The organism is Allocatelliglobosispora scoriae, assembly GCF_014204945.1.
Lineage (GTDB): Bacteria > Actinomycetota > Actinomycetes > Mycobacteriales > Micromonosporaceae > Allocatelliglobosispora > Allocatelliglobosispora scoriae.
Map to the genome: position 1 here is coordinate 1954221 of NZ_JACHMN010000003.1, position 114268 is coordinate 2068488.

Genomic DNA, 114268 nt, shown 5'->3' on the forward strand with positions numbered 1-114268 from the left:
CAGGTAGGCGCGTGCCTCGGCGAGCGAACCGATGGCGTAGCGCTGCGACATGGAGCTCATGCCCAGGCCCGCCACCTGCGGGAACACGAACCACATCCAGTGTCCGGTCTTGAAGCCCCGCCGCAGCTCCGCCAGCGCCCCGGCATAGGTGCCGAAGTCGTCCTGGGCGGCGACGAAGCGGCCGAGATCGTAAGCGTCCTCCATGCCGAACACTCTAGGAACCAGGTCCGACAACCGGTACGCCGGACGACGCCGTCTAGGATCGCGGGCATGGGAGCACTGAAGCACTGAAGCCTTGGCACCTGGTCATCGGCGGCGGTTTCTGCTGCGTGTTCGTGGTCACGATCATCGTCGCGGTGGTCCTGCTCGTGGTGCGGTCCGGCAGGAAGGGCTGAGCGGCCCTGGTGCCGGTGAGCCCGGGCCGGTGTCAGCGACCTCCTTGAATCGACCGTCTACATTTCGTCCTGTGTTCGCCTATGTGTATGTCGGAGCGCTCTTCCTCGGCATGATCCTCATGCTGTGGCTGGCCGCGACGAGCTTTCTGCCGTCCACGGGTCTGCGCCTGTTCTACGCGCTGCTCGGAGTGCTCTCCGGTGTCTACGGCGGCTATCTGGTGAAGACCGCCTTCATCGACGGCGGGCCGTTGCAGGTCGGGTTCCTCGTGCTGCCGTTCCTCCTGCCGTCCTATGCCGGATATGAGCTGTTCAAGGGCTACCGGGCCGCGAAATCCGAACAGCGCGGCTGACGCCTGGTCCGGGGTCGGGCTCGCAGCCCCGCGCAGCAGGCAGGGAGGGCCGCCAAGGCCCGACCGGTGCCCGCGGGAGCAACGGTCCGGACCGGCGGCGGCCCGGGAGATCCTGGTTTTGATCCGTTCCGTGGCGGTCAGGCGGGCAGCGCCAGTCGTTCGGACACCCAGGTGATCGCATTGTTGAGGGTGGCACCGTCCTCGCCGGGGTCGTCGTCGGCGTCGGCGAAGTAGTTGGCGCCGCTGTGCAGGCCGACCAGCGCGATCGAGCGGCGCAGCGGGATCGGGGGCTGTCCGGGAACGGCGGCCGACTGCAACGGACCGGCGACCGCGGGACTGACCGCGAAGACGGGGCCGCCTGAGTCGCCGCTGGCACCGGTGTTGGTGTCGTCGGTGGTGAAGGTGAAGACCTGCTCCCAGCCCTCGTGCGTCTGGTCGACGAACAGGGTTCCGGCCAGGCCGGTGACGGGCAGGACGCGGTGCTCGAAGCCGAACAGGTCGCCCTGGTGCTTGCCGTAGCCCATCTGGACGAGCTCGAACTCGGCGAAGTCGGCCATCTCCATGCCGTTGTAGGGGTGGCCGTTGGTGAGGACGGACCGGGCCTGCAGCTCGCTGGTCGGCCGGATGATCCAGCCCTCGGTCGCGTAGGCGGCCGACCGGAACGCGTGGCCGGGCCCGGCCGCGGCGACCAGGCCCTCGACGCGTCGGCGGAATGCCGGGTCGGTGACGCGTACGACGACCGCGTCGTAGCCGCCGTCGGCGACGTCGGCATGGGGCAGGAGGTGGACGGAGGCGATGGGCGAGTCGACCAGATTGGCGTTGACGTCGTAGAGGCGGGCCCGGACCCTGGCCCTGAAGTGGGCGACCGGGTCCGGTGCGTCTCCTGCGGCCATGGTCAGGTTGTGCTTGGCGGTGACGATGTCGACGCCGCTGGCGGTGACGCGGACCACGACGCCGCTCGCGGTGAAGTTGGCCGCCCGCCGACCGGCGGTCTGACCGAAGAACTCGACGGTGATGCCGCGCAGGAACGCGAACATCTGCTCGTTGGCGGCTCGCCACTCGGCGGCCGATGCGCGGACCGGCTGGGAAAGTCTCATGATCGCCCTCTCTGCTGGGTTGATGTCAGACAGAGCCGTCGGGCGGCCGGACTGATACGTCGGTGACCGGACAGGCGTCGCTCAGGGACCGGCGGCGGGTGCGAAGGCGTGGATCTCGTCGACCAGGTCGGCGGCGCCGGGGGAGCTCGCGAATCCGCCGCTGTGGAGCATCGCGGCGAAGCGGGACAGGCGCTTGCCTATCCAGGAGATCTGGCGTTCGGCCGGCAGGTCGAGGACCGGCCGGATCGCGGCGGCTGCGGCATCCAGGTCGCGGAGCTGGAGAAGGGCGGTGGCCTCGTAGAGGTGGGCGAGCGCCTCATCGTCGAGCGACCGCGCTTCCGGCGGCTCCATCTCCCAGATCGCGATGGCCGCTCGTGCCTCCCTGGCGGCGCGCTCGGCATCCGTGCCACCATCGAGCCAGATCAGGCTGCTGCCGCCGTAGTAGAGCTGCTTGGCCTGGCTGAACTCGAAAATCCCCGCCATGGAATCCGTCGTGGACAGGTGCTCACGCCCCTCCGCTGCCTGATCCAACGCACGGATGGTCGCCGTCGAGTCTGCGAAATGCGAGCGGCACTGCGCGTAGCCACAGAGCAGCCGCAGGGCGCCCGTCCCCGGGCCGTGGAACGCCGAGACGCTGAGAATGTGAGCCTCGGCCTGGGGATAGTCGCCCTGGAAGCGGGCGATGAGGCTCTGCGTGCCGCGCACCCACGCGCCCAGTTCGGCGTCACCGGCGCGTTCGCTGCAGGCCAGAGCGGCTCTCGCGTGTGTCATCGCGCTCTCGGCATCTCCGAGATCCAAGGCGGAGTAGGCGAGGATGCCTTGCAGCCGTCCAATGGTGAGATAGAGGTCGGCCAGTTCGTGGGGGCGGTACTGGTGCTGCTGAAGGCGTCGTAGCGCCTCACCGCGCAACTCGACCGCCGCCACCAGGATCGGCCCCGGCGGGCTGCCGAGATAGGCGACGGCTAGGCGGCGCACCTGCCGATCGAGATCACCGTTCTCGATCAGCTGCTCGGCGGCGCTGATCAGCCGAAGCGAATCACGGGTCGAGGCGGCGAGCAGCCTTCCGGTCCGTGCGGCCTCCTCGCGGCGGTCGGCGTCACCGCGCCATGTCCCGATCAAGGCCCCGTGTGCGTCCAGGGCGCGATCGGCAAGCTCTGCGAACTGTCGATCGGGGAACTTGTGTCCTTGCTCGACGCGGCCGATATAGCCGTGATGGAAGCGGATCCGTGAGGACAGCTCTCTGAGCGACCATCCATGTTGAACGCGCAGGGTGCGCAGCGAGGCACCGAACTCCAGAGGCTCCACGCTCTCAGACTCGGCGAACGCGCTCATGTTGTCTGCCTTCCCGCTGTCGCCCATCGTCCGCGTTCCACGGTAGACGACACCGGATCACCGCATCGAGGTCGTGATCCAGGTCAATATTTGCCGAGCCGATGTCGCAGATTCGATGCGATTTCCGTATCGGCGTCACAATGACCGATCGATCGTGAGGGAAGACATGGCAGACCTGAGCCGTTCGAGTACCGGGATCTCGTCCTTCGACCTCGCCGACCCTCCCGAGGATCCGCCGGCGGAGTGCACGGACCTGGTGATGTGGGCGACCGCGCGGGAGCTGCTCGCCGACCATGAACCGGTCGACGGTTCGTGCGAGGTCTGCGACACGAAAGACCTGCCGTGTGCGGGGCGCGGCCTCGCCATTCAGGGCCTTCAAACCGCGTGCGGTGTCGACGTGCCGACGGCGGACTTCTGGGTGCATCTGATGCGGGTCAGGGCGGAGAAGGGATCCCGATGAGCTAGCGGGCGCCGCATGCCGTGCGGGGCGGAGCCGTCGAGCTCCGCCCCGCCCGTGTCATCCTGGAGGTGGCGGCATCCGTCAGAAGCACAGGCGGCGTCCAGGTGGATCTCAGAGTTCGGCGTCATGCTGGCGTCGTTCAATAGTGCACCCGGAGACGGAAGGACCAGGTCATGGCCGCTGTCGACTACGACGCCCCCCGCACAGCCCCCACCGAGCCCGAGACCGAGAGCCTGGACCTGCTCCAGGAACGCCGGGAACGCAAGACCGACGATCTCGCCGACACCGACTTCGCCGACGACTACATACTGCCCGGCTTCGATGTCCTCGACGAGGAGCTGTCGACGACCGTCGTGCCCGTGCAGCCCGACGAGTTCCGCTGCGGCGGCTGCTTCCTCGTCCTGCACCGAGGGCTGCACGCGGGCGTACACCGGGGGCAGGACATCTGCCGCGACTGCGCCTGACGCGCGCGGGCGTCGGGACCTCCGACGCCCGCGTTCGTCCAGGGCGGATCCCGGTCCGACCTCGACCGCGCCCAGGTAGCGTGGGGGCATGTGGTGGGGCGTGGCGATCGAGGCGCCGGATCCGGGCGCGCTGGCTCGGTTCTACGCGGAGCTGCTCGGCTGGCCGGTCGTGCACGAGGAGCCGGGCACGGCCGTCGTCGGCGCGCCGCCGGCGGGATCCAGCTTCCTGGTGTTCCAGCTCGCCGAGGGCTACGAGCCGCCGGTGTGGCCGCCGGTCGACGGACGGCAGCGCCCCATGGCACACCTGGATTTCCAGGTCGCCGACCTCGACGGGTCAGCCGCGCGGGCGGTCGCGCTCGGCGCCCGCGAATCGGAGTTCCAGTCGCGGCCGCAGGTCCGGGTCATGCTCGACCCGGCCGGACACCCGTTCTGCCTGTGCCTCGACGACTAGCCTGCTTCAACTTCGGGGCCCGCCGGCCGAGATCATCCCGTGCGGGCCGCACCAGAACAGGCAACGATGCCAGCCTATGCCGTCGCCCGGTGAAGGCCGCGTGTATCGGCCGCTCGTACCCTGGTCCGCACCGCCCGCGCGGGTGCAATGCACGATCAAGAGCCGATGTGGGTACGCCCGGCGAGGAGCGCTGACATGCCGTGGATCGTGATCGTGGTGATCGGCACCGGAATCGTCACAGCACTGTGGACCCTGCGTCGGCGGGCCCTGCTCGTGACGGTCGACGGGCTGAGCATGGAACCGACACTGCTGCACGGTCAGCGGGTGCTCGTGTGGCGTACCCGGCGGAGGTTGGTGCGCGTGGGGCGGTTGGCCGTGCTGGCACCGCCGGAGAGTGCGGCGCGACGGCGGCCGCTGCTGGTGAAGCGGCTGGTGGCGCTGCCGGGCGAGCCGGTGCCCGACGAGTTCGCCGCAGCGCCCGGGCTGCTCGACGGGCGCGTGCCCGCCGACGGGCTCTTCGTCGTCGGGGACAACCGGGCCGGCAGTTCCGACTCCCGCGATCTGGGGCCGTTCCCGCTGGCCGGGCTGGTCGGGGTGGTGTGGTTCCGGGTGGGGGTCGATCCGGCGATCGCACCGGTGCAGCGGCGGGACGCGGACCGCCACGCCGGGTGAGGCGGCCGAGAGCTGACCGCCCCACCGTGACGGTCAGCTGTAGCGTCGTCCGCAGCCGCCCGCCCGCAGGATGTTCCCGTTGCGGCAGTCGTAGTAGAAGCACTTGCCGCCGGCCTCGCAGGACGTGCCGGTCCACTGGATGGTCCAGCCGTTGCAGTTCGGCCACGGGCACGCCGCGCTCGCCTTGGCCTTGGGCACGATGGCGCCGAGCATCCGCTCGCCCAGGTCTGTCACCAACTTGATCATAGAAGTCACCTCCCTCGATCGATCCTGGGCCGAGAGTATGAGCGCGGGGTCCAGCGCCGGTTCACTGTGCATTCACACGGCTACGCAGCTCGGTGGCGCTCGTCAGGAGGTCGGCCCAGGCGTCGCGGTGCGGATCGAAGTGCACCAGGATCCGGGTGATGCGGATCGACTCGTCGAGGTGCTGTCCGGCCCGGTCGTTGTCGCCCCTGGCGAGCAGGGCCTGGCCGAGCTGCAGGTGGCTGATCGTGAGGTTCTCCAGGTGGAACGGCTCGTCGGCGTTGCGGCGGGCGATGTGCTCGCGCAACGCCAACGCCTCCTCGTGCAGTGCCACCGCCTCGTCGGCCTGGCCCTCGGCGAGCCGCAGGTTGCCGACCCCGGTCAGCGAGGTGGCGAGGTCCGACTGCCAGGTGAGGTCCCCCGGGTCCAGCTCCACCGCGGCGCGGGACGCGGCGAGTGCTTGATCGAAGTAGGCCATGGCGTCCGCGTGCTCGCCGATGGCGAGGTTGATGCGGCCGAGCTCCGAGCAGATGGCGGCGATGCCGCTGCGGTGCATCGGACCGGCCGGATCCAGCCGCACGACGCGGTGCATGACCGCCAGGGCGTTGCCGTAGGCCTCCAGGCACCGCTCGATGCCGTCGAGCCGCATCGATCCCCGGTTGAAGTGGGCCTGACCCTGCTGGTAATAGGTCTGGGCGAGGTTGCTGAGCCCGCGGATGTCGTCGGGGCGGTCGTCGACGACGCGGCGGGTGTGTTCGAGCATGGCCGCCAGCTGGTCCTGCGCATCGTCCGGATTGCCCTGCTCCCGCAGCACCGTGGCGAGACGGTGCCGGATGGCGGCCAGCCGCTCGGCGAAGCCGTCGAAGTCGCCGAAGACCTGCCCTTCGCCGGTGAAATACTCCAGGCAGGCCTCCAGGAGCCGCTGCCGGGCCGCGAGCGGCAGCCGCTCCTCGACCGCGCGATCGACATCGGTGCCCATGCGCAGCACGAAGAAGAGCGCATCGAACAGCTCGGCCGGTGCGGCGGCGAGGTGGCGCAGGATCGCCACGACGGCGTCGCCCGGGTGCTCCGCGGAGTGCTCGGCGCCGACGACCCAATCGGCCGTGATCGCGACCGCCGCGACGAGTTCGGCGTCGGAGAGGTCGCCGGCCAGGTGCTCGGCGATCTCGGCCGCGGCGCGGACGCTGATCAGGTGGAACAGCAGCTCCGAGATCCGCAGCGAGTCCTCGGCGGGCAGCGACCTCAGGTGGCGTACGGCAGCGTGATGCAGGTCCATCGCGGTGTCGTCGTCCTGGCGGTAGCGTGCCGTCACCGCGGTCGCCATGAGCTCGTGGGCGAAGGTCCACGTGCCCTCGCCGCGGCGCAGTGTCAGCTGGGACCGGAACGCGCGGCGCAGCCGGGCCACGTCCAGGGCGGTCCACGACTGCCGGCCCAGCTCCGTCAGGATGCCGAGCAGGTCCTGCTCCCGCCAGCCCTGGCGGGCCAGCAGGACGGTCAGGGCGAACTCGGCCACCCGCTCGGCGCCGTGCACGGCCTCCAGGTGCTGGAGGAACGACGTGGCGATCTCGGCCGGGCCGGCCGGGAAGCCCGCGGCCATCCGGTTCAGCTGCTGCCGCACGGTCACCTGCGGATCGACACCCGCCATCGACTCGGCCAGGAACAGGTCCGCGCCCGCCAGGTTCATCAGCTCGGCGGCCATCTGGCACCAGAACGGATTGCCGTGCGAGGCGAGCCCGTCGCCGTCGGCGCTGTCCAGCAGGATCTGGAGCGTCTGCTCCTCGACGGTGCGGTGGTACCGGGCGCAGACACCTCTGATCAGGTCGGCGGCCGCCTGCCGGGTCAGCGGTTGCAGGACGTGGGTGGGGTTGCCCGTACGGGATTCGATGATCTCGACGGGAGTGCTCGGGCGGCCGAAGGCGAGCATCAACGTCCGCGGTCCCAGGCTCGACGGCAGCCAGGCGAGGTAGTCGCCGCGCGGGCCGCCCTCGAAGCCGTCCACGCCGTCGATCAGCAGCACCACCTGCTGCCGCGCCGACACCTCCTGCAGGAGGGAGCCGAACGCGGCGTCGAGCGCATCCGCGGTGACGAGCGCGTCGACGTCCACGCTGCGCCCGGCCACGGTGGCCAGCCGGCGGGTGAACCGGCGCACCATCGTGCTCACGCTGCTCGCGTCCGCGCCCATGCCGGACGAGTGCGCGAGGACCAGCCGGTCCGCGGTGTCCGGCAGGGTCGCCACCAGCTGCGCGAAGAGCGCGCTCTTGCCGGAACCGGGCGGTCCGGTGATCGCGATGGCGCCGTGCTGCCCGGTATCCGCGAGCTCATGGCAGCTGGCGAGCAGGCCTTCCCGCCCGACGAACCCCAGGCTCTGCTGCTCGACGAACGCGTCGAGATCGGCCGCACCCTCCTCGCCGTCCCCGGCGGCCGCCGCCAGGCCGGAGGTCTCGGCATCGATGTGCCGCCACAGCTGCTCGACGGCGTCCGCCGCGAAGCGGTCGAGGTCGTGCCGGGTGTAGGCGAACGTGCTGTCCGGCAGCGCGGCACGGAGATCTCGGCGCAGGCGGCCCGCCTCGCCACCCTCCTCATCGGAGGATCGCAGCAGGAAGACCACCGGGCGGCACCGCCCCCGCGCGGGGTCGAGCGCGGCGGTGATCTCCAGCTCGGTGACGCTCAGCGGCCGGTCCGGCAGCACCAGGCCGTGCTCGCGGGCGACATCCGCCACCAGCTCCCGCGGCGGCGTCCAGCCGTAGCGGTCGCCGATCAGGGCCAGGAAGAACGGCCGGCACCGCTCCACCTCTTCGAGGCAGACCGACAGCACCTGCGTCTGCCGCTCGGACTGCTCGGCCTCCTCGGAGGTCCAGATGCCCCACCGCAGATCGACGATCTCCAGGTGGTGTCGGCGGGCCCGGAGGCGCTCCTCGATCACCGGGAAGACGTGCTCGCGCAGCACGTCCCGCTCGCGGTGCATGTCCTGGAACGTCGAGGAGACGAACACGGAGATCGTCGGCCAGGCCATCAACTGCCTCCTTGGCGTACGGGCACGGTCGGAACGCTTCTCGCTGTGCTTCCTCGGGTCACTGTCGGACACCCGTCGTGGCGGTCCGCCCGACTGATCAATGACGACCACTGCCCGCGCGGCCGTTGAGGGCACCGATTCACCCTTTTGCATCGGCGATCGGCAGTCAAGTCCGAGGCCGTCGCCGGGCACGGGTGCGACCGCCCACCGGCGGCGTGGCAGGCTGTGGGGATGCGTGCACTGGTCCAGACCGTCAGCCATGCCTCGGTGACCGTCGACGACGAGGTCGTCGGCGAGATCAGCGACGGCCTGCTGGTCCTGCTCGGCGTGACCCACACCGACACACCGCAGGTCGCGCAGACGATGGCCCGCAAGGTCCACGAGCTGCGCATCCTCGACGAGGAGCGGTCCGCCGCCGACACCGGTGCGCCGCTGCTGGTGGTCAGCCAGTTCACCCTCTACGGCGACGCCCGCAAGGGCCGCCGGCCGACCTGGACGGCTGCGGCACCCGCCGAGGTGGCCGAGCCGCTCGTGACGGCGTTCGTGGCGGCCCTGCGGGAGCGCGGCGCCGTCGTCGAGACGGGCAGGTTCCGCACTCACATGATCGTGGAGAGCACGAACGTCGGCCCCCGCACCGTCCTCATCGACCTGTGAGGCTCAGAGTTCCCTGACGAAGACGACGGCGTCGATCCGGTCGATCGTGGCGGGGTCGAGGGCGGCGTAGGTGTAGTCGGCCGGTACGCGAGGCGTCAGCCGCCGGTCGAGGGCCGCGGTGAAGCGGGCGGGATCGATGACGGCGCGGTCGTGGGGGAGCGCCGACAGGACCCCTTCGAGGGTCTCCGGTCCGGGGGTGTCGGTGCCTCGGGTGCCGAAGGTGGTGGCGGCGAAGGCGTACCCGTCGCCGAGGCGAGCGCCCATGACGGCGCCCGCGCTCCACCACCGCAGCGGTTGCCCGCCGAAGTGCATCCCGCTCTGGTCGCGCTGCAGGTGGCTGTTGTGGGCGAAGGCGAGGGTGGGACCGCGATCGGCCTCGCGGCGGACGATGGCGTCGAGGTTGTCGGCCATCATCGCTTCGCGCAGGAACATGATCGCGTTGAGGCGGGTGGGCGAGGTGTCGGCGAGACCGGCGTGGTAGCGCAGCAGCCCGGCGGCGGTGCGGGCGTGCAGGTCGGCGCGCCACCGGTCGTCGGCGGAGGTCTCGGCCGCCAGCCGGGGCGCGTGCATGGTCAGCTGCGCGCGCAGGTCGTCGGCGACGAGGCGCAGCTCCCGGGCCTCGGGGGTGCGGCCGACGGACCGCGCGGGGTCCCGCAAGGCCTCCGGGTCGGTCCAGAGCTCGTCGGGGCCGAGCAGGTCGTCGAGGGCCTCGCGGCTCCAGGCCGGGTCGACGTGGGCGGCGAGGTGGTCGTGGAGTGCGGTCAGTGCGGCGCGCGGGCTAGCGGCTCCGGTCATCTCCAGCGGGCCGTCGAAGCCGTCACAGCGGAGCCGATCCTCCGGCGGGCGCTGCTCGTTGACGGCGCGCATCCACCGCAGCAGCTCGCGGTTGGCGGGTGAGGCCGCCAGGCCGTGGCTGAAGCCGCCGCTCATCGCCTCGTCGAGGGTCCCGGTGCCGCCGGCGACGAAGTCATCGGCGACCAGCGCGGCCAGGCAGTCGCTCTCCATGGTGATCGAGCGGTAGCCCTCGTGCTCGACGAGGTGGCGGAAGAGCTCGTTGCGCAGCTCGGGAAAGGCCTCGACGCCGTGGGTGGGCTCGCCGAGGCCGAGCAGGCGGGTGGCGGGGGACAGGAGCGCGGCCAGGGCGCCGCCGGTGAAGGGGCGGGCCGAGTTCTGGATCAGGTCTGTCATTCCGTCAACCCTATCGTTGAACTCCCGGTGTAAACTTCGGCGACGAATCAAGCTGTCGGTGAGGACAAACCTTCAACATGCGGCCCATCGATCTGGCGCGCGGGCACGGCCTGTCCACGCAGGCGGTGCGCAACTACGAGGAGGCGGGCATCCTGCCGCCGGCCGAGCGCTCGCCGCACGGCTACCGCGCCTACGGCCCGCGCCACGCGGCAGCGCTGCGGACGTTCCTGGCGCTGATCCCCGGGCACGGCCACGCCGCCGCGAGCGCGATCATGCGGTCGGTCAACGCCGGTGCGCTCGCGGTGGCGCTGCGGCTGATCGATGAGAGCCACGGGCAGCTCGCCGAGGACCGGCACACGCTGGACGAGGTGGAACGGGCGCTGCGCGACCTGGTGCCGCCGCGCGAGCCGGGGCCGGGTGCGACCTTCATCGGGCCGCTCGCCCGTCGGCTCGGCCTCCGACCGGCGACGCTGCGCACCTGGCAGCGGGCCGGGCTCGTCGTGCCCCGGCGCGATCCGCGCACCGGCTACCGCGTCTACACCGCCGCCGACGTGCGCGACGTGCTGCTCGCCCACCAGCTGCGCCGCGGCGGGCACGGGCTGGCGCAGATCGCCCGGGTGCTGGAGCGGGTGCGGGCCGCAGGCGGACCGGAACCCCTGGAGGCGACCCTGTCGGAGTGGCGGGAGCGGCTCACGGCGCGAGGCCGCGCACTGCTGGCGGGCGCGTCCGCACTCCACACCTATCTGGGTACGCCGTAAGACGCCACCCGATCTCTCTCCCTCTTCAACGTATACCGCACCGGGGGCCTTGCCGCAAGACCCCGGTCGTCCAGCAGAATCGTCTGCGTGAACCACCTGACGACCAGCGTTTTCGACCTTCCCGACCGCCTCTCCGCCAAGGCCGACCCGGCCCTGATCGCCGCCGACGAGCAGCACTTCGCCGCCATCGCGGAGAACCTCGCCCAGCTGACCGCGGAGCTGACCGACCGCCTCGCCGTCGAACGCAGGGCGCCGGGCGGCACCGGCCAGCAGGCACTCGACCGGGATCAGGAGATCCAGCGGTTGAGCGCCCGGCTGCGTACCCTCCGGCGGTTCGGGGTTGATCTGTGCCTGGGCCGGATGGTCGGCGCGGACGGCGCCGAGCCGGTCTATGTCGGACGGCTCGGACTCACCGACGACGCGGGACGGCGGCTGCTGCTCGACTGGCGCTCGCCCGCCGCCGAGCCGTTCTTCGGATCGACCCACGCCAACCCGATGGGTCTGGCGAGCCGCCGCCGATACCGCTGGACCCGCGGCCGGATCACCGACTACTGGGACGAGGTCTTCGCCGCGGACGGGTTCGAGGGGCACGCCGCCCTCGACGACCAGTCGGCCTTCATCGCCAGCCTGGGCGGCAACCGGTCGGCCCGGATGCGCGACGTGCTCGGCACCATCCAGGCCGACCAGGACGCGATCATCCGGGCCGGGTCCGGCGGCGCCCTCGTCGTCGACGGCGGCCCGGGGACGGGGAAGACGGTCGTCGCCCTGCACCGCACCGCCTACCTGCTCTACTCCGACCCGCGCTTCGCCCACCGCCGGGGCGGCGTGCTGTTCGTCGGTCCGCACCAGCCCTACCTGGCCTACGTCGCCGACGTGCTGCCGAGCCTCGGCGAGGAGGGCGTGCAGACCTGCACCGTGCGCGACCTCGTCGCCGAGGGAGCCGCGGCGGTGGTCGAGGCCGACCCGGAGGTGGCCCGGCTGAAGTCGTCGGCGCGGCTGGTGACGGCGGTGGAGGCTGCGGTCCGGTTCTACGAGGAGCCGCCCACCGAGCCGATGACGGTGACGATCGAGGGCGTCGACATCCGGCTCGGCGCCGACGACTGGGCCGAGGCGTTCGAGGCGGCGGAGGCCGGCATCCCGCACAACGAGGCACGCGACCTGATCTGGGAGGAGCTGCTCACGATCCTGCTGGACCGCTATGACGGCGACGACTCGCCCGCCCTGGTCCGCCGGGCGCTGCTGCGCAACCGGGCGCTGCTCACGGCCTTCAACGGCGCGTGGCCGCTGCTCGAAGCGGCCGACATCGTCGGTGACCTCTGGTCGGTCCCCGCCTATCTGCGCCGGTGCGCGCCCTGGCTGAGCGCCGACGAGCGCGGGCGGCTGCGGCGCACGGATGCCACGGCGTGGACCGTCTCCGACCTGCCGCTGCTCGACGCGGCCCGGCAGCGGCTGGGCGATCCGGAGGCGTCCGAGCGGCAGCGGCGGCAGCGGGCCGTCGTCGCCGCCGAGCGCGAGCAGATGAACAAGGTCGTCGACGACATGCTCGCGGCCGAGGACAGCCGGGAGCCGATGGTGAACCTCCGGCGCGACATCCAGGCCGCGATGGTCGACGAGAGCGTGCTGCCCGGCACCGACCCGGACCTGCTCGCCGGGCCGTTCGCGCACATCGTCGTCGACGAGGCCCAGGAGCTGACCGACGCGGAGTGGCAGATGCTGCTGTTGCGCTGCCCGTCGCGGAGCTTCACCATCGTCGGCGACCGTGCCCAGGCCAGGCACGGGTTCACCGAGTCCTGGCAGGAACGGCTGGAGCGGATCGGGCTCGACCGGATCAGTCTCGCCTCGCTGAGCGTCAACTACCGTACGCCGTCGGAGATCATGGCGGCGGCCGAGCCGGTCATCCGGGCCGTGCTCCCGGACGCCAACGTGCCGACCTCGATCCGCAGCAGCGGCGTACCCGTCGGGCACGGCGCCGTCTCGGAGCTCGGCTCCATTCTGGACGGCTGGCTCGCCGCGAACGCCGACGGGATCGCCTGCGTCATCGGCGATCCCGCGTTCCCGGCGACGCCGAGGGTCCGGTCGCTGACGCCGGAACTGTCGAAGGGACTCGAGTTCGACCTGGTCGTCCTCATCGACCCGGAGTCGTTCGGCGAGGGCGTCGAGGGCGCGGTGGACCGCTATGTCGCGATGACCCGGGCGACCCGGCAGCTCGTCATCCTTACCGGAAGGTAAGGCCGGCCTTCCCCGCCGGCCCGGAAACGTCACCTCGCGGCCATGGCCCCGGCCATCGACCAGGCACCATATTGGTCTCGGCGGCCGGTGTCCCGGCTCGATGACGGACGATGAGGGCGAGACGATGAGCGCGATGAGGAAGGTGCGGTTCCTGGCCGCCACGGCGGCGATCGGGCTGGTCCTGACGGGCTGTGCGCTGCGGTCCGGCGGCGGCGGGGCGGGGGATTCCACCCCGTCCGCCGCCCCCGGCGGCTCGGCGCCGGTCGCGGTGACCGAGTTGAAGATCAACAAATCCTACTGGTACGCCGGTTTCAAGGTCACCCTCGGCACGGCGCGGATCGTCGCGTCCTCCGTCAGCGGGAAGGAGGCGGTGACGATCGAGGGGGTGTTCCAGAACCTCAGCCCCGAGCACTCCCGGATGCCGACGACGACCGCCCTGCTCGTCGTGGGCGACCGCACCTACTCCGAAGTGGACCATCCGCTGTCGGAGCTGCCGGAGGTCCCGGCGCAGCGCAGCCAGCCCGGCAGCTACGCCTTCGAGGTCGACGAGCACTTCGTCCTCGCCGACGCGGTGCTCGTCGTCGGCAAGCCCTCCGACCGGCAGGCGACGATCCCCTTCACCGGCCCGGCCGGGCTCGTCGCGCTGGAGCCGAGGCCGGTGCCGGTCACCGGCAAGGTCCTGCGGGAGAAGACGGGCAGCGTCTTCATGACCGTCTCGGCGGTGGAGGTGCGCTCCGACGAACCGCTCCTGCACGGCGAGGCGCCGACCGGCCAGGAGTTCCTGCGGCTGGCCTTCTCCGCGACCAACAACACCGACGCCGGGTTCGCCTGGGTCTTCGACCGCGACCTGCACCTGATCCTGCCCGACGGCACCTCGATCGGCACCGCCGACAACTGCAGCCGGGCCCAGATCTATCCCGCACCGCACGCCACGGCCACCGGCGGGCTCGCCTGCTTCCTCGTACCCGCCCCGGCGAACGGCGTCTACCAGCTCACCTGGAACCTGTTCCAGAAGGGAGCGCTGCGCGTCCCGGTGGAGTGACGAAAGTAGAATGCCCCCGATGACGCTGGACGCCGGTGACGGAACGCAGGGGACCGGTGCTCCGGCGCCGGTCCTGCACCCCGGCGACCCCCGGCGGGTGGGCGGGGTGCGGCTGCTCGGGCGGCTCGGCGAGGGCGGCATGGGCGTCGTGTTCCTCGGCCGGGCGGAGAGCGGACGCCTGGTGGCCGTCAAGGTCATCCGGGCGGACTACGCGCGCGACAGCCGCTTCCGGGCCCGTTTCGCCGCCGAGGCCGCCGCCGCCCGGCGGGTCGCGCGCTTCTGCACGGCGCAGGTCCTCGACGCCGGGCAGGACGGCGACCTCGCCTACCTCGTCACCGAGTTCATCGAGGGTCCGACGCTCACCGCCGCACTGAGCCAGGACGGCCCGATGCGCGGCTCCACACTGGAGAGTCTCGCCATCGGCATCGCCGCCGCGCTCAACGGCATCCATGCTGCGGGCGTCGTCCACCGCGACCTCAAGCCGAGCAACGTCCTGCTGTCGCGGGTCGGCCCCAAGGTCATCGACTTCGGCATCGCCCGCGCGCTGGACGCGCTGGAGGGGCTCACCGAGTCCGGCGACATCGTCGGCACACCGGCGTACATGGCGCCCGAGCAGTTCCGCGGCACGGCCACGACCGCCACCGACATCTTCAGCTGGGGCGCGGTCATCACCTTCGCCGCGACCGGCCGCCCGCCGTTCCGGACCGGTACGCCCTACGAGCTGATGAACCGCGTCCTGTCCGAACCACCGGACCTCGGCGGCCTGGAGGGCCCGCTGCGCGGCCTCGTCGCCGGCGCCCTCGACAAGGACCCCGACCGGCGCCCGACCGCGCGAGCGCTGCTCCTCGCGCTGGTCGGCGACACCGCGGACCCGATCGACGCGACATCGCGGATCCTCTCGACACAGTGGACACCGCCACCCGTGGCCGCCACCCGGCTCGATGTCGCGCCGACGCGACTCGACGACGGCGCCGCGGCCGGACCGCTCCGCGGCCAGGGTCGGTCCGGAGCGCGCATGACACCAACTCTTCAAGAGTTGCGGCGGTCGTGGCAGCGGCGCCGCCCGGACGTGGCGGACCGGGCACCGGCGCGGCGATCGTGGCAGCGGGTCCTGGTGCCGGCGGTCGCGGTGGTGCTGGCCGTCGCGGCGGTGGTGCTCTGGGGATCGCTGCGCGACCGCACCGACGACCGGGGCACCCCCGGCGGCGACGCGTCGGCTTCCGCCTCGGCCGGACCGGGCGCTTCGGCACCGGGCGGCCCGTCGGCCTCCGGACCGGTCGGATCGGTGCCGCCGTCGACGGGATCGGGCACGGTCGGCGCCGCCGCGCCGATCGCGATCGGGGTACGCGTTCCGCAGCGGGGCGCCATCTCCCTCGGCGTCGGCGAGGTACGCCGCTACCGCCTGCACCTCGATGCCGAGCGCAAGGTCTACGTGACCGGCGATGTCTGCTCCGACCTCGTGCCGTGGCGGCTGTCCTACCCGGACGGCCGGCCGATCGGCTCCAACACCCTCGGCTGCCGCCAGTCCGGCCCCTACGCCCTGCCCGCCGGCGACTACGACCTGTTCGTCGGCGGCCCCGGCGTCGACGGCAAGTACGCCCTGACGATCGTGGACCGGTGAGCGGCATGGCAGCCTACCTGGAGATGTGGGGAACCACCGGCGCGTCGATGATCCCGCTCGACGGCGACCGGTTCACCCTCGGCAGCGCCGACTCCAACGACCTCGCCGTCCCCGCCGACCGCCGCCTGTCGCGGCTGCACGCGGTGCTGGAGCGCTACCCGGCCGGCTGGTGCGTCCGCGACCTGGGCTCCCGCAACGGGACCTTCGTCAACGGCCAGCGCATCTGGCGGGAGCACGTCCTCGCCGACGGTGACGAGATCCGCGCCGGACAGTCCCGGTTCGTGCTGCGGTCCGGCCGCGTGCCCGCCGGGCAGGTCACCGAGGCCGGTGCACCGGCGCCGGAGCTCACCGGCCGGGAACGCGACGTTCTCGTCCAGCTCTGCCGGCCGCTGCTGGCGGGCGCCATCTTCACCGAACCCGCGTCCAGCCGGGAGATCGCCGCCGCCCTCGTCGTCACCGAGGCGGCGGTCAAGCAGCACCTGCTGCGGCTCTACGAGAAGTTCGGGATCGGCGACGACGGCGAGAAGCGACGTGTCCGCCTCGCCAACGAGGCGATGGCCCGCAACGCCATCACCCGCGCCGACCTCGCCTAGTCGACGGGCCGGTCCCGGCCTAGGCGCCCTCGACGAGGCGGTTCTCCCAGGCCCAGGCGGCGATCTCCACCCGGTTGCGCAGCCCGAGCTTGGCCTGGATGCCCGCGACGTGGCTCTTGACCGTACTCAGGGAGATGAACAGCTCCGCACCGATCTCCTGGTTGGTGCGGCCCCTGGCGATGGCCCGGACGACCTCGAGCTCCCGGTTGGTCAGGGGCTGCACGAGCTTGCCGCTCGGCGGCGCGCCCGTCGCCGTCAGCAGCCGCAGCAACCGGGTGGTGACCGAGGGGGAGACCAGCGCGTCTCCGCTGTGCGCGGCGCGGACCGCCTCCACCAGCAGCGCCGGTCCGGCGTCCTTCAGGATGAAACCCACCGCGCCGCCGCGCAGCGCGCCGTAGACATACTCGTCCAGGTCGAACGTGGTGACGACGATGACCCGCAGCGGGGTGGGCACGCCCGGTCCGGCGAGCGCGCGGGTGACCTCGATGCCGTCCAGGCGCGGCATCCGGATGTCGACGAGGCAGACGTCCGGGCGCAGCCGCCGGGCCTCGGCGATCGCCTCGACACCGTCGGACGCCTCGGCGACCACGGTGATGTCGGGCTGGTCCTCCAGGATGAGCTTGAGCCCGCCGCGAACCATCGCCTGGTCGTCGGCGAGCAGCACTCGGATGGTCATCGCGGGCTCCGATCGGCGGCGGGCAGGGTGGCGACCACGGACCAGCCCGCGCCGGGCCGGGGGCCGACCGTCAGCGTGCCGCCGAGCGCCTGGACCCGTTCCCGCATCCCGGCGAGGCCGTATCCACTGCGGAGTGCGGGCCGGCCCCGGGTCGGCGGGGCGTCGTCGGAGACCTCGACGGTGAGCACGGCCGGATCCTGGTCGACCGCGACGGTCACCGAGCGGGCGCCGGGCGCGTGCTGGGAGATGTTGGTCAGGGCCTCCTGGACGATCCGGTAGACCGTGCTCGCCACCTCCGGCGGCCACCACCCGGTGTCGTCGGGCAGCCGCAGGCGGGCCGTCGGGCCGTGCTCGTTGAAGCGCTGGACCAGCGTGCTGAGCTGCTCGGCTCCGTGGGAGGGCTCGCGGGAGGCCGGTGCCGCGTCCTCGGAGTCGCGGAGCAGGCCGACGACCCGGCGCATCGCGGCGAGCGCGTCGGCACCGGCCTGCTCGATCCCGGCGAGGGGTTCGGCGAGCCGGCCCGGGTCCTTCCGGGCGAGCAGTCGGGCGGCCTGCGCCTGGAGCACGATGCCGGTGATGTGGTGGGCGACGACGTCGTGCAGCTCCCGGGCCAGCTCCAGGCGCTCGTCGCGGCGTATCTGCTCGGCGGTGCTCCGGCGGCGCCCGTCGAGCAGGCGCAGGGCCGCACCGCCCGCGCAGGCGGCGAGCCACGCCATCGCGTTCAGCACCGTGACGGTGCTGGGCGCGGGGGAGAACGGCTGGTCGGCGAGCCAGCAGCCGAGCACCACCGCGAACCCGCCGGCCGTGACTGCCGCCGCCGACCGCACCGGCAGCGTCCGGATCGCCGAGCCGACGAGCACCGCCAGGGCCAGGGCGGTGACCGGGCCGGGCTCCTGCGGGAACCCGGCCCGGGCGGAGACCGCGATGGCGACCGCGGCGACGGCGAGCCCGGTCACCGCCGTGGCGGCCCGGTGCCGCCGACGGCACAGCGCCAGCGCGGACACCACGGCGCCCGCGGCGCAGTCGAGCTGCCAGTAGCCGCCGCCCCAGGTCGCCCTGATCGCGCCCGCGGTGACGACGAGCCCGGCGACGAAAACCACGGCGAGCCCGACGTCGATCGCGAGCGCTGCCTGCCGATCCCGGATGTTCACAGCGTTCAGGCTACGAGTGCGGCGCGGTGGCGGCGGGCCCGGCGGCGTCGAGCGTCCGCAGCACCGCCCCGAGCGGCACGGCGCCGAGCCAGGCCGCGGTGCTGAGCGCGGCCATGGGCGAGAACCCGCCGGTGATCCAGCAGCCGACGACGACCGCGAGACCGCCCGCCGCGACGGACGCAGCCTGCGGCAGCGGCAGGCGCCGGACCGCCGCACCCACCAGGACCGCCAGCGCCAGGGCCGTGACCGGTCCCGGCTCCTGCGGCAGGTCGAAGAGTTCGGCGACGGTGATGCCCGCCACCGCGCCGAGGACGCCCGCCCACGCCGGCCACCACGGGTGGAACCCGCGAGCCAGGGCGAGCAGCGAGACGGCCAGCCCCAGGGCGAGGTCGAACACCCAGTACCCGCCGCCCCAGCTGTCACCCAGCCGGCATGCCGTGAACGCCAGTCCCGCGGCGCACACCACCGCCAGCGCCACGTTGAACACGTTTCCCACCAGCCGATCCGTATGTGTCATGCCGCCCAGGCTAGGAAAGGCGGCCGCGCGGCGTACCGGCCGAAAGTAGGGGTCGCCGACCGTGGCCGCCGTTCCTTGGACCGATGTCCACGGGCACGCCGCGTTCGCAGGATGTGGCCATGCCTCAGACAACGGACCATCCGGTGCTGCACGCCGAGGGTCTCACCAAGCGATACGGCCGCCGCGCCGCACTGACCGACTGCGATCTGCACATCCCGCAGGGCCGGGTGATCGGGCTCGTCGGCCCGAACGGCGCGGGCAAGTCGACCCTGCTCCAGCTCGCCACCGGGCTGATCGAGCCGACCTCGGGCACGCTGCGCGTACTCGGATCCAGCCCGGCGGCGAACGCGGCGCACCTGGCCAGAGTGGGTTTCGTCGCGCAGGACACCCCGGTCTACGCGTCGTTCTCGGTCGCCGACCACCTGCGGATGGGGGCCAGGCTCAACCCGTCCTGGGATCCGGCCCTGGCCCAGCGGCGCATCCGGCAGGTCGGGCTGGACCCCCGCCAGCAGGCCGGGCGGCTCTCCGGCGGTCAGCGCGCGCAGCTGGCGCTGACCATCGCCGCCGCCAAACGCCCCGAACTGCTGATCTTCGACGAGCCCGCGGCGGCCCTCGACCCGCTGGCCCGCGACGGCTTCCTGCAGAGCCTGCTGGAGTTCGTCACCGAGCTCGGCGCCAGCGCGCTGCTCTCCTCGCACCTGCTCGGCGACGTCGAACGGGTCTGCGACCACCTCATCGTGCTCGCCGACTCCCGCGTCGAGCTCGCGGGCGAGGTCAGCGAGCTGCTCGCCGCCCACCGCCGGGTGATCGCCCCGCGCGGCGACCTCGACCGGCGCCCGGCCGGCATCGACGTGATCGCGGTGGAGCACACCCACACCCAGAGCCGAGCGGTGGTACGCCTCGACCGCCCGCACCCGGACCTGCCCTGGACCGTCGAGCCGATCGGCCTCGAGGAGCTGGTCCTCGGCTACCTGACCCGCGCGGCAGCGGGGGAGGGGTCGCGATGATCTGGATCAGCTGGCGGCAGTTCCGCGCCCAGGCCCTCGTCGGGGTCATCGCCCTGGCCCTGCTCGCCGCCTACCTCGTCGCCACCGGCCTGGAGATCCGCGACTCCCACGACGCATACCTCGCCCGGTGCCACGGCAGCGGCGACTGCGCCGACGCGATGAGCCGGTTCCTCGACGACTACCGCACCAGGTTGCTGTTCCTCGCCGCCCTGCTCGCTCTCGTCCCGGCCCTGCTCGGCATGTTCTGGGGAGCGCCGCTCGTCGCGCGGGAGTTCGAGTCCGGCACCCACCGGCTGGTCTGGAACCAGAGCGTCACCCGCACCCGCTGGCTCGCCGTGAAGCTGCTGTTCGTCGGCCTCGCCGCGATGGCGGTGTCCGGCCTCGCCAGCGCCGCGCTGACCTGGGCGGCGAGCCCGTTCGACGAGGTGGCGGGCGATCGCTTCGGCACCGTCGTCTTCGGCGCCCGCAACATCACCCCCATCGCGTACGCCGCCGCGGCGCTCGCGCTCGGAGCCGTCGTCGGGCAGCTCGTCCGGCGTACCGTCGTGGCGATGGCGGTGACGATGCTCGCCTTCGTCATCCTCCAGTTCGCGGTGCCGAACCTGGTCCGCCCGCACCTGATGGCGCCCGGGCACACCGCGCTGCCGATGACCGCCGAGGCGTTCAACCAGGCGCAGGGCCTCGGCAGCCTGGGCAACGCGCCGGTCGTGAGAGGACTGTCCATTCCGGACTCCTGGATCACGGAGACGAGCGAGCTGCTCACGTCGGACGGCCGACCGCTCGACGCCGAGGTGTTCGACGACTGCCTGATGCGTGCGCCGAAGACCGGGGCGACCGGCCGGTACGGCGACACCGCACCCTGCCTCGCCGCCCACGACCTGCACGTCGACATCGCCTACCAGCCCAACGACCGCTACTGGGCCTTCCAGTGGATCGAGACGGCGATCTACGCCGGGTTGAGCGGGCTGCTCGCGGGATTCGCCCTCTGGCGTATCCGCCGCCAGGTGTCCTGACCTGGCGCGGCCCGGCCTTCTCGCAGGCGACCGCGGCCCGGGACCGCCTGGGGGCCGCGGTCGCGACGGTCGGGAGCGCGGCTAGTGCGCCTGGTCCGGGAGCCGGTCGGTGCCGGGCTCGGCGGCCTCGGACGTGGCGGCGAGCGATCCCAGCAGGGCCAGGGACCGAGCGCTCTCCGATCCCGCCTCGGCGTGGTAGACGACGAGGAGCTGGCCGCCCGAGTCGCCGATGGTCAGCTTCTCGCGGCGCAGCTCCAGCGGCCCGACCTGGGGGTGCCGCATCCGGACCGGTGCGCCGGCGAGGGCCTTGACGTCGTGGCGGGCCCACAGCTGCCGGAACGGCTCGCTCGCCAGCGACAGCTCGCCGACGAGCTTCGCGATCCGCGGGTCGTCGACACCGGCGCCGATCGAGGTGCGGAACGCGGCGACCATCCCGCCGACCGCCTGCTCCCAGTCGGGGTAGAGGTCCTGCTCGTCGGGGTCGAGGAACACCGACCGCAGGCGGTTGCGTCCCGGCCGGATGCCGGGGGAGAGCGCGGTCGCGAGGCGGTTCGCGGCGAGGACGTCGAACATCCGGCTCTCCACGAACGCCGGCAGGCCGAGCGCGTCGAGCAGCTGCCGGATGCCCGTCGGCACGACCTCGCGGCGGGGCCGTTTCGGCGGGGCCGGGCCGCCCGCGGAGAGGCTCATCAGGTAGTCCCGGGCGGTGGCGTCGAGCCCGAACACCCGGGCCAGGGCGTCGAGGACCTGCGGCGACGGGTTGCGGTCGCGGCCCTGCTCCAGACGCAGGTAGTAGTCGACGCTCACGCCCGCGAGCGTGGCGACCTCCTCGCGGCGCAGGCCCGGAGTCCGGCGTACGCCGGTGACGCGCAGCCCGGCGTCGGCGGGAGTCACGAGCCCGCGCCGCGCCCGCAGGTAGTCGCCCAGCACGTTCGACCCGGTCACCGCCTTATCCTAGGCAGGCGCAGGCCCCCGGATCATGGTCCTGCCACTCCCAGGATGTGCGGGGTCCTGCCTGCCGGGCACGGTCGGGGGCATCGTGGAACGTGCTCGGGGCACCTCGCCCGCGAGCAGGAAGGACACCATGTCATCCCAGGAGCTCCCCGGCGGCGTCTACCGTGTCGCCGACCTCGCCCTCACCCGGGTGGGCTACGGCGCCATGCAGCTCGCCGGGCCCGGGGTCTTCGGACCGCCGAAGGACCCCGACGCCGCGGCGGCCGTCCTGCGGGCGGTCGTGGAGCGCGGGATCCGGCACATCGACACCGCCGACTTCTACGGCCCGCGCGTGACGAACGAGCTCATCCGCGACACGCTCGCGCCCTACGCCGACGGGCTGCACATCGTCACCAAGGTGGGCGCCCGCCGCGACGAGACCGGCGCCTGGCTGCACTCGCGGGAGCCGGACGCCCTGCGCGCCCAGGTCCACGACAACCTGCGCAGCCTCGGCGTCGACACCCTCGACGTGGTCAACCTCCGCGTCGGCGGCGGCAGCGACGGCCACTCGGCGGTGCCGGGGTCGATCGCGCCGCAGTTCGAGGCCCTCGCCGAGCTGCGGCAGCAGGGGCTCATCCGGCACCTCGGGCTCAGCACCGTCGACGCCGACCAGCTCGCCGAGGCTCAGACGATCGCGCCGGTGGTCTGTGTGCAGAACTTCTACAACATCGCCCACCGGGAGGACGACGCGCTGGTGGACCTGACCGCCCGGCAGGGCATCGCCTACGTGCCCTACTTCCCGCTCGGCGGGTTCACGCCGCTGCAGTCCGGCGCCCTGCGCTCGGTCGCACTGCGCCTCGACGCGACCCCGATGGCGGTGGCCCTCGCCTGGCTGCTGCGGCGCTCGCCCAACATCCTGCTGATCCCCGGCACGTCCTCCGTGGACCACCTGGAGCAGAACATCGCCGGTGCCGGGCTCGACCTCCCGGCCGACGCGGCGGCGGAACTCGACGCCATCGGCGGCTGACACGCCGACGCGGCGGGCTCAGCCGCCCTCGCCGATGCGCCACCAGTCCCGCAGCTCGGTCGTCTCCTCGGACCAGAACTCCAGCAGGTCGCCCGGTGCGAGCCCGAGAGCGCGTTCGATCTCGCCCGGGGTGAGGCTGCGCAGCGAGTCCGAGAGCGACCGGGTCAGGTCGAGCCAGTAGCCGCGCAGCGTGGACTCGCTCACGTAGAGCTGCTGGGCGATCCGGGCGTAGCTCAGGCCGCGGGCCCGGCCGTGCAGGATCTGGCGCTGCCGCTCGCTGAGCAGGGTGATGCAGTCGCGCCGGACCAGCACCTCGAGGATCCCCACGACCGATTGCGGCACCGCCGTGCCCCCGGCGGCGACCTCGAGGAAGATCTGCTCGGCCCGGCTCGACGGCAGCGCCTTGGAGACGATGCCGCTGGCACCCGCCGCGATGCAGGCCGCCAGGACGAAGCGGCGCTCCTCCTGGGTGTAGACGCAGACCCGGTAGCCGCAGCCGGTCAGCGCGCGGATCGCGGCGATGCCCTGGCGTACGTCGGGCTGCAGTTCGAGGTTGGCCAGGTGCAGGTCGAGCAGGACGACGTCGACCACGGGACGTCGGCTGACGAGCTCCTCCACCGTCGCGACCGCGGCGACGACCTCGAGGCCCGGCATGAGCAGGCCGATCGACTCGCGGATCAGCGAGGCGTCGTCGACGACCGCCACCGTGGCGGTCACGGCGCGTCCAGGTAGGCGCTCCGGGTCCGGCGACCGGCCCCCGATCCGGGTTCCGACCGGATCGTCACCGTCGTCCCCTCACCCACGGCGGACTCGATCTCGATGTCGAGCCCGCTCATCCGCAGCTCGCCGATGACGACCTCGCGCAGCCCGACCCCGGCGGTCATCGTCGCCGGGTCGAACCCGACCCCGTCGTCGCGCACGGTGAGGGTCCAGCCGTCGCCACCGTCGAGGTGCACGACGACCCCGCTCGCCCGGGCGTGCACGCGTACGTTGAGCAGCAGGCTCTCCAGCGCGCGTTCGAGAGCCTCGGCCTGCTCGGCGGGGATGCTCAGGCCGGTGCCGAGGTCGAGCAGCGCGTCGATGTTCAGGTCGGCGAACCGGTCGCACACGCGCTGGATCATCACGGCGAGCTCCGCCGGCGGCTCGGCGCCGGTCGCTCCACCCACGAGCGTCCCGTCCCCGGCCAGGGTCCGTCCGCGCAGATAGGAGCGCATCCGCTGCAGCTCCACCTCGGCCTGGCCGATGAGCCGGGACCGGGAGACCTCGGTCCCGGGCTCGGTGAGCAGGCGCATGACGGCGACGCCGTTGTGCATCATCACCTGGGCGCGCCGCTCCTCCTCCCGCCGGGCCAGCTCCGCGACGCGGGCCCGCGAGATGTCGGCGTCGTGCGCGATGCGGCGGGTGTAGCCGAAGAACATGCGCCCGACCAGCGCGTAGACGATGTAGGTCATGATGTTGCCGACGGCGGTCGAGGTCATGTTCTCGCCGACCTCGCCGTGGATGTAGACGAGGTAGCCGGCGATGATGCCGAGCAGGCCGCCCGCCCACAGGGTGAGGCTGCGGATGCCGCTCGCGGTGATGATGATCGACAGGGCATAGCCCGGCTGGTACGCCATCCAGGTGCCGAACCGTTCCCCCGACGCGAGGACCAGGGGGCCCAGGGCCAGCAGTGCGGAGGCGAGGGCGAAGTCCGCCGCTGCCGCGACCGCGCCGAGCGGGCGGCGGCGTACCAGCGTCGTGATGCTCACCGCGGTGGCCGCGGCTGCCGCGGCGAGCCAGCTCGCGAGGTAGGCGCCCGGACGCGGTGACGTCGCGACCCCGGCGGTGACGGCGGGGACCATCTGCGCGATCGTGCCCAGGCGGACCCCGGCGGTGAAGTAGGAGAACGCCCGCTCGACACCGGCCCTGGTCGTCGGCAGATCCGCGACACGCCACAGCCCGTTCCGACCGCTCATGGTCCTCCTCGGGTGGCCGACGGCGAAGTCCGCGGATTCGTTGGGTCACAGCGGATCAGCGACACGCAACGATGAAGGTACTTCAGCGGGGTCGGCGTAGATAGGGCGTTTCGTCAACGGATCCAAGGAGGACAAGTGCCTGAATCGATCGATGGCGGTACGCGGATGGTGCCCCGCCGCGTCATCCTCAGGGGCACCGGTGCGCTGGTGCCGGCGGTGATCCTGGCGTCGGCGACCGGTGGTGCGGCCGCCGCCGCGAGCCCATCGGCAGCGGACCGGACCAGCGGCGACCGGACCGTCCGAGGAGCGTTCTCCGCGGGCGGCTACGGGTGGCCGGCAGCCGAGCCCCGCGCCCGGGCGGCCGCCGGGGTGACGTTCACGCTCACGGCGGGCGGCCTGCCGCTGGCCGATCGCCGGGTGCGGTTCTCGCTCAGCGAGTTCCACGCGGCCGGTCGCAGCCTGTGGTTCGAGGCGGCGCCGGGACCGAAGCCGGCCCGCCGGCTCGGATACCTGGACCTCGACACCGATGCGTCGGGCACCGTGCTGCTGGACCGGTGGCTGCGTCTCGGCGCCGTGCCGACCGCCGCGATCGGGGCGCATCCGCTGCTGCGGGCACAGCTGGTGGGCTCGGAGACGCTGCTCGCCTCCGCCCGCCTGTCAGTCCTCTGATTCCGATCTTCCTCGCAGCGGTGATCCCGTCGACGGTGTCGCCGCGCCCCCTTCAAGGAGCATGAGTTGACGAGAACCGTCGCCGGAGCCGAGCAGTGGGCCCGCCAGAACGTCACGACCGCCGGTGGTGGCGGCTTCTACAACGGCTACAACTGGAGCGGAATGTGCCAGGCCCTGATGTTCCGGGCCTGCGGTCTGAGCGATTCGGCGGACACCGCCTATCAGGCCTACCGAGCGTCCGGTGCCCGCAACACCGACTACTCCGCCGCGCCGCGCGGTGCCTTCCACTGGTGGGCCGACCACGGCGATCCCGACCCCGGCCACGTCGCCCTCGACCTCGACGGCGGCGGCACCCGCTGCCTGATGGCGTCGTCGCAGCTCTCGGGCGGGCAGGACTTCGCCCCCGGCGGATACTGCATCGGCACCCAGGCCGTGCCGACCTACAACTCGCTGTCCGGACTGATCTATCTGGGCTGGACCCTGGACAACGTCGGCTCCCGGATGTCCGATGTGGGCACTCCCGGTCCGGGCAACAACCCGGGCCCGGCGCCCTACGCCCTCACCGTCGCCGATCAGAAGGTGCTGCAGACGCTGGCCCAGCGCGGCGGCTACACCGGCCCGGTCGACGGTGCGATGGGCGTCAACAGCTGGAAGGGCGTGCAGACCGCGGTCAAGGGCTACGGCTACACCGGTCCGATCGACGGGGTGCCCGGGACCAACACCTACCGGGCGATCCAGTCGCTGGCGCAGGACGGCGGCTACACCGGGCCCGTCGACGGCGTCCTCGGCCCGAACACCATCCGCGGCGTGTCCGCCTGGCTCGTCTCGCACCCGCCGTCCACGCCGCCCGGCCCGGGACCGGCACCGAACCCGCCCGCGGGCAGCGCGATCTACGGGCTCGACGTCGGCACCAGCCAGGCGAACCTCGACTTCCTCGCCGCGCGCAGCGCCGGGTACCGGTTCTGCGTCGTCAAGTCCGGCGGCTCCAACGACGGCACCCACCAGCCCTACACCTCGCCGTACTACGTCCGGCAGGTCGACGCGGCCCGTGCCGCCGGGCTCCTCGTCGGCCACTACTGGATGAGCGGATGGGGCACCGCCGCCGGTGACGCCGCCTACTACCTGGCGCACCTGCACGACTACCGGGCCGGTGATCCGCTGATGATCGATGTCGAGGGGATCGACGGCAGTCCGGTCTGGACCGACGCCCAGACGGCGGCGTTCATCACCGCGGTCAAGTCCGCGCTGGGCGCGACGCCGTTCCTCTACACCTACTCCTCGCTGCTCCGGTCGAAGACCTGGACGCAGACCCAGGCGACCGGTGCGAAGCTCTGGATCGCCCACTACGACGTGGCGCCGGGCAGCCCCGAGATCGGCACCGCCTATCCGACCTGGGCGATCCACCAGTTCAGCAGCTCCGGATCGATCCGGGGCGTCACGGTCGACGTGAACTACGCCAAGCCTGACGCCTTCGGATCCGCGACGCTCCCGCCGCCCGGGCCGAACCCGGTCCCCGATCCGGTGCCGGACATCCCGCTCGCCGACGGCGTCACCGTGCAGCGCGTGGCACAGCTCGGCGGCTATGTCGGCCCGATCGACGGTGTCCTCGGCGTCAACAGCTGGAAGGGCGTGCAGACCCTGCTCAAGCAGCTCGGCCTCTACACCGGGGTGATCGACGGGATCCCCGGTGCCAATACCTACAGAGGACTCCAGCAGCTCGCGCAGCGCGGCGGCTACACCGGGCCGATCGACGGCGTACCCGGCCCGAACACCTATGCCGGACTGCGCGGCTACCTCGCGCAGACCGGCGGGGCCGTCACCATCTCGACGGCGGACGCCAAGACCCTGCAGCAGCTCGGCCAGCGCGGCGGCTACACCGGCCCGGTCGACGGTGTCCTCGGCGTCAACAGCTGGCGGGGCGTGCAGACCGTCCTGTCGCAGGGCTACTACACCGGCCCCCTCGACGGGGTGCCCGGTCCGAACACCTACACCGGGCTGCAGCGCCTCGCGGCCGACTACGGCTACACCGGGCCGATCGACGGCTCCCCCGGCCCGAACACCTTCGCCGGGATCCGGAGCTACCTGAGCGTGACGTCCGGCGGCCCCGGTCCGATCTCGACGGCGGACGGCACGGTGCTGCAGAAGATCGGCAAGGCCGGGGGATACACCGGCCCGATCGACGGTGTGATGGGTGTCAACAGCTGGAAGGGCGTCCAGACCGTGGTCCGCGGCTACGGGTACGCCGGTCCGCTCGACGGCGCGCCGGGCGCCAACACCTATCGGGCGCTGCAGACGCTGGCGACCGCCGGGGGATACACCGGCCCGATCGACGGTGTGATGGGTGTCAACAGCTGGAAGGGCGTCCAGACCGTGCTGCGCCGCTTCGGCTACACCGGTCCGATCGACGGCGTCCCGGGCACGGCCACCTACGCCGCGATGCAGCGGATGGCGAAGCTCGGCGGCTACACCGGACCGGCCGACGGGGTCCTCGGGTCCTTCAGCTGGCGCGGCCTGCAGGCCTGCTTCCGGGGCTGGGACTACGCCGGCCTGATCGACGGGGTGCCGGGGGCGGGCACCTACACGGCGGTGCAGCGGCTCGCCCAGACCAGCGGCTACACCGGGCCGATCGACGGCGTACCCGGCCCGAACACCTACCGCGCGCTGGCCAATCTGGTCGCGTGACCTCTTTCGACATCTCACCCTGGGAGGAACGTTGACGATGCAAGACGAAGCGCGCCCGTGCTGCGGCGACGCTCAGGACGACGGCCACGGCACCACCGCGATCAGCCGTCGCGCGCTGCTGTGGCAGGGTGCGGCGGTCGGCGGCGGGCTCGTGGCGGGCGGGCTCGTGCTGCCCGGCCTCGCCTACGCCGCCCCGGCGATCTACAACCCGTTCAGCGCCTACCCCATCACCGGCACGTGGCAGGACCACCTCAACGCCGGCTCGCTGGGCGGCATCGACTTCGGCATGGGCGTCGGCACGTCCCTGCCGGCCTGCGGTGCCGGCACCATCCAGAACATCCCCTACAACGGCACCGGCGGCCACACCGTCACGATCTACCATGCCGACGGGTACCGCAGCCAGTACATGCACCTGTCGCAGTTCCTGCTCGCCAACGGTACGAGCGTCGCCGCGGGCTCTGTCGTCGGGCGGTCCGGCGGTGCCCGCGGTGCGGACGGCTCGGGCAGCTCCACCGGCCCGCACCTGCACTGGCACATGATCAACCCGAGCGGCGTGCGGATCAACCCGCTCACCTACGTGTCGGGCCCCGGCGTACCTCCGCCCGGCCCCGGTACGTCGTCGCAGGGCGTGATCCTGCAGGAGATCGGCCAGGCGGGCGGCTACACGGGTCCGGTGGACGGCGTGCCCGGCACGTATACGTGGCTCGGCGTCCAGCAGGTGGTCCGGGGCTACGGGTACACCGGCCCGATCGACGGCGTACCCGGCGGCAACACCTACGCCGCGATGCAGCGGCTGGCGCAGAAGGGCGGCTACGCGGGCCCGGTCGACGGGGCGCTGGGCGTCAACTCCTGGAAAGGGCTGCAGACGGTGCTGCGCGGGTTCGGCTACGGCGGCCCGATCGACGGCGTACCCGGCCCGAACACCTACGCGGCGCTGCAGCGGCTCGCCAAGCTCGGCGGGTACACCGGCCCGATCGACGGCGCGCTGGGCGTCAACTCGTGGAAGGGCGTGCAGAAGGTGCTCGCGGGCTTCGGCTACGGCGGCCCGATCGACGGGGCGCCCGGCGTGAACACCTACGCGGCGCTGCAGCGGATGGCCCAGCTCGGTGGGTACACCGGCCCGGTGGACGGGATCCCCGGCCCCAACACCTGGGCGGCGCTCGGCCGGCTCATCTAGCCGACGCATCCGGAGCCGGGACGCGCTCAGGGCTGCTGGTCGATCGGGAAGATGATCGGACTCAGCAGGTAGAGCCGGCGTCCCGGCTCCGGTGCGTTGTCCATATGGGGCAGGAGCATCGCGCGGAGCTGCTCGGCCATCGCCGTGATCTCCGCCGCGCTCAGCCACAGCGGGATCTGCACGTAACCGACCATGTCCGCGGTGGGGTCGGCGTCCGGCCGGTCGAGGTAGGCGCTGAAGTCGGCGAGCAGGGCGCCCATGGCGGCGGCGAAGCCGTCGCGGTGGTCGTCGATCGTCATCGCCGCGGCCTCCTGCGGGCTGATGCGCGTGCGCGCCCGGTCGAGCCGGTAGGTCCGCTCCACCGCCCCGTGCACCCGCTGCTCCCCGACGACCTCCAGCAGCCCGGCGGTGGCGAGTATCCCGACCTGGCGATACAGGGTGGTCTTGGGCACGTCGGGGAGGTGCTCCCCGAGCTCGGCGGTGGTGAGGCTGCGTCCGCCGGCGAAGGCGTGCACGATGCGGATCCGCACCGGGTGCAGGAGGAGGTCGACCATGTCCACCCGGCTACTCTCCCATATCTGGTACCATTCCCAAATATGGAAACGCTAACCTCACCCCTCGCCGTACCCCGCGACGGCCGCCCGGCGGTCGTCTTCCTGCCCGGCGCCGGCACGATCGGCCGCGACTACTGGAATGTGCACCGCCGGGCCGCCGAGCTGACCACCAGCGTGATCTACGACCGGGCCGGGACGGGCGACGGCGCCGCCGCAGACCTGCCGCGCACCCTGACCGAGGCGACCGACGAGCTGCGGTCGCTGCTCCACGCCACCGTCGAGGGCCCCTACGTGCTGGTCGGGCACTCGCTCGGCGGTCTCTACGCGCGCTTCTACGCGACCCGGTTCCCCGGCGAGGTGGCGGCTCTGCTGCTGCTCGATCCGGCTCACGAGGACTACAACGCGGCGATGCCCGCACCGCTGCGCGAGATCTGGGAGGGCTTCGACGCGGGCGAGGTCGCGGCGTCCTTCGACGAGCTGCCCGCCGAGGTGCTGCAGTTCTACCGGAGCCTGTTCGCGCAGGAGCTGGCGAGCTGGCCCGCCGAGGTCCGCGAGCCGCTCATCGACTACCACGCCAGCCCGCGCGGGCTCCGGATCGGCCTCCAGGAGGCGAGCAACCTCGACCGGATCTACGCCGAGATGCGCGCCGCCGGTCCGCTGCCCGACGTCCCGCTGCTGATCCTCTCCTCGGCCGAGGTCGACCCCTTCAAGACCGCCGTCTCCGCGGGCATCCCCGCATCGCTGCTCCAGGGGGAGATCGACGCCAAGCTCCGGCTCTACACCGACTTCGCGGCGTCGGTGCCGAGGGGCGAGGTCCGCCCGGTCGCGGCCGGCCACGTCACGATCCACCTGCGGGGCGAGGAGGCTGTCGCACAGGCCGTCGCCGACCTCGTCACCGGCCGCCGCGCCGGTGGGATGGGGGAGGAGGGCACCCCGCCTGCCCCGGTGCGGTGAAGCTGCTTCCCGTGGTCCGCTGAACGGGAACGGTAGTCTCCGGCGGGATGCCGGATCATTCGCGATGCCGCGTCCCGTGACGAAGGAGAAGCGTGGTGACTGACCGGCAGCAGGCGGCCGATCCGGGCGACCCGGCGGGTGGGCCGCAGCCGGCTCATCGTCCGGGCGCACGCGATGTGGTGAGGCTCGGTGTGGTGGTGGCCGCGCTGGGTGTCGTCTTCGGCGACATCGGCACCAGCCCGATCTACACGATGCAGACCGTGTTCAGCCCGGCGGATCCGCACCCCGTGCCGGTCAGCACCGACAACGTCTTCGGGGTCGTGTCACTGATCTTCTGGTCCGTCATGATCATCGTGACGCTCACCTACGTGCTGCTGGCGATGCGCGCCGACAACGACGGCGAGGGCGGCATCATGGCGCTGATCACGCTGCTGCGGCGGCAGGGCGCTCCCGGCGGCAGGCGGGCGACGGCGTTCCTGGCGGCGCTGGGCATCTTCGGCGCCGCCCTCTTCTTCGGCGACAGCATGATCACCCCGGCGATCTCGGTCCTGTCCGCCGTGGAGGGTCTCAAGGTCGTCAACCCCTCCCTCGAGCGGTTGATCATCCCGATCACCGCCGTCATCATCGTCGTGCTGTTCATGGTGCAGCGCCGGGGCACGGCCGCGGTCGGCCGGGTGTTCGGGCCCATCATGATCGCCTGGTTCCTGGTGATCGCCGCCTGCGGCATCGGCGGGATCGCGCACCACCCCGACATCCTCCGGGCACTGTCACCGCTCTACGGGCTGAAGTTCCTCGCCGGCCACTTCCACATCGCGTTCTTCTCGCTCGCCGCGATCGTGCTGGCGGTGACCGGTGCCGAGGCGCTCTACGCCGACATGGGGCACTTCGGCCGCCGCGCCATCACCCGGGGCTGGCTGCTGCTCGTCCTGCCCGCGTGCGTGCTCAGCTACCTGGGGCAGGGTGCGCTGATCCTGAAGGACCCGGCCAACATCAGCGCTCCGTTCTTCCTCCTCGTCCCCGGGTGGGCCCGGCTGCCGCTGGTCCTGCTCGCCACCGCCGCGACGGTCATCGCCGCCCAGGCAGTGATCACGGGTGCCTACTCGGTCGCGTCGCAGGCAGCCCAGCTGGGCTACCTGCCCCGGCTGCGGATCGCGCACACCTCCGAGTCCAGCAAGGGCCAGATCTACGTGCCGTGGATCAACTGGGTGCTCCTCTTCTCCGTGCTCACGCTGGTCTTCGCGTTCCGCACCTCGGCGGCGCTGGCCTTCGCGTTCGGCATGGCCGTCACCGGCACCATCACCATCACCACGCTGCTGTTCCTCTACGTCGCCCGCGCCACGTGGAAAACTCCACTATGGATCCTCGTCACCGGCGGCGCCGTGCTGATGACCGTGGACCTGCTCTTCGTCGCCGCCAACCTCACCAAGCTCGCCCACGGCGCATGGCTGCCGCTGCTGATCGGCCTCACCGCGTTCACCGTCATGACCACCTGGCAGCGCGGCCGGGAGATCGTCACCGCCGAGCGCGAACGCCGCGAGGGATCGCTGACCGAGTTCGTCGACCGGCTGCGCAACGGCAAGGCGCTCCTGCGCCGGGTGCCCGGCACGGCGGTCTTCCTCAACCGCGGCAAGCAGACCGCACCCCTGGCCCTGCGGGCCAACGTCGACCACAACCACGTCCGCCACCAGCACATCGTCATCGTGTCGATCGAGACCCAGCCGGTGCCCCGGGTCCCGGCGGGCGAGCGGCTCACCGTCGACCACCTCGGCAACCCCGCCGACGGCATCATCCACGTCACCGCCCGCTACGGCTACATGGAGACGCCGGACATCCCGGCCGCGCTGCGTACGCTGGACCTGACCCAGACCGAGGGCGAGCTGGAGCTGCACGACGCCTCCTACTTCCTGTCGAAGATCGAGCTGCGGGCCGGCGACGAGCCCACGATGGCGGCCTGGCGCAAGCGGCTGTTCATCGCCACCTCCCACATCACCGCGGACGCCGCCGAGCACTTCTCGCTGCCCCGCGACCGCACCGTCATCACGGGCTCCCACATCGAGGTCTGAGCGGCGGGGTGAGGGCGCCCACCCCGCCGTCAAGATCGCGTCAAGAAACCGCCGACCTGCGTATCCAAAGCGTCAGGAACCCGTTTGCGGCGATGAAATGCGAGTTCACTCCTACTCGCGGCCGGTGAATCCACCGGATCGCGGGATGCCGAGGCATCGCATACATCGTCGACAAACGAAGGAGGCGCACGGTGGCCGACATGGCTTTCGTGTTGCTCACGGTGGGGCTGTTCGCAGTGCTCGCCCTCGTCGTCCGGGGAGCTGAGCGGCTGTGAGCACCAACCTGATCGGCTTGATCATCGCCAGCGGCCTGGCGCTCCTCATGGTCGCCGCCCTGCTGTTCCCGGAAAAGTTCTGAGGCCGAGCAGATGACCACGACATCCGCCGGAGTGATCTTCATCCTCTCGCTGCTCGCCGCCCTGGCGGTCGCGTACCGCTACCTCGGCGACCACATGTACGGGGTGGTCTCGGCCACCCGCCACAGCCGGGCCGAGCGCGGCATCTACCGGGCGGTCGGCGTCGACGCGGACGCCGAGCAGTCCTGGGGGGTCTACGCGCGCAGCGTGCTCGCCTTCTCGGTGATCTCGCTGCTCTTCCTCTACGGCTTCCTGCGCCTGCAGGACCACCTCCTCGCCTCGCTCGGCCCGGCCCTCTCGGCCGGGATCGACGACCGGGTCTTCCCGCACCTGGGCTGGAACACGGCGGTCAGCTTCGTGACGAACACCAACTGGCAGGCCTATTCGGGTGAGTCGACGATGACGCACGTCGTGCAGATGGCCGGTCTCGCGGTGCAGAACTTCGTCTCCGCCGCCGTCGGCATCGCGGTCGCGATCGCGCTGGTCCGCGGCTTCGCCCGGCACCGCTCGGGCACCCTGGGCAACTTCTGGGTGGACCTGACCCGCATCACCTGCCGCATCCTGCTGCCCCTGTCGATCGTCGCGGCGGTCGCGCTGCTCATCGGCGGCGTGGTGCAGAACCTGACCGACGGCTCGCTGGTCACCACCCTCACCGGCGGCAGCCAGCACCTCACCGGCGGCCCGGTCGCCAGCCAGGAGGCGATCAAGGAGCTCGGCACCAACGGCGGCGGCTTCTACAACACCAACTCGGCGCACCCCTTCGAGAACCCGACGGGCTGGACCAACTGGCTGGAGATCTTCCTGCTGCTGCTGATCCCGTTCAGCCTGCCCCGGGTCTTCGGCCGGATGGTCGGCGACAACCGCCAGGGCTACGCGATCGTCGCGGTGATGGGCATCCTCGCCATCGCGAGCATCGCCCTGACCAACGCGTTCGAGCTCTCCGCCGGCGGCACGGTGCCGCAGGCGGTCGGCGCCGCGCTGGAGGGCAAGGAGGTCCGGTTCGGCGTCGCCGACTCGTCCACCTTCGCCGCGGCCACGACACTGACCTCGACCGGTGCGGTCAACTCGTTCCACGACTCGTTCACCCCGCTCGGCGGGATGATGCCGATCGTCAACATGATGCTCGGCGAGGTCGCTCCGGGCGGCACGGGCTCCGGCCTCTACGGCATGCTCGTCATCGCGGTGATCACGGTCTTCGTGGCCGGGCTCATGGTCGGGCGCACCCCCGAATACCTGGGCAAGAAGATCGGCGCCCGGGAGATGAAGTTCGCGTCGCTCTACTTCCTGGTGACCCCGGCGCTCGTACTCGTCGGAACAGCCGCGGCGCTCGCGACCGGCAACAGTTCGACGGCCCTGAACGTCGGCCCGCACGGGTTCGCCGAGGTGCTCTACGCCTTCACGTCGGCGGCGAACAACAACGGGTCGGCCTTCGCCGGCATCACCGTCAACACCCCGTGGTGGGACACCGCGCTGGGGCTGGCGATGCTGCTGGGCCGCTTCCTGCCGATCATTCTCGTGCTCGGCCTCGCCGGATCCCTCGCCGCGCAGCAGCCCACCCCGGCCTCGGCGGGCACGCTGCCCACCCACAAGCCCCTGTTCATCGGGATGGTGGTCGGCGTCGTGGTCGTCCTCGTCGCGCTGACCTTCCTCCCCGCGCTCGCGCTCGGCCCGCTGGCCGAGGGCCTGTGACTGCGAAAGAGACGATGACCATGAGTGTCACGACTGTGACCACCCCCGAAAGGTCCGGACCGCGTGTGGTCGGTGGCGGCCTGCTCGACCCCCGGCAACTGCTGCGGTCGCTGCCCGACGCGGCCCGCAAGCTCGACCCGCGCACCCTGTGGCGCAACCCGGTGATGCTGATCGTCGAGGTCGGCGCCGTCTACACCACCGTGCTCGCCGTTGCCCACCCCTCCCTGTTCGCCTGGTCGATCACGATCTGGCTGTGGCTGACCGTCGTCTTCGCCAACCTCGCCGAAGCGGTGGCGGAGGGCCGGGGCAAGGCGCAGGCGGCGACACTGCGCCAGGCGAAGAAGGACACGATCGCCCGACGGCTCACCGGCTGGCGTGAGGGCGCGACGGCGTACCGGGAAGCGGCGGTGGCGGCGTCGGCGCTCGCGCAGGGCGACATCGTCGTCGTCGAGGCGGGCGAGATCATCCCCGGCGACGGTGACGTGGTCGAGGGCATCGCCAGCGTCGACGAGTCCGCGATCACCGGCGAGTCCGCACCCGTGATCCGGGAGTCCGGCGGTGACCGCAGCGCCGTCACCGGCGGCACGAAGGTCCTCTCCGACCGGATCGTCGTCAGGATCACCCAGAAGCCGGGGGAGAGCTTCATCGACCGGATGATCGCGCTCGTCGAGGGCGCCGACCGGCAGAAGACCCCCAACGAGATCGCGCTCAACATCCTGCTCGCCAGCCTGACGATCGTGTTCCTGCTGGCGGTGGTCACGCTGCAGCCGATGGCGGTCTTCGCCAAGGGCTGGCAGGGCGCGGCCCCCGACACCGCCGCGCTCGACGGCACCGGTGTCAGCGGCATCGTGCTCGCGTCGCTGCTGGTCTGCCTCATCCCGACCACGATCGGCGCCCTGCTCTCGGCGATCGGCATCGCCGGGATGGACCGCCTGGTGCAGCGCAACGTGCTCGCGATGAGCGGCCGGGCGGTGGAGGCTGCGGGCGATGTCAACACGCTGCTGCTCGACAAGACCGGCACGATCACCCTCGGCAACCGCCAGGCCGCCGAGTTCCTGCCGGTCGACGGCGTCGAACCGCTCACCCTCGCCGACGCGGCGCAGCTCTCCAGCCTCGCCGACGAGACACCGGAGGGCCGGTCGATCGTCGTGCTGGCGAAGGAGGCGCACGGCCTGCGGGCCCGCGCGGACGGCGCGATGGCCGACGCCGCCTTCGTGCCGTTCACGGCGCAGACCCGGATGTCGGGGGTCGACATCGACGGCCGGCGGATCCGCAAGGGCGCCGCGGCCGCGGTCATGAAGTGGGTCCGCGACAACGGCGGCCACCCCACAGACGACGTCGGCCCGGCCGTCGACGCGATCAGCTCCGCCGGCGGTACGCCGCTGGTGGTGGCCGAGAAGCTCGGCGACGCACCGGCCCGGGCGCTCGGCGTGATCCACCTCAAGGACATCGTCAAGGCCGGGATGCGGGAGCGCTTCGCCGAGATGCGCCGGATGGGCATCCGTACCGTGATGATCACCGGGGACAACCCGCAGACCGCGAAGGCGATCGCCGAGGAGGCCGGAGTCGACGACTTCCTCGCCGAGGCGACCCCGGAGGAGAAGCTCGCCCTGATCCGCACGGAGCAGGAGGGCGGCCGGCTCGTCGCGATGACCGGCGACGGCACCAACGACGCGCCGGCGCTCGCCCAGGCCGACGTCGGCGTGGCGATGAACACCGGCACGTCGGCGGCGAAGGAGGCCGGCAACATGGTCGACCTCGACTCCGACCCGACGAAGCTGATCGAGATCGTCGAGATCGGCAAGCAGCTCCTCATCACCCGGGGTGCCCTGACCACGTTCTCCATCGCCAACGACATCGCGAAATACTTCGCGATCATCCCGGCGATGTTCGCGGTCGTCTACCCCGACCTCGACAAGCTCAACATCATGCGGCTGGGCAGCCCCGAGTCGGCGATCCTGTCCGCCGTCGTCTTCAACGCGCTGGTGATCATCGCGCTGATCCCGCTGGCACTGCGCGGCGTGCGTTACAAGCCGAGCAGCGCTGGCGCGCTGCTGACCCGCAACCTCTGGGTCTACGGCCTCGGCGGCATCGTCGCACCATTCCTCGGCATCAAGATCATTGATGTCCTGCTCAACCTCGTCGGGGGGATCTCGTAATGCGCCTGCCACGGTGGATCTCACAGCACATCGCCGCCCTGCGCGCCGTCCTGCTCTTCACGCTGCTGCTCGGCGTCGCGTACCCGCTGGTCGTCACCGGGGTCGCCCAGTTGCCCGGGCTCGATGCCAAGGCCGGCGGCTCTATCGTCGAGGTGAACGGGCAGCCGGTCGGCAGCTCGCTGATCGGCCAGTCGTTCACCGACGCCGACGGCAACCCGGTGCCGAAATACTTCCAGTCCCGCCCGTCGGCCTCCGGTTACGACCCGGACGCCACCGCGGCGAGCAACCTCGGCCCGGAGAGCATCGAGGACACCCTCGGCGACCCGGCCCTCGACCCGAACTCCGCCGACGGCGACGGCAGCGCGCAGTCGCTGCTCACCCAGGTCTGCGCCCGCAGCCTGGCGGTCGGTCGGCTGGAGGGGGTCAGCGGTGCCCGGCCCTACTGCACCGGCGACGGTCTCGGCGCGACGCTGCGGGTCTTCTACTCCGGCGGCCTCACCGGCACCGTGACCCGCGCGGTCAGCGTCAACCAGGCCTGCCCGGCGACCCCGTTCCTCAGCGCCTACCGCGGCGTGCCGGTGGAGTGCGCCCGGTTCGGCGACGACTACTCCGGCGGGGTGCTGGTCCCGATCCGGGGCGACGCGCCTGATCGGCCGGTCGTCCCGGCCGACGCGGTCACCGCCAGCGGCAGCTCGCTCGACCCGCACATCAGCGTCGAGTACGCCGAGCTGCAGGCCCCGCGGATCGCCCGGGAGCGCCACCTGGGCGTGGACGCCGTGCGGAAGCTCATCGCCGAGCACACCACCGGCCGGGGCCTGGGCTTCCTCGGCGAGCCCGCCGTCAACGTCCTGGAGCTCAACCTGGCCCTGGACCGCGGCTGACCCCACCCGGCGTGCCCGGTGACCGGACCTCCGATTCCGGCCACCGGGCACGTCCAGCGATCCCGGCGGGCGCCGGTTGAGGAGAATGAGCAGCTATGAGCAGCGGGCAGTTGCGGATCTACCTGGGAGCCGCACCCGGAGTGGGCAAGACCTACGCCATGCTCGAGGAGGCGCAGCGCCGTGCCGAACGCGGCACCGACGTGGTCATCGGCTTCGTCGAGACCCACGGGCGCCGGCACACCACGGGCATGATCGGCGACCTGGAGCTGGTGCCCCGCCGCACGATGGAGTACAGGGGGTCCACCTTCACCGAGATGGACATCGACGCGATCCTGGCCCGCCGCCCCGAGGTGGTCCTCGTCGACGAGCTCGCGCACACCAACGTGCCGGGCTGCCGCAACGCCAAACGCTGGCAGGATGTCCAGGAGCTCCTCGAGGCGGGCATCCACGTCCTGTCCACACTCAACATCCAGCACCTCGAGTCGCTCAACGACGTCGTCGAGCAGATCACCGGCGTACCGCAGCGGGAGACCGTGCCCGACGAGGTGGTGCGCCGGGCCGAGCAGGTCGAGCTCGTCGACATGACGCCCGAGGCCCTGCGCCGCCGGATGGCCCACGGCAACGTCTATCGGCCGGAGAAGGTCGACGCCGCGCTCGGCAACTACTTCCGGGTCGGCAACCTCACCGCCCTGCGCGAACTCGCCCTCATCTGGCTCGCGGACAAGGTCGACGAGCAGCTCGACCGGTACCGCACCGCCCATGACATCAACGCCACCTGGGAAGCGCGCGAACGCGTGGTCGTCGCCCTCACCGGCGGCCCCGAGGGCGAGACGCTGCTGCGCCGGGCCGCCCGCATCGCCGACCGGGCGCGGTCGGCGGACCTGCTGGCCGTGCACGTCGCCCGCAACGACGGGCTCACCGGCGCCGACCCGGCCCTGCTGGCCCGCCAGCGCATCCTGGTGGAGAGCCTCGGCGGCACGTACCACCAGGTCATCGGCGACGACGTACCCACGGCGCTGCTCGACTTCGCCCGGGGCGTCAACGCCACCCAGCTCGTCCTCGGCGCCAGCCGACGCGGCCGCCTCGCGCAGCTCTTCTCCCGGGGCGTGGGCGTCACCACCACCGCCGAGTCCGGCACGATCGACGTGCATCTCGTCACCCACCACGAGGCCAACCTCCGGTGGCGCTTCACGGTCGGCCGCAGCGCCCTGTCGCGCAGCCGCCGCATCGCCGGGTGGATCACCGCGATCGTCGGACTGCCGCTGCTCACACTGCTGCTGTCGCTCGGCGGCGAGCTCGCCCTCGCGACCGACATCCTCTTCTTCCTCGCCGCGGTCGTGGCGGTCGCGCTCATCGGCGGGATGTGGCCCGCACTCTTCACCGCGGTCGGCGGATTCGTCCTGCTCAACTACTTCTTCATCCCGCCGCTGCGGATGTGGACCATCGCCGAACGGGAGAACCTGCTCGCCCTGCTGGTCTTCCTCGTCGTGGCGATCTCGGTCAGCGCCACCGTCGATCAGGCGGCCCGGCGGACCCGGCAGGCGGCCGGCGCCCGGGCCGAGGCGCAGACCCTCGCCGCCGTCGCCGGGAGCGTGCTGCGCGGCGACCGCCCGCTGACCGCGCTGCTGGAGCGGTTGCGGGAGACGTTCGGCCTCGTCTCGGTCACCCTGCTCGAAGCCGTGCCGGATGCGCAGCGCAGCCCGGACCGCCGCCAGGATCCGGGCGCCTGGACGGTCGCGGCCTCCGTCGGCACCGAGCCCAGCCGCTCGCCCGGGGACGGTGACGTCGACGTGCCCGTCGACGACACCCTCACGATGGTCCTGCGCGGACATCCGCTGGCCGCCGCCGACCGCAGGGTGCTGGAGGCGTTCGCCGCCCAGGCCGCGATCGCGCTGCGGCAGGAACGGCTCACCGTCCAGGTCGCCGCCGCCGTCCCCGTCGCCGAGGCCGACCGGATGCGGACGGCGCTGCTCAACGCGGTCAGCCACGACCTGCGTACCCCCCTGGCTTCTGCCATCGCCGCGGTGACGAGCCTGCGCAGCACCGACGTGAGCTGGAGCGACGAGGACCGGCGGGAGCTGCTGGCGACCGCGGACGAATCGCTGGAGCGGCTGCACCGCCTCGTCATCAACCTGCTCGACATGAGCCGGTTGCAGGCCGGCGTGCTCGGCGTCTCGCTGCAGGCGGTCGGGCTGGAGGAGATCGTGCCCTGGGCCCTCGACGAGCTCGGCGAGCCGGGACGGGCGGTCCGGCTGCGGATCCCGGTCGACCTCGCCGCGGTCAGCGCCGACCCGGGCCTGCTGGAGCGCGTCCTCGCCAACGTCGTCGGCAACGCGCTGCGGTACAGCCCGCCGGACCGGCCGCCGCTGCTCACCGCCAGCGAGCACGGCGGGCTGGTGGAGCTGCGCATCATCGATTACGGGCCCGGCATTCCAGAGACCGAGTGGGACCAGGTCTTCCTGCCGTTCCAGCGGCTCGGCGACTACACCAACGCCACCGGTGTGGGGCTCGGGCTGGCGCTCGCCCGCGGCCTCACCGAGGCGATGGCCGGCTCGCTGCGGCCCGAGGCGACCCCCGGAGGCGGCCTGACCATGGTGTTGTCCCTGCCCGCAGTGGAGAGCGAGCGCCAATGATCAAGATCCTCATCGTCGATGACGAGCCGCAGATCCTGCGCGCGCTGCGGATCAACCTCAAAGCCCGGGGGTACGACACCGCCGAGGCTCCCGACGGCGCCACCGCGTTGCGCGCCGCCGCGGACTTCCGCCCCGACCTCATCGTCCTGGACCTCGGTTTGCCGGACCTGCACGGCGTCGACGTCATCGCGGGTGTTCGCGGCTGGAGCCAGGTGCCGATCATCGTGCTGTCCGGCCGGATCGGCAGCGACGACAAGGTCAAGGCCCTCGACGCGGGCGCGGACGACTACGTCACCAAGCCCTTCGAGATCAACGAGCTGCTCGCCCGGATCCGGGCCGTCACCCGCCGCCGCGCCCCGGCCGAGTCGGTCGGGGCGGTCGTCACCATCGGCGGCAACACCGTCGACATCAACAACCACATCGTGCGGTCCGCCGACGGCGAGGAGGTGAAGCTCACCAAGACCGAGTGGCACCTGCTCGGCGTCCTGCTGCGCAACCCCGGCACGCTGGTGAGCCAGCGCCACCTGCTGCACGAGGTGTGGGGACCGCAGTACGGCTCCGAGACCAACTACCTGCGCCAGTACATGGCCCAGCTGCGCCGCAAGCTCGAGAGCGACCCGGCCCACCCGCGGCAGCTGTTGACGGAGCCCGGGATGGGCTACCGCTTCCTCGCCACGCCGACCTGACCCACCCGGGCGGCCTCAGGAGTGGGCGGACGGCACTTCGCGAACGGTGACGAGCTCCGTCAGACCGGAGATCTCCAGCACCGGACCGAGCATGCTGTTGGCGACGAGTTCGATGCGGTCGGCGTTGGCGAACAGGACCGCCAGGCCCGCGCTGTCGAGGTAGTCCACCTCGGCGAAGTCCAGCAGCACGTGGCCCGGTGCGCTGCTGATCGCCTCGGCGAGATCGGCGGTGTTGCTCATGTCGATCTCCCCGCGCACGGTCAGGGACGTGGTGCCGTCGGCCTTCTGTGCCGAGCTGATGGTCAGGGGTGTGGTCATTCGGCGATCCTCGTATACATGTCGACGGTCGTGCCGGTGCTGCTGGAGTCGATGTTGACGTGCTGCATGATGGCGCGCATCAGGCCGACGCCCCGCCCGCGGTCGGTGTTGACCGTCGGGCTCTTCCACCTGCCGGTGTCGGCGATGGTGAGGCGCAGCCCGTCGGCGTACGCCTCGGCGCGCAATCTGATCGGCTCGCCCGGGTTGCCCCGGTGTCCGTGCTCGATGGCGTTGGCGCAGGCCTCACCGGCGGCGATGAGGATGCCGTGGGCCACCTTGGACGGCAGGGCGCAGCGGTGCAGCCAGTCGCGCAGCGCGTTGCGGACCGGGGCGAGCTGGCCGGCCTCGGCCGGAAACGTCATCTGCAACGGCCCGGGCTGGCGGTAGAGCAGGAAGGCGACGTCGTCGTCGAACCCGCCGGAGGGAGCGAGACTGTCCATGACGTGCGCCGCGAGCTGCTCGATGTCGATGTCGCGGCCCTGGTGCAACGTGTTGGTGGCGTTGTCGATGCCCTCGCCCATGGAGCCGCGGCGGCGTTCCACGAGGCCGTCGGTGTAGAGCATCATCGTCGCCCGCGCGGGCATGGTGTGCTCGGCCTGGCCGCGGGAGGCGCCGAGGCGCACGGCGAGCGGCAGGGAACGGCCCTCGCTGAGGATGTCGGTCTTGCCGTCGCGGTGGGCGATGATGCCCGGCGGGTGCCCGGCGCTGGCGTAGGTGAGCTGACCGGTCTCCAGGTCGAGCACGCCGCAGAAGACGGTGGTGCACCTGGCGCCCGGAATCGCGGCGGCGAAGTGGTCCATCGTCATCAGGGTGCGGGCCGGGCTGGGATCCTGCAACAGCAGCGCGCGGCAGGCACTGCGCAGCTGGCCCATGACGGCTGCGGCGGCCAGGCCCCGGCCGACGCAGTCGCCGACGACGATGCCGATGCGGCCGTCCGGGAGGGCGATGGTGTCATACCAGTCGCCGCCGATCTCCAGGGGCGAGGCGGCCGGCTCGTAGCGGACGGCGAAACCGTGCGGCAACTCCGACGGCCCGAGAATGGCGCGCTGCAGGGCCAGGGCGGTCTCGCGCTGCTGATCGATCTGGTGGACGCGGGTGAGCCCCTGGGCGAGGCTCCCGGCCAGCAGCGACAGCAGCAGCCGGTCGTGCTCGGTGAAGCGGCGGCCGGCGGCCAGGTCGAGCCAGAGCACCATGACGCCGTGCGGGTGCTCCAGCCGGATGCCCGCCCCGTCGCCGCCCGCCACCGCCGCGGTGAGGTTGGGCCCGTCGCGCAGGTCGGCGATGGCGGTGCGATGGCCCTCCGGCAACTGCTCCCAGGAGACGGGCTCGCCGCGCGCCGAGCTCAGGGCCGGTGCGGCGCCGGGACGGAAGACGACGCCCAGCGTCTCACCGGCGTGCCAGAGGTGCTGAAGCTCGGTGAGCGCCCCGGTCACGGCCTGGGCGAGGTCCGGCGCCTGGGACAGGCGCAGGTTCAGGGCGGCCATCGCGGTGTCGCGCTGAATGGCGTAGTGCTCGGCCGTCACGTCGCGGAACGTGCCGACGGTGACGGTCCGGCCGCTGTCGGGGTCCTGCGCCCTGTTGAAGGACGCGTTCACCCACACCCGGTGGCCGGCGCTGTGGGTGACCGGGATCGTGTAGGTGCCCTGCGCGTTCTGGAGGAGCGTGTCGAACGCGGCGGCGACCTCTCGGTAGGCGGCCTCGTCCGTGCCGGGGTCGGGCCACCACGGGTGCGTCGGCTGGTAGGGCAGCCCTTCCGGGCCGAAGCCGAGGATCTCGGTGAACGCCGTGTTGATCTCGATGACCGCGCCGGTCTCGTCGCAGACGAAGAACGCCTCCTGCAGGGAGTTGATCAGTGCTGTCCGCCAGCGGGCATGGTGGTTCCGGGTCCGCGCCAGCTGCACGCTCGCCCGCACCCGGGCGAGGAGTTCGGCCGCCGAGAAGGGCTTGACGAGGTAATCGTCGGCACCCGCCTGCAGGCCCTCGATGGAGGCCTCCTGACCCGCTCGTGCCGACAGCAGCATGACCGGGATCGCCTCGGTGCGGGGATCGGCCCGCAGCGCGATGAGCAGCTGCAGGCCGTCCAGGCGGGGCATCATGACATCGCTGATGATCAGGTCGGGCGCCTTGGCACGAGCCGCGTCGAGTGCGTGCCGGCCGTCGTCGACGGTGCGGACCCGATAACCGGCACCCGACAGCAGCCGGGCGAGGTAGGCCCGCATGTCCGCGTTGTCGTCGGCGACGAGCACGGTCGCCGGCCTGGACAGGCCCGGGCCGAAAGCCGGCATACCCTGGTCGGAAGCGCCGACCAGGGTGTCCGAGGACTCATCGGGCACCCAGCGCAGGGCCTCCTGGACATAGGGCTCGGCCGCGGCCGACAGCGCCGCGGAGCTCGTGGCGGCGACGATGGCCCGGGCGGGCAGATGGCTGTGGCCGAAGGGAACGCTGATGGTGAAGCGGGTGCCCTCGCCCTCGGCGCTGTGCGCGGTGATGGTCCCGCCGTGCAGGCCGACCAGCTCCTGCACCAGGGCCAGGCCGATGCCGCTGCCCTCGTTGGATCGGGAGCGCGCGTTCTCGACGCGGTGGAACCGTTCGAAGAGCCGGGGCATCTGATCGGCGGCGATGCCGATGCCGGTATCGGTCACGCTGACGATCGCGTACTCGTGGTCGCGGCTGACGCTGACGCCGACCGAGCCCTCGAAGGTGAATTTCAGGGCGTTGCTGAGCAGGTTGAGGATGACCTTTTCCCACATGCCGCGGTCGATGTAGACGGGCTGGTCCAGTGGCGGGCAGTCGACGGTGAACCGCAGGCCGGCCTTCTCCACGGCGGAGCGGAAGACGCTGGCCAGTTCGGCGGTGACGGCGGCGAGGTCGACGGGCTCGTAGCTGGCCTGCATCCGGCCGGCTTCCAGGCGCGAGAAGTCCAACAGGCTGTTGACGAGCTTGCCGAGCCGCAGGCCGTTGCGGTGGATGACGTCGAGCTCCTCCTGCACCGCCGGGTCGGTGCCCGAGCGGCGGCGCAGGTCGTCGATCGGACCCATGATGAGGGTCAGCGGCGTGCGGAACTCGTGGCTGATGTTGGAGAAGAACACGGTCTTGGCCCGGTCGAGCTCGGCGAGCTCCTCGGCCCGCCGCTGCTGGGCCTGGTAGCTGCGGGCGCTGGCGATCCCGGTGGCGACATGCCCGGCCACCAGCTCGACGAAGGACCGGTAGCCGTCGTCGAAGGGGCGGTAGCGATTGAGCCCGGCGACGAGGAAGCCGTAGGGGGCGCCGCCCTGGCGCAGCAGCGGGATCAGCACCGCCTGCGTCGGCGGCAGCGGCCAGATTCCGGACGGGATGCCGGCGTAGCGGGGCTGGGCCAGATCCACCAGGTGCGGCTCGGTCCCGGTCAGGGTGGCGGGCCAGATCGGATCGGGACCGTCCAGCGGGATCGGTGAGACGGCCACGGCGTGCCCGAGCTGGATCCCCGTCGTGCCCGCCAACAGTGCTGTTCTGTCGCGGATCAGGTAGGTGAGGGTGAACGGCAGATCGCGCTGATTGCGGTCGAGCTGCCGGCTGGCGAACGCCAGCGTCTCCTCCTCGGTCCGCACGACGCTGGGGTCCGACCCCAGATCCCGCAGGGTGGCCATGCGCCGTTCGCTGACCACCCGGGTGGTGTCCTCGCTGACGACGCAGAGCATGCCGACGGCGACGCCGGATTCGTCCCGCAGCGGGCTGTAGGAGAACGTGTGGTAGGTCTCCTCCTGGTAGCCGGACCGCTCGAGGAACAGCAGCAGCGCCTCGTCCCAGGTCGCCTGCCCCGTGGCGAGCACGGTGTCGATGCGGGGGCCGATGTCGTCCCAGATCTCGGCCCAGACCTGGTTGGCCGGGCGGCCGAGGGCCCACGGGTACTTGTGGCCGAGGGTGTCGCGCCGGTATGCGGCATTGCAGAAGAAGGTGAGCTGCGGTCCCCACGCCATCCACATGGGGAACTTCGACGACAGCAGGATGCTCACCGCGGTCTGCAGGCTCTGCGGCCAATCACGCACCGGGCCCAGCGGTGTCGCGGCCCAGTCGACCGCGCGCAGGTCCAGGGCGACATCGGGATCCGCGGCGAACACGTCGTCCATCAAGCCCTCACCGGAAGCTGACACAGGGAAGCCGCCTTCATGCCTCCTAGCCTGCCATCTGTGCGGGGACCTCGCCAGGCGCGGGCAGCGCTTCGCGTTACCGCGGTGTCAGCACGGAGAACTCGTTGCCGTCGGGGTCGGCCATCGCCACCCGGCCGGCCTCGTCGTGACCGGTGCCGATCCGCGTCGCGCCGAGGGCGAGCAGGCGGTCGACCTCGGCCTGCTGATCGCCGGGGGCGGCCGGAGCGAGGCCGAAGCGCAGCCGGTCCGTGCCGACCCTCTGGTCCAGCGGGGGACCGCCCCAGGTGATCTTCGGGCCGCCGTGCGGCGAGCGGATCGCGGTCTCCTGGTCCTGGTCCCAGACGAGCGGCCAGCCCAGTGCCTCGCTCCAGAAGTAGCCGACCTCCTGCGAACCGTCGCAGGCCAGCGCTCCGATGAAGCCGCAGTCGGCGAGGAAGTTGTTGCCCGGCTCGATGACGCAGAACTCGTTGCCCTCCGGGTCGGCGAGCACCACGTGCTCCTCGTCCGGGAGCTGGCCGACATCGATGTGGCGGCCGCCGAGCTCGAGCGCTCTCGCCACCGTCCGCTGCTGCTCCGCGAGCGAGGAGCTCGTCAGATCGAAGTGCATCCGGTTCTGGGCGGCCTTCTGCTCCCGGGTGGGGTGGAACCGGATCCGGAACCCGGTGTCATCGGCGGGCAGGAGCTCGACCCCGTCGGGTGCGTCGTCGGCCACCTGCCAGCCCAGCAGCCCCGACCAGAACCGCGCCACCAGGGGCGGATCGATCGCGTCGAAGCTGACCGCGAACAGTTGACTGGCCATCGCGCTGTCACCCCTGACTCATCGCCGTGTTCAACCCTCGAGCGGAAGCCTAGGGCGAGTCCGGGCCACCCGCAGCCGAATATCCGGCCCGTGGTGGAACCGGATGGAACGGGGTGGAACGCCGGGAGGGCAGGCGTGCGGATTCCACGCCTGATCCCCACCGAGAGAAGGTCATGATGATCAAGAAGGTTCTGCTCCGCGGCACGGTCTGCGTGGCGCTCGCCGTCGGCGGCCTGCTCGCCACGACCGCCGTCCCCGCATTCGCGCTGTACCCGATCTCCGCCACCTGCCCGACCTGCGAGCCGTAGGCGGGAGCGGGATCGGCCGGCCGCCGCGTCGACCGCTCCCGCGTCCGGCCGGGAGATCACCGTTAACCGGTTGTCGCGGCTGGTCGGCTCGACGATGATGGCGGTGATGGCCGCCGGACCAGCGGACGGAACCCACCATGGATCTCGACCGACGCCGTGAGCTCGCCCGCCGGGCGCTCGACGGCTACGACAGCGGCCCCGACGCCACGACCCGGGCGCTGGCGGGCGCCCTGGCGAAGGTCGACGACGCGGTGGCCCTGGTCCTGGTCGAGGGGCTCAGCGACCAGATCGCAGTGGAGACCGCGGCGGTCGGCCGCGGCCGGGATCTGGAGGCGGAGCGCATCGTGATCGTGCCGATCGGCGGCGCCCACGCGATCGGCCGCTTCCTGACCGACCTCGGCCCGCTCGCCGCGCAGGTCCGCCTCTCCGGCCTGTGCGACGTACGCGAGGAGGAGATCTTCCGGCGGGCACTCGTCGCCGCCCGGATCGGCTCGCCCGGCACCCGCGCCGACATGGAGCGCCTCGGGTTCCACGTCTGCGTCGACGACCTCGAGGAGGAGCTGATCCGTGCCGTGGGCGCCACCGCGGCCGAAGCCCTCTTCGACTCGCAGGGCGACCTGAAGTCGTTCCGCTCGCTGCAGAGCCAGCCCGCCTGGCGCGGTCAGGACCCGGAGCGGCAGATGTGGCGGTTCCTGCGCAGCGGGTCGCGCCGTAGCCTGCGCTATGCCCGGCTGCTCACCGAGGCGGCGATGAGCCGGGGTGCCCTGCCCGCGCCGCTCGCCGCCCTGCTCGACGATTCCGTCTGACCACCCAGGCGCTAGCGCGGGATGCCGAGGGTGGCGGTGAGGTCCTCGTGCAGTTCGAACCAGACGCCGTGGCCCGAGTCGACCTCGACGTTGGTGATCCAGATCGGATCCGCCGCCGCGCGGGCGAGCGCGCGGGCGAAGCGGTCGTGGTACCCGGTGAAACGGAGGAGCCGGGCGGTGAGCCGCCGTTCGAGGTGTTCGAGCTCGCGGGCGATGGCGGCCAACCGCCGGTGCAGCTCCGCCCGGTCCGTGCCGCCGCCGAGGGGTGCCGTGCCCGGGGCGAGCTGCCAGGCGGTGAACAGCCGCACCGCGCGGGTGTTGAGCGGCAGGAACTCCTCATGGGCGGCGCTGATGTCGGCGCGGGCGCCCGCGGTGTCGAGCTCCTCCCGCAGCTGGGTCTCGTTGCGACGGCGTCCGGCTTCGGTCAGTGACCATCCCTCCAGGTCGGCGAAGGCCGACCGGGTGACCCAGCCGCGCGCCTGGGCGTCGAGGAGCTCCTCGTGGGTCATCGCCGGGTCGAGGTCGAACCGGCGGGCGACGGCGGCGGTGTCGGTGAAGCCCTTGACGCGTACGGCGTGCAGCACGAGGAGTTCCGCGGTGGACGGGTGGGTCATGGGGAGCGTCCTTCCCGCTCGGCGGGTGCGGCCTCGACGGTGCCGAGGGTGCCGTCGACCGTGACGGGTTCGCCGTCGCGCAGCCGGCTCGCGGCTTCCCGCGCACCGACGACGGCGGGGATGGCGTACTCGCGGGCGACGATCGCCGCGTGGGACAGGACGCCGCCGCTCTCGGTGACGACGGCCGCCGCGACCCGGAACAGCGGGGTCCAGGCCGGGTCGGTGGTGTGGCACACCAGCACGTCGCCGCGCCGCACGCGAGGGAAGTCATCGACGCCACACACGACGCGAACCGGTCCGGTGGCGCGACCGGGGCTGCTGGCGGTGCCGGTGAGCAGCACGGCCGCCGGATCGGCCGGTCCGGCGCGGGCGGGTTCGGCGGGCAGGACCGTGATCGGGCGCGACTGCACGATCCAGAGGCGACTCCCGCGTGCCGCCCACTCGACGTCCTGCGGCCGGCCGAAGAGTTCCTCACACCGCCGGCCCAGCCCGGCGAGGTGCTCGATGTCGGCCGGGGACAGGCACCGGCGAGTCCGGTCGGCGACGGCGACGGGCGATCGGACCAGCCCGTGCTCGCCGCGGTCCAGGCGGGTGCGCTTGGTGCCGATGCCCACGCGGAGCGGCCCGGACCGGGGCACGACCACTTCGTCCGGCGTGACGGCGCCGGAGACCACCGATTCGCCCAGCCCCCAGGACGCGTTGATCACGATCGCGTCGTCGCCGGTCCGCGGGTCCCGGGTGAAAAGCACCCCGGCGCGGTCGGCGTCGACGAGGTCCTGCACGATCACGGGCGTGCTCGCCTCGGCGTCGCCCAGGCCCAGCTGCTCGCGGTAGCCGCGGGTCCGCGGCGTCCGCGTCGAGGCGGCACACCGGCGGACCGCGGCGAGCACGTCCGCGAGCGCCGCGACACCGAGGACCGTCTCCAGCTGCCCGGCGAACGACGCCTCGGCCGAGTCCTCCGCCCGGCTGGACGACCGGACGGCGAACGCCGCACCGCCGAGGCGGTCGAGGTGCGCGGCGATCGAACCGGGGTCGGCGTCCGGGTCGGTGACGACGAACCCGTCCGGCACCGGCAGGCCGGCGCGCAGCAGGACGCCGAGCCCGGCCGCCTTGTTGCCGCAGCCTTCGTCGGCGTCGATCAGTGCGACGATGCTCACGCAGCCTCCCGGCGTCGGCCACCGCGGTCTGGCATGGTCACGCTTGCGGACCGGTGGCGAGCCGGGCCGAGACGCGCTCATAGCGCTGCTGCGCGGCCTGGGCGGTCCGCAGGCCCAGCGCATCGGCGATCTGCCCCCAGGTCAGGCCCTCCGCGCGGGCGACGAAGAGCAGGCCCGCCTCCAGCTGGTCGACCTCGCTGCGGCCCGCGGAGAGCAGCGCGAGCGCCGCATAGAGATCCGGGGGTACGTCCAGCGACGTCCTCTCGTTGTCGGCGCGCCACAGCGCCTGGCGGATCAGGGTGATCGCGTCGTGCGGCTGGCCCGCCATCAGCCAGGGAAGGCGCGGCAGGTCCTCGCCGCCCCGGGCCATCAGCCAGTTGCGGGCCTCGCGCTCGGCGTCGCCCGCCGCCTGATCCGCTGATGCTCTGTCCACCATCGCAGCCTGCCTCCTCAACAGAGTGTTGTCAACAATGTGTTGAAGAAGGCGGGGTTCCGGGCTAGCCTCCCCGATGTCCGCGCGCTTCCGGGGAGGATCCGATCCAGACCGCTCTCGTCCTCGACATCGACGGCACCCTGTGTCCGCAGTCCGGCTTCAGTCCGTTCGGCCCGCTGGTCGAGGTCGGCGTCGCGCTGCACCCGGTCCTCGTCGCGCCCTCGCTCTGCGCCGCGCTCGCCGACCTCGGTGCCCGGCCCCACGTCACCCCGGTCTGGCTCACGACGTGGCCGCCCGAGACCCGCCGCGCCCTGCGGTCGCCGTTCCCCGGCCGGGACTGGGAGCAGATCGACCTGGACGGGGTCGGCGGCGCGACGGGTCGGCGGTGGCCCAAGTGGGCCGCCCTGACCGCGTGGCTGGCCGACAACGCCGACATCACCCGCGTCGCCTGGGTCGACGACGATCTCGCCCTCGACGCGGAGCCTGATCGACACCACCCCGCCGGCAGCCGAGCCGAGTTCTGCGTCCGGGAGCTACGCCGCCGACACCTCGATGCGTTCGCCATCGCGCCCACCGGCGAATACGGGATGACCCCGCGCCACCTCGCCGAACTCGAACAAGTGATCGGTCGTGGTCAATAGCCTATTGAATCGATGGGATTAGTGGAGTTAGGATCCCTGTCGACCATAGTGCTAATGCATATCGATAGCTGAATGGGTGTTGCCACCTGTCGACCATCGGCTCCCTCCGCGAGGCCCGCGCCGGCCGTACCGGGGAAGATCTTGTTTAGCGATCTGGTGAGACGGCTCCTGCGCGACCGGTGGGCGTCCGCCGGTGCGGCCACGGTCCTGGCCTTTCTGACCGCGGCCGGGCTCGCACCGTGGCTGGCCGCGCTCGGCGGCCACGACCCATACACCTATGACCTCGACGCCCTCGACACCTCGGGCATGCCGGTCGGCTGGGGCGGCGGCATCGGCGCCGATCACTGGCTCGGGGTGGAGCCGCTGACCGGGCGCGACCTGTTCGCCATCGCGGTCCACGGCGCGCGGACATCGCTGCTGATCGGGGTCAGCGCCACGGCGGTCGCGGTCGTGATCGGCGTGGGCGTCGGGACCACCGCGGGCTACTTCGGCGGCTGGACCGATCGCGTCATCAGCCGGGTGATCGACGTCCTCTTCGGCTTTCCCGCCCTGATCTTCATGATCGCGCTCGGCGCCATCGCCCCGGCGAGCGTGCCGCGGCAGCTGCTCGTCATCGGGGTCATCGGGCTCTTCGGCTGGCCCGGCATCGCCCGGGTCGTCCGCGCGCAGACCCTCTCGCTCCGGCACCGCACCTTCGTCGTGGCGTCGGTGTCGATGGGGGCCGGGCCGTGGCACGTGCTGACCCGCCAGATCCTGCCCAACCTGACCAGCACCATCATCGTCTACAGCACGATCATGATCCCCGGGATGATCGGGGTGCAGGCCGCCCTGTCCTTCCTCGGAGTCGGGCTGCCCCCGCCCACCCCCGACTGGGGAGCCCTGATCAGCAACGCGATCGACTGGGTGCAGACCGATCCGATGTACCTCGCCGTGCCCGGAACCGCGCTCTTCCTCGCCACCCTCGGCTTCAACCTGCTCGGCGACGGCCTGCGCGACATCCTCGACCCCCGACTGGGCGCGGGTCGCGCCAGGAGACCGCTGGGGGCGCGCCGATGAGGATCCTGCGGATAGCGGCCGGGCGCCTCGCGTCCACGCTGCTCGTGCTGCTCGCCGTCAGCATGCTGACCTTCGCCGTCTTCTACCTGCTGCCGACGGACCCGGCACAGCTCTCCTGCGGCCGCCCGTGCACCCCCGAACGGCTCGCCGACGCGCGCGCCTTCATGGGCTACGACGTGCCGGTCTGGCAGCAGTACCTCGACTTCCTGTCGGGCATCGTCGTCGGGCGCGAGTTCGGCTCGGCCGGAGCCGTGGTGCGGTGCGCGGCGCCCTGCTTCGGCTACTCCTTCCAGCTCGACGCCCCGGTCACCGAGCTCATCGCCGAGCGGGCCGGGGTGACCTTCTCGATCGCGATCGGCGCGGCCGTGCTGTGGCTGATCATCGGCGTCGGCGCCGGGGTCGTGTCCGCGGTCCGGCGCGGTGAGGCGGCCGACCGGGCGGCGATGACGCTGTCGGTCGCCGGGGTCTCCGCACCCACCTACCTCGCCGGGCTGCTCGGCATCTTCCTCTTCGGATTCACCCTCGACATGGTGCCGGTGGGCGGCTATGTCCCGCTGGCCGAGGATCCGGTGCAGTGGCTGTGGCACCTCGTGCTGCCGTGGACGGTGCTGGCCCTGCTCTCCGCGGCCGTCTACGCCCGGCTCACGCGCGGGCAGATGCTGGAGGCCCTCGGCGAGGACTACATCCGGACGGCGCGCGCCAAAGGGCTGTCCGAACGGCGAGTGGTCCTGCGGCACGCGTTGCGCAACGTGCTCGTACCCGTCGTCACGGTCTTCGGTCTTGATCTCGGCGGTCTGCTCGGCGGCGCGGTCATCACCGAGCGGGTCTTCAGCATGCAGGGCCTCGGCGCCCTGCTCATCGACGCGGTCGGCAACGTCGACCTGCCGCTGCTGGTCGGCGTGACCCTCTTCTCCGCATTCCTCATCATCGCCGCGAACGTCGCCGTGGACCTCGTCTACAGCGCGCTTGACCCCCGGATCTCCACCGAGACCGGCCAGTGAAAGGAGACCACGCATGAGGAGACGCCACAGCCTTTCCGGTGCCCTCGCCCTCACGGTGCTGCTGGGGCTGACCGCCTGCAACGCCAACGCGGCGCCCGAGCAGCAGCCGCCGGGAGGGTCCACGACCGTCAAGGGCGGCACACTCACCATCCTGAGCTCGTCGACCACGGTCAACCTCGACCCGGCCAAGAGCCAGAGCCTCGCCATCACCACCCTCGGCCTGGTGCACCGGCGGCTGACCAGCTGGGACATCCAGCCGGGCAAGACCGCCGCCGTCGTCCCGGACCTCGCGACGGACGCGGGCAAGCCGACCGACGGCGGCCGGACCTGGACATACACCCTGCGCGAGGGCCTGAAGTACGCCGACGGGACCGCGATCACCGCCGCCGACGTGAAGTACGGCGTGGAGCGCTCCTTCGCACCGGAGCTCTCCGGCGGCCTGGGCTACCACAAGACGCTCCTCACCGGCGGGGCCGCCTACAAGGGCCCGTTCGGCGGCGGCGCGCTCGCCTCCATCGAGGCCCCGGACGCTCGTACCATCGTCTTCAGGCTGGACAAGCCCTTCGGCGACTGGCCGTGGGTCGTCTCCACCCCGGCGTTCGCCCCCGTGCCCAAGGCGAAGGAGGACGTCCAGAAATACGGCCAGAACCCCGCCGCCTCCGGCCCCTACCAGGTGGAGTCCTACCAGCAGGGCACGGCGCTGAAGCTCAAGCGCAACAGCTACTGGGACGCCGCCACCGACCCCGTCCGCACGGGCGGGCCGGAGAACATCGTCATCCAGCTCGGCCAGGACACCTCGGTCGTCGCGCAGCGGTTGATCGCCAGCACCGGCGACGACAGGAACGCCTTCGGGTCGAGCTTCGTGCCGCCCGCCCAGCTCGCGCAGATCCAGTCCCAGCCCGACGCCAGGAAGCGGCTCGTCACCTCGGAGGCGGGTGCCCTGGAGTTCCTGGCGCTCAACACCAGGCGCCCGGCGCTCGCCGACGTCAGGGTACGCCAGGCCATCCGCTACGCCGTCGACAAGAAGGCATACCAGATCGCCGCGGGCGGGGAGATCGGCGGCGGGCCGGCGACGACCCTCATCACCCCCGGCATTCCGGGCCGGCAGGACTACGACCCCTACCCGGCCGGTGCGTCCGGTGACGTGGACAAGGCGAAGCAGCTGCTCGCGGCGGCCGGCGTCACCGCGCTGTCGCTGACCCTGCTCGTGACGAACGACCCGGTGCGTCTGACCAAGGCGCAGGCCATCCAGCAGGGGCTCACGCGCATCGGCGTCACCGTCACGATCAAGCCGGAGGACTCCGACACCTGGTTCAGCCACGTCACCGACGACCTCGGCGACTACGACCTCGCGCTGACGAGCTGGCAGCCGGACTTCCCGAGCGCCAACGCCAACATCCAGCCGCTGTTCGCCTCGAGCGAGATCGGCGGCGGCGGGTTCAACCTCTCCCGCTACTCCAACGCCGCGGTCGACAAGCTCATCGAGCAGGCGAGTGCCGAGATCGACCAGACCCGGGCGCAGGCCCTGTGGGTCGACGCCGACAAGCTGATCCAGGCGGACTCGCCGGTCGTGCCGCTCATCTACTCCCGCAACTCCTTCCTGCACGGGTCCAATGTGGCCAACTTCTTCATCGCCGCGTTCCCCGCCTACCCCAACTACCTGAAGGTCTCGCTGAACCAGGTATGAGCCTCTTCGCGGTCACAGATCTGTCCATCTCGTTCGACGTGGGTGGGCGGCCGCACCAGGCCGTCCGCGGTGCCGGCTTCACGCTGGACCGCGGACGGGTCCTGGCCGTCGTCGGCGAGTCGGGCTCCGGCAAGAGCGTGACGGCGCTCGCCGCGCTCGGGCTGCTGCCCGGCACGGCGACCGTCTCCGGCAGCATCCGGCTCGACGGCGAGGAGCTGCTGTCGGCCTCCCTGCGGCGGCTGCGCCAGATCCGCGGCGGCGCCATCGGCACGGTCTTCCAGGAGCCCATGAGCACCTTCAACCCGATGTACCGCATCGGATGGCAGCTCGCCGAGGCCATCCGGGTCCACGGGTCGGCGGGCCGGCGCGAGGCCCTGAGCCGGGCCCGGGAACTGCTCGACACCGTGGGCATCCGCGACACCGCCCGGGCCGCCGCCGCATACCCGCACGAACTCTCCGGAGGGCAGCTGCAGCGCGCGGCGATCGCCATGGCGATCAGCAACGATCCGGCGCTGCTGATCCTCGACGAGCCGACGACCGCGCTCGACGTCACGGTGCAGGCCGGGATCCTCGAGCTGCTGCACGGACTGCGGGAGCGGACCAGCACGGCGATCCTGCTCATCACCCACGACATGGGTGTCGTGGCCGACCTCGCCGACGACGCGGTGGTGCTGCGCGACGGCGAGGTCGTCGAGATCGCCGAGGTGGGCGACCTGTTCGCCGCGCCCCGCCACGACTACACCAGGGCGCTGCTGGGCGCCGTCCCCCGGATCGCCCCGCGCTCCCACCCCGCGCCGCCGGTCGATCCGGAGCCCGTCGCGGCGGTGTCGGTCCGCGGGGTCACCGTGGACTACGCCGGGCGGCACCAGGTGCGGGCGGTCCGGCAGGCGACACTCTCCATTCAGGATGGTGAGATCGTCGGCCTGGTCGGCGAGTCCGGCTCCGGCAAATCCACCCTCGGCCGCGCGATCGTCGGCCTGGTGCCGCTCGCCGAAGGACAGATCCACCTCGCCGGTACGCCGGTGGCCGGCCCTCGGCGGGCGCTGCGGCGGCTGCGGGCCCGGACCGGCATCGTCTTCCAGGATCCGGCCTCCTCGCTGAATCCCCAGTGGACCGTCGGGACCAGCGTCGCCGAACCGCTCTACCTGCACACCACCATGTCGGCGGCGGCGCGGCGGGCGAAGGTGGCGGACCTGCTCGCCTCGGTGGGGATGGATCCGGCGTTCGCCGCCCGCCATCCGCACCAGATGTCGGGCGGACAGCGCCAGCGCGCGGCGATAGCCCGTGCCATCGCCCTCGACCCGGCCCTGCTCATCGCCGACGAGCCGACCAGCGCGCTCGATGTCTCCGTGCAGGCGCGCATCCTCGACCTGCTGCGCGAGCTGCAGGGGAGGCTCGGATTCGCGTGCCTGTTCATCAGCCACGACCTCGCCGTGGTGAGCCAGCTGGCGAGCCGGGTGGCGGTGATGCACCAGGGCCGCATCGTCGAGCAGGGCTCGGCGGAGCAGGTCCTGCTCGACCCCCGGGAGCCTTACACCCGCCGGCTTCTCGCCGCCGCGCCCGTCCCCGACCCGCTGCGCCAGCGCCGCCGGGGCAGGCAGGAGGTCCCGCCCCGATCCTGAGCGCCGACGATGGCGGACTATGCGGTCGGTGTGGTCGCGCAGACCCAGGTGCTCTGCGCGGCTGGCTCGTAGGCCGAGACGCCGGTGGAGTGGAAGGCGCGGACCTTGAAGCACATGTACGTGCCGGGGGCGAGCCCGTCCCAGGCGTACGCCGTGGTGCCGGCGCCGGTGTTCCTCGACGTGTTGCCGTTGGTGATGGTGAACCCGTCCTCGTCGGAGGAGTTGTCGCTCCACTGCAGACGGATCGTGCTCGTGCCGATCGCCGTCGCCGTCAGGTTGCCCGGCGCCGCCGGTCCCGCACCGGAGAGGCTGATCGCGCAGACCCATGTCTCCTGCGCCGCCGGGTAGTAGGCCGAGACGCCGGACGAGTTGAAGGCGCGGACCTTGAAACACGAGTAGCTCGACGGTGCCAGGCCGGTCCAGTCATAGGTGGTCGTGTCGGGGCCGACATCCCGCGACGTGCTGCCGTCGATGACGGTGAATCCGCTCTCGCCGACCGACCTGTCCTTCCAGCGCAGGCGGATCGTACCGGCGCTGATCGGCGTCGCCGTGAGGTTTCCCGGTGCCGCGAGCGCCGTGGTCGGTGCGCTCGCCTTCGGGCTGGTGGTGGCGGCGGAGCTCGGCAGGGCGCCCGCCGGGCTGGGGCTCGCCGCCGGATTCGTCGCACCGACACTCGCCACCGGAATCACGGCGCCGCCCGCTCCGGCCGGGCTCGGGGTGCCGGCGCCCGGGCTCGCCGCGAGGCTCTGCGGTTGCGCGTCGGCGGGGAGGTTGAGGAGGATGCCGACGGCTGCGACGGCCGCGACGGCCAGACCGGCGCCCACGACCGCGAGCAGCCGCCCGCCCCGGTGCCGGTCGCGAGCGGGCTGGCTGCGGGTCGGCACCGGCATCGAGCCCGGCGGCGGCACCGGCACCACGGCCTGGGGCCGGGTGGTGGCCGAAGCCACCTCGGGCGGAATCACCGCCGCTGCGGGCCGGTGCTGGTGCTGGTGCGGGCCCTGCGCCAGCGCCCGCCGGGCCTGGTCGGCGAGGACGGCGCCGGAGGGCCAGCGCATCGCCGGGTCCTTCGCCATCGCCCGCTCCACGATCGCCCGGACGCCGGCAGGCACGTCCGGCGGCAGCGGTGGCGGTTCGTCGTGGACGTGCCGCATCGCGATCTCCACCACGCTGTCCCCGGCGAACGGCAGCCGGCCGGCGAGGCAGCGATAGGCCACGATGCCGAGCGCGTAGACATCCGATGCGGGGGTGGCCGGCCGGCCCAGCGCCCGCTCCGGCGCGATGTACCCGGCGGTGCCGACGAGCGATCCGGTCGCGGTCTGCGCCGACGCGCCGGCCGATCGGGCGATGCCGAAGTCGGTGACGAGCACACCGCCGTCCGGGCGCAGCAGCAGATTGCCGGGCTTGACATCGCGGTGCGTCACGCCCTTCTCGTGGGCCGCGTGCAGCGCCTCGGCGGCCGAGGCGACGAGCCGCATCGTCGCCTCGGGGCTCAGCCGCCCGACCCGGGCCAGGGTCTGTGCCAGCGACTCGCCCTCGATGTACTTCATCACCAGGTAGACGCCGACCGCCGGGTCGGCGCCGAAGTCGTGCACCTCGACGACACCGGGGTGGCTGATCGTGGCCATGATGCGCGCCTCGGCCCGGAACCGGTCGACGAAGACCGGTTCGTCGGGCAGCCCGCCGAGCAGGCATTTGACCGCGACGGTGCGGCCCAGCACCAGATCGACGGCGCGCCACACCTCACCCATGCCGCCGCTGCCGACGCGCTGCTCCAGCCGGTACCGCTCAGCCAGCACCGTTCCCGCACGGACCAATGTGACCACCTTCGCGGGCCGGATCCACCGAGTCGTTCCCAACGGGGAGTAGGTTAGCCGCTGGACGGTGATCTTCCGGGCGGGTGTCGGGCTGTCACCCGGGTTCCGGACGATGCCGGGCTATACGCAGGGCGAACACGGCGATCGCGGCGGCGCCGGACGCGGCGAGCAGCCGTTCCAGCAGCCCGCCCAGCCCGGCGTCCTCGGCCGCGATCAAGCCGACCAGCAGGAGCGCGAATCCGATGCCGACGCCACGGGCACCCCAGGTCCAGGACCGCCATCCCGGTGCGCGCCGGAACGCGGCCGCGAGGACGAACGCGGTGGCGATGAAGAGCAGGATCCCCACCATGGTGATCATCGAGTCGAACTTCCCGCCGGTATTGGCGAGCTGCTGCTCCGCGCCCGTGCACCCCGGATCGGCCAACCGGCACGTGCGCCCTGCTCGGACTGCTCGGCGCCCTACCCGCGACCGCCGCCGCCGCCCACCCGCGATCCGCGGCGGCGGTGCCCGGACCGGGCACTCTGGACCCCGCGTTCGGGGTCGGCGGCATCGTCACCACCGCCTTCGCGGGCCGAGCGGTCGGCGCCGGCGCCCTCGCCGGGCACGGACCGGACGGCGTCACCGTCGTCGGCGGCGGGCTCGCCACCAACGCATCCGACTTCCTCCACGAGGCGTACGCCCCGCCGCCTCCTAGTTCATGTGGGTGATCTGGATCAGGTTGCCGCAGGTGTCGTCGAAGACGGCCGTGGTGACCGGGCCCATGACGGTGGGCGGCCGGGTGAACACCACGCCCAGCGCGGTCATCCGGTCGTACTCCTGCTGCACGTCGGCGACGGCGAAGGAGGTGAACGGGATCCCGTCGGCCACGATCGCCGCCTTGAACTGCTTGGAGGCCGGGTGCGCATCGGGCTCCAGCAGCAGCTCGACCCCGTCCGGATGCGCGGGCGACACGACGGTCAGCCAGCTGTGACCGTCGCCGAGGGGCACATCGGTCTTCTTCACGAAGCCGAGGACCTCGGTGTAGAAGCGCAGCGCCTTGGCCTGATCGTCGACCCAGACACTGCACACGTTGATGATCATGATGGCTCCTCTGCGTGCCGCCGGCGCTGCCGCTCCGAGCCGATACTCGCATACGCCGGGCCGGGGCGGGCGCGACCTAGGGGAGGTCGGGTGCGGTGCCCGCGTGGGTGTAGGTGCCCGGTGTGTGACCGGTGGCGCGGCGGAACGCGGCGATGAAGGCGCTGGTCTTGCGGTAGCCGACGGCACGGGCGACGGCGTCGACCGTCGTCCCGTTGGCGAGCATCTGGACGGCGGCGCGGACCCGGACCCGGGTACGCCAGCGGGCGAAGCTCAGCCCGGTCTCGCTGAGGAAGAGCCGCGACAGGGTCCGGACGCTGGTGTGGACGTGGTCTGCCCAGGCGGCGAGTTCACGCTGGTCCGCCGGGTCCGCGATGAGCCGTTCGGCGACGGCCTTCACCCGCGGGTCGGTCGGCATCGACACCTGGATGTGGTGGGCGGGCAGCGGGGTGAGCAGGTCGAAGACGAGCGCTTCGGCGTGCGGCCGGCTCGGGTGGTCGGCGCCGACCCGTCCCAGGTGCGCGACGAGCTCGCGGAGCAGCCGCCCGACCGGAACGCCGGTGGGCTCGGTCCAGGCGATGGGGCAGCGATCGGGAGCAAACATGATCATCGATACTTCACCGGCGCGCAGCGCGGACGCGGCGTGCTCGACCCCGCCGGGAATCCAGAGTCCATAGCCCGGCGGGACGAGCCAGTCGCGTGCCCGGGAGAGGACCGCGAGGGTCGCGGTGGAGCTCGACATCAGGATCGGCTCGGAGTGCGAATGCGCATCGACCTGGGCAGAGGACCCCATCTCGCCGTGGTAGACGGTGAGGATCGGGGTGGCCGTTGCAGGGTATCGGTTGGCCGCTGCGTGCACGATGGCCACACTATCGTTAGGCGAGCCTCACCAGGGCGGATCAGCTTCGATTCGAATGAGGGAACCATGACCGGACTCGCCGAACGCCTGGCCGACCTCGCCAGCGGCGCCATGCTCGACACCGCCCGCGTCACCGGTCTCAGCCGCCTGTCGGCCGAGTTCCTGCGGGTGGAGCTCTCGGCCGACGCGTTCCGGAAGGCGACGTGGGTGCCCGGCGCGAAGCTCCAGTTCCGGCCGCGCCGCGGCTCGATGGGCCTGCGTACCTACACGCCCATCGGCTGGGACGCCGACCGCGGAGCGACCGAGCTGATCGCCTACACGCACGGGGACGGTCCGGCGGCGGAGTGGTTCGAGCGGGTGGCGGTCGGCACGGAGTGCGGGGTCTTCGGCCCGCGCCGCTCGATCGACCTGCGCGACCCCGCCGGTCCGGTGGTCTTCGTCGGTGACGAGACGAGCGTGGCGCTCGCGGCCGCGCTGCGCACCGTGACCGGCGACGTGTCGCACGTCTTCGAGGCACGCGACCCGGCCGGGCTGACCGGCGTGCTGGCGGGGCTGGGGATCACCGAACGGGTGGCGGTGGTCGTGAAGACGGCGGACCGGGTCGAGCTGCTGCGGCAGGCGCGCGACGCGGCGGTTCGGACGGCGTACACCCTGGTCGTCACCGGCGACGCGGCGACGGTGCACGCCGTGCGGCGCGACGCCCGGGGGTGGCCGTCGACCCCCGGGCAGGTGAAGGGCAAGGCCTACTGGGCCGAGGGCCGCACCGGCCTCGACTGACCGCCCGGCGTTACGCTGGTCGTCGTCGACTTGAGGAGAAGCTGCGCACCGGTGAGCCGTCTGACTGTTCTCGACGTCGTCGCCTGGGAGGGCCGAGAGATCCCCGGCGACCGGACGGCCGCACTGCTGCGGGCACTGGCCGCCGCCGGGCCGGGCGGGCTCGGCGAGGACGAGCTGGTGGGCGAGGTGTGGCCCACCGACCCACCGGCGAATCCGCGCAAGGCGTTGCAGGTGGTGGTCTCCCGGGCGAGGTCCGTCACCTCCGCCGAGGTGATCGAGCGTACGCGGCGCGGCTACCGGCTGGGACTGCCCGCGATCGAGGTCGACGCGTGGGCGCTGCGGCCGGAGGGGCTCCGGCTGGCCGCCGCCGGCCGGTGGTCCGACGCCCTGCCGCTGCTGGAACGGGCCGCGGTCGGCGGCGACGCCGAGGTCGTGGCGGCACTGCTGCGGGCGCTCGGGAGCGTGCGGGGCGTGCCCGCGGCACTGGAACGCTACGAGGAGTACCGGGCGGGCCTCGCCGCGTCGCTGGGGGTCGATCCGTCGCCGGAGCTGCGCGCGCTCCACGCCGAGCTGCTCGCCGCCGACCGGCCGGTCCGCAGCGGGGTCCGCTACGACGCCGACCGCCTCATCGGCCGGGAGGCGGACCTGGCGGCCCTGCGGGTCCTGGTCCGCACCCATCGGGTGGTCTCCATCATCGGCACCGGCGGCCTCGGCAAGACCCGGCTGGTGCACCTGATCGCGCGGTCGGCGGAGCAACCCGTGGTCCACGTCGTGGAGCTCGCCGGGGTCACCTCGCCCGAGGGCGTCGCGGTCGAGGTCGCCGATGCTCTCGGCGTACGCGAGTCGGTGGCCGGGCGCCCTGTCGTGCTCCGCCCCGCCGACCTGCTCACCCGGCTCGTGGACGCGGTCGGGACGGTCCCGGTGCTGCTGGTGCTGGACAACTGCGAGCATCTCGTCGACGCCGTCGCCGACCTCGTCGCCGCGCTGGTGTCCCGCACGCCCCGGCTGACCGTGCTGACGACCAGCCGCGTGCCGCTCGGCCTGCCCGCGGAGCGTGCGTATCCGCTGCCCGAGCTCCCGCCGGACGAGGCCGCGGTCCTGTTCGCCGATCGGGCCACCGCCGCCCGGCCCGGGGTGGTGCTCGATCCGGACGACGTGCGCGAGCTGGTCATGCGGCTCGACGGGCTGCCGCTCGCGCTGGAGCTCGCGGCGGCGAAGGTCCGGTCGATGAGCGTCGTCGAGATCACCCGCCGGCTCGACAACCGCTTCGCGCTGCTGCGCGGCGGCAGCCGGGCCGCACCCGAACGGCACCAGACCCTGCTCGCGGTCATCGACTGGTCCTGGAACCTGCTCACGCAGGAGCAGCGGGTGGCGCTGCGCCGGTTGGCGGTGTTCCGCGACGGGTTCTCCCTCGACGGCGCGGCCGCGGTGCTCGGCGGCGACGCGCGCGAGGTGGTCGCGGCGCTGGTGGAGCACTCCCTGGTGGTCGTCCGGGAGGCCGCCGGTGTCCGCTACCGGCTGTTGGAGACGGTCCGGGAGTTCGGGCGGATGCAGCTCGTCGACGCCGGAGAGGACGCGCTGGCCGACAAGGCCCTCTCGGCATGGGCCACCGAGCTGGCGACCGTGGCCGGCCGGCGGCTGAACAGCCCCGACCAGGTGGCGACGATGGCGCTCGTCCGGGAGGAGGAGGGCAACCTCGTCGACGTCCTGCGGCGCGGCCTCGCCGCGGACGACCGGCCCGCGGTGACGGCGCTCTACGCGGTGCTGGCCGGCTTCTGGATCGTCGAGGGCTCCCACGCGAAGGTGACGAGCATCGGACCCGCCGTCGTGCGGCTGCTGCTGTCGACGCCGACCGCGCCCGAGCTCGCCGACGGCGTCCGGGTGTGCCTGACGGTGGCCGGAATCAACGAGATGATCTTCCAGAACGGTGTCAGCGGCCCCCTCCTGGACCGGCTGCGGCTGCTCGGGCCGGGTTCCGACCCGCAGGTCGCCACCATGGTGCGGGTGCTCCTCGAGAGCGGCGTCGAGGCCTCCGTCCAGCAGATTCAGCGGCTGGTCGAGCTCGCCGCCGACCCCGACCCGGTCGTCGCCCGGCTGGCGCTGGGGTGGCTCTCGCGCTGCTATGAGAACCTCGGCGACCTCGCCGCGGCCCTGACTGCTGCCCGGCGCGCCCTCGAGCTGTGCGACGACGCCTACGGGCCGTGGATGCGCGGAGTGATGTCGGCCAGCGTCGCCGGCCTCGCGTTCCAGACCGGCGATCTCGTCGATGCCCGGTTCTACGCACAAGCGGCGCTGCCGGTGCTGGCATCGCTCGGCGCCCACGAGGACTACGTGCAGACCCTCGCCACGCTGGCGATGCTCGCCCTGCACGAGGGCCGTCTCGACGAGGCGGCGCAGATCTTCGACGAGGTCGCCGCCGAGGACGGTGCGCAGGCCCTGTTCGGCGGTGCGACGGAGCTCATGTGCGGCCGGGCCGAGCTGCTGCTCGCCCGCGGCGAGACCGATGCCGGGCTGGCCGCCTACACCGCGGCCCTCGCCGCGATCCGCGACCGCAGCGCGCCCGGACCGCAGCTGCCGCCCGCGCTGGAGTACTGGACGATGGTCGCACAGGGCGCGCTCGTCGCAGCCTTCGTCCGGGCCGGGCGTCCGGCTCGCCAGGACCGCGACGAGCTGCTGGTCCGCGCCAGGGAGGCGACCTCGGGACCCCACCTCGCCGATGTGCCGGTCCTCGGCTGCGCGCTGTTCGCGCTGGCGGTGTGGGAGATCGTCTTCGGTGACCGGGGCGCCGGTGCCGCCCTGCTCGCGTACGCGGACCGCTTCGCCTTCAACCGGATGCTGCCGAGCCTCGACTGGTCGTGGGCGGTCTCGCTCGCGCAGCCGGCCGGGATCGCCCCCGGCGACCCGGCCGAGCTGCGCGAGCCGCTCAACGCCCTGCTGCGGAGCCTGGCCTGACCGCTACACCTTGCGGCTGTAGGAGCGCACCGCCAGCGGCGCGAAGACCCCGACCACCACGGCGCAGCCGAGCACGGCCCAGCCGACGGCGGCCGTCAGCTCCCCGTCGTTCATCAGGTCGCGGATGGCGTTGATGACGAGCGAGACGGGGTTGACCTTCACGAACGCCTGCAGCCAGCCCGGCAGCGAGGTCAGCGGCACGAACGCGTTGGAGAGGAAGGTCAGCGGAAACATGATCATCAAGCCCACGCCCTGGACCGCCTGGGCGGTGCGCAGGACCGTGCCGAGCCAGGCGAAGATCCAGGACAGGGACCAGCCGGCGGCCACGACCAGGATCCAGCCGGCGGCGACCCCGACGACACCGCCGCCCGGACGGTAGCCCATGGCGAGTCCGGTGAGGACGGTCAGTGTCGACGCGATGGCGTAGCGGAGGAGGTCGGCGACCATGGGGCCGGCGAGCGGGGCGATACGCGCCATCGGCAGCGAGCGGAACCGGTCGAAGACTCCCTTGTCCATGTCCTCGCGCAGCTGCGTACCCGTCGCCATGCAGGCGGTCAGCGCGGTCTGGACCATGATGCCGGTGATGATCGTCGGCAGGTAGCTCTTGACGTCCCCGGCGATCGCGCCGCCGAAGATGTAGGTGAACATCGCCGTGAACAGCAGCGGCTGGATCACCACGTCGAAGAACTGCTCCGGGTTGCGCTGCATCTTCTTCAGCGCGCGCCACGCCATGGAGAAGGTCTGGCTGACCGTCTCCCGCAGGGAGGTACGGGCGGTCAGCCGCCGCTGGGACGCGGGGATGATCAGGGTGCTCATCGGGACTCCTCGGAGGTGGGCTCGGCGTAGTGGCCGGTGATGGCGAGGAAGACCTCGTCGAGGGTGGGCTGCCGGACCGACGCGGTCGCGATGCCGATCTCGGCGGTCCGCAGCGCGATCAGCACGTCGGCGGCGCGGTTGGGGTCGGGCAGGGCGATGGAGAGGCCACCCGCCTCGGGCGTCAGCGCCGGCACCTCGCCGAGGATCCGGGCCGCCAGGGCCGCCGCCTCGGGGGTGCGGTCGGCGTCGGTGAGCTGCACATAGAGGGTGGAGTTGCCGACGCTGGCCTTGAGCTCGTTGGGCGTGCCCTCGGCGACCTTGCGGCCGCGGTCGATGACCGCGATCCGGTCGGCGAGCTGGTCCGCCTCGTCGAGGTACTGCGTGGTGAGCAGCACGGTGGCGCCGTCGCGGATCAGGTCGCGGATCGTGTCCCACATCTGCCCCCGGGTGCGGGGATCCAGGCCCGTGGTCGGCTCGTCGAGGAAGATCAGCGGCGGCCGGGAGATCAGCGAGGCGGCCAGGTCGAGCCGGCGACGCATACCCCCGGAGAAGTTCTTGATCTGCCGGCTTGCCGCGTCTTCGAGGCCGAACCGGCCGAGCAGGTCGGCCGCGCGCGCCTTCGCGGCCGACGACCGCAGCCCCTGCAGGCGGCCGAAGAGCCACAGGTTCTCGGCGGCGGTGAGGTTCTCGTCGACGGAGGCATACTGCCCGGTCACACCGACGAGCTGGCGGATCTGGTGCGGGTTCGACGCGACGTCGATCCCGAAGATGTCGGCCCGCCCGCCGTCGATCGACAGGAGCGTCGTCAGCATCCGCAGCATGGTGGTCTTGCCGGCCCCGTTGGGTCCCAGGACGCCGAAGACCTCTCCCGTGCGGACGGTGAGGTCGACGCCGTCGACGGCGACCACCTCACCGAACCGCTTGATGAGGCCGGTGGCCTCGACGGCGAGGTCCGACCCGGCGGTCCCGCCCGTGTCGGGACGGGCGGGGGCATATGCGAGATTCATGCGCCCACTATGGCCCAGCCCGCCTTCACCCCGGTTTCGCGGTGGTTTCACCCGCCGTCAGCGGGATCCCGACCCGCCGGTCAGACCGCGTCCGCGGCGGCCTGGACGAAGGCGCGGACCAGCGCGGTCTCCCCGGCGCTGCGCCACACCGGGGCGTACCGCAGGGCCGGTCCACCGGCGATCGGCACGAAGACGATGTCGCGGCGCAGCCGGGAGGCCGCCGCGTAGGACCCGATGGGGGAGACGACGCCACCGGCGCCGATCGCGGTGAAGGCCTCCTCCAGGGTGGTGACGGCGGCCCCGCGCCGGATGGGCCGCCCGGCCGGTGTCACGGCGGGGGTGTGCGCCGCCCAGACGTAGTCCGGAACGGGCCCCTCCAACCCCACCACCGGGTGGTCGCCGAGCTCCTCCATCTCGACCCGGTCCCGGCCGGCCAGCCGGTGGTCGGCGGCGACGGCCAGCACCAGCTCCTCGGTGTAGAGCACCGGCCCCACCACGAGGTCGGGCTCGTGGACGGGGAGCCAGACCAGCCCGACGTCGACCCGGCCGGCCCGCAGCGCACCGAACGGGTCGGCCGGGAGGATCTCGCGCATGCGCAGCTCGCAGTGCGGATGCCGCCGCCGGAATAGGTCGAGGACCGCGGTGATCTCCTGGTGGTGGGTGTCGAAGGTGCCGACGGTCAGGGTGCCGACCTGCCCGCGAGCGGCGGCGGTCGCCTCGGCGATGCCGGCCATGATCTCGCCGTAGCCCGCGGCGAGCCGGTCGCGGAGCCGCTCGCCGAGCGGGGTGAGCCGCACGCTGCGGCTGGTCCGCTCGAACAGGGCGCCGCCGATCCGGCGCTCCTGCTGCCGGATCGACTGGCTGACCCGCGCCTGGGACACGTGGAGTCGCTCGGCCGTACGCCCGAAGTGGAGCTCCTCGGCCAGCGTCAGGAAGATCTCGATGTCGCGCAGCTCCACCAGGCTGCCGCCCCCTCCGGTCACCGCGCGTCCGAATTCCGGCCCTGAACTGCGCAATCCGGAAGTTTACGGCCGAGGCGACGGCTCCGTCCCGCGATCGTGATCCGGGCCACGGTCGACGCTGCGGGCGCCTGGCGTCGAACGATAACCGCTGGCTTAAGCACCGGTGCGATCTTTCGCGTTGTTCCCCGCCACCGGCCGGGCGATCGTGGGCTCATCAGCGCCGAACGCACCGAGAAGGGGACACCACCCATGAGTACCACTGAGGATTACCAGGCCGCGGAGCTGCTCCTGCGCCGACCCGCGCGCCCCGGCGAGCTCGTCGTCGGCGACCGGATCAGGCCGCGGTGGATCGACGGCGGAGCACGCTTCTGGTATGCGGTGAGCGACGGGACCGGCCGCCGGTTCGAGCTCGTCGACCCGGCGGCGGGCACCCGGGAGCCGGCCTTCGACCACGCCCGGCTCGCCGCCGCGCTCGCCGCGGCGTCCGGCCAGGCGGTCGATGCGCGGGCGCTGCCGTTCTCCGCCATCGTGCCGGCCGGCGACGCCGTGGAGTTCTACGCGCTGGGGGACTACTGGCGCTGCCGCCTCGACGACTACACCTGCGAGCGGGCCGCCTTCACGCCGCCGGGCAGTCCGCTGGCGGTGCCGTCACCGGACGGGAAGGCCGCGGTCTCCCAGCGGGGGTACGACCTGTGGGCGCACTCGCCGTCCGACGGCCGGGACCGGGCGCTGACGACCGACGGCGCAGCCGACTACCGGTACGGCTCCAGCCCGGAGTGCCTCGGCAACGGCGCCCTGCTGCGCAAATTCGGGCTGCCGCACCTGCCGCCCGCGGTCGCCTGGTCGCCCGACTCGACGAGGGTCCTGACGCACCGCACCGATGAGCGCGGCGTCCGGCAGACCCACCTGGTGGAGTCCCGGCCCGCCGACGGCGGCGCACCCGTGACGCACACCCAGCGGTACGCCTATGCCGGCGACGAGACGATGCCGCTCGCCGAGCTGGTCGTGCTGGACGTCGCCGACGGCACGGTGGTCCGCGCGCAGTCGGAGCCGCTGCTCATGCCGATGCTGTCGCCGGTCATGGGCGGGTGGGCGTGGTGGGCACCGGACAGCCGGGTCGTCTACTACCTCAGCCAGCCCCGCGACCGGCGTACGCTCACCCTGCACCGGCTGGACGCGGTCACCGGCGAGGTCGCCACCGTGCTCAGCGAGTCCGGGGCCACCCGTGTCGAGCCCAACCAGTGGACCTACGAGCCGCCGATCGTGCGGGTGCTCGCCGGAGAGGTGCTCTGGTACTCGCAGCGCGACGGCTGGGGGCACCTCTACCGCTACGACCTGCACACCGGCGCACTGCTCGGGCAGGTCACCGCCGGCCCGTGGGCGGTACGCCAGATCCTGCACGTCGACGAGGCCGAGCGGGTGGTGTACTTCCTCGCCGCCGGGCTGGTCGAGACCGACCCGTACCGGCGTACGGTGTGCCGGATCGGGCTCGACGGCACCGGCTTCGCCGCGGTCACCGACGACGACCTGGACCACACCGTCACGATCGCGGAGTCGTCGGCGTACTTCGTCGACTCCGCGTCCACTGTCGACACACCGCCGACGGCGACGGTGCGGGACTGGTCCGGACGGGTGCTGGTCGAGCTGGAGCGCGCCGACATCGGCAAGCTCGCCGCCACCGGCTGGACGCCGCCGGAGCGGTTCCGCGTCACGGCGGCCGACGGGGTGACCGACATCTACGGTGTGCTCTACCGGCCCCGAGGGTTCGACCCCGGGCAGCGCTACCCGGTGGTGGACAGTCTCTACCCCGGACCGCAGGCCAACCGGGTCGCGCCGGGCTTCGACCCCGGCGGGATGGGACTGGACGCGGAGCCGCTCGCCGCGCTGGGCTTCGTGGTGGTCGCGGTGGACGGGCGCGGTACGCCGGGGCGGAGCAAGGCCTTCCACGACGCCTCCTACGGCCACCTCGCCGACGCGGGCGGCCTCGCCGACCACGTCGCGGCGCTGCGGCAGCTGGCCCGGACCCGGCCCTGGATGGACCTGGACCGGGTGGGCGCGTTCGGCCACTCCGGCGGCGGCTACGCCACCGTGCGGGCGATGCTCGAGTTCCCCGAGGTCTACCGGGTCGGCGTCGCCCTCTCCGGCTCGCACGACGCCCGCCACTTCAGCCTGGACTTCGTGGAGGCATACGACGGCGCGGACGATCCGCAGGCCTGGGCCCGGTCATCCAATGTGGAGATCGCGCACCGGCTGGCGGGCCGGCTGCTGCTCATCCACGGCGAGATGGACGACCGGGTCCACCCGGACCACACCCTGCGGCTGGCCGACCGGCTCATCGCCGCGGACAAGGACTTCGAGCTGCTCATCGTGCCCGGGGCCGAGCACGTGTTCATCGACTGCCTCGCCTATGTCCGCAAGCGCGGCTGGGACTTCCTGGTCCGCGAGCTGATGAGCGTGGCCCCGCCGGCCTACCGCCCCGCCCCCATCCCCATCGATCCGGAGCTGCTCGGCGAGCTGTTCGCCTGATCAGCGGGGTCCTCGGCGGCGGCCGGTCGGGATCGCCGGCGCAGGAACAGGGCGAGGATCCCGGCGAGCAGTCCCCAGAAGGCCGACCCGATCCCGGCGATGGGCAGACCGGCGGCGGTGACCACGAAGGTGATCACCGCCGCCTCCCGGTCCTCGGGCTCGCCGACGGCGCTCGCCAGGGCCGCGCCGAGGGCCGGGATCAGCGCCAGACCGGCGACGGCGATGACGAGCACGGGCGGGGAGAGCAGCACCAGTGCCGCGGCGAGACCCGTACCGAGGCCGAGGATCAGCTGCCCGCCGCCGAGGCCGATCGTGGCGATCCAGCGCCGGGCCGGATCCGGGTGGGTCTCCGGTCCCGCGGTCAGCGCGGCCGTGATCGCGGCGAGGTTGACCGCGTGCCCGCCGAAGGGAGCGGCCGCCGCGCTGGTCAGCCCGGTCGTCAGCAGGATGCCGCGCAGCGGCGGCCGGTAGCCGAAGGTGGCGAGCACGGCCGCGCCGGGCACGTTCTGACCGGCCATCGTGACCAGGAACAGCGGCAGCGCCAGCCCGACCGTGGCCGCGACGGTGAACGCCGGCGGCGTGAAGTCCAGCACCGGCCGCAGCGGGGCGCCCGCGAGACCGTGCTCGGTGCCGCTGATCGCGATGGCGGCCACGGCGGCGGCGAGCGCGCCCGGCACCGCCCAGGGCCGGGCGAAGCGCATCAGCGCCGCCCAGGTCAGCGTGACCGGGATCGCCAGCAGCGGCACGTCGAGCAGCGCCCGGACCGGCGCCGTGCAGAGCGGGACGAGGACACCGGCGAGCATCGCCCCGGCGACCGGGCGCGGGATCGCGGCGACCAGCCGGGCCAGCCAGGGCACCGCTCCGGCCAGGACGGTGAGGGCCGCGCAGGCGAGGAACGCCCCGACCACGACCGGGAACCCGCCGTCGATCGGACCCGTCGCGACGAGGAGCGCCGCACCCGGCGTGGACCAGGCGATGGCGATGGGCATCCGGTAGCGCAGGGCGAGGAAGGTCGCCGCGATCGCGATGCCGAGGCACAGCGCGAGCAGCCCGGACGCGGCCTGGCGCTGGTCGGCGCCGACCGCCCGCAGTCCGCTGAGGACGATGGTGAACGCGCTGGCGTAGCCGACGACGGCGCTCACCAGCCCGGTGAGCACCGCCTGGAAATCCCGCACGTCCGCCCCCCGCTGTTCCGTTTCGCAACGATGCTGGCACATCACCGCCTGCCGGGGCCACCCGGCGCCGGGCACCGCGTCGTGCGCGGCGACGACGGTCGGGCCAGCACGGACTCGCGGTATTCCGGTCCGGTGCCGGGTGGTCGCGTCGTCGGCGCCGTGGTCCGGCGTTTTCTCTGGTGGTGCCAGCGGTGGCCTATCGCTTTCTGCCAGTCTGGACCCGTGACCGAACTGCTCGTCGTGATCGTGACCGCGCTCGTGGTGATCGCCGCCGCGACCGTCGTCGGCCCGCGTCTGGGGATCGCGTCGCCGCTCGTGCTCGTCGCGGTCGGCGTCGCGGCGAGCTTCCTGCCGATGTTCACTTCGGTGCACATCGAGCCCGAGTGGATCATCGAGGGCCTGCTGCCGCCGCTGCTCTACTCGTCGGCGGTGTCGATGCCGACGATGAACTTCCGCCGCGAGTTCGGGGCGATCAGCGGCCTGTCCGTGCTGCTCGTCGTCGGCAGCGCGCTGCTGCTCGGGCTGTTCTTCACGCTCGTCGTCCCGGGGCTGAGCTTCGCGTGGGGAGTCGCCCTCGGCGCGATCATCAGCCCGACCGACGCCGTGGCGACGTCGATCATCAAGCAGATGCCGGTCTCCAAGCGCGCCGTGGCGATCCTCGACGGTGAGAGCCTGCTCAACGACGCGACCGCGCTGGTCCTGCTCCGCACCGCGATCGTCGCGACGGCGGCGTCGTTCGCGTTATGGGGCGCGGTCGGCACGTTCGTCTACTCGGTCGTCGTCGCCGTGGTCGTCGGCTGGGCCGTGGGACGGCTCAACCTCGTGGTCCGCAGGCGCGTGACCGACCCGACCGTCAACACCGTCATCTCGTTCACGGTGCCGTTCGCCGCTGCCGTCCCCGTCGAGCTGCTCGGGGCCTCCGGTCTCGTCGCGGCGGTCGTCGCGGGCCTCGTCACGGGCATCCGTGCCCCGCGCGACCTGTCACCGCAGAACCGCCTGTCGGACTCGCAGAACTGGCGGACGGTCGAGCTCGTCCTGGAGGGTGCGGTGTTCCTGACGATGGGCGTGCAGATCAAGTCGATCGTGACGAACGTGGAGAACGACCACGCCGGGGTCGGGGCGGCCGTCCTGGTCGCGGCCGGTGCCCTGCTCCTGACCATCCTGGTACGCGCTGCGTACGTCGCGCCGCTGCTCGTCGTCCTCGCCCGCTGGGCCCGGCGCATCGCGAAGATGCAGGGCCGGATGCAGGACATGCAGGACCGGATGAGCACGCCGGAGGGCAAGCAGGAGACGTTCGAGGAGATGAACTCCCGTCGGCGGAAGGTGTCCGAGCGCGATCTCGACCGCTTCGCCCGCCGGGTCACCCAGTCGCTCGCCGACATCGACTACTTCCTCGCCAAGCCGCTCGGCTGGCGCGAGGGCACCGTGGTCGTGTGGGCGGGCATGCGCGGTGCCGTGACCGTGGCGGCGGCGCAGTCGCTCCCCGACGACACCCCGCAGCGATCGGTGCTGGTGCTCATCGCGTTCGCCGTCGCGACGATGTCGCTGCTGGTGCAGGGCGCCACCATCGGCCCGCTGCTGCGGCTCATCACGCCGAAGGTCGACCAGGCCGCGATCGACGAGTCGGCCACCGCCGAGCGGGCCCGGATCATGGAGCTGCTGCGGGAGAGCGCCGAGACCGTTCCGGAGCCGCCGCACCCCGCGGACGAGGCGAGGCCGGAGGGGTTCGCGAGGGCGAAGAGCCATCGGCTGGCGGTCATCGCGGCGCAGCGGTCGGTGCTGCTCGACGCGCGCGACAACGGCACCTTCGACGCCGACGTGCTCGCCAACGCGCTGGCGAACCTCGACGCGTCGCAGATCGCCATCGAGATGCGCGGCAAACCGGTCGGGTGACGCGGGGGTCTCGTCGCGTACCCGGATGGGGGGTTGGTTCTAGGGTCTGGTCCAGGTGAGGATGCCCAGGCACATCTCGTCGCTCGTGCCCTCGCCCCAGACGACGTAGCGCGGTTCGAGCCGCTTGAGGGAGGGCAGCTGGGAGCGGAGCGAGGCGTCGTGGGTGCAGGTCACGCGCAGGTTGTCGCCCTTGGCGATCCTGACCGGAGTCAGCAGCGGCCGGGCGCCCTGGTTGTCGAAGTCGTAGACCGGCACGTCGAGCAGCACCTTGGCCTTCGGGGTGCCGGGGTTGAGCTCCACCTTGATCGATCGGCCGAGCAGGTGCATGTGGCCCGCGGCGGCGTAGACGAGGCCGGCTTCGCGGACCCGGTGGTCGCACTCCTGGACCGGGCCGGGTACGGGGGTCTTGCCGCCGTTGCACAGGAGGTTGAGACCGGCGACCGTGGAGCCCGCCTGGGTGCCGAAGCGGTGCCAGACGTCGAGCACGGCGTTCTCGCGGTCGCAGAGGGGGCCGCTCTCGCTCGACGTGCACGGCAGCTCGACGGCGCCGGGGAGCAGGGTGGTCTGCAGGGGAGCCAGCGCGGCGGTGCCGGGGGCGAGGCGCAGGCGGATGCCGGACCGGTCGGGGGCGGGCTTGGCGCCGCCCAGGGCCACGGTGCTGTAGTGCACCTGCATGACGAGCTGGCTGCCGGCCTCCATGCGGTAGCCGACCTTGGCGCTCATCAGCGTCTCGTGGCCGCCGGGCGCCCAGGCGGCGATCCAGGAGGCACCGCTGTTGAGCTGGCCGAAGGTGCCGCCGGAGCCGATGCCGGTGCCGCCGAAGCAGGTCCAGCCGTCACCGTCCTCCTCGGCATCGAGCTCGCGGGCCTGCGCGACATCGCCGGGCTGCACGCGGAAGAAGATGGCGTGGTGGACGATGTCGGCGTTCTGCGGCAGGAACTGGCTGCCGGTGATGAAGGCCGCGTCGGTGAGCTCGGGGTCGACGAGGAAGCAGCGGTATTCGTCGGTGCCGCCGTTGGGCGGCTGCGGGGTGAAGGGGCGCTCCATCGACAGCTCGACGAAGCGCTCCCCCTGGCGCAGCGGCGCGGGCGGTGCGGCGCTGTAGACGCGGTGGCTGGCGTGCGGATCGGCAGCGGTCGCGGCGACCGGGACCGGCGTGTTGGCCGCGCAGGCCGCCAGGCTCGTGGCGGCGGCGAGCGCAGTGATCAAACCGAGCAACCTCATACCTGAGAAGGTACGCGGTGGATGTGACCCATGAGTAGCCTCGATTCGGCCACAGTGCCGCGCCCCGCCGCCGATCAGGCGATCCGCGTCTCCCGCATCGTCCAGTTCGTCTCCCACGTCCGGCCGTCGTCCGTGGAGAGGGCCTGCTCCCACGTCGCCGACTCCGGGCTCAGCACGGTCCACCGGTAGCGGCACACGACCGGGCGGCCGTCGTGGGTGTCCTCGGCGACGAACTCGCCGACGCCGCCGTCGAACCGCCCGCGTACCGGTGCCCGGTCCATCTCCAGCGTCCGGCTGTCGAGCCAGTGCAGCACCCACTCGCGGGCCGCCACGTCGTAGACGCGGAAGGTCATGCCGCGGTAGGTGGACGGGTGCGAGAACTCGCCCTCGTCGATGCTGATGCCGCCGTTGAAGTGGGTGCGGGCCTCGAAGGTGTTCTCGAACTCGTCCCACTCGGTGCAGCCGGTGAGCCGCGAGCGCAGCTTGCGATGCCGGACCCGCCAGGTCCCGGTCAGGAAGTCGAAGTCCCCGGTGACCTTCGGGAGGTGGTCGGCGGGCACGTCGACGGGGTGGCGGCTGGTGCGGTCGAAGTCCATGACCCAGTTGGTCTCCCAGGTCCGCTCCCCGTCCGCGGAGTAGGCCTGCTGCCACCGGGCACTCGCCGCGGTGATCGCCGACCATTCGTAGGTCATCCGCACCGGCGTACCGTCGGAGTGCACGTCATCGCCGATCAGCCGGCAGGAACCGTCGTGCCAGGAGCCCCGCACCGGCGGGCCGACGATGCCGTCGCGGCTGCTGACCCAGTAGATGGACCACTCGCCGGTCGCCTCCGAGAAGAGCCTCAGCGACATCCCCGAGACGCCCGCCGCCGGAAAGGTGATCTCGTCGACGCTGACGGCGCCGTCGAGGTAGGTCCGGGCGGTCGCCCGGCTCCCGGCCGAGGCCAGCCACTCGTCGCTGCCGACCAGCAGATCCTTGAGCCGCCGGTGCTCCACGTCCCAGGAGCCGACGAGGAAGTCGAAGTCAGTGTTCTTTGCCATGAGGACGAGTCTGGACCGAATACCTGTCAGGCTATGGCAGTCTTTTCGCATGCGTTCCAGCCGCCTGGTCTCGATCCTGATGCTGCTGCAGGCCCAGCACCGCCTGACCGCCCGGGAGATCGCGGCGGAGCTCGAGGTCTCGCTGCGCACCGTCTACCGCGACGTCGAGGCGCTTGCCGCCGCGGGCATCCCGATCTACGCCGAGCAGGGGCGGGCGGGCGGCTACCGGCTCGTCGACGGCTACCGGACCCGGCTCACCGGCCTGACCGAGGCCGAGGCCCAGTCGCTGTTCATGGTCGGTCTGCCGGGACCGGCGATGGCGCTCGGGCTCGGCGCCGAGGCGGCCTCCGCGGAACGCAAGCTGCTGGCGGCGCTCGCCCCGGAGCAGCGGGTACGCGCCGGTGAGCTGCGCGACCGCTTCCACCTGGACATCCCCGCCTGGTACCGCCAGGCCGAGGACGCACCCCATCTCGCCGCGATCGCCGAAGCCGTGCTCAACGACCGGGTCGTCGCGGTGACCTACCGGCGCTGGAAGGCACCGCGGGAGGTGGAGCGCCGGCTCTCGCCCTACGGGCTGGTCCTCAAGAGCGGCACCTGGTATGTCGTGGCCGGGACCGGCGAGGGCACGCGTACCTACCGGATCTCCAACATCCTGCGCCTCACGCCGGCCGCGGAGCACTTCGAGCGCCCGCACCGCTTCGACCTCGCGGCCTTCTGGCAGCAGCACCTCGACGAGTTCGACCAGCGCCGGATCACCGCCACGGCGGTGCTGCGGCTGTCGGCCCGGCTGGTCGGGCAGCTCCCCGACAAGTCCGACCCGGCGCTGCGCAAGGCGGCCGCGGGCGTGCTCCCCGATCCCGACGGCTGGACCACCGTCGAATTCCCCGTCGAGCATGACGCCGAGGCCGCCCGGCAGCTGCTCCGGTACGGCGCCGAGGTGCGGGTGCTGGCACCGGAGTCGCTGCGCGACGCGCTGCTGGCCGTGGCCCGAGCCGTCCTGGCGGTCCACGACGAGCCGGTCACGCCGGGCCGCTCCTCGGTCGGCGCCGCCGGGTGAGGACCAGCACCGCGGCGAGGACCCCGAGCGCCGTGGTGCCGACACCGCTGATCAGCAGCGTCGCCTGCGCGCCGAGGGCGGCCACGAGCGGGCCGCCGGCCGCCGTGCCCAGCGGCACCGTCAGGATCATCACCGCGCCCCGGGCCGCCAGCACCGACGGCAGCAGCTCCACGCTCGCCGACCGCTGGAACAGCGCCGTCGACACCGACGGGTAGGGCGCCCAGATCAGCCCGGCCAGCCCGAACGAACCCAGCGCGATCCACAGTGGAGCGCCGAGGCCGAGCGGCAGCAGCGCCAGCCCGAAGCCGAACACCACCCCGATCGTGGTCGGCCAGAGCCGCCAGCGCCCCAGGTACCCGGTGGCCAGCCCGCCCGCCACCGCCCCGATGCCGAAGGCGGTGAAGTACGCCGCCAGCTCGCCCACGGAGCCGACGAGCACGGGGAGCGCCACCAGCACCGGTCCGAAGAGGACGAAGTACCCGAAGGTCATCGCGAGCAGGCCCAGCAGCGTCGGATCGGCGGCGATGGCGCGGAAGCCGGGGGCGCGGTGCGGCGTACCGGCCGGGGGTCGGGCTCGTCGTCCTGGCACGGCGAAGCGGTAGGTCGCCGCGAGCAGTGCGAACGTCGCGGCGTCGACCGCGATCACCCAGGCCGGGCCGCCCCACCCGATGATTAGCGCGGCGAGCGGCGGCCCGACGATCGTGGCGAACTCCGACAGCAGGTTGAGCACCGCGTTGCCGGCGAGGTGCTGCTCGCGGGGGAGCACCTCGGCGAGCAGCGTGTAGCGCCCGGCCCCGCCCCACGAGTGCAGCAGCGACGAGGCCGCGAGCAGCGTGACGTAGAGCCCGATCCCCAGCACCCCGGCCGCCGCCGCGATCGGGATCCCGGCGAGCGCGACCGCCCGCAGCATCGCGTCCCACCCGGCGAGCTGCGCGCCCGGCCGCCCGCGCAGGAACCGGCTCAGCAGCAGCGCGCCCACCGCCCCCGGCAGTGTGTAGGCGGCAGCCGCGACCGCCACATAGGCACCGCCGCGGCCCGGCGGTGCGAGCTGCAGCGCGAGCCAGCTCACCGCGATCGTGCTCATGCCGTCGCCGAGCGAGGAGACCGCGATGCCGGGCAGCACCCGCCGCAGCACGGGATGGGTCACGACCGGCCAGTAGGGGGATGCCGTCATGCCTCAACCTCGCACCCGCAGCGCCGGTCGACCAAGCGGTATCGCCCAGGGCGCAACGGGGTTGCGAGGGGCGCCGGGGCTTGGTTATGGTGCTCGGCAGTCAACGCATTGTCTGGGAGTGAAGTCCATGGTCTCGGCGACCCACAGCGGCCGCCGCGCGCTCACCGCCTGACCGGCGCGAGCGCACCTGCGGTCCTACGGCGCATCGTCATGCCCGCAGCACCATCCTGACCCAGAGGTTACATCTGATCATGGACAACAACGTCCAGCAGTCTGTCGTCGCCATCCTGTCCCGCCGTCCCGAGGTCGTCGAAACCGGCCCGTTCGTCATCGGCTGGGACCCCACCACCGACAGCCGCAACGTCAGCTACGCCACGCCCCGGCCCGGCGCCGCCGTCACCGCCGACGACGTGGCGGCCCTGGTCGCGGCGTTCCGCGCGATCGACCGGATCCCGCGCCTCGAATACGTGCCGGGCTGCTGCCCGGAGCTCGAATCGCTGCTGCTCGCGGCAGGGTTCGCGATCGAGGCCCGGCACACCTACCTCGCCTGCACGCCCGCGACGCTCGCCCCGCTCCCCGTCCCGGACGGGTTCGAGCTCATCGAACCGTCGACCGACGAGGAGCACCACGGCGGTCTCAGCGTCCAGAACGAGGCCTTCGGCGGCGAGGCCACCGCCACTCCGGCCGATGTGGAGCGGGCCGCGCGTACCCAGCGCAACGGCGGGGTCGTCCTCGCCATCAGGACGACCACGGGGGAGTACGCCGCCGCGGGCCTCGCCTCACCGCCCGGCGCCGGGCTCGTGGAGGTGGCCGGGATCGCGACGGCGGAGCGCTTCCGGCGGCGTGGCCTGGCCGCCGCGCTGACGGCGGAGCTCGCCGCGACGGCGTTCCGGCGGGGTGCGCAGGGTGCCTGGCTGGAGGCGGAGAGCCCGGTGGCGGGGCGCGTCTACGAGCGGGTCGGCTTCGTCCCGTCCGGCCAGCGCCTCTACATCGCCCTCGACTAGCCCTGTTCGTCTCAGCACCAACTCTTCAAGAGTCGGTGTCGACGCGGTGATCGGCGCAACTCTTGAAGAGTTGCGCCGATCTTCGTGTCCTAGCCTTCCGCGCGGGCCTCGGCGAGGACGGCGTAGATGTCGTCCGGGGTGAGCACTCCGAGCACCGTGCCGTCGCGCTCGACCGCCACCCAGCCGGTCTCCCCCTCCAGCAGTGCGGCGAGCGCCTCGCGCAGCGTGACATCCGCCGCCACGACCGGCGGCTTCGCCGGTGCGTCGGCCGGGAGCGGCCGCAGGGCGTCCGGCGGGATCGGGGTGACGGCGAGGCGCTTGATGCCCCGGTCGGCGCCGACGAAGGCCGCCACGAACTCGTTGGCCGGCCGGGCGAGGATCTCCGCCGGGGTGCCGTACTGCTCCAGCTTGCCGCCCTCGGAGAGGACCACGATCTTGTCGCCGAGGCGGACCGCCTCCTCCACGTCGTGGGTGACGAAGACGATCGTCTTGCGTACGGTCTGCTGCAACCGCAGGAACTCGTCCTGCAGTCGGCCGCGCACGATGGGGTCGACGGCGGAGAAGGGCTCGTCCATCAGCAGCACGACGGGGTCGGCGGCGAGGGCCCGGGCCACCCCGACGCGCTGGCGCTGGCCGCCGGAGAGCTCGTGCGGGTAGCGGTCGGCGTAGCGGGCGGGGTCGAGGCCGACCGTCTCCAGCAGCTCCAGGACCCGCTCGCGGGAGCGCTGCTTGGACCAGCCGACCAGGCGCGGGACGGTGGCGACGTTGTCGCGCACGGTCTGGTGCGGGAAGAGCCCGACGTGCTGGATGACGTAGCCGATGCGGCGCCGCAGCTCCACCGGGTCGACGCTGGTGATCTCCTCGTCGCCGAGGAACATCCGGCCGGAGGTCGGCTCGATCAGCCGGTTGATCATGCGGAGCACGGTGGACTTGCCGCAGCCCGAGGGTCCGATGAGCACGACGAGCTCGCCGGCCGGGATCTCCAGGCTGAGGTCGGCCACGGCCACGGTGGCGTCGTCGTATTGCTTGCGGACGGAATCCAGCCGGATCGTCGCCGCGGCGGTAGCGTTCACCTTATGCCCTCCAAGGTCCTATTTGTCGCAGCTGTCGGGAGCGACCCGCGCAACCCCTGGTTCTCCTGGAGCTACGTTCGCCAGAACTCCGATACCCTGCTCGCCGCGCTGCGTGAACACGTCCTGCTCACGGTCGTGGCGGTGCTGGTCGCGTCGCTCATCGCCATCCCGCTGGCACTGGTGGCGTACCGGTTGGAGTGGCTCTCCGGAACGATCCTCGCACTCTGCGGCGCGCTCTACACAGTTCCCTCGCTGGCGCTGTTCGCGATGCTCGCGCCGTTCACCGGCCTGAAGCCGGTCACCGTGTTGATCGGCCTGGTGCTCTACGCGCTCCTGACGATCCTGCGGGGCGGGCTCACCGGCCTGCGCCAGGTCCCGCCGGAGGTCAGAGAAGCAGCAAGAGGCATGGGGTACGGGAAGCTGCGGCTCCTGTGGCGCATCGAGCTGCCGCTGGCGATGCCGAGCATCGTCACGGGCCTGCGGATCGCGACGGTGACCACCGTGGCCCTCGTCACCGTCGGCTACGTCGCGGGCCACGGCGGGTTCGGCACGTTGATCATCAGCGGCTTCAACAACAACTTCTACCGCCCGCAGATCATGACCGCGACGCTCGCCTGTGTCGGGCTCGCCCTCGTCTTCGACGGGCTGCTGCTGCTCGCGGCCCGGGCCACCATGCCCTGGCAGCGCCGGAAGGGATCCTCATGAGCGTCATCGACGACGCCGTCACCTGGCTCAACGACCCGCTCAACTGGACCGCTCCCGACGGCGTCATCGCGCGGACGATCGAGCACCTTTGGATCTCGGCGGCGGCGGTCGCCATCGCCTGCGCGGTCGCCTGGCCGATCGGGATCTGGCTCGGCCACACCGGCCGGGGCGGCGGCACCGTCGTCACGCTCGCCAACCTCACCCGGGCCGTTCCGACCGTGGCCCTGCTCACGATCTTCCCGCTGACGATCATCGGGTTCGGGGCACGGGCGATCGTTCTGGCGCTCGCCGTCTTCGCCATCCCGCCGCTGCTCGCCAACGCCTATCTCGGGCTGCGCGAGGTCGACCCGGATGTCCGGGACGCCGCCCGGGGGATGGGCCTGTCCGGTCGGCAGGTGCTCACCTCGGTCGAGCTGCCGCTCGCGGTGCCCTACCTCGCCAGCGGATTCCGGACGGCGGCGGTGCAGGTGCTGGCGACGGCGACGCTGGCGGCGTTCGTCAACGGCGGCGGGCTCGGGATGATCATCAGTCGGGGCTTCGGACTGGGCCTGGTCTCGGGCGGCGGCCAGGTACTCGCCGGCGGCGTCATCGTGACCCTGCTGTGCCTGATCGCCGAGGGTCTGCTCGCGATCGCCGAGAAGCGCCTCACGCCCCGCGCCCTACGCCGCTGAACCCGATCACGGTCACCGCACCCCCGCCACGTTTTGCAGCAAAGCGTGCCCATTCCGCGCGGCGAGGCCACGTTTTGCTGCAAAACGTGACGGGAGGCGAGGCGGGCCGCGCGGGATGGGACCAACTCTTGAAGAGTTGCGCCGATCTTGAGGGGTTCCGGGGAACCTCGCCCGGTGCTGGGGGATTTATGGCAGATTGGGGGCATGTGGACTCGTACCGGGATGGTGGTTTTCGGGGTTGTGGTCCTGGCGGCGGGCGTCGCCGGGTGTGGTGAGTCGGGGTCGTCCGGCACGACCGCGCCGGTCTCGGTGAGCGGCGCGGGCTGCGCGCCGGTCGCCGGGTCGCAGCTCGTGGTGCTGACCGACGACAAGAAGCTGCAGAACTCCGACAACATCGTGGCCGTGATCAACACCAAGGCCTCCACCCCGGCGCTGGTGGCGGCGACCGACAAGGTCGCGGCGGCGCTGGACACCAACAAGCTGATCGCGCTCAACAAGGCAGTCGACGTGGACCGCAAGACGCCGCAGGTGGCGGCGCAGGAGTTCGCGGCCTCGGCCGGGCTCACCTCGGGGCTGTCCGGCGGCAGCGGCGCGGTGAAGATCGGCGCGGCGAACTTCTCGGAGAGCCAGACGCTCGCCGAGCTCTACAAGATCGCGCTGACCGCGGCCGGGTTCCAGGCGAGCGTGCAGACGGCGGGCAACCGGGAGCTCTACGAACCGGCGCTGGAGCGGGGCGAGATCATGGTCTTCCCCGAGTACGCCGCCACGTTCACCGAGTTCCTCAACCAGAAGGCGAACGGCAAGGACGCGGCGCCCAAGGCGAGCGGCGACATCGACGCCACGATGGCCGCCGCCAAGGAGCTGGGCGGCAAGGTCGGCCTGAGCTTCGGTACGCCGTCGCCCGCCGCCGACCAGAACTCGTTCGCGGTGACCACGGCGTTCGCGGAGAAGAACGGCGTGAAGACGCTCTCGGACTTCGCCGCGAAGTGCTCCGGCCAGGCGTCGATCCTCGCCGGACCGCCGGAGTGCCCGCAGCGGCCCTTCTGCCAGCCCGGGCTCAAGGACACCTATGGGATCAGCTTCGGCGCCTTCCACCAGGCCGACTCGGGCGGCCCGCAGACCAAGACCGAGCTGACCACCGGCAAGGCCACGGTCGGACTGGTCTTCTCCTCCGACGGCAGCCTCGCGGCGAGCTGAGCGCGCAGGTTCGCCGCGCGGAGCGAGCAGACCGCGCTGTGCCGCGAACATAATCGCCGTGCGGGCTCCGGTGGGGGAGTGGCAGGATGTGGCCGTGTCGTATCAGGTGAGAATGCTGACCGTCGAAGATCGCGTAGCAGCCTGGGAGCTGGGCAGCACCGCCTTCGGCTACCGGGACCGGCCGATGGGCGAGGACTGGTCCCCGGTGAAGATCGGGTGGATCTCGTGGGGTGTCTTCGACGCCGACGGGCGGCTGCTCGCCAAGGCCGTCGACCTGGAGCAGGGCCAGTGGTTCGGTGGCCGGGTCGTGCCCTCCTGCGGGCTCGCCGGTGTCGCGGTCGCCGCGGAGTCCCGCAACCGCGGTCTGGGCCGGATCGTGCTGACCAGGCTGTTCGCCGAGGTACGCGACCGGGGCGCCGCCATCGTCAGCCTCTTCCCGACGACGCCGTTCCCCTACCGCGCGCTCGGCTGCGAGGAGGTCGGCGCGCTGGTCCACCTCTCGGTGCAGGCGTCGGCGCTCGCCGCCGTCCGCACACCGAAGTCGGTGACGCTGCGGCAGGCGACCGAGGCCGACATCCCCTTCGTCCACGACATCTACCGCACGATCGCGAGCGCGGGCAGCGGCATGATGGAGCGGTCCGGACCGCGCTTCAACGACACCCCGGCGGAGCTGATCGCCGACTACCACGGCATCACCCTCGCGATCGGCCCGGAGGGCGCGATCGAGGGCTACGCGAGCTGGGACCGGGGGTCGGGCTATGACGAGACCGGCTCGGTGACCGTCTACGACCTGATGGGCCTGACGCCGGACGCGACCGCCGCCCTGGTCTCGATGCTCGGCGGCTGGGCCAGCGTCGCGCCGAACGTGGTGCTGCGGCTGCCGCCGGGCGACCCGGCGCTGCTGCAGTTCTCGTCGATCGGCGCGACCGTGCACAAGCGCCAGCCGTGGATGCTGCGCCTGGTAAACGCGCCCGCGGCGGTGGCGGCGCGCGGCTGGTCGCCGCTGCTCTCCGGCGGTGTCGACCTGGATCTGATCGACGCTGTCTGCCCGTGGAACGCGGGTCCGCACCGGCTCGTGCTCGACGGCGGCGACGGCGTGCTGGAGCCCGGTGGCAGCGGTGCGGTGCGGATCACCGAGCGCGGCCTGGCCCAGCTCTACGCGGGTGCGGCCGATCCGGCGACGCTGCGCCGGGCGGGCATGCTCACCGGCGGCGAGCCCCGCGACGACGACTTCCTGCGGACGGCGTTCGCCGGCCCGGTCCCGGCCCTGCTCGACTACTTCTGAGGCCCTCCCCGCGGCCGCCGGGCCCTGCGGAGCCCGCCGCGCCCGACCGCCGCGGGCGTGACCAGCTCGGCGGTCCTGATCGTCGCAACTCTTCAAGAGTTGTGACGATCAGGGGAGCCGGCGAGTTCGCGTGTGCCGGGAAGCCGACGACGACAGCCGGCGATCGAGCTCAGGAGCGGGCGAGTGCCGTGATGTCCCGGGGCTCCAGGATGCGCTTCGGCGCGCCCGAGGTCGCGATCTTCAGCATGGCGACGCCGATCTCCTCGGTCGTCGTGATCAGGCTGGGCGCGAGCCGCCGCAGCAGCGGGGTCAGCGGTGCCATCACCGCGTAGAGCACCCGGTAGAGCCTCGTCTTTGAGGTGATGCCGTGCAGCGGCTGCACGGCGCCGGGACGCATCGCGTACGCCTCCAGGGGCAGCGCCAGCACCGCGTTCTCCGTGGCGCCCTTGACCCGGGCCCACATCGTCCGGCCCTGCTCCGTGCTGTCGGTGCCCGCGCCCGAGACGTAGACGAAGGTCTTCCCCGGGCAGGCATCGGCGAAGGTCGACGCCGCCGCCAGCGTGAAGTCGTAGGTGATGCGGCGGTAGTCGGGCTCCTTCACGCCGACCGAGGAGATGCCGAGGCAGAAGAAGCACGCGTCCGCGCCGGTGAACTCGGCGGCGACGCCGGAGAAGTCGGTGAAGTCGCGGTGCACCAGCTCGCGCAGCTTGGGGTGCTCGGTGCCCGAGGGCGCCCGGACCAGGCTCAGCACGCTCGTCACCCGGGGGTCGAGCAGGCACTCGCGCTGCACGCCCTGGCCGACCATGCCGGTCGCACCGAAGAGGATCACCTTCACCAGCGAAGCGTAGGCGCCCCGGTGGGCACCACGCGCAGCAGACCCGTGAGTAGCTTTCGGGTTCTCCGGATTTGCGGGTCGGCGACCCTTTACGGTGATTGCTGTCGACCTGAAGGAGGAGACATGGGTAAGAACAGTGGCAAGGGTGGCCGGGAGCAGCGCGACCAGGCGCAGTCCTACATCGACGAGATGCCGGCCGAGACGGCGTCGGGGCGCATGGTCAACGACGACGGCTCGCCCGCCGACGACGCGGCCTGGCAGTCCCGAGAACGTTCGCAGCAGACGGCACTGAAGAGCAAGGCGCCGCCGGTCTCCGCTGCCAACAAGGGCAAGAAGGGCAACCAGCCCCGCGGCTAAGGTGCCGCTGAGGTCGCGCTGTTCCCCGGTGTCTCCGGGGAACAGCGCGATCTTCGCTAGTAGGTGAGCCCGAATCCGAAGGGGAAGAGGGCGTCGCCGCCGTTGGCGGGCTGCCTGCCGTCGCGCGGCCAGGTCACCGGCAGCTTGCCGCCCGGCTTCACCATGCCGAAGAGCACGTCCGCGACGCCCGCGCCCTCGGTGCCTGGCAACCACGACGCGAGCAGCGCGTCCCACCCGCTGAGCTGCGCGCCGACATCCATCGGCCGCCCCGACACCAACACCACCACGATGGGTACGCCGGAGGCCCGCAGCCGGGACAGCATCGCCAGGTCGTCCGGGTCCAGCACCACCCCGTCGGGACGGTCGCCCTCGAACTCGGCGTAGGGCTTCTCCCCGATCACCGCGACCGCGACCTTGAATCCCTTGCCGATCCCGTTGCCGCTCGCGTCGTAGGTGACGCTGCTCGACGGCGCGACCGCTTCCCGGATGCCCTGCAGGATCGTGGTGCCCCGGGTCGTCTCGCCGGACTCGCCCTGCCAGGTGATGGTCCAGCCGCCGGACTGGTTGCCGATGTTGTCGGCGCTCTTGCCCGCGACGAAGATCTTGTTGCCGGCCTTGGCGAGCGGCAGCACCCGCCCTGAGTTTCCTGGCGCGCCCTGCGGGGCTCCCTCGCTTCGCTCGCTCACTCCTCGTGCCAGCGCGCTGTTCTTGAGCAGCACCTGAGATTTGGCGACCGCCGTCCGGGCGAGAGCCCGGTGCGCGTCGCTGCCGACGGTCGCGGCGAGGGACCGGTCGGTCAGCGGCTTCTCGAAGAGGCCCAGCTCGAACTTCTTGGTGAGGATGCGCCGGTTGGCGTCGTCGATGCGCTCCTGGGTGACCCGGCCCGCGCGGACCTCCTCGCGGAGCAGCTCGATGAAGTCGGCCCAGTGGTCCGGGACCATCGCCATGTCGACGCCCGCGTTGACCGCCGCCCGGACGTCCTCGGCGGAGAGCCGGTCGGCGCCGTCGATCTGGTCGATGCCGTTCCAGTCGGAGACGACGAAGCCGGTGAAGCCGAGCTCGCCCTTGAGCAGGTCGGTGATGAGGTATTTGCTGCCGTGCACCTTGTCGCCGTTGAAGCTGGAGTAGGAGACCATCACCGAGCCGACGCCCCGCTTGATCGCGGCCTGGTAGGGCGGGAGGTGGACCGCCCGCAGCTCGGCGTCGCTGATCTTCGTGTCGCCCTGGTCCTTGCCGCCGCTGGTGCCGCCGTCGCCGAGGAAGTGCTTGGCGGTGGCGAGGATCGAGGCCGGTCCGCCCAGCTGCTCGCCCTGCAGGCCGGTGATGACGGTCGTCATGGCGCTGGCGATCTCGGGCCGCTCGCCGAAGGACTCGTAGGTACGCCCCCAGCGGTCGTCGCGGGCGACGCAGAGGCAGGGTGCGAAGGTCCAGTGCGCGCCGGTCCCGGCGACCTCCTCGGCGGTGGCCCGGCCGATCTGCTGCACCAGGGCCGGATCGCGGGTGGCGCCGAGCCCGATGTTGTGCGGGAAGACGGTCGCACCGGAGACGTTGTTGTGCCCGTGCACGGCGTCCACGCCGTAGAGCATCGGTATGCCGAGCGGGGTGGCGAGCGCGGCCCGCTGGAACGCGTCGACCATCTCCGTCCAGCCCTCGGCGTTGTTGGGCCGGGGCGTGGAGCCGCCGCCGGACAGGATCGAGCCCAACCGGTACTGCGTGATGTCGTCGGTCGTCGCGGACTTGCGCTCGGCCTGCGTCATCTGGCCCAGCTTGTCGTCGAGGGTCATCCGTCCCATCAGGTCGGCGACCCGCTCGGCGACCGGGCGGGCCTTTTCGCGGTAGGGCGCGTCGGCCGGTGCGGCCTGCGTCGCCGTGGGCGGCGACGGCGGCGCGTCACAGGAGCCGGCGGCGGTCAGCAGGACGACCCCGATGGCGACGAGCCCGCTGCGCAGGCGGTGGGACGAGAGGGAGGCGGGCATGCTGCGCAGACTACGTCCGCCGGGAGAGCGCTCCAACACCGTCTCGCGGAGCGAGACCTCCCGTCGGGCCGTGTCGCAGGTCAGCCGCGGATCACGCGGACGACGAAGTCCGCCGCGTTGCGCGCCGCCAGCGCCTGGACGTCGTCGGTCTTGCCCGCTCCCCAGTCCGAGATGCCCTTGATCAGGATCCACTCCACGGGATGGTGGCGTACCGCGAAATACACGCCCGCGCCCTCCATCTCGCCGCCCTCCGCGTCGGGCTCCAGCCGGATCAGCTCGTCGCGGGCCGCGACGGAGTTGAGCAGCACGTTCTCGGAGAGCATCAGTCCGAAGTGGACTCCGCACCGGGTCCAGCCGACGGCGGCGCTCCGGCAGCGGTTGATCAGGAGGTCTGACAGCGTCACCCGGTCGCCCCGGAGGATGTCCCCGGTGTCGGTCTTCTTGCGGTAGCCCATGTCCCGCAGCCGCGTACCCACGATGACATCGCCGAGCCGCTGCCCTCGTTGCTCCCGCAGGCCGTAGCAGATCCCGGTGAGGAACACCGATACGGGCTTGAAGTGGCCGATGAGGTTGGCCGAGGCGTCCCGCATCGCGGCGGTGCCGCTCGTGCCCTGCTCGCTCAGCGCCAGCATGATCTCGGTCCGCCCGATCGTGCCGAGATAATACGCCGAGTGCGCGCCGACCGGCTGCACGACGGGCGCGACCTCGTCGTCGAGCGCGGCGCGGACCGCCTGCACGACGGCGTCGAACTCCACCGTCGCCGCGGTCAGGATGAGGATCCGGTCACGCCGCGTCTGCGCCTCGATCTCCGTGAGCAGCGCCTCGATCGCCTCCCGGCGAAGCCGCAGGAACCGCCGGACCGCCACGAAGACGAAACCGTAGAGGGCGACGCCGACCATGATGTAGACGGCGCCGGCGATCTGAGCGGCGCGCGAGGACGCCACGACGCCGTCCGCCTGGCCGACGACCGACATCCGCCGCAGGAGGAACATCAGGGCCGCGCCGTAGGTCGCCGGATGCCCGGCGCAGGACGTGCCGCAGGCGGCGCTCTCCTCGTCGGCGACGACATCGGCCGTGACGGCGGCGAACACCAGCGTCATGCCCACGATGGCGGAGACCCACCCGGTGGGGGGATGCAGGTCGCCCCGGACCGGTTTCGCCCCGGCCGGACCGTGCTCGTCGAGGATGAACAGCTCGGGATCCATGCCCTGGAGCCGGCTGGTGCGGCGGTCGGCGGCCAGCTCCGCCTGCGCCCGGGTGCTGGTGCAGGCCGACATCGGGCACAGGATCACCTGTCCCGCGCCGGTCAGCGTACGGACCTGGCGCAGCGCGCCGCGCAGCACGGCGTCGACGTGGCCTGGCTCGGTGACGTGGCAGAGCGACAGGGACCAGTTGTGGTTGAGGTAGGGGTCCCGGGCGAGCTCGATCGCCCGGGGCGTGAACCCGTCGACGTTTCGCCACATCCAGACGGCCGCCCGAACTCCCATCAGGAGCATCAGCCCCAGCAGGTAGAGCATGATCAGCAGGGCGAGCGACAGGATGAGCACGAGTCCGAGCTCCGGTGCCGCCGCCAGCCTCGTCCCGATGACGACCGGCACGAAGAGCAGGAGCAGGCCGAGCGCGATCGACCAGGCGGGCACCAGCTCCCACCCGCCGTCGAGCAGCCGCATCGCCCGGGTGGCGCGGGGCGGCGGCGCGTCCTTCGAGAGCCAGGGCCGTTCGAGGACGGCGAACTCCTCGGGCGAGTGCCACACCAGGCGGTTCTCGCGCGCGGCGAGGCGGATCGCCATCGCCAGCGGCAACCGTGATCGGAAGACGCCGGTCAGGCCGCGCGGGCGGATCGTACCGATGGCCTGGCGGGAGAGTTCCGCACCGCGGACCGCGCGGGCTGCCGCCCGGCACTGGGCGGGGGTGGGCATGGAGCCGCGCGGGGATTCGGGCACTCGAACATACTGACGCATCTGAGTACGTGAGCGCTGCCGGACCGGCCGACCGTCGCGGGCTAGCGGCGTCGGCGCAGGGTCCAGACGACGGTCATCTCGGCGGTGACGGTGCCGTCGGCGGTGGTGATGGCGATGTGGACGGGAAACTCGGGCCGGGTGCCCGCGGCGAGGTCGGCGGCGACGTCCGCGACCGGCCGGCCCAGCGTCGCCGTCGCGCGGACGGGGCCCATCGCCAGCTTCTTGTACGCGATGTCCGCCCGCACCGCCAGCGGCAGGTTGTCGGTGAGGTGGTCGGCGAAGGCGGCGAGCACGATCGCACCGGACGCGGTCTCGCCGAGGCTGAACATCGCGCCCGCGTGCGGTCCGCCGACGTGGTTGTGCACCCTCGGGTCGTCGGGCAGCTCCGCGACGACCCGGATGCCCGCACCGTCGGCGCTCACCTCGACGAAGGTGGCACCGATGGTGCGGGCGAAGGGAACCGCCTGGAGCAGCCCGTCGGCGACGGCTTTCGCGTCGATACTCATGCCACTAAGTTACCGACTGGTAATCTCGGGTGGCAAGCGGGTCAGTCGCCCCGTTTCGCGGTCGCCGTCGCGATGCCGACGATCCAGCCCGCGAAGAGTCCGTAGGCGGATCCCGCCCCGGCGACCTGGAAGGCGCCGACCAGGGACGGATCGGCGACGATGAAGGCGGTGATGAAGGCGGCGAGGGCCGAGGCGAAGACCAGGGCGGCCCAGCCGAGGAAGAAGCCGCCGGCGCCGCCGACGACCGACTTGGTGACGACGCCGAGGATCACCGCGACGATCAGGATGAGCAGCAGGGCGCGCAGATCGTCGGCGATGAGCCGGCGCATCGCGCCGCTGGAGTCGTCGACGGGGCCGAGGGCCCAGCGTGGCCATGCGAGAACCCGGAGGAACCAGCCCCAGGCGCTGTTGCCCGAGGTGTGGTTGCCAACCCATTCGACAAACGCCTGGTTGCCGAAGATGAGGACGAGCGCCGTCGTCGCGACGATGCCTGCGCCCGTGACAGTGCGGGTCTTTGCCATGCCCACAAGCTACGCTCGACACTGACTCTCGTCGATTCGAGACGTGGTCGTTACCGGACGCCGATCGGCCGATGATCAAAGGCCCCAATCGGTGATGATCTCCTCAGTGTGCTCGCCCGGCACGGCCGGCGGGCGGCTCAGCGACCCCGGTGTCCGGGAGAAGCGCGGTGCCGGTGCGGGCTGGCGGACGCCGTCGCGGTCGGCGTAGGTGGCCCGCGCGGCGAGGTGCTCCTCGTCCGGCGCGGCGCTCATCGGCAGCACCGGCGCCACACAGCCGTCGGAGCCGGCGAACGTCTCCGTCCAGTGTGCTCGCGTACCCGTCAGGAAAGCCGCACCGAGGCGGGCCCGCAGCTGCGGCCACCGCTCGCGGTCATACTGGTCGTGGTCCTCCTCGGGCAGGCCGAGGCCGGTGAGCAGGCGGGTGAAGAAGGCCGGCTCCAGCGCGGCGACCGCGACATGCTCCCCGTCGGCGGTGGGGTAGACGTCGTAGAAGGGCGCGCCGCCGTCGAGCAGGTTGACGCCGCGCTCGTCGGTCCAGGCGCCACCCGCCGAGAGACCCCAGATCATCGTGGTGAGGTGCGCGGTGCCGTCGACGATCGCCGCGTCGACGACCTGCCCCTGCCCGCTCGTGCGCGACTCCCACAGCGCGGCGAGCAGCCCCGCGACCAGGTACATCGCGCCGCCCGCGAAGTCGCCGACAAGGTTGAGCGGGATCTGCGGCGGCCCGCCCGCCCGGCCGATCGCGTGCAGCACACCCGTCGTGGCGAGATAGGTGAGGTCGTGCCCCGCGGTGCGGGCCCGGGGACCGGACTGCCCCCAGCCGGTCATCCGGCCGTAGACCAGGCGCGGGTTGCGGGCGAGGCACTCGTCGGGACCGACGCCGAGGCGCTCGGCGACACCCGGCCGGAACCCCTCGAACGCCACGTCGGCGCGCCCGGCCAGCCGCAGCACCAGCTCCACCCCGGCCGGATCCTTCAGGTCGGCGGTGATCGAGCGCTTGCCCCGATTGAGCAGGTCGAGCCGGTAGTCCACCGCGGTGATGCCGCCACCGGGCCGGTCCACCCGCACCACGTCGGCGCCGAGGTCGGCGAGGAACATGCCGCAGAACGGACCCGGTCCGATCCCGGCGATCTCCACCACCCGCAGGCCGCGCAGCGGCCCCGTGTTGCTGCTCATCCGCCGACGGTAACGCCAGACCGGGCGGGCCACCGTGGTGGCCCGCCCGGTTCATGACGCGGGGACGTGCACTACGGCTTTGCGTTCACCGCAGGCATGCCGTTCGCGGGAGTGTCCAACTCGGCCCGTCGCTCGGCGAGCTTCTCGCCGAGCTTCGAGTGGCTCAGCTTCTCGTTGAGCGTGTTGCGGCCGTCGGCGTAGAGCTTGGATGCCTCAGCCTGCACGATCCCGATCGCATCCTGCACCACCGGGTCGTCCTTGACCTTGCGCACAGTCTGCGCGAGCTGGTCGAACTTCTCCCGGCCCGCTCGTGTACCGAGCACATAACCGGCGGCGAGACCGCCCAGGAACCACAGTTTGCCAGACATGTTTCGCACCTTTCTGTTGTCGGCTTGAGGGGCTCATACCCCTCCCCGGAGCGCGCCAACCGCACATGGCCGGACTTTGCCGAGGGGATCGTCTACGGTGCGTCAGTGAGCGCAACCAACACCACTGTCTACTCCGACTACACGGCCTCGCTGGCACGCAAGCGCGTCGCCGCCGGAGTGCTCTTCTTCGACGACGATGAGCGGGTGTTGCTGGTCGAGCCCACATACAAGGTCAGCTTCGAGATCCCCGGCGGCTCCGTCGAGGCGGGGGAGTCGCCCTACCAGGCCGCTGTCCGCGAGGTCTACGAGGAACTCGCCCTCGTCACGTCGCCGGGACGGCTGCTGGTGATCGACTGGGTGCCGCCGGCGGACCGGCGTACCGAGGGGCTGATGTTCGTCTACGACGGCGGCCTGCTCACCCCGGACCAGGTGGCGACCATGGTGGTGCCCCTGGTCGAGCTGCGCGGCTATGTCTTCGCCACGGCGGAGGAGGTGGGCCGGCTCCTGTCGCCGCTGCTCGCCCGCCGGGTCCACGCCGCGATCGCCGCCCGGACCACCGGCACGGTCGCCTATCTGGAGGACGGCCACGTCATCGTCTGAGGCAGCGGCTCCGGAGGTCAGGGCGCCGTCAGCCTGGACGCCGTGTCGATCGCACCGATGATCAAGCCCCCCACGATGGTGGCGAGTACCAACGCCATGAGCGACCGGCCGACGATCCGCTGGGCCCGGCTTCGCTCCGGCTTGGCGAGTCCCTCGGCGATCTGCTGATAGGCGGTGAGGGTGCCGAGCGGTGACAACGGCACGACCTCCTCGACCTGCGGCGCGGGCGCCCGGTCGGTCGCGGGCCGGACGACCGAGGTCGGCAGGATCCGGCCGGGGAGCTGCCGGAACCGGTCGGGGCCGGCGTCGGGGTCAGGCGTCATCGGGTCACCATCGACCACCGCCCGACCTTGATCAATCAGCCGCTCGGCCGCGAATGCGCAGCACCTCGTCGATCGTGTCCGCCTCGTCGGCCCGCTTGTCGTCGCGGTAGCGCAGCACCCGGGCGAAGCGCAGCGCCACCCCGCCCGGGTAGCGCGGGCTCGTCTGCACCCCGTCGAACGCGATCTCGACCACCTGCTCAGGCCGCACCGTCACCACCCACTCGTCCCGGTCGGTCGCGAGCTCGAGGAAGCGCGCGGTCTGCCAGCGCAGCGTCTCATCGGTGAGGCCCTTGAAGGTCTTGCCGAGCATGACGAACCCGCCCGTCCTCGGGTCGCGGGCACCGAGGTGCAGGTTGGACAGCAGCCCCTGGCGGCGGCCGTGGCCCCACTCGACGGCGAGCACGACGAGGTCGAGCGTGTGCCGCGGCTTGACCTTGACCCAGGCACCGCCGCGCCGCCCCACGTCGTAGGGCGCGTCGGCGGCCTTGATGACCACGCCCTCCTGCCCGGACCGCAGCGCCGCGTCGAAAGCCGCCTGCGCCTGCTCGGGTGTCGAGACGGACTGCCGCCCGACCAGCATCTCCGCCGGAAGGTGCTCGGCGAGCGCCGCCCAGCGCTCATGCCCGGGGCTGTCGAGCAGGTCGGTGCCGTCGAGGTGCAGCAGGTCGAAGAAGTAGGGGAACAGGCCGCCACGACCGTGGCTCGCCGCCTGGCGGGCCGTCTCCTGGAAGGGCAGCGGCCGACCCGCGGTGTCGAGGCCGAGCGCCTCGCCATCGAGCACGAACGTGCTGCCGGGCAGCGTGCGGACCGCCGCCACCACCTCGGGCAGCCGGGCGGTGATGTCGTCGAGGCTGCGGCTGAAGACGGCGATCTCGTCACCGGCGCGGTGCACCTGGATGCGGATGCCGTCGAGCTTGGCGTCGACGACGGCCGGGACGCCGGTGATGCCGAGCGCCTCGGTCACGTCGGCGGCGGGCTGGGCGAGCATCGGTGCCAGCGGCCGGCCGACCTGGAGTGCGAAGGTGCCCAGGATCGCCGCGCCGCCGGTGAGCGCCGCCGCCGCCACGACGGAGAGGTCGCCGGAGAGCAGCAGCGAGCGCCGGACCAGCGCGGCGTCCACGGCGGCCGCCTCGGCGACGGCGTCGGCGAGGATCCCGGCGAGCGCGCCCTGGCGGACCTCGCCCGTGAAGAGCCCGCGCAGCAGCGCCTGCTCGGGCGCGGTCGCGGCGGCGAGGAGCCGGTGCAGCTCGTCACGGCGCCGGGCCTGGGATCCGGTGCCCGCGATGGCGGCGATCCGGTCGATCGCGGCGTGGACCTCGGCGACGGAGAGGGTCGGGACAGCGGCCGGTGGCGGCGGCTGTTGCAGGCTCGCCCAGCCGACACCGGTGGAGCGCTGCCGCAGCTCCCCGGCGAGGTAGGCCGCGCCGGGCTCGATCTCGTCGGGCGCCAGGCCGCGCAGGGCGGCGGCGATCAGCTCGATCTTGGCCTTGCGGCCGGATGTCGCCGCGACCGCTGCGGATGTCGCCGCCACCTCTGCGAAGAGCACCGACCCATCCTCGCACCGCCCACCGACACCGGCGACCGGTTCCGCCTCCGTCGCACCAGACCTGGCCGCCGGGCCGGCCTGATCCGCCGAGCGCGACCGACCGCCAGCCACGATCGCCGCAACTCTTCAAGAGTTGGTCCCACGGCCCGTCGACGTGCCCGTCGGCGTCCCGCCGCGCCGGCCCGTCGTACGCGGCCTCCGGTCACGTTTTGCAGCAAAGCGTGGCCTCGCGAAGCGAGAAGGCCACGCTTTGCTGCAAAACGTGACCGGAGCGGGGTGAGCGGGCTCCGAGGTGCGTGATCTATGCTCCCCGCGTCATAGCGATCTGGGAGCGCTCCCCAGCGTTCCTCGGCGCCGTCCGGCGAAGGGTGATGGGCATGTGGCGGATCCTGCTGCGCACCGTGCGCGCGCACCCGGGGCAGCTCGCGGTGCTCGGCCTGCTCGGTGCGCTGCTCGCGGTGGTCGCGGCGGCGGCTCCGGCGTACACCCGGCTCGCCACCGCCGATCTGCGGTCCGCCCAGCTCAGCGGTGCCCTGCCGCTGGAGCGGGTGGTCAGCGTCCGGGGTTCCGTGCCGGTCACGCCGACCGGTGACGGCGGGCGCGTCGAGCGGCTGCAGCGCCGGATCGAGACGGCGGCCGAGGGCACCGGGCTCACCCTCGTGCTCACCCGCGAGCTCTCCGTCCACCTGGGAGCACCGACGGCGGCCGAGACGGACAGAGGCCTGGTCACCGCATTGATCAGCCGCGAGGGCGCCTGCGCCCGTGTCGTCCTCAGTGGAGCGTGCCCGGCCGGGCCGGGGCAGGTCGCGCTCGGTGCGGCCACCGCCGGTGCCCTCGGGCTGCGGATCGGCGACACGGTGCACGCGAGCGTGTCGACGGGGGTCGGACCTCGGGAGCACGCGCTGCGGATCACGGCGACCTACACGGCCCGGCCCGGTGCGGAGGCCTACTGGGCGAGCCGGCCCGACCTCGCCGACGATCCCCGGCGGCTCGATCCACCGGCGCTGACGGATGCGGCGACCTTCGCCGTCCTCGCCACGTCGGGTACGGACTTCGGCGCCGCGGAGTCCGCCGACGACCAGGAGCCGACCACCTCGACCACGGTCACCGCCGACCTGCTCGCCCTCGACCCGGCGGCACTCCCGGCCGACCTCACCGCCGTCGCGACCCGGGCCGAGGAACTGCGCTCCACCCCGCCCGACGGCTTCACCACCATCACCCGCCTGCCCGACCTGCTCCACCGGGTCACCGAGAACCAGCATGCCCTCGTCGCCGGGCTCACCGCCACCGCCGGGGAACTGCTCCTGATCGGCGCCTTCGTGCTGCTGGTGGCGGCCCGGTCGGCATCGGCACAGCGGCTGCCGCGCACCACCCTGGCGCTGCTGCGGGGCGCGCCGCCCTTCTCCCGCTGGTGGTTCGCCGCCGCCGGGCCGGTCCTGGCGACCATGCTCGCCGCCGCGGCCGGTGCGCTCGCCGGGAGGGCGCTGGTACGGGCACCGGTCACCCCGGTCGACCTCGCCGTCGCCGGTGCCGCCGTCCTCCTGCCCGCCATCGCCGTGGGGGTGGTGGAGGCGCATGCCCTGCGTACGCCGATCCTCAACGCCCTGCGCGCCACCCGCTCGGCCCGCAGCGGACGTGCCCTGCAACCCCTCGACGGCATCGTCGCCGCCGGTGCCGCCGTGATGATCTACCAGCTCGCGGTCGGGGTGCCGGACCGGGGCATCACCCCGCTCGCCCCCGGCCTGCTGCTGCTCGCCTTCGCGCTGCTCCTGGGCCGCCTGCTCACCACCGCGACCGTCGGCATCGGCGGCCACCAGCTCCGCCGGGGCGCCCTCGCACCGGGCCTCGCCGCCGCCCAGCTCGCCCGGGGCTCGGTGGCGCCCCGGCTACTCGCCCTGCTCATCGTCGCGGTCGCCCTCTTCGCCACCGCCGCCTCGGGCTACCGCACCACGTCGGCGGCGCTCCTCGACCGGGCCCGGCTGGAGCTCGGCGCCGACCGGGTCCTCGTCGTCACCGGCATGCCCTACACGGCGGTGCGGGACGCGGTGCGCGCCGCCGACCCGCAGGGGCGCTACGCGATGGCCGCGACCCGGGACACGATCGGCGCCCACGCCGTGCTCGCCGTCGACAGCGCGCGCCTCGCCGCCGTCGCCGGGTGGGACGCCCCCGCCGGTCAGCCGGACGCCGCGACCGTCGCGGGCCTGCTGCGGCCGCCGGTCAACCCGGCGGTCACGGTGACCGGCACCGAGCTGCTGCTCGACGTCACCGTCACCGAGCGCCTCGGCATCGCCACCCCGGTCGAGCTCCAGCTCGTGAAGGCCGACGGCACGCTGGTCCCGGTCCGGCTGCTCGTCGGGCCGGAGCCGGGCACGCGGACCTACCGGGCGGCGGTGTCCGGGTGTTCGGGCGGTTGCCGGGTCGCCTACCTGCGGTTCGAGTTCTCGCCGGACGCGCTGCGGATCGAGCGGATCGCCCAGTCCGGCCCCGAACAGGTCCTCCTCGACGGCGCCGCCCTCGCCTCGCCGGGCCGCTGGCGGTCGGGCTTCACCACGGCGCCCGGCGAGATCACGGTGCGCCACGGCACCGGGTGGTTGAGCGCCACCTACGTACCCGACGATCCCCGGCACATCAGCACCGATCTGCGGGTGCTGCTCGCCGACGCACCCGTGCCGCTGCCCATCGTCGCCGCCGGGCGGCCCTCGATCGCCCAGACCGACGAGGTGACCGATCTGCCCGTCCTCGCCATCGACGACCGGCCGGTCCACGTCGTCGCCACCACGCCCGGCCTGCCCGGTGCCGGAGCCGACGGATACCTGATGGACTACGAGTACGCCGACCGCCTCGCCGCCGAACCGCTCGGCCGGGCGGGCACCGAGGTCTGGACCACCGCCGACACCCCGCCGCAGATCCTCGCCGACCTGCGCGAACGGCTGACCGTGCTGCGGGAGGAGACCGTCGCCGACCGGGCCGACCGGATGCTGCGCGACGGCCCCGGGCGGGCTGCCCTGCTGCGGCTGGCGGCGACCGGGCTCGGTCTGCTGCTCGCCGCCGGCGGGCTGCTCATCACCGCCGTCGCCGAGCACCGCCGCTGGGTCCGCGAGCTGCTAGCCCTGCGGGTGCAGGGGGTGAGCGGCAGGGTCGCCCACCGCAGCGTGCACCTCTACTACGCGCTGCTCACCGGCACGGCGGTGCTCGCCGGGGTGGCGCTGGCGATCGCGGCCGCACCGCAGGCACGGCGGACCGCGCCCGTCTTCGTGGACGCGTGGAGCGCCACCGGCGTACCCGTCGGAAGCGGCGTGTGGGGCGCGCTGGCCGCCGCCGCCGTCGCGGCCGTGCTGCTCGCGGGCCTCGCGGGGCTGGTGGCGAGAGCCCATCTCCGCCGGTTGGCCACGGCGACGGCGGGTGTCCGATGAGGCTGGTCCGGGCGATGCTGCGGCAGCGGCGGGGCGCCGCGCTGACGATGCTCGTCCTCGCCGCGATCGCGACCCTGGGCGCCGTCGCCGGGCCGCTCTACCGCGACGCCGCGGCGTCGGCCGCCACGACCGCCGAGGTCGCCCAGGCGACGCCGGTGGAGCGGGTGATCAGCCGGACCAGGATCGTCGAGGTGACGCGCTCGTTCGGCCCGGCCAAGCGGTTCAGCGACGACCTGGAACCGCTGCTGCCCTACCGCAAGGGGTTCGAGACCGTCGGCGGGCTGCAGATCGCCGGGCGGGTCACCGGCGCGAACACCCAGGCGTCGGCGTGGCTCGTCTACCGGGGCAACGTCTGCGCGCACATCGTCGTCGTCGCCGGGCGCTGCGTCGCGGGTGCCGGTGAGGCGGTCCTGCCGGTCTCGGTCGGGCACGACCTGGGCCTCGGCGTCGGCAGCGTCGCCGGATTCGAGGCCGGGCTCGTCACCAGGTCCGGCTTCAGCAGCGAGGGCGAGCCGGTCGCCGTCACCGTCGTCGGCCTCTACGAGCTGGGCGACGTCGCCGGAGCCTACGGCGCGGGCCGCTACACCGGCGACGACCCGGCCGAGGGCGCACCGGTCTTCGCCACGCGCGAGACCGTCATGGGCACACCCTTCGAGGACGCCGTCCTCATCACCGACTTCATCGCCGGCCCCGAGGCCTTCACCGACCTGGGCGCGCTGCGCACCCTCGTCACGGACGAGCGTGACACGGGCGACCAGGAGGGGTACGCCGTCAGCGGCGACCTCGACCGCCTCGCCGACCGCATCGACGCCAGTCACGCCGTGCTCGGGATCGCCATCCAGGTCGCCGCCGTGCCGCTCGTCCTGCTCGCCCTCGTCGTCCTGCACCTCGCGGTGACGGCCGGGGTGCTGCGGCGGCGCACGGAGTTCGGCCTCGCCGGGCTGCGCGGCGTCCCGGCCGGCACCCGCTGGTGGCTCGCCTCCGCCGAATACCTGCTGCCCGCACTCGCCGGTGCCCCGTTCGGGCTGCTGCTCGGCCTGCTCCTCGTCGGACGGCTCTCCGCGGCGCTGCTGCCCGGGGACCCCGGCGTGACCCTGACGGGGGAGACCGTCGCATACGCCGCGATCGCGGTGGCCGCCGCGATCGCGGTGGCCACCCTCGCCCAGTGGCGGGCGTCGCGGGGACCGGTGGCCTCGCTGCTGCGCCGCACGCCCGCCCGGTCGAGGGTGGCCCTCGCCGGTCTGGGGGAGGTGATCGCGGTGCTGCTCGCCGCGGTCGCCGGCTACCAGATCACCGCCGACACGGCGCCGAGCGGGATCGCCCTGCTCACGCCGCTGCTCGTCGCGATCGCCGCCGGATTGCTGGCGCGCCGGGTCGTCAGCCTGCTCGCCGGGCGGGCGGCGGCGTTCGCCCTCCATCGTGGACGGTTGACCCCGGCGATGTTCGCCTTCGCGGTGGCCCGGCGCCCCGCGCTGACCCGGCTGCTGACCCTGCTCATCGTGGCCTTCGCCGTCGCCGGGTTCGCCGTGGCGGCGGCGGTCACCGGATCGGCCGCCCGCGCCGACCGGGCCCGGCACGACCTCGGCGCCGCCCAGGTGCTGCGGGTGAGCCCGGTCCCCGCCGACCGGCTGCTCGCCGCCGTGCGCGCCGCCGACCCCGAGGGCCGCTACGCCATGGCGGTGGTACGCCTGCGCGACGAGCAGTTCCCGATGCTCGCCGTCGACACCGACCGGCTCGCCCGGGTGGCGTACTGGGGGCCCGCCATCGGCCTGCCGGCGTCGTCCGTGCGCGACCTCCTCCGCCCGGCCACGCACGGCGCCGAACTGCCCGTCATCACGGCCGGTACGCCCGGGGAGTCCGTCCGCGCGCTCAGCTCGTCGATCCCGGTGACCCGCGCTGCCCCGGTCGCCACCGTGCCGCGGCTCGGGTCCCGCGGCGGCCTCGCCGATCTGGGCCTGGTGATCGCGGCGACCCAGGACCAGTCCGCCGACGCCCGCGAACCCGAGATCTGGCTCGCCGCCGACGCCCCCGCCGACCTGCGGGAACGCCTCCGCCAGGCCGGGCTCGGCATCACCGCCGCCACATCCGCCGACGCCCGGATCGCCGCCGCCGACGACCAGGGCCCGGCGCTCGCCCTGCGGTTCTTCGTCGTCGCCTCGCTCACCGCGCTGCTGCTCAGCGTCGCCGCACTGCTCGTCGCCGCCGAGTCCGAGCGCGAGGACCAGGTCCGGATGCTGCGCGCCCTGCGCGTGCAGGGCCTGCCCGCCCGCGCCGTCTGGTCGCACATCTTCGGCGGGTACGCCGTCCTCGTCACCGCCGCCGCCCTCGCCGGTCTCGCCGCCACCGCCGTCGCGTGGCTCGTCGCCCGCTCGGTCGTCCCGTTCTTCGCCGACGGCGGCGGACCACCCGTCCCGGCGCTGCCGCCGAGCCCGTGGCTCGTCGCCGTCGCCGTCGTGGCGGGCGCCGGGGTGGCGCTCACCACCAGTGCCTTCGCCGCCGCATCGCTGCGCCGCGCCGTCGAGAGGAGTCCACAGTGAACGGTCTCGCCGTGATCTGCCGCCGCGTCGTGCAGATCTACCGGGCCGAGGGCGGCGATGTCGTCGCCCTCGCCGGAGTCGACCTGGAGATCGCGCCCGGTCAGAAGGTGGCCCTCGTCGGCCCGTCCGGCTCCGGCAAGTCCACCCTGGTCGCGCTGCTCTCCGGGCTGATGCGGCCGAGCGCGGGCCGGGTCCAGGTGGGGCTCGTCGACATCGGCAAGCTCACCGACGCCGAGCTCGCCCGGCTGCGCGGCACCGACATCGGCGTGGTGCTGCAGGGCGCCAACCGCAACCTGCTGCCCTATGCCACGCTGGAGGAGAACCTGTGGCTCGCCCAGCGGCGCGCCCGCAAGGTCCGCCCCGCCGACGTCGAGCCGCCCGAGACGATCGCCGGACTGGTCGGCCTGCTCGGCTCGGGTCACCGCCGCATCCTCGACCTGCCGCCGGGCGCCCGCCAGCGGGCTGCGCTGGCGGTGGGCCTCGCCGCCTCGCCCGGCCTGCTCCTCGTCGACGAGCCGACCAGCCAGCTCGACCACGACGCCCGCGACGAGGTCCTGGAGGCCCTGGACCGGGTCAACCGCGAGCGCGGCACCACGATCGTCGCGGTGACCCACGACCCGATGGTCGGCGAGGCGTTCGGCCGCGTGGTCACGATCCGCGACGGCCGCGTCGGCGCCGAAGGCCGTGGCGGCCGCGAATTCGCGGTGGTGGCAGGCGACGGCACGGTCCAGCTGCCCCCCGCGATGCTGGAGAGCTATCCGCCCGGCACCCTCTTCACCGTCGACGACACCGACGGCACCGTGACATTCGAGGCCGAACGCTGACCGGGCCGCTCCAAAATTCGCGTTGATCAAGGGAAGACTCGCCGCATATCGGACACCCGAGATGGTGAGTCTTCCCTTGATCAACGCGAATTTTGGGGCGGTCAGTCCGCGGCGCGGCGCTCCTCGAAGACGTCGTAGGAGAGGGAGCGGTAGAGGGACAGGGCGCGCTCGTTGGGGCCGAAGACGTTGAGGCCCAACCAGCTGTTGCCGCCCTCGAGGGTGGTCTGCTCGCCGAGGAGCATCGCCGCTCGGCCGTAGCCGCGACCCCGGTGCGCCTCGGCCACCTCCACGCCGTAGACCCAGCTCATCTCGGGCGCGTAGCCGTGGCCGATCCAGACCGTGCCGACGACCTCGCCGCCGACCTCTACGCACCGGAGCGCGTGCCCGGCCGTGGCGACCCCGCCCGGCAGCAGCTCGTCGAACTCCGCCGCCGACTGCGCCCGGCTCTCCTCGATCGTGCCGAGCCCGGCCTCGGCCTTCTCCACCGCGTAGGCCTCCACCTGCTCGGCGCGCCAGCCGGTGAACTCGGCGTCGGTCATCGGCCGTCCGACCACGCCCGGCGGCAGCTCGATCGGCTCCGCGACGGCCTTGACCATCTGCCGGGCCCGCACCGGGAAGTCGCCCAGCAGCGCGACCTGCGCCGGGTCGCTCGGATCGATCCCAAAGGCCGGTCGGCCACCGTGCTTGACGGCCCAGCTCCCCGCCCACGCCAGCGCCGCCCGCCCGTGGCCGCGCCGCCGGTGCTCCGGCTCCACCCAGATGTCCAGCAGGTACGCGTTCCCGTCCGCCCGCCCCGGCATGGTCATGACGACGACCCCGACAGCCGTGCCCCTCTCGTCGACGAGGCACTCGATCGCCCGTTCCGAGGCGCTGGAGAGCTGCTGCAGCCGCCGCTGGACGTGCTGGTTGACCGCCCCCGACGGGAGCGGGTGGCTGCCGAGCCCGGAGTGCAGCCGTGCCTGCCACCCGGCGCTCCAGTTGTCGGTCTCGTCGGCCGTGGCCGGTCGTGTCGTCGTCACCCGACCGAGCCTACGGCCGCCCCGCCGGCACCGCCCGCCGGCGTCGCACCGGCTCCGCCGAGCGTGATGGTTTCGAAACCCTAAATCTGGGCTCCACCTGACAACCGGTCGGCCGGGACACGGTGTCTCTACAGTGGCGCGCCACGCATTTACCTCACTCAAACTCAAACGGGAGATGTGATAACAAATGCTTCGTCGCACAGTCTTCAAGGCCGCACTGGCAGCGACCGGTGGCGCCCTGACCTCGATCGCCGCTGCCGAGGCCGCGCAGGCCGGTGGCGGTTTTCCGGACATCATCGGCCTGCCGGACGGGTTCCAGCCCGAGGGCATCGCCATCGGCGCGGGCACCACGTTCTACGTCGGCTCCCTCGTCGATGGGGCGATCTACCGCGGCGATCTGCGGGACGGCCGGGGTGGGCTCTTCATCCCCGGACGGCCCGGCAGCCAGGCGATCGGCCTGGAGCTCGACGATCGCGGCCGCCTGTGGGTCTGCACCGGGGTCGGCGCGGCGGTCTACCAGGCCTCGACCGGGCGGCGGCTCGCCGAGTGGGACTTCGGCGGCAGCTTCGTCAATGACGCCAAGGCGACCGGCCGGGCGGTCTGGTTCACCGATTCCTACCGGGGCGTGCTGGTGAAGGTGCCGATCGGCCGCCACGGCGAACTGCCCGGACCGGCCGGGTTCGAGACGGTCACGCCGACGGGACCGCTCGCCGAGGTGGACGCGTTCAACAACGGCATCGAGTCGACGGAGTGCGGCGCGCTGATCATCGGCCAGATGGTCGCGGCGCGGCTGGTCCGCTTCGACCCGGCGACGGGTGGGTCGAGCGTGGTGGATCTGCGCGGCGGCAGCGCGGCCAACGCCGACGGGCTGCTGCGCCGGGGCGGTGTGCTCTATGTCGTGCGCAACTTCGACAACGCGATCTCGAAGTTCCGGCTGGACGCGGACGGCGGTGTGGCCCGGCCGATCGGGCAGTTGACCTCGCCCGCCTTCGACATCCCGGCGACGATCGGCGCCTTCGGCACGAGCATCTACGCCGTGAACGGCCGCTTCAACATCGAGGCCCCGGCCCCCACGGACACCTACGACGTGGTCCGCGTCGCGGCCTAACGCAACACCGCAGCGCAACTCTTCAAGAGTTGTTGCTTCAGGCCGCCCGGCCTGAAGCAACAACTCTTGAAGAGTTGCGCCTTCCCGATCGTCCGGGCAGGGAGGTTGACTTATTGAAGAATGTGTAATTATCTGGGTCTGGCGTTGCCCTGACAACGTTGTCACACCCCGTCCTCTCCTGAGGAGACAGTCATGTCCCAGGCAGTCTTCCGAACCGGCGCGGCACTCGCCGGCCTCCTCCTCGCCTCCGTGGCGCTCACGACGACCACCGCCGCCCCCGCGGTGCAGGCGGCAGTGCTCCCGCTGACGCAGCACGTCAACCCGTTCATCGGCACCGACGACAGCAACTCGCCCAACCCGGTCGGTGGCGGCGCCGGCGGCAGCACGGTCCCCGGGCCGGTCGCGCCGTTCGGCATGGTGCAGTTCAGCCCGGACACCCCGACCGCCTCGCCGTCGGGCTACCGCTTCGGCGACACCCAGATCCAGGAGTTCAGCCTCACCCACTTCAACGGCGCGGGCTGCTCCAACAACGAGGACCTCGGCATCCTGCCGATCACCGGCAACCTCGGCGCCTCGCCGGGCAACTCCTGGACCAGCTACCAGGCGACGCAGACGAAATCCGCCGAGGTGGCACAGGCGGGCTACTACAAGGCGGTGCTGAGCAACTACGGCGGCACGCAGGCGGAGCTGTCGGCGACCACGCGTACCGGGATCATGCGGTTGACCTATCCCGCGACCACGACGGCGAAGGTGCTCGTCAACACCAGCCGCAGCGCGACCGGCACCCGCAGCGGGTCGCTGCAGATCTCCGGCAGCACCGTCACCGGCACCTTCACCGGCGGCGGCTTCTGCGGCTCGTCCAAGACCTACCAGGTCTTCTACCGCATGGAGTTCGACCGGGCGCCGAGCAGCGTCGGCACCTTCGCCGGTGGCACGATCACCAACGGCGGCACCAGCGTCAGCGGCACCGAGACCGGCGGCTGGCTCAACTTCGACACCTCAAGCAACCGGGTGGTCCAGGTCAAGGTCGGCATCTCCTTCGTCAGCCAGGCCAACGCGCAGGCCAACCTCACCGCCGAGCAGTCCGGCTTCGCCTTCGACACCGTGCGCGCCAACGCCGACACGGCCTGGAACACCATCCTCAACCGGGTCCAGGCGACGGGTGGCAGCGCCGCCGACCTGCAGAAGTTCTACACCTCGCTCTACCACGTCTTCATCAACCCCAACGTGGCGAGCGACACCAACGGGCAGTACCGCGGCTTCGACAACGCGATCCACACCAGCACCCGGACGATCTACCAGAACTACTCCGGCTGGGACATCTACCGGTCCTGGGGTGCGCTGATCGCGCTGATCGCCCCGAACGAGGCGGCCGACATCGCCAACTCGATGGTGATCGACGGCCAGCAGGGCGGCCTGATCCCGAAGTGGTCGCACAACCACAACGAGGTCTTCGTGATGACCGGCGACCCCGGCCCGATCGTCGTGTCCAGCATGAACGCCTTCGGCGTCACCAACTTCGACCGCACCGCCGCGCTCAACCTGATGAACTCCAGCTCCAACGGCGGCACCACCCAGGGCGGCGCGATCCGCGGCCGGCAGTCGGGCTACGTCAGCCGGCACTACGTCACCGAGGACCCGTCGGACTCGGAGGAGTATTCGGCGAGCGACTTCGCGGTCGCCCAGTTCGCCCAGCGACAGGGCAACACCTCGCTCTACAACACCTACATCGGCCGCTCGCAGTGGTGGGCCAACGTCTTCTCCACCGAGTCGTCCTATGTGCACCACCGCAACGCCGACGGCACCTGGACCTGGCCGCTGAGCCCCGCGAGCGACTCGGGCTACACCGAGGGCAACGCCTCGCAGTACACCTGGATGGTCAACTGGAACTTCGCCTCGCTGATCAACCTGATGGGCGGCCCGCAGACCGCGGTGCAGCGGCTCAACCACCACTTCACGCAGCTCAACGGCGGTCTCACCGCGCCCTACTTCTACATCGGCAACGAGCCCGAGCACGGCGTCCCGTGGGCCTACAACTTCGCGCGCTACCCCGCGGGCGCGTCGTCGGCGGTGCGCCGGGTCATGACGGAGTCGTTCACCACCGGCGCCGGCGGCCTGCCGGGCAATGACGACCTAGGAGCAACATCAGCCTGGTACGTGTGGAGCGCGCTCGGCATGTATCCGCCCACTCCCGGTGCCGACACCCTGGCGCTGCACGGACCGCTGTTCCCGTCGGTGCTCATCGACCGACCCACCGGCGACATCCAGATCAACGGCTCCGGTGCCGGTGCGACGAGCCAGTACGTCCAGAGCTTCAACCTCAACGGCACCGCGCAGACCCGCAACTACCTGCGCTACACCGACATCGCCGCCGGCGGCACGCTCAACTACACGATGGGCGGCTCGCCGTCGAGCTGGGGCACCGGTGCCGCCGACGTACCCCCGTCCTTCAACGACGGCTGGACCCCGCCCGCCGCGGCACCCGGCCTCGGCACCAACCTGGCCCAGGGCAAGGCCGCGACCGGTTCGACCCCCTGCGCCGCCACCGAGGGACCGGCGCTCGCGTTCGACGGCGTTCTGGGAGCGGCGAGCAAGTGGTGCTCGCTCGCGACGGGGACGAAGTTCCTCCAGGTCGACCTCGGCTCCGCGCAGAACGTCTCGTCGTTCGTCGTCAAGCACGCCGGGCTCGGCGGCGAGAACACCGGCTGGAACACCGGCGCCTTCACCATCCAGACCAGCCTCGACGGCACCACCTGGACCACCCGGGCGACGGCCACCGGCAACCGGTCGAGCCGCACCTATCACCCGATCGCCACGGCGTCGGCCCGGTACGTGAAGCTCAACATCACCACCCCGGCGAACGACGGCAACACCGCCGCCCGGATCGCCGAGTTCGAGGTCTTCGGCGGGGGTGGCGGCGGCCTGGTCAACGTGGCGCTCAACAAGCCCGCGACCGGCTCGGCGGCGTGCGGCACCACCGAGGGCCCGGAGAAGGCGGTCAACGGCAGTGTGACCGGCGGAAACGCGGACAAGTTCTGCACGGTGGCGGCGAGCAAGACCCTCCAGGTCGACCTGGGCTCGTCGGCGGCGCTCCAGTCCTTCACCGTCCGGCACGCGGGTGCCGGTGGCGAGAGCACCGACTGGAACACCCGCGACTTCTCCATCCAGGTCTCCGCCGACGGCACCACCTGGACCAACGTCGTCACGGTCACCGGCAACACGGCGAGCGTGACGAACCACCCGATCAGCACGACTCCGGCCAGGTATGTCCGGCTGACGATCGCCACACCGACCCAGACCACCGACGGCGCGGCCCGGATCTACGAATTCGAGGCCTACGCCTGACCTGGGTATTCCCGAATCGCCGCCCGGGCCGATGCGCACGCCGACCGCACCGGCCCGGGCGGACACCAAGATCGCCGCCGGGCTCGCCCCCGTCACGTTTTGCAGCAAAGCGTGCCCTCGACACGAGAAATGGCCACGCTTTGCTGCAAAACGTGACGGGGCCGCGGAGCGCGCGGCTGTTGCGGGCGGGGGATATCCTGTCGGCATGTCTGCCGTCGCCGCGCCCCGCTGGGCACCGCTGCTGTGGCTGACGCTGTGCTCCGCCGCCGGTGCGATCGTCACCGGGCCGAGCCTCACCGGCGCCGTCGTCAGCGTCGCCGCTCTGGTCATCAGCATCGTGCTGGCGCTGCGCACCCTCGCCGGGATGCCCGTCCCCACGGGCCGAGCGGTCCTCGGGGCGAGCCTGCGCGACCGGTCCCGGCGCACCGCCGTCTCCCGGCAGCGCGACCCGGATGCGGCCGGGCGACCCCGCCCGCGAGCCCCGTCACCGAATCCCCTGGCCGGGTAAGAGCCGCTGCACCAGCGCGCTCACCGGCCCGACGGTTGTCCTCGTCTCGACAATCCCCAGGGGTTTCGCCATGTCTCCAGTCCAGGGTGCCTACACCCTCCTGCAACAGATCACCGCCGCGCTGGCACCGATCGGCGGCGCCGCTGCCGCCGTGATCGCGGTCACCATCGCCGTCCGCCTCCTGCTGCACCCGCTGACCCGGGCCGCCGTGCGGGGCGAGAAGGCGAAGTCGCGCCTGGCTCCCCGCGTCGCCGAGCTGCAGCGCGAGCACGCCAAGGACCTGCCCACGATGACGCGCAAGCTCACCGAGCTCTATCGGGGCGAGAAGATCTCGCCCTTCGCCGGGCTGCTGCCGATGCTGGTCCAGGTGCCGTTCTTCATCGTCCTCTACCAGCTCTTCGCCAGTACGACGATCGGCGGCCACGGCAACGGGCTGCTCACCGAGCGGCTGTTCGGCGTACCGCTGAGTGCTCGGTTCGTGCCGCAGCTGCCCAGCCTGGGTGCGCAGGCGTGGGTTTTCCTCGTGCTCTTCGCGGTGCTGTCGCTGCTGGCGTGGCTCGGCTCGCGCCGGGTGGCGAAACTGGCGCTGCTGCAGCCCAAGCCGCCGGAGGGGCTGCTGATGAAGCTCGCCCAGGTGGCGCCCTACGCGATCCTGATCAGCGCCGCGTTCCTGCCGCTCGCCGCCGGGATGTACCTGGCGACGACGACCGCCTGGACCGCCGCCGAGAACCTGCTGCTCCGGCGCGGCATCCCCGAGCCCGCCTGACGCCGAGACGGGTCCCCCGCCACCCTTCCCGCGGCGAGGGACCCGTGTTCACGGGCCGACCCAGTGGTCGGCGTCATGAGCACCGCAACGCTTCAAGAGTTGCGGCGCTAGTACCTGGTGGTGACGGACACCCCCGAGAACGCCGTGGTGGCGTAGAGGCTGATGTAGCGGTAGCCCGCAGCGGGATTCGACACCGTGAGCTGCTCGGTGTTGCCCGCGTTCACCGACCGCGAGGTGTAGGCGGTGCTCGTCGCCCACGTCGACGCGTTGTAGTACAGATCGGCGTTGCCGGTGCCGCCCGCCGACGTGATCGTCAGCGTGCTCACCCCGGCGGGCAGGTAGATGTAGAGGTAGTAGAGCTGCCCGGCGCTCGCCGCGAGCCCGCTGCGCCTGCAGTTGCGGTCCAGCGTCCGGATGTCGGCGCCGGTGCACTCCGGCGCGGCCGAGGTGGCGACGACCGGGTTCGTCACGCTGCCGGTCGCGCCGAGGTTGTCGGTGACGGTGAGCGTGACCTGGTAGGTGCCGGCGGTGGCATAGGCGTGCACCGGGTTCGCCGCCGTCGACGAGGTGCCGTCGCCGAACGACCAGGACCGGCCGGTGATCGTGCCGTCGGCGTCGGTCGAGCCGTCGGTGAAGGCGGCGCTGAGCCCGGTCACGGCCGAGGTGAAGCGGGCGGTCGGCGGGGTGTTCACCGGGGGAGTGCCCGCGCAGGCCCCGGCCGCGCACGCCGTCAGCCAGGTCTGGAAGTCCGCGTCGTAGCGGGTGCCGATCGTGGTGGCGTAGACGGCGCGGCCGCCGGTGTAGTCGTTGACCCGGAAGCGGGCCAGCATCGCGTGGATGTCGGCCGGGTGCTTCTCGAACATGTAGCGCACCGCGAGGTAGCCCCACGAGTAGATCCGGCTGGAATCGCTGTTGTCGTAGGTGGTGCCCCAGAGCGTGCTCAGGGCGTAGGTGTGCTGCCCGGCAGCCGTGATCGCCGCGTCGTAGTTCACGCCCCGATAGGTGTAGGAGACGTACTCCGCGACGCCCTCGACCCACCAGATGTTCGGCACCGAGACCGTCCGGGTGAAGTCGCCGTAGGTGTCGAACCGGCCGTCGAGGTAGTGCGTGAACTCGTGGTTGAGGTTCCAGATCGCGAAGACCGGCCGCAGCCACTCGGCTTCGTAGGCGATGAACCGGGGCACGTTTCCCTGCGTGGCGGGGTCGCCCTCCAGGTACATCCCGCCGTTGTTGGTGTCGATGTCGAACAGCACGCCCGCGTATGTCTGGTAGTCGTCGCTGCTGTGGAACGCGACCACCTCCAGGGTGCTGTTGAAGTCGTCGGCGACGGGCACGCCGTTGTCGCGGACCAGGGTGTGGAAGGAGGCGATCTGGCCGGCGAGGCTGGTGCAGCTCGCCGCGAGGTTCGCCGCCGAGATGTCCTGCGCCCGGATCTTCAGGCTGGCCGAGCAGGTGTGGGTGATCGGCAGCACCGCCGCGGCGAGCGCCGTCTCGAAGCCGCAGATGCCGTAGTAGGCGCAGTTGGCACCGTCGAGATAGGACGCGAGGTCGGCGACGCGTACCCAGAGGGATGCCCGTGGACCGGTCATCGCCGACAGGTTCAGCAGGCCCTTGGCCTGCCCGCGCACCGTGGTGAGCAGCGCCGGGGTGTCGAGGAAGCGGGTGAGCTCGCCGCCCGCGTTGGCGACGAGGTAGCCGCTGTCGGTCCCCAGCAGCCCGATGTTGGCGCTGACGAAGGAGTAGAGCACGTCGAGGACGCTCTGGTCGGCCACGACCGCCGCGAGGAAGGCCGGGAGCTGGTGCCCGCGCCACAGCACGGTGAAGGTCGCGTTGACCGCGCTGCGCATGTACCACGACGCGTCGTAGGCGGAATTGAAGCCGGTGAGCAGGCGCTTCACGACGAAGAGGTAGCGCACGTTCTCGCCGGAGCTGTCGATGAGGATCACGGCCTCGCTGAGCACCGCGCCGTTGGCGTCGTTGACATCGGTCGAGCGTGCCGAGCCGAAGAACCGGTCCAGCCCGGCCCGGATCGCCGTGACCAGAACGGATCCGTAGGTCCCGACGTCGCCGGGGTGGTAGAACTGCACGTAGTAGCCCGCCCGCAGGAAGACCACGAGCTGCAGCGCGCTCGTCGAGTTGTCGCCCGGATAGGTCGCCGAGGTGTCCCGCAGCGCATAGGCGATCGTCGTCATCTGCGCCTCGCGGAAGACGCTGTTCGCCGTGGTCCCGGTGATCGAGAAGAGCGTGTTGACGCAGTCGACCGTCGCCGCCTTGACGAAGCTGACCAGCGCCGTCCCGGTCCGCGACCCGAAGTCCGCGGCACTGCACGCGGCGGCCGTGCCGACCAGCCCGCGATGCGAGGGCGCTCCATGCTGCGGCGCCACCGGCGGTCGCGCCGAGGGGTTCAGCGCGCTGCCGCGATCCGCCGCCACGTCCGCCGCGGTCGCGGTCCGCGGCGCGGCACCGGCCGAGGCCGCCCCGATCAACGACGCGGGGGGTACGGCGTGAGCCGGCGCCACGGTCAGCGTGCCACCGATCGCCGCCACCATTACTCCAATAAGGACTGTTCCCAGGGGTGTCTTCATGGCGCCGGACGCTACGACCGGTGCACGTCGTCTTCCAGCACATTTAAGACTGCCTTGATGTCCCGTGCGGCCCCGCGACGCTTCGCTATGACCGGCCCTAACATCCGCGCGGGCGCCTTGCCGCCGGGATATCCATTGATCACAATGGCGGCAACCGAGCGGAGGACCCATGGTTCCCGACATCCTGCTCATCACCGAGTCCACCACCAGCCCCGCGATCAGCCGGGTCCTGCGCGAGGCGGGCCACCGCGTCCGCCGCAGCCCCTCCGTCGCCGTGGCCTGCGAGGCGCTCGCCACCGACGGCGCCGACCTCGCCCTCGTCGATCTCGGCGTCACCGGGGGAGAGGGCGTCGCGGTGCTGCGCTCGCGTACCCCGGCCGCGATCGTGCTCATCGACTCCGCCTGGCACCCCGAGCTCGGGCGGCTGCTCGCCGCGGGCGCCGACGACTTCCTCGCCAAGCCCTTCTCCGCCGCGCAGCTCCTCGCCCGGGTCTGGCTGGCGCTGCTCGGCCGGGCCGCCCCGCGCGACCGCCCGATGACGAGCGGCGGCCTCACCGTCGACCCCGCGACCCGGCAGGCCTGGCTCGACGGGGTGCCGCTGGCCCTGTCCCGCCTGGAGTTCGACCTGCTCAGCTACCTCACCGCGCGGGCCGGCGAGGTGGTGTCCCGGCAGGAGCTCGCCGACGCGGTCTGGCACGAGCCGCACGGCGACCACAACCGGACCATCGACGTGCACCTGAGCTGGCTGCGGCGCAAGCTCGGCGAGACCGCCGCCCGGCCCTGCTACCTGCACACCGTACGCAGCGTCGGCTTCAGGCTCGCTCTCGACGCAGAGTCCAGGCGTGGTAGTGCGACGTTTGCGTGACCAGCTCGCGGTAGACCTCCGTGGCGAGCTGGTGCAGCGCCGGGGCGAGCTGCGCGGCCGGGCTCTCCCGCCGCCACGCCAGCAGCTGCCGGTAGCGGATCGGCGAGCCAGCGATCGGTTTCACCACCATGCCGTAGATCGGCTTCATCGTGGGCTGGCAGGCCGAGATGCCGACGCCCGCCACGATCATGCGCTGCATGTTCTTCTCGTCCAGGAACTCGTGCGTGCGCACCGGGGCGAACCCGGCCTGCCGGCACGCCTCGTAGAAGACATCCGGCCAGCCCGCGCCGTCGTCCGGGGTGACGAACCAGGCCTCCCCGGCGAGCTCCGCCAGCGGCACCTCGGTCCGCTGCGCCATCCGGTGCCCCGACGGCAGCGCGACGAAGGCGGGTTCCAGGGCGAAGGCCCGGTGCGCGATCGCCGCCGAGTGCCGCAGCTCCCGACCGGGGTAGTCCAGCACCAGCGCCACGTCGATCAGGTCCGCCTCGAGCAGCTCCACCAGCGCGCCGATCGAGTATTCGCTCTTCACCGTCACCGACACCTCGGGGTGCTCGGCGGCGAGCCGGGCGACGAGATCGGCCACGACCGGGGTGATGGTCGCACCCAGCCGCAGCGTCACCGGCCCGTCCGGCGCGGGTGTCGGCATCGGGCCCCGGGTCAGCGCGTCGACCCGCGACAGGATGTCGCGGGCCTGGTCGATGACATCGCTGCCGAAAGGGGTGAGGCCCACGCCGGCCGCGCTGCGGACGAAGAGCTGCCCACCGAGCAGCTCTTCCAGCCGGCGCAGCTGGGTGCTCATCGCGGGTTGGGAGAAGCCCAGCGCGACGGCCGCCGCGCCCAGGCTGCCGGCGTCGGCGATGGCGCAGAGGGTTCGTAGGTGGCGCAGCTCAAGCCTCATGAAAGTCTCATTATCCGGCACCCGCCCCGCTCGCGCGGCGGGGTACCTCGGAGTCCGAGCGGCTGAGATCGGCCGCGGCGGCTGCTCGCGTCCGCGGAGCGCGGGCACCGGCGCGCCCCCGGACGGTTTCCGCACGCCGCTGGTGCCCGCGTTACCGCCGGTAGGACAGATGGCGGAACGCTCACCGCCGGACCGGCGATGAGCGTTCCGCCATCTGGAAGCGGGGTGCCTCAGGGGTTTCGCATGCCGTCGGCGCGTCCGCTCCTACCCGTGTCGGCGTGCCGCCGCGTCAGGTCGACCCGGCATCAGGGGAAGGTGACGATCGGGCTTGATCGGACCTCGTAGAGGACGCTGGCGCTGTTGTAGATGTAGATCACGGTCTTCATCTTGGCCGGTTCGACCGGCGGGTGGCCGAGGGGCCAGTAGCGGTACCAGCAGCAGTAGTGCCCGGTGGTGGTGAATCGGGTCTTCGCCGACACCCACATGCCGTTGTCGTCGCTGCCGCGGATGACGTGGATGGCGACCCGGTAGTAGTAGCGGTTGTTGCTGGGGGCCGTGTCCAGGTAGAAGTCCGCCCGGATGTTGTCGGCGCCGGCGCCCCAGTCGACGCACGGCGAGAGGATGGACGACGGCGTGCAGCCTCCCACGGCGAGGGCGGGTGTCGCGAAGACGAACACGCCGACGGTGGCCGTCGGCGCGAGGGTGACCAGTTGCGCAAGTCGTTTCAGCACTCATTCTCCCAGGGGTCGACATTCCTGATCGGACCGGAGCATCGTGGCGAGCGGGCATGACACACGTCGTGGTGTCGGCGCAATGTCCTTGTGGGGCACAGCGAACCAGTCAATCCACATCGGACACGAACATCGACCGTGCCGGCCGGGCCATCCACGTCAGGGGTTCTTAGACCACGCCCGGAGGTGGTGGCGCACCCGTGATGGCGGGTCGGTAGGCGTACTCGCCCCGAGACCTCCACCCCGGGCCCGCCGCCCGCGCGTCGGGTGGTCGCCTCAGGGTGCGTAGCGGCCCGGCTCCAGGACGAGGGCGGCGGCGCCGGCCAACCCGGCGTTGGTGCCGAGCTCGGCGGGTACGACATTGAGCCGCTGCAGGAACTCCAGCTTGGCGTAGTCGCGCAGGTACCGGCGGACCGGGTCGAAGAGGAGGTCCCCGGCCCGGGCGACCCCGCCGCCGATGATCGCCCGGTCGACATCGCAGAGCGCGGCGGCGGTGACGATGCCGGCCGCGATCGCCTGCCCGGCCCGCTCGAAGGCCTGCATGGCGATCCGGTCCCCGCCCCGTGCGGCGATGTCCAGCGTGATCGCCGTCGGCGGCCCGTCGGGGCGCCAGCCGTTGCGCAGCGCCCACTTCGCCATGCTGGGCCCGCTCGCGATCGACTCGACGCAGCCGATGCCGCCGCACGGGCACCGGTCGCCGTGCAGGTCCACCACGACGTGGCCGAGGTGCCCGGCGTTCGCCGTCGGGCCGTGCATCAGGCGGCCGCCGATGATCAGGCCGCCGCCGACACCGGTGGAGACCACGAGCACCAGCAGGTCGTCGTGGCCGCGCCCGGCACCGAGCCAGTGCTCGCCGGCGGCCGCGCAGTTGCCGTCGCCCGCGAGGACCACCGGCACGTTCGGGACCAGGTCGGAGACGCGTTCCACGATGGGGAAGGAGCGCCAGCCGGAGATGTTGACCGGGCTCAGCGTGCCGCTCTTGAGCTCCAGCGGTCCGGCCGCGCCGATGCCGATGCCGTCGACCCGCCGCCCGTCGAGAGCCTTGCCGATGATACCGGCGAGGGCGGCGAAGACCTCCTCGCCGTCGCCCTTCGGCGTCGGGGTGGAGACCGGTTCGCCGATCAGCCCGTCCGGTCCGGCGAGGCAGGCGGCGAGTTTGGTGCCACCGATGTCGACGGCGAGGACGAGCTGTTCAGAGGTAGGGTGGTCGGCGTGACGCATGCGCACGGCGACAGGCTCCGCCGACCGACCATGGTCGACGTGGCCCAGCGCGCGGGAGTCAGCCTCAAGACCGTCTCCCGTGTGATCAACAAATCCCCGCACGTCCAGCAGGACCTCATCGACCGGGTGCTGGAGTCGGCCGCCGCGCTGGGCTTCCGGCGCAACCACAACGCCAGCACGCTGCGCTCCGGCCTGCCGACGGCGACGATCGGGCTGCTCATCGAGGAGATCGCCAACCCGTTCTACTCCACCATCGCCGACGTGGCGGCGGAGGTCGCCCGGCACCACGAGACGCTGCTCATCACCGCCAGCTCCGAGGAGGACCCGGCGCGCGAGCAGCAGCTCCTGCGGGACCTCTGCGCCCGCCGCGTCGACGGGCTGCTCGTCGTGCCGACCGGCGCCGATCATGCCTTCCTGCGGCCGGAGGTGGAGCTCGGCGTACCCGTCGTGTTCCTGGACCGCCCCGCGACCGGCCTGCTCGCCGACACCGTGCTGCTGGACAACCGGGGTGGCGCCCGCGACGGCGTGGCGGGCCTCGTCGCCGCCGGGCACCGGCGCATCGCCGTGCTGCTGGACTCGCTGAGCGTCTACACCATGCACGAGCGGGTGCTCGGCGCCCAGGAGGCGCTCGCCGCGGCGGGCCTGGCGTGGGATCCGTCGCTGGTGCGCCAGGACGTCCGCGACCCCGCCGCCGCGGGGCGTGCCGTCGCCGAGCTGCTCGATCGCGCGGACCCGCCGACTGCCTTCTTCGCGCTCAACAACAGGATCACGGTCGGCGCTCTGCAGGAGCTGTGGCGGCGCCGCAGCGACGCCGGGCTGGCCGGGTTCGACGATTTCGAGCTGTCGCATCTGATGCCTCGTCCTCTCACTGTGGTCGCCTATGACCTGCGCGCCTATGCGCGGACGGCGGCGGAGCTGCTCTTCGGCCGGATCGGCGGCGACCATTCGGCGCCGCGCACGGTGATCCTGCCGACCAGGTTGGTCCAGCACCCTTCCCCCTAGGGGGGTCCGGCCTCCGCCCAGCCGGCACCGGCCGGCAGCGCGGCGGCCTGCACGCCCAGCGCCAGGGCGATCGCCCCGAGGGCTGCGGCGTGCTCGCCGAGATGAGCGGGGACGACCTTGACGGCGTCGGCCGCCGCAGGCATCGCTGTGTCGGCGAGCCCTCGGCGCAACGGTTCCAGCAGCAGGCCGGTCGCCGCACCGAGCTCGCCGCCGAGCACGATCCGATCGGGGTTGAGCAGGTTGACCAGGCCGCCGAGGGCGACGCCGAGCTGGTGCCCGGCGTCGGCGAGCAGGCGGCGGCAGCCCCGGTCCCCGTCGGCCGCCATCGTCACGAGCTCGGCGAAGTCGCGCAGCTGGGGGTGGGACCTGCGGGCGTGCTCCACCATCGCCCGGCCGCCCGCCGAGAGCTCCAGGCAGCCGCGGTTGCCGCAGCGGCAGACCGGTCCGCGCGCGTCGAGGGTGACGTGGCCGAGCTCCCCGGCGGTGCCGATCGTGCCGCGGTAGAGCCGTCCATCCAGGACGATGCCGCCGCCGATGCCGGTCGCGACCTTGACGTAGACCAGGCCGCTGCAGCCCTGCCCGGCGCCCCAGACGAATTCGCCGAGCGCGCCGAGGTTGGCGTCGTTCTCCACCCGGACCGGGCGGCCGAGCCGGATGGCGAGCTCGTCGGCGGCGATCATCGCGGCCCAGGCGGGGAGCAGCGGCGGCGAGCCGATGCGCCCGGACTTGGTCATCGGGGCGGGCAGGCCGAGACCGACGGCGGCCACGTCGTCGCGGGTGGAACCGATTCCGGTCAGTGCCCGGTCGACGAGCTCGACCGCCTGATCGAGGACGCTGTCGGCCTCCTCGTCGGCGTCGAAGCTCAGCCGGACCGCGCTGTCGTCGATGACCTGGTGGCCGAGGTCGGCGATCGCGACCCGGACGTGGCGGCGGCCGATGTCGAGGCCGATGGCGAGACCGGCGGCGCGGGCGAGCCGTACCACGGCGGCGGGGCGGCCTCCGGCGGGGCCGACGGCGGTCTTCAGCTCCTCCTCGACCAGGCCGGCGGCGCCGAGCTCGGTGACGCCGTTGGCGA

99 protein-coding genes (2 of these 99 only partly in view) are annotated in these 114268 nt (G+C 72.4%); 53 read left to right on the forward strand and 46 right to left on the reverse strand.

Annotation, left to right across the window (positions count from 1 at the left end):
• Positions 1–204, reverse strand: partial view of a DUF1810 domain-containing protein gene (locus F4553_RS34950; RefSeq protein ID WP_184845132.1) — the 5' end (the start) only. 222 nt of this gene lie to the left of the window's left edge; only the first 204 of its 426 coding nucleotides appear in the window; its start codon is at positions 202–204; its stop codon lies off the left edge, out of view.
• 262 nt (positions 205–466) lie between these two features.
• Between F4553_RS34950 and F4553_RS34955 the strand changes: the two genes are divergently transcribed.
• A complete protein-coding gene (locus tag F4553_RS34955; RefSeq protein ID WP_184845135.1) occupies positions 467–745 on the forward strand; it encodes a hypothetical protein in 279 nt (92 codons plus the stop codon).
• Positions 746–882: 137 nt separating this feature from the next.
• On the opposite strand, the gene F4553_RS34960 is transcribed toward F4553_RS34955, so the two are convergent.
• Together F4553_RS34960 and F4553_RS34965 are read right to left on the reverse strand one after the other, a co-directional pair.
• Positions 883–1842, reverse strand: coding sequence for a hypothetical protein (locus F4553_RS34960; protein ID WP_184845138.1), 960 nt, complete (start codon positions 1840–1842; stop codon positions 883–885).
• Between the two features lie 81 nt (positions 1843–1923).
• Entirely contained in the window at positions 1924–3174 is a 1251-nt protein-coding gene (locus tag F4553_RS34965; protein ID WP_184845141.1) for a helix-turn-helix domain-containing protein, read from the reverse strand.
• Between the two features lie 73 nt (positions 3175–3247).
• Between F4553_RS34965 and F4553_RS34970 the strand changes: the two genes are divergently transcribed.
• The 4 genes from F4553_RS34970 to F4553_RS34985 all read left to right on the forward strand — a co-directional run bounded on the left by F4553_RS34970 (position 3248) and on the right by F4553_RS34985 (position 5221).
• Positions 3248–3634, forward strand: a complete 387-nt coding sequence (locus F4553_RS34970; protein ID WP_184845144.1) for a hypothetical protein — start codon at positions 3248–3250, stop codon at positions 3632–3634.
• 173 nt (positions 3635–3807) lie between these two features.
• Positions 3808–4098, forward strand: coding sequence for a DUF4193 family protein (locus F4553_RS34975; protein WP_184845146.1), 291 nt, complete (start codon positions 3808–3810; stop codon positions 4096–4098).
• Positions 4099–4186: 88 nt separating this feature from the next.
• Complete coding sequence (locus F4553_RS34980; protein ID WP_184845149.1) at positions 4187–4549, forward strand: VOC family protein; 363 nt, start codon at positions 4187–4189, stop codon at positions 4547–4549.
• A 195-nt stretch (positions 4550–4744) separates the two neighbouring features.
• Positions 4745–5221 (forward strand): S26 family signal peptidase, encoded by a 477-nt coding sequence (locus F4553_RS34985; RefSeq protein WP_184845152.1) that lies wholly within the window; start codon positions 4745–4747, stop codon positions 5219–5221.
• 33 nt (positions 5222–5254) lie between these two features.
• Here the strand turns inward: F4553_RS34985 and F4553_RS34990 are convergent, their stop codons facing one another.
• Both F4553_RS34990 and F4553_RS34995 read right to left on the reverse strand, forming a co-directional pair.
• Positions 5255–5455: a hypothetical protein gene (locus F4553_RS34990; protein WP_184845155.1), complete on the reverse strand. Its 201-nt coding sequence runs from the start codon at positions 5453–5455 to the stop codon at positions 5255–5257.
• A gap of 73 nt (positions 5456–5528) precedes the next feature.
• Positions 5529–8477, reverse strand: coding sequence for a tetratricopeptide repeat protein (locus F4553_RS34995; protein ID WP_184845158.1), 2949 nt, complete (start codon positions 8475–8477; stop codon positions 5529–5531).
• A gap of 231 nt (positions 8478–8708) precedes the next feature.
• Here F4553_RS34995 and dtd point away from each other — a divergent pair, with 231 nt between their 5' ends.
• On the forward strand, positions 8709–9131 hold the full coding sequence (dtd, locus tag F4553_RS35000) for a D-aminoacyl-tRNA deacylase (protein WP_184845159.1): 423 nt from the start codon (positions 8709–8711) through the stop codon (positions 9129–9131).
• 3 nt (positions 9132–9134) lie between these two features.
• On the opposite strand, the gene F4553_RS35005 is transcribed toward dtd, so the two are convergent.
• Positions 9135–10319: an erythromycin esterase family protein gene (locus tag F4553_RS35005; RefSeq protein ID WP_184845161.1), complete on the reverse strand. Its 1185-nt coding sequence runs from the start codon at positions 10317–10319 to the stop codon at positions 9135–9137.
• A 77-nt stretch (positions 10320–10396) separates the two neighbouring features.
• Here F4553_RS35005 and F4553_RS35010 point away from each other — a divergent pair, with 77 nt between their 5' ends.
• From F4553_RS35010 to F4553_RS35030, 5 genes are all read left to right on the forward strand, one after another.
• Positions 10397–11077, forward strand: a complete 681-nt coding sequence (locus tag F4553_RS35010; RefSeq protein ID WP_184845163.1) for a TioE family transcriptional regulator — start codon at positions 10397–10399, stop codon at positions 11075–11077.
• Between the two features lie 96 nt (positions 11078–11173).
• A complete protein-coding gene (gene helR, locus F4553_RS35015; RefSeq protein WP_221470874.1) occupies positions 11174–13306 on the forward strand; it encodes an RNA polymerase recycling motor ATPase HelR in 2133 nt (710 codons plus the stop codon).
• Between the two features lie 100 nt (positions 13307–13406).
• Positions 13407–14348 (forward strand): hypothetical protein, encoded by a 942-nt coding sequence (locus tag F4553_RS35020; protein WP_184845167.1) that lies wholly within the window; start codon positions 13407–13409, stop codon positions 14346–14348.
• A gap of 19 nt (positions 14349–14367) precedes the next feature.
• Positions 14368–15969 carry a serine/threonine-protein kinase gene (locus F4553_RS35025; protein WP_184845169.1) on the forward strand — a complete coding sequence of 534 codons (1602 nt, stop codon included), beginning with the start codon at positions 14368–14370 and terminating at the stop codon, positions 15967–15969.
• A gap of 5 nt (positions 15970–15974) precedes the next feature.
• On the forward strand, positions 15975–16562 hold the full coding sequence (locus F4553_RS35030) for an FHA domain-containing protein (protein ID WP_184847314.1): 588 nt from the start codon (positions 15975–15977) through the stop codon (positions 16560–16562).
• Positions 16563–16581: 19 nt separating this feature from the next.
• Here F4553_RS35030 and F4553_RS35035 read toward each other — a convergent pair whose 3' ends face one another.
• Genes F4553_RS35035 through F4553_RS35045 form a run of 3 tightly spaced genes read right to left on the reverse strand, consistent with a single transcriptional unit; the run spans position 16582 to position 18906 of the window.
• Complete coding sequence (locus F4553_RS35035; RefSeq protein WP_184845171.1) at positions 16582–17238, reverse strand: response regulator; 657 nt, start codon at positions 17236–17238, stop codon at positions 16582–16584.
• Positions 17235–18389, reverse strand: a complete 1155-nt coding sequence (locus F4553_RS42665) for a sensor histidine kinase (RefSeq protein WP_312875507.1) — start codon at positions 18387–18389, stop codon at positions 17235–17237. The genes F4553_RS35035 and F4553_RS42665 overlap by 4 nt, the downstream gene beginning before the upstream one ends.
• Positions 18390–18399: 10 nt before the next feature.
• A complete protein-coding gene (locus F4553_RS35045) occupies positions 18400–18906 on the reverse strand; it encodes a metal transporter (RefSeq protein ID WP_184845173.1) in 507 nt (168 codons plus the stop codon).
• A 119-nt stretch (positions 18907–19025) separates the two neighbouring features.
• On the opposite strand from F4553_RS35045, the gene F4553_RS35050 reads away from it, so the two are divergent.
• Both F4553_RS35050 and F4553_RS35055 read left to right on the forward strand, forming a co-directional pair.
• Positions 19026–19913, forward strand: a complete 888-nt coding sequence (locus tag F4553_RS35050) for an ABC transporter ATP-binding protein (protein WP_184845175.1) — start codon at positions 19026–19028, stop codon at positions 19911–19913.
• Positions 19910–20926: an ABC-2 membrane transporter-related protein gene (locus tag F4553_RS35055; RefSeq protein ID WP_184845177.1), complete on the forward strand. Its 1017-nt coding sequence runs from the start codon at positions 19910–19912 to the stop codon at positions 20924–20926. Before F4553_RS35050 ends, F4553_RS35055 begins: the two co-directional genes overlap by 4 nt.
• Before the next feature lie 81 nt (positions 20927–21007).
• Here F4553_RS35055 and F4553_RS35060 read toward each other — a convergent pair whose 3' ends face one another.
• Entirely contained in the window at positions 21008–21871 is an 864-nt protein-coding gene (locus tag F4553_RS35060; RefSeq protein WP_184845179.1) for a helix-turn-helix domain-containing protein, read from the reverse strand.
• A 139-nt stretch (positions 21872–22010) separates the two neighbouring features.
• Here F4553_RS35060 and F4553_RS35065 point away from each other — a divergent pair, with 139 nt between their 5' ends.
• Positions 22011–22886, forward strand: coding sequence for an oxidoreductase (locus tag F4553_RS35065; protein WP_184845181.1), 876 nt, complete (start codon positions 22011–22013; stop codon positions 22884–22886).
• Between the two features lie 18 nt (positions 22887–22904).
• On the opposite strand, the gene F4553_RS35070 is transcribed toward F4553_RS35065, so the two are convergent.
• Both F4553_RS35070 and F4553_RS35075 read right to left on the reverse strand, forming a co-directional pair.
• Positions 22905–23603 carry a response regulator transcription factor gene (locus F4553_RS35070; RefSeq protein ID WP_184845183.1) on the reverse strand — a complete coding sequence of 233 codons (699 nt, stop codon included), beginning with the start codon at positions 23601–23603 and terminating at the stop codon, positions 22905–22907.
• On the reverse strand, positions 23600–24841 hold the full coding sequence (locus F4553_RS35075) for a sensor histidine kinase (RefSeq protein ID WP_246467567.1): 1242 nt from the start codon (positions 24839–24841) through the stop codon (positions 23600–23602). Before F4553_RS35075 ends, F4553_RS35070 begins: the two co-directional genes overlap by 4 nt.
• Before the next feature lie 135 nt (positions 24842–24976).
• Here F4553_RS35075 and F4553_RS35080 point away from each other — a divergent pair, with 135 nt between their 5' ends.
• The 3 genes from F4553_RS35080 (at position 24977) to F4553_RS35090 (ending at position 29369) form a co-directional block, all read left to right on the forward strand.
• Entirely contained in the window at positions 24977–25510 is a 534-nt protein-coding gene (locus F4553_RS35080; protein ID WP_184845184.1) for a hypothetical protein, read from the forward strand.
• 66 nt (positions 25511–25576) lie between these two features.
• Positions 25577–28192, forward strand: a complete 2616-nt coding sequence (locus tag F4553_RS35085) for a GH25 family lysozyme (protein WP_184845186.1) — start codon at positions 25577–25579, stop codon at positions 28190–28192.
• A 37-nt stretch (positions 28193–28229) separates the two neighbouring features.
• Positions 28230–29369 carry a peptidoglycan DD-metalloendopeptidase family protein gene (locus F4553_RS35090; protein ID WP_184845188.1) on the forward strand — a complete coding sequence of 380 codons (1140 nt, stop codon included), beginning with the start codon at positions 28230–28232 and terminating at the stop codon, positions 29367–29369.
• A gap of 26 nt (positions 29370–29395) precedes the next feature.
• On the opposite strand, the gene F4553_RS35095 is transcribed toward F4553_RS35090, so the two are convergent.
• On the reverse strand, positions 29396–29923 hold the full coding sequence (locus F4553_RS35095; RefSeq protein ID WP_221470608.1) for a helix-turn-helix domain-containing protein: 528 nt from the start codon (positions 29921–29923) through the stop codon (positions 29396–29398).
• Between the two features lie 42 nt (positions 29924–29965).
• Between F4553_RS35095 and F4553_RS35100 the strand changes: the two genes are divergently transcribed.
• From F4553_RS35100 to F4553_RS35130, 7 genes are all read left to right on the forward strand, one after another.
• Positions 29966–30877, forward strand: a complete 912-nt coding sequence (locus F4553_RS35100; protein ID WP_184845192.1) for an alpha/beta fold hydrolase — start codon at positions 29966–29968, stop codon at positions 30875–30877.
• Positions 30878–30972: 95 nt separating this feature from the next.
• Positions 30973–32940: a potassium transporter Kup gene (locus F4553_RS35105; RefSeq protein ID WP_184845194.1), complete on the forward strand. Its 1968-nt coding sequence runs from the start codon at positions 30973–30975 to the stop codon at positions 32938–32940.
• Between the two features lie 368 nt (positions 32941–33308).
• On the forward strand, positions 33309–34985 hold the full coding sequence (gene kdpA, locus F4553_RS35110; RefSeq protein ID WP_184845196.1) for a potassium-transporting ATPase subunit KdpA: 1677 nt from the start codon (positions 33309–33311) through the stop codon (positions 34983–34985).
• Between the two features lie 20 nt (positions 34986–35005).
• Positions 35006–37144, forward strand: coding sequence for a potassium-transporting ATPase subunit KdpB (gene kdpB / locus F4553_RS35115; RefSeq protein WP_184845197.1), 2139 nt, complete (start codon positions 35006–35008; stop codon positions 37142–37144).
• On the forward strand, positions 37144–38025 hold the full coding sequence (locus F4553_RS35120) for a potassium-transporting ATPase subunit C (RefSeq protein ID WP_184845199.1): 882 nt from the start codon (positions 37144–37146) through the stop codon (positions 38023–38025). The genes kdpB and F4553_RS35120 overlap by 1 nt, the downstream gene beginning before the upstream one ends.
• 95 nt (positions 38026–38120) lie before the next feature.
• A complete protein-coding gene (locus F4553_RS35125; RefSeq protein WP_184845201.1) occupies positions 38121–40658 on the forward strand; it encodes a sensor histidine kinase in 2538 nt (845 codons plus the stop codon).
• Complete coding sequence (locus tag F4553_RS35130; RefSeq protein WP_184845203.1) at positions 40655–41344, forward strand: response regulator; 690 nt, start codon at positions 40655–40657, stop codon at positions 41342–41344. The genes F4553_RS35125 and F4553_RS35130 overlap by 4 nt, the downstream gene beginning before the upstream one ends.
• Before the next feature lie 15 nt (positions 41345–41359).
• Here F4553_RS35130 and F4553_RS35135 read toward each other — a convergent pair whose 3' ends face one another.
• The 3 genes from F4553_RS35135 to F4553_RS35145 all read right to left on the reverse strand — a co-directional run bounded on the left by F4553_RS35135 (position 41360) and on the right by F4553_RS35145 (position 46588).
• Positions 41360–41662, reverse strand: coding sequence for an STAS domain-containing protein (locus F4553_RS35135; protein ID WP_184845205.1), 303 nt, complete (start codon positions 41660–41662; stop codon positions 41360–41362).
• Positions 41659–45768: a SpoIIE family protein phosphatase gene (locus tag F4553_RS35140; protein ID WP_184845207.1), complete on the reverse strand. Its 4110-nt coding sequence runs from the start codon at positions 45766–45768 to the stop codon at positions 41659–41661. Before F4553_RS35140 ends, F4553_RS35135 begins: the two co-directional genes overlap by 4 nt.
• A 97-nt stretch (positions 45769–45865) precedes the next feature.
• On the reverse strand, positions 45866–46588 hold the full coding sequence (locus tag F4553_RS35145; RefSeq protein WP_184845209.1) for a VOC family protein: 723 nt from the start codon (positions 46586–46588) through the stop codon (positions 45866–45868).
• A 176-nt stretch (positions 46589–46764) separates the two neighbouring features.
• Between F4553_RS35145 and F4553_RS42090 the strand changes: the two genes are divergently transcribed.
• Entirely contained in the window at positions 46765–46896 is a 132-nt protein-coding gene (locus F4553_RS42090) for a hypothetical protein (protein ID WP_281395550.1), read from the forward strand.
• A 137-nt stretch (positions 46897–47033) separates the two neighbouring features.
• Complete coding sequence (locus F4553_RS35150) at positions 47034–47702, forward strand: TOPRIM nucleotidyl transferase/hydrolase domain-containing protein (protein ID WP_184845211.1); 669 nt, start codon at positions 47034–47036, stop codon at positions 47700–47702.
• A gap of 11 nt (positions 47703–47713) precedes the next feature.
• Here F4553_RS35150 and F4553_RS35155 read toward each other — a convergent pair whose 3' ends face one another.
• Genes F4553_RS35155 through F4553_RS35165 form a run of 3 tightly spaced genes read right to left on the reverse strand, consistent with a single transcriptional unit; the run spans position 47714 to position 49906 of the window.
• Positions 47714–48316 carry a transcriptional regulator gene (locus F4553_RS35155; protein ID WP_184845213.1) on the reverse strand — a complete coding sequence of 201 codons (603 nt, stop codon included), beginning with the start codon at positions 48314–48316 and terminating at the stop codon, positions 47714–47716.
• On the reverse strand, positions 48313–49473 hold the full coding sequence (locus F4553_RS35160; RefSeq protein ID WP_312875508.1) for a PEP/pyruvate-binding domain-containing protein: 1161 nt from the start codon (positions 49471–49473) through the stop codon (positions 48313–48315). The genes F4553_RS35155 and F4553_RS35160 overlap by 4 nt, the downstream gene beginning before the upstream one ends.
• 37 nt (positions 49474–49510) lie before the next feature.
• Positions 49511–49906 carry a DNA-binding protein gene (locus tag F4553_RS35165; protein WP_312875509.1) on the reverse strand — a complete coding sequence of 132 codons (396 nt, stop codon included), beginning with the start codon at positions 49904–49906 and terminating at the stop codon, positions 49511–49513.
• Between the two features lie 128 nt (positions 49907–50034).
• Between F4553_RS35165 and F4553_RS43065 the strand changes: the two genes are divergently transcribed.
• From F4553_RS43065 to F4553_RS35190, 5 genes are all read left to right on the forward strand, one after another.
• The gene (locus F4553_RS43065; RefSeq protein WP_376776356.1) at positions 50035–50547 is read left to right on the forward strand and encodes an HAD domain-containing protein; all 513 of its coding nucleotides are present in this window, start codon (positions 50035–50037) and stop codon (positions 50545–50547) included.
• Positions 50548–50703: 156 nt separating this feature from the next.
• On the forward strand, positions 50704–51603 hold the full coding sequence (locus tag F4553_RS35175; protein ID WP_312875510.1) for an ABC transporter permease: 900 nt from the start codon (positions 50704–50706) through the stop codon (positions 51601–51603).
• Entirely contained in the window at positions 51600–52604 is a 1005-nt protein-coding gene (locus tag F4553_RS35180; RefSeq protein ID WP_184845221.1) for an ABC transporter permease, read from the forward strand. Before F4553_RS35175 ends, F4553_RS35180 begins: the two co-directional genes overlap by 4 nt.
• Positions 52605–52617: 13 nt before the next feature.
• A complete protein-coding gene (locus tag F4553_RS35185; RefSeq protein WP_184845223.1) occupies positions 52618–54291 on the forward strand; it encodes an ABC transporter substrate-binding protein in 1674 nt (557 codons plus the stop codon).
• Entirely contained in the window at positions 54288–55913 is a 1626-nt protein-coding gene (locus F4553_RS35190; RefSeq protein WP_184845225.1) for a dipeptide ABC transporter ATP-binding protein, read from the forward strand. Before F4553_RS35185 ends, F4553_RS35190 begins: the two co-directional genes overlap by 4 nt.
• A gap of 17 nt (positions 55914–55930) precedes the next feature.
• On the opposite strand, the gene F4553_RS42670 is transcribed toward F4553_RS35190, so the two are convergent.
• Both F4553_RS42670 and F4553_RS35200 read right to left on the reverse strand, forming a co-directional pair.
• Positions 55931–57727, reverse strand: a complete 1797-nt coding sequence (locus F4553_RS42670) for a protein kinase domain-containing protein (RefSeq protein WP_312875511.1) — start codon at positions 57725–57727, stop codon at positions 55931–55933.
• 94 nt (positions 57728–57821) lie between these two features.
• Complete coding sequence (locus tag F4553_RS35200; RefSeq protein ID WP_184845227.1) at positions 57822–58151, reverse strand: LPXTG cell wall anchor domain-containing protein; 330 nt, start codon at positions 58149–58151, stop codon at positions 57822–57824.
• A gap of 80 nt (positions 58152–58231) precedes the next feature.
• On the opposite strand from F4553_RS35200, the gene F4553_RS35205 reads away from it, so the two are divergent.
• The gene (locus F4553_RS35205; RefSeq protein ID WP_184845229.1) at positions 58232–58435 is read left to right on the forward strand and encodes a hypothetical protein; all 204 of its coding nucleotides are present in this window, start codon (positions 58232–58234) and stop codon (positions 58433–58435) included.
• Here F4553_RS35205 and F4553_RS35210 read toward each other — a convergent pair.
• Both F4553_RS35210 and F4553_RS42675 read right to left on the reverse strand, forming a co-directional pair.
• The gene (locus tag F4553_RS35210) at positions 58419–58808 is read right to left on the reverse strand and encodes a VOC family protein (RefSeq protein ID WP_184845231.1); all 390 of its coding nucleotides are present in this window, start codon (positions 58806–58808) and stop codon (positions 58419–58421) included. The two genes, F4553_RS35205 and F4553_RS35210, sit on opposite strands and share 17 nt — an antisense overlap.
• 76 nt (positions 58809–58884) lie before the next feature.
• Positions 58885–59664 carry a helix-turn-helix transcriptional regulator gene (locus tag F4553_RS42675; RefSeq protein WP_221470609.1) on the reverse strand — a complete coding sequence of 260 codons (780 nt, stop codon included), beginning with the start codon at positions 59662–59664 and terminating at the stop codon, positions 58885–58887.
• Between the two features lie 66 nt (positions 59665–59730).
• On the opposite strand from F4553_RS42675, the gene F4553_RS35220 reads away from it, so the two are divergent.
• Both F4553_RS35220 and F4553_RS35225 read left to right on the forward strand, forming a co-directional pair.
• Positions 59731–60441, forward strand: a complete 711-nt coding sequence (locus tag F4553_RS35220; protein ID WP_184845233.1) for a siderophore-interacting protein — start codon at positions 59731–59733, stop codon at positions 60439–60441.
• A 51-nt stretch (positions 60442–60492) separates the two neighbouring features.
• Positions 60493–63393: an ATP-binding protein gene (locus F4553_RS35225; protein ID WP_184845235.1), complete on the forward strand. Its 2901-nt coding sequence runs from the start codon at positions 60493–60495 to the stop codon at positions 63391–63393.
• 3 nt (positions 63394–63396) lie between these two features.
• Here F4553_RS35225 and F4553_RS35230 read toward each other — a convergent pair whose 3' ends face one another.
• The 3 genes from F4553_RS35230 to F4553_RS35240 all read right to left on the reverse strand — a co-directional run bounded on the left by F4553_RS35230 (position 63397) and on the right by F4553_RS35240 (position 66199).
• Complete coding sequence (locus F4553_RS35230; RefSeq protein WP_184845237.1) at positions 63397–64209, reverse strand: ABC transporter permease; 813 nt, start codon at positions 64207–64209, stop codon at positions 63397–63399.
• Positions 64206–65216 carry an ATP-binding cassette domain-containing protein gene (locus F4553_RS35235; RefSeq protein ID WP_184845239.1) on the reverse strand — a complete coding sequence of 337 codons (1011 nt, stop codon included), beginning with the start codon at positions 65214–65216 and terminating at the stop codon, positions 64206–64208. The genes F4553_RS35230 and F4553_RS35235 overlap by 4 nt, the downstream gene beginning before the upstream one ends.
• A gap of 80 nt (positions 65217–65296) precedes the next feature.
• A complete protein-coding gene (locus F4553_RS35240) occupies positions 65297–66199 on the reverse strand; it encodes a LysR family transcriptional regulator (RefSeq protein WP_312875512.1) in 903 nt (300 codons plus the stop codon).
• A 228-nt stretch (positions 66200–66427) separates the two neighbouring features.
• On the opposite strand from F4553_RS35240, the gene F4553_RS35245 reads away from it, so the two are divergent.
• Positions 66428–68704 (forward strand): S9 family peptidase, encoded by a 2277-nt coding sequence (locus F4553_RS35245; RefSeq protein ID WP_184845241.1) that lies wholly within the window; start codon positions 66428–66430, stop codon positions 68702–68704.
• On the opposite strand, the gene F4553_RS35250 is transcribed toward F4553_RS35245, so the two are convergent.
• Positions 68647–69879 (reverse strand): benzoate/H(+) symporter BenE family transporter, encoded by a 1233-nt coding sequence (locus F4553_RS35250; protein ID WP_312875513.1) that lies wholly within the window; start codon positions 69877–69879, stop codon positions 68647–68649. The two genes, F4553_RS35245 and F4553_RS35250, sit on opposite strands and share 58 nt — an antisense overlap.
• A 222-nt stretch (positions 69880–70101) precedes the next feature.
• Between F4553_RS35250 and F4553_RS35255 the strand changes: the two genes are divergently transcribed.
• Positions 70102–71772, forward strand: coding sequence for a cation:proton antiporter (locus F4553_RS35255; protein ID WP_184845245.1), 1671 nt, complete (start codon positions 70102–70104; stop codon positions 71770–71772).
• A 39-nt stretch (positions 71773–71811) separates the two neighbouring features.
• Here the strand turns inward: F4553_RS35255 and F4553_RS35260 are convergent, their stop codons facing one another.
• Positions 71812–72996, reverse strand: a complete 1185-nt coding sequence (locus tag F4553_RS35260; RefSeq protein ID WP_184845247.1) for a monooxygenase — start codon at positions 72994–72996, stop codon at positions 71812–71814.
• A 74-nt stretch (positions 72997–73070) separates the two neighbouring features.
• Positions 73071–74036 (reverse strand): hypothetical protein, encoded by a 966-nt coding sequence (locus tag F4553_RS41500; RefSeq protein WP_246467568.1) that lies wholly within the window; start codon positions 74034–74036, stop codon positions 73071–73073.
• A gap of 49 nt (positions 74037–74085) precedes the next feature.
• Between F4553_RS41500 and F4553_RS35270 the strand changes: the two genes are divergently transcribed.
• Positions 74086–75093: a helix-turn-helix transcriptional regulator gene (locus tag F4553_RS35270; RefSeq protein WP_184845249.1), complete on the forward strand. Its 1008-nt coding sequence runs from the start codon at positions 74086–74088 to the stop codon at positions 75091–75093.
• Here the strand turns inward: F4553_RS35270 and F4553_RS35275 are convergent.
• The gene (locus F4553_RS35275; protein ID WP_184845251.1) at positions 75056–76267 is read right to left on the reverse strand and encodes an MFS transporter; all 1212 of its coding nucleotides are present in this window, start codon (positions 76265–76267) and stop codon (positions 75056–75058) included. The genes F4553_RS35270 and F4553_RS35275 overlap by 38 nt on opposite strands.
• A 251-nt stretch (positions 76268–76518) precedes the next feature.
• Between F4553_RS35275 and F4553_RS35280 the strand changes: the two genes are divergently transcribed.
• Positions 76519–77271, forward strand: a complete 753-nt coding sequence (locus F4553_RS35280) for a GNAT family N-acetyltransferase (protein ID WP_184845253.1) — start codon at positions 76519–76521, stop codon at positions 77269–77271.
• Positions 77272–77360: 89 nt separating this feature from the next.
• On the opposite strand, the gene F4553_RS35285 is transcribed toward F4553_RS35280, so the two are convergent.
• Positions 77361–78344 carry an ABC transporter ATP-binding protein gene (locus F4553_RS35285; RefSeq protein ID WP_184845255.1) on the reverse strand — a complete coding sequence of 328 codons (984 nt, stop codon included), beginning with the start codon at positions 78342–78344 and terminating at the stop codon, positions 77361–77363.
• Between the two features lie 3 nt (positions 78345–78347).
• Between F4553_RS35285 and F4553_RS35290 the strand changes: the two genes are divergently transcribed.
• The 4 genes from F4553_RS35290 to F4553_RS35305 all read left to right on the forward strand — a co-directional run bounded on the left by F4553_RS35290 (position 78348) and on the right by F4553_RS35305 (position 82202).
• Positions 78348–79049 (forward strand): ABC transporter permease, encoded by a 702-nt coding sequence (locus F4553_RS35290; RefSeq protein ID WP_184845256.1) that lies wholly within the window; start codon positions 78348–78350, stop codon positions 79047–79049.
• Complete coding sequence (locus F4553_RS35295) at positions 79022–79720, forward strand: ABC transporter permease (protein WP_376776357.1); 699 nt, start codon at positions 79022–79024, stop codon at positions 79718–79720. Before F4553_RS35290 ends, F4553_RS35295 begins: the two co-directional genes overlap by 28 nt.
• Before the next feature lie 204 nt (positions 79721–79924).
• A complete protein-coding gene (locus F4553_RS35300; RefSeq protein WP_184845262.1) occupies positions 79925–80917 on the forward strand; it encodes a glycine betaine ABC transporter substrate-binding protein in 993 nt (330 codons plus the stop codon).
• 112 nt (positions 80918–81029) lie between these two features.
• On the forward strand, positions 81030–82202 hold the full coding sequence (locus F4553_RS35305; RefSeq protein WP_184845264.1) for a GNAT family N-acetyltransferase: 1173 nt from the start codon (positions 81030–81032) through the stop codon (positions 82200–82202).
• Between the two features lie 169 nt (positions 82203–82371).
• On the opposite strand, the gene F4553_RS35310 is transcribed toward F4553_RS35305, so the two are convergent.
• The gene (locus F4553_RS35310) at positions 82372–83037 is read right to left on the reverse strand and encodes an NAD(P)H-binding protein (RefSeq protein ID WP_184845266.1); all 666 of its coding nucleotides are present in this window, start codon (positions 83035–83037) and stop codon (positions 82372–82374) included.
• 123 nt (positions 83038–83160) lie between these two features.
• On the opposite strand from F4553_RS35310, the gene F4553_RS35315 reads away from it, so the two are divergent.
• On the forward strand, positions 83161–83394 hold the full coding sequence (locus tag F4553_RS35315) for a hypothetical protein (RefSeq protein WP_184845268.1): 234 nt from the start codon (positions 83161–83163) through the stop codon (positions 83392–83394).
• A 56-nt stretch (positions 83395–83450) separates the two neighbouring features.
• On the opposite strand, the gene F4553_RS35320 is transcribed toward F4553_RS35315, so the two are convergent.
• The 6 genes from F4553_RS35320 to F4553_RS35345 all read right to left on the reverse strand — a co-directional run bounded on the left by F4553_RS35320 (position 83451) and on the right by F4553_RS35345 (position 89902).
• A complete protein-coding gene (locus F4553_RS35320; RefSeq protein WP_184845270.1) occupies positions 83451–85370 on the reverse strand; it encodes a glycoside hydrolase family 3 protein in 1920 nt (639 codons plus the stop codon).
• An 80-nt stretch (positions 85371–85450) separates the two neighbouring features.
• The gene (locus tag F4553_RS42680) at positions 85451–87313 is read right to left on the reverse strand and encodes a 5'-methylthioadenosine/S-adenosylhomocysteine nucleosidase family protein (RefSeq protein WP_184845272.1); all 1863 of its coding nucleotides are present in this window, start codon (positions 87311–87313) and stop codon (positions 85451–85453) included.
• Between the two features lie 59 nt (positions 87314–87372).
• Positions 87373–87837, reverse strand: coding sequence for a DUF4442 domain-containing protein (locus F4553_RS35330; protein WP_184845274.1), 465 nt, complete (start codon positions 87835–87837; stop codon positions 87373–87375).
• A 41-nt stretch (positions 87838–87878) separates the two neighbouring features.
• Positions 87879–88358, reverse strand: coding sequence for a hypothetical protein (locus tag F4553_RS35335; RefSeq protein ID WP_184845276.1), 480 nt, complete (start codon positions 88356–88358; stop codon positions 87879–87881).
• Positions 88359–88433: 75 nt separating this feature from the next.
• Positions 88434–89534, reverse strand: coding sequence for a CaiB/BaiF CoA transferase family protein (locus tag F4553_RS35340; protein ID WP_184845278.1), 1101 nt, complete (start codon positions 89532–89534; stop codon positions 88434–88436).
• 71 nt (positions 89535–89605) lie between these two features.
• On the reverse strand, positions 89606–89902 hold the full coding sequence (locus F4553_RS35345) for a hypothetical protein (protein ID WP_184845280.1): 297 nt from the start codon (positions 89900–89902) through the stop codon (positions 89606–89608).
• A 105-nt stretch (positions 89903–90007) separates the two neighbouring features.
• On the opposite strand from F4553_RS35345, the gene F4553_RS35350 reads away from it, so the two are divergent.
• Positions 90008–90502 (forward strand): NUDIX domain-containing protein, encoded by a 495-nt coding sequence (locus F4553_RS35350; protein ID WP_184845282.1) that lies wholly within the window; start codon positions 90008–90010, stop codon positions 90500–90502.
• A gap of 17 nt (positions 90503–90519) precedes the next feature.
• Here the strand turns inward: F4553_RS35350 and F4553_RS35355 are convergent, their stop codons facing one another.
• Positions 90520–90825, reverse strand: coding sequence for a hypothetical protein (locus F4553_RS35355; RefSeq protein ID WP_184845284.1), 306 nt, complete (start codon positions 90823–90825; stop codon positions 90520–90522).
• 31 nt (positions 90826–90856) lie between these two features.
• On the reverse strand, positions 90857–92371 hold the full coding sequence (locus F4553_RS35360; protein WP_184845286.1) for an ATP-dependent DNA ligase: 1515 nt from the start codon (positions 92369–92371) through the stop codon (positions 90857–90859).
• A 296-nt stretch (positions 92372–92667) separates the two neighbouring features.
• Here F4553_RS35360 and F4553_RS35365 point away from each other — a divergent pair, with 296 nt between their 5' ends.
• Genes F4553_RS35365 through F4553_RS35375 form a run of 3 tightly spaced genes read left to right on the forward strand, consistent with a single transcriptional unit; the run spans position 92668 to position 99145 of the window.
• Positions 92668–95784 (forward strand): hypothetical protein, encoded by a 3117-nt coding sequence (locus F4553_RS35365; RefSeq protein WP_221470610.1) that lies wholly within the window; start codon positions 92668–92670, stop codon positions 95782–95784.
• Positions 95781–98321 (forward strand): FtsX-like permease family protein, encoded by a 2541-nt coding sequence (locus F4553_RS35370; protein WP_184845290.1) that lies wholly within the window; start codon positions 95781–95783, stop codon positions 98319–98321. Before F4553_RS35365 ends, F4553_RS35370 begins: the two co-directional genes overlap by 4 nt.
• Entirely contained in the window at positions 98318–99145 is an 828-nt protein-coding gene (locus F4553_RS35375; protein ID WP_184845292.1) for an ABC transporter ATP-binding protein, read from the forward strand. The genes F4553_RS35370 and F4553_RS35375 overlap by 4 nt, the downstream gene beginning before the upstream one ends.
• A 101-nt stretch (positions 99146–99246) precedes the next feature.
• Here F4553_RS35375 and F4553_RS42095 read toward each other — a convergent pair whose 3' ends face one another.
• Positions 99247–100164: a GNAT family N-acetyltransferase gene (locus F4553_RS42095; protein WP_184845294.1), complete on the reverse strand. Its 918-nt coding sequence runs from the start codon at positions 100162–100164 to the stop codon at positions 99247–99249.
• Positions 100165–100351: 187 nt separating this feature from the next.
• Between F4553_RS42095 and F4553_RS35385 the strand changes: the two genes are divergently transcribed.
• From F4553_RS35385 to yidC, 4 genes are all read left to right on the forward strand, one after another.
• A complete protein-coding gene (locus F4553_RS35385; protein ID WP_184845296.1) occupies positions 100352–101272 on the forward strand; it encodes an SMP-30/gluconolactonase/LRE family protein in 921 nt (306 codons plus the stop codon).
• 192 nt (positions 101273–101464) lie between these two features.
• Positions 101465–104617, forward strand: a complete 3153-nt coding sequence (locus tag F4553_RS35390; RefSeq protein ID WP_184845298.1) for a GH92 family glycosyl hydrolase — start codon at positions 101465–101467, stop codon at positions 104615–104617.
• A gap of 205 nt (positions 104618–104822) precedes the next feature.
• Positions 104823–105125, forward strand: a complete 303-nt coding sequence (locus F4553_RS35395) for a DUF6412 domain-containing protein (protein WP_184847536.1) — start codon at positions 104823–104825, stop codon at positions 105123–105125.
• 70 nt (positions 105126–105195) lie between these two features.
• On the forward strand, positions 105196–105891 hold the full coding sequence (gene yidC, locus F4553_RS35400; protein WP_184845300.1) for a membrane protein insertase YidC: 696 nt from the start codon (positions 105196–105198) through the stop codon (positions 105889–105891).
• Positions 105892–105998: 107 nt separating this feature from the next.
• Here yidC and F4553_RS35405 read toward each other — a convergent pair whose 3' ends face one another.
• On the reverse strand, positions 105999–108476 hold the full coding sequence (locus tag F4553_RS35405) for a collagenase (protein ID WP_184845303.1): 2478 nt from the start codon (positions 108474–108476) through the stop codon (positions 105999–106001).
• Positions 108477–108645: 169 nt separating this feature from the next.
• On the opposite strand from F4553_RS35405, the gene F4553_RS35410 reads away from it, so the two are divergent.
• Positions 108646–109341: a response regulator transcription factor gene (locus tag F4553_RS35410; protein WP_184845304.1), complete on the forward strand. Its 696-nt coding sequence runs from the start codon at positions 108646–108648 to the stop codon at positions 109339–109341.
• On the opposite strand, the gene F4553_RS35415 is transcribed toward F4553_RS35410, so the two are convergent.
• The 3 genes from F4553_RS35415 to F4553_RS35425 form a co-directional block, all read right to left on the reverse strand.
• On the reverse strand, positions 109289–110239 hold the full coding sequence (locus F4553_RS35415) for a LysR family transcriptional regulator (protein ID WP_184845306.1): 951 nt from the start codon (positions 110237–110239) through the stop codon (positions 109289–109291). The genes F4553_RS35410 and F4553_RS35415 overlap by 53 nt on opposite strands.
• 305 nt (positions 110240–110544) lie before the next feature.
• A complete protein-coding gene (locus F4553_RS35420) occupies positions 110545–110970 on the reverse strand; it encodes a hypothetical protein (protein ID WP_184845312.1) in 426 nt (141 codons plus the stop codon).
• A gap of 276 nt (positions 110971–111246) precedes the next feature.
• On the reverse strand, positions 111247–112191 hold the full coding sequence (locus tag F4553_RS35425; protein WP_184847330.1) for an ROK family protein: 945 nt from the start codon (positions 112189–112191) through the stop codon (positions 111247–111249).
• Between the two features lie 30 nt (positions 112192–112221).
• On the opposite strand from F4553_RS35425, the gene F4553_RS35430 reads away from it, so the two are divergent.
• The gene (locus F4553_RS35430) at positions 112222–113193 is read left to right on the forward strand and encodes a LacI family DNA-binding transcriptional regulator (protein ID WP_184847332.1); all 972 of its coding nucleotides are present in this window, start codon (positions 112222–112224) and stop codon (positions 113191–113193) included.
• On the opposite strand, the gene F4553_RS35435 is transcribed toward F4553_RS35430, so the two are convergent.
• Positions 113190–114268 carry the 3' portion of an ROK family transcriptional regulator gene (locus F4553_RS35435; RefSeq protein ID WP_184845313.1) on the reverse strand. The gene runs 151 nt beyond the window's last position, so only the last 1079 of its 1230 coding nucleotides appear in the window; its start codon lies off the right edge, out of view — the gene reads right to left on this strand; its stop codon occupies positions 113190–113192. The genes F4553_RS35430 and F4553_RS35435 overlap by 4 nt on opposite strands.

What these genes read in the sequence shown, in the direction of transcription:
- F4553_RS35425 (WP_184847330.1), bottom strand. Translation starts at nt 112,191, where the DNA reads ATGCGTCACGCCGACCACCCTACCTCTGAACAGCTCGTCCTCGCCGTC.
- F4553_RS35345 (WP_184845280.1), bottom strand. Translation starts at nt 89,902, where the DNA reads ATGTCTGGCAAACTGTGGTTCCTGGGCGGTCTCGCCGCCGGTTATGTG.
- F4553_RS35055 (WP_184845177.1), top strand. Translation starts at nt 19,910, where the DNA reads ATGATCTGGATCAGCTGGCGGCAGTTCCGCGCCCAGGCCCTCGTCGGG.
- kdpA (WP_184845196.1), top strand. Translation starts at nt 33,309, where the DNA reads ATGACCACGACATCCGCCGGAGTGATCTTCATCCTCTCGCTGCTCGCC.
- F4553_RS35155 (WP_184845213.1), bottom strand. Translation starts at nt 48,316, where the DNA reads ATGACCCACCCGTCCACCGCGGAACTCCTCGTGCTGCACGCCGTACGC.
- F4553_RS35130 (WP_184845203.1), top strand. Translation starts at nt 40,655, where the DNA reads ATGATCAAGATCCTCATCGTCGATGACGAGCCGCAGATCCTGCGCGCG.
- F4553_RS35280 (WP_184845253.1), top strand. Translation starts at nt 76,519, where the DNA reads ATGGACAACAACGTCCAGCAGTCTGTCGTCGCCATCCTGTCCCGCCGT.
- F4553_RS35275 (WP_184845251.1), bottom strand. Translation starts at nt 76,267, where the DNA reads ATGACGGCATCCCCCTACTGGCCGGTCGTGACCCATCCCGTGCTGCGG.
- F4553_RS35330 (WP_184845274.1), bottom strand. Translation starts at nt 87,837, where the DNA reads ATGAGTATCGACGCGAAAGCCGTCGCCGACGGGCTGCTCCAGGCGGTT.
- F4553_RS34960 (WP_184845138.1), bottom strand. Translation starts at nt 1,842, where the DNA reads ATGAGACTTTCCCAGCCGGTCCGCGCATCGGCCGCCGAGTGGCGAGCC.
- yidC (WP_184845300.1), top strand. Translation starts at nt 105,196, where the DNA reads ATGTCTCCAGTCCAGGGTGCCTACACCCTCCTGCAACAGATCACCGCC.
- F4553_RS35025 (WP_184845169.1), top strand. Translation starts at nt 14,368, where the DNA reads ATGACGCTGGACGCCGGTGACGGAACGCAGGGGACCGGTGCTCCGGCG.
- F4553_RS35075 (WP_246467567.1), bottom strand. Translation starts at nt 24,841, where the DNA reads ATGAGCGGTCGGAACGGGCTGTGGCGTGTCGCGGATCTGCCGACGACC.
- F4553_RS35180 (WP_184845221.1), top strand. Translation starts at nt 51,600, where the DNA reads ATGAGGATCCTGCGGATAGCGGCCGGGCGCCTCGCGTCCACGCTGCTC.
- F4553_RS35095 (WP_221470608.1), bottom strand. Translation starts at nt 29,923, where the DNA reads ATGGTCGACCTCCTCCTGCACCCGGTGCGGATCCGCATCGTGCACGCC.
- F4553_RS35315 (WP_184845268.1), top strand. Translation starts at nt 83,161, where the DNA reads ATGGGTAAGAACAGTGGCAAGGGTGGCCGGGAGCAGCGCGACCAGGCG.
- F4553_RS35120 (WP_184845199.1), top strand. Translation starts at nt 37,144, where the DNA reads ATGCGCCTGCCACGGTGGATCTCACAGCACATCGCCGCCCTGCGCGCC.
- F4553_RS35290 (WP_184845256.1), top strand. Translation starts at nt 78,348, where the DNA reads ATGCCCTCCAAGGTCCTATTTGTCGCAGCTGTCGGGAGCGACCCGCGC.
- F4553_RS35220 (WP_184845233.1), top strand. Translation starts at nt 59,731, where the DNA reads ATGACCGGACTCGCCGAACGCCTGGCCGACCTCGCCAGCGGCGCCATG.
- F4553_RS35385 (WP_184845296.1), top strand. Translation starts at nt 100,352, where the DNA reads ATGCTTCGTCGCACAGTCTTCAAGGCCGCACTGGCAGCGACCGGTGGC.
- F4553_RS35050 (WP_184845175.1), top strand. Translation starts at nt 19,026, where the DNA reads ATGCCTCAGACAACGGACCATCCGGTGCTGCACGCCGAGGGTCTCACC.
- F4553_RS35230 (WP_184845237.1), bottom strand. Translation starts at nt 64,209, where the DNA reads ATGAGCACCCTGATCATCCCCGCGTCCCAGCGGCGGCTGACCGCCCGT.
- F4553_RS35010 (WP_184845163.1), top strand. Translation starts at nt 10,397, where the DNA reads ATGCGGCCCATCGATCTGGCGCGCGGGCACGGCCTGTCCACGCAGGCG.
- F4553_RS35065 (WP_184845181.1), top strand. Translation starts at nt 22,011, where the DNA reads ATGTCATCCCAGGAGCTCCCCGGCGGCGTCTACCGTGTCGCCGACCTC.
- F4553_RS34980 (WP_184845149.1), top strand. Translation starts at nt 4,187, where the DNA reads ATGTGGTGGGGCGTGGCGATCGAGGCGCCGGATCCGGGCGCGCTGGCT.
- F4553_RS35210 (WP_184845231.1), bottom strand. Translation starts at nt 58,808, where the DNA reads ATGATCATCAACGTGTGCAGTGTCTGGGTCGACGATCAGGCCAAGGCG.
- F4553_RS35150 (WP_184845211.1), top strand. Translation starts at nt 47,034, where the DNA reads ATGGATCTCGACCGACGCCGTGAGCTCGCCCGCCGGGCGCTCGACGGC.
- F4553_RS34975 (WP_184845146.1), top strand. Translation starts at nt 3,808, where the DNA reads ATGGCCGCTGTCGACTACGACGCCCCCCGCACAGCCCCCACCGAGCCC.
- F4553_RS35030 (WP_184847314.1), top strand. Translation starts at nt 15,975, where the DNA reads ATGGCAGCCTACCTGGAGATGTGGGGAACCACCGGCGCGTCGATGATC.
- F4553_RS41500 (WP_246467568.1), bottom strand. Translation starts at nt 74,036, where the DNA reads ATGGCAAAGAACACTGACTTCGACTTCCTCGTCGGCTCCTGGGACGTG.
- F4553_RS35185 (WP_184845223.1), top strand. Translation starts at nt 52,618, where the DNA reads ATGAGGAGACGCCACAGCCTTTCCGGTGCCCTCGCCCTCACGGTGCTG.
- F4553_RS35135 (WP_184845205.1), bottom strand. Translation starts at nt 41,662, where the DNA reads ATGACCACACCCCTGACCATCAGCTCGGCACAGAAGGCCGACGGCACC.
- F4553_RS35340 (WP_184845278.1), bottom strand. Translation starts at nt 89,534, where the DNA reads ATGAGCAGCAACACGGGGCCGCTGCGCGGCCTGCGGGTGGTGGAGATC.
- F4553_RS42090 (WP_281395550.1), top strand. Translation starts at nt 46,765, where the DNA reads ATGATCAAGAAGGTTCTGCTCCGCGGCACGGTCTGCGTGGCGCTCGCC.
- F4553_RS35190 (WP_184845225.1), top strand. Translation starts at nt 54,288, where the DNA reads ATGAGCCTCTTCGCGGTCACAGATCTGTCCATCTCGTTCGACGTGGGT.
- F4553_RS35335 (WP_184845276.1), bottom strand. Translation starts at nt 88,358, where the DNA reads ATGGCAAAGACCCGCACTGTCACGGGCGCAGGCATCGTCGCGACGACG.
- F4553_RS35145 (WP_184845209.1), bottom strand. Translation starts at nt 46,588, where the DNA reads ATGGCCAGTCAACTGTTCGCGGTCAGCTTCGACGCGATCGATCCGCCC.
- F4553_RS35390 (WP_184845298.1), top strand. Translation starts at nt 101,465, where the DNA reads ATGTCCCAGGCAGTCTTCCGAACCGGCGCGGCACTCGCCGGCCTCCTC.
- F4553_RS34965 (WP_184845141.1), bottom strand. Translation starts at nt 3,174, where the DNA reads ATGAGCGCGTTCGCCGAGTCTGAGAGCGTGGAGCCTCTGGAGTTCGGT.
- F4553_RS35355 (WP_184845284.1), bottom strand. Translation starts at nt 90,825, where the DNA reads ATGACGCCTGACCCCGACGCCGGCCCCGACCGGTTCCGGCAGCTCCCC.
- F4553_RS34985 (WP_184845152.1), top strand. Translation starts at nt 4,745, where the DNA reads ATGCCGTGGATCGTGATCGTGGTGATCGGCACCGGAATCGTCACAGCA.
- F4553_RS35045 (WP_184845173.1), bottom strand. Translation starts at nt 18,906, where the DNA reads ATGACACATACGGATCGGCTGGTGGGAAACGTGTTCAACGTGGCGCTG.
- F4553_RS35430 (WP_184847332.1), top strand. Translation starts at nt 112,222, where the DNA reads ATGGTCGACGTGGCCCAGCGCGCGGGAGTCAGCCTCAAGACCGTCTCC.
- F4553_RS35005 (WP_184845161.1), bottom strand. Translation starts at nt 10,319, where the DNA reads ATGACAGACCTGATCCAGAACTCGGCCCGCCCCTTCACCGGCGGCGCC.
- F4553_RS35100 (WP_184845192.1), top strand. Translation starts at nt 29,966, where the DNA reads ATGGAAACGCTAACCTCACCCCTCGCCGTACCCCGCGACGGCCGCCCG.
- F4553_RS35245 (WP_184845241.1), top strand. Translation starts at nt 66,428, where the DNA reads ATGAGTACCACTGAGGATTACCAGGCCGCGGAGCTGCTCCTGCGCCGA.
- F4553_RS35140 (WP_184845207.1), bottom strand. Translation starts at nt 45,768, where the DNA reads ATGGACGACGTGTTCGCCGCGGATCCCGATGTCGCCCTGGACCTGCGC.
- F4553_RS35370 (WP_184845290.1), top strand. Translation starts at nt 95,781, where the DNA reads ATGAGGCTGGTCCGGGCGATGCTGCGGCAGCGGCGGGGCGCCGCGCTG.
- F4553_RS35395 (WP_184847536.1), top strand. Translation starts at nt 104,823, where the DNA reads ATGTCTGCCGTCGCCGCGCCCCGCTGGGCACCGCTGCTGTGGCTGACG.
- F4553_RS34995 (WP_184845158.1), bottom strand. Translation starts at nt 8,477, where the DNA reads ATGGCCTGGCCGACGATCTCCGTGTTCGTCTCCTCGACGTTCCAGGAC.
- F4553_RS35300 (WP_184845262.1), top strand. Translation starts at nt 79,925, where the DNA reads ATGTGGACTCGTACCGGGATGGTGGTTTTCGGGGTTGTGGTCCTGGCG.
- kdpB (WP_184845197.1), top strand. Translation starts at nt 35,006, where the DNA reads ATGAGTGTCACGACTGTGACCACCCCCGAAAGGTCCGGACCGCGTGTG.
- F4553_RS35405 (WP_184845303.1), bottom strand. Translation starts at nt 108,476, where the DNA reads ATGAAGACACCCCTGGGAACAGTCCTTATTGGAGTAATGGTGGCGGCG.
- F4553_RS35415 (WP_184845306.1), bottom strand. Translation starts at nt 110,239, where the DNA reads ATGAGGCTTGAGCTGCGCCACCTACGAACCCTCTGCGCCATCGCCGAC.
- F4553_RS35235 (WP_184845239.1), bottom strand. Translation starts at nt 65,216, where the DNA reads ATGAATCTCGCATATGCCCCCGCCCGTCCCGACACGGGCGGGACCGCC.
- F4553_RS35020 (WP_184845167.1), top strand. Translation starts at nt 13,407, where the DNA reads ATGACGGACGATGAGGGCGAGACGATGAGCGCGATGAGGAAGGTGCGG.
- F4553_RS35260 (WP_184845247.1), bottom strand. Translation starts at nt 72,996, where the DNA reads ATGAGGTTGCTCGGTTTGATCACTGCGCTCGCCGCCGCCACGAGCCTG.
- F4553_RS35035 (WP_184845171.1), bottom strand. Translation starts at nt 17,238, where the DNA reads ATGACCATCCGAGTGCTGCTCGCCGACGACCAGGCGATGGTTCGCGGC.
- F4553_RS35270 (WP_184845249.1), top strand. Translation starts at nt 74,086, where the DNA reads ATGCGTTCCAGCCGCCTGGTCTCGATCCTGATGCTGCTGCAGGCCCAG.
- F4553_RS35125 (WP_184845201.1), top strand. Translation starts at nt 38,121, where the DNA reads ATGAGCAGCGGGCAGTTGCGGATCTACCTGGGAGCCGCACCCGGAGTG.
- F4553_RS35320 (WP_184845270.1), bottom strand. Translation starts at nt 85,370, where the DNA reads ATGCCCGCCTCCCTCTCGTCCCACCGCCTGCGCAGCGGGCTCGTCGCC.
- F4553_RS35410 (WP_184845304.1), top strand. Translation starts at nt 108,646, where the DNA reads ATGGTTCCCGACATCCTGCTCATCACCGAGTCCACCACCAGCCCCGCG.
- F4553_RS35305 (WP_184845264.1), top strand. Translation starts at nt 81,030, where the DNA reads ATGCTGACCGTCGAAGATCGCGTAGCAGCCTGGGAGCTGGGCAGCACC.
- dtd (WP_184845159.1), top strand. Translation starts at nt 8,709, where the DNA reads ATGCGTGCACTGGTCCAGACCGTCAGCCATGCCTCGGTGACCGTCGAC.
- F4553_RS35090 (WP_184845188.1), top strand. Translation starts at nt 28,230, where the DNA reads ATGCAAGACGAAGCGCGCCCGTGCTGCGGCGACGCTCAGGACGACGGC.